Origin of the sequence: Streptomyces sp. NBC_01428, assembly GCF_036231965.1 — a bacterium.
Classification (GTDB): Bacteria; Actinomycetota; Actinomycetes; order Streptomycetales; family Streptomycetaceae; genus Streptomyces.
The window spans coordinates 2974746-3090088 of record NZ_CP109499.1; the positions used below are offsets into that span (position 1 = coordinate 2974746).

The 115343-nt window shown below is 71.2% G+C and carries 97 protein-coding genes, 5 tRNA genes and 1 pseudogene (2 of these 103 cut by a window edge); 31 read left to right on the forward strand and 72 right to left on the reverse strand.

Annotated elements, in window-relative coordinates; genetic code table 11:
- Positions 1-598, reverse strand: partial view of a DAK2 domain-containing protein gene (locus tag OG406_RS12725; RefSeq protein WP_329185784.1) — the 5' end (the start) only. The gene continues 1094 nt to the left of window position 1, outside the view; only the first 598 of its 1692 coding nucleotides appear in the window; the start codon lies at positions 596-598; its stop codon lies off the left edge, out of view.
- A 257-nt stretch (positions 599-855) separates the two neighbouring features.
- Between OG406_RS12725 and rpmB the strand changes: the two genes are divergently transcribed.
- Complete coding sequence (gene rpmB / locus OG406_RS12730; protein ID WP_081221832.1) at positions 856-1041, forward strand: 50S ribosomal protein L28; 186 nt, start codon at positions 856-858, stop codon at positions 1039-1041.
- A 191-nt stretch (positions 1042-1232) separates the two neighbouring features.
- On the opposite strand, the gene OG406_RS12735 is transcribed toward rpmB, so the two are convergent.
- Positions 1233-2198 carry a thiamine-phosphate kinase gene (locus OG406_RS12735; RefSeq protein ID WP_081219628.1) on the reverse strand — a complete coding sequence of 322 codons (966 nt, stop codon included), beginning with the start codon at positions 2196-2198 and terminating at the stop codon, positions 1233-1235.
- A gap of 206 nt (positions 2199-2404) precedes the next feature.
- Between OG406_RS12735 and OG406_RS12740 the strand changes: the two genes are divergently transcribed.
- Together OG406_RS12740 and OG406_RS12745 are read left to right on the forward strand one after the other, a co-directional pair.
- A complete protein-coding gene (locus tag OG406_RS12740; protein WP_164374121.1) occupies positions 2405-2638 on the forward strand; it encodes an Lrp/AsnC ligand binding domain-containing protein in 234 nt (77 codons plus the stop codon).
- Positions 2639-2658: 20 nt separating this feature from the next.
- A complete protein-coding gene (locus tag OG406_RS12745) occupies positions 2659-3174 on the forward strand; it encodes a DUF3515 domain-containing protein (RefSeq protein ID WP_329185785.1) in 516 nt (171 codons plus the stop codon).
- 21 nt (positions 3175-3195) lie between these two features.
- Here the strand turns inward: OG406_RS12745 and OG406_RS12750 are convergent, their stop codons facing one another.
- The 3 genes from OG406_RS12750 to OG406_RS12760 form a co-directional block, all read right to left on the reverse strand.
- The gene (locus OG406_RS12750) at positions 3196-4353 is read right to left on the reverse strand and encodes a D-alanine--D-alanine ligase family protein (protein WP_164374123.1); all 1158 of its coding nucleotides are present in this window, start codon (positions 4351-4353) and stop codon (positions 3196-3198) included.
- Between the two features lie 117 nt (positions 4354-4470).
- On the reverse strand, positions 4471-5481 hold the full coding sequence (locus tag OG406_RS12755) for an NAD(P)H-dependent glycerol-3-phosphate dehydrogenase (protein WP_329185786.1): 1011 nt from the start codon (positions 5479-5481) through the stop codon (positions 4471-4473).
- The gene (locus OG406_RS12760) at positions 5478-6248 is read right to left on the reverse strand and encodes a lysophospholipid acyltransferase family protein (RefSeq protein WP_081219623.1); all 771 of its coding nucleotides are present in this window, start codon (positions 6246-6248) and stop codon (positions 5478-5480) included. The genes OG406_RS12755 and OG406_RS12760 overlap by 4 nt, the downstream gene beginning before the upstream one ends.
- 144 nt (positions 6249-6392) lie before the next feature.
- Here OG406_RS12760 and cofC point away from each other — a divergent pair, with 144 nt between their 5' ends.
- Together cofC and OG406_RS12770 are read left to right on the forward strand one after the other, a co-directional pair.
- The gene (gene cofC / locus OG406_RS12765; RefSeq protein ID WP_267048632.1) at positions 6393-7031 is read left to right on the forward strand and encodes a 2-phospho-L-lactate guanylyltransferase; all 639 of its coding nucleotides are present in this window, start codon (positions 6393-6395) and stop codon (positions 7029-7031) included.
- Between the two features lie 215 nt (positions 7032-7246).
- Entirely contained in the window at positions 7247-7450 is a 204-nt protein-coding gene (locus OG406_RS12770) for a hypothetical protein (RefSeq protein WP_164374126.1), read from the forward strand.
- A gap of 67 nt (positions 7451-7517) precedes the next feature.
- Here OG406_RS12770 and OG406_RS12775 read toward each other — a convergent pair whose 3' ends face one another.
- The 4 genes from OG406_RS12775 to leuC all read right to left on the reverse strand — a co-directional run bounded on the left by OG406_RS12775 (position 7518) and on the right by leuC (position 10845).
- The gene (locus tag OG406_RS12775; RefSeq protein ID WP_164374127.1) at positions 7518-8174 is read right to left on the reverse strand and encodes an HU family DNA-binding protein; all 657 of its coding nucleotides are present in this window, start codon (positions 8172-8174) and stop codon (positions 7518-7520) included.
- A gap of 138 nt (positions 8175-8312) precedes the next feature.
- On the reverse strand, positions 8313-8543 hold the full coding sequence (locus OG406_RS12780) for a hypothetical protein (RefSeq protein WP_164374128.1): 231 nt from the start codon (positions 8541-8543) through the stop codon (positions 8313-8315).
- A 278-nt stretch (positions 8544-8821) separates the two neighbouring features.
- Positions 8822-9415: a 3-isopropylmalate dehydratase small subunit gene (gene leuD, locus OG406_RS12785; protein ID WP_164374129.1), complete on the reverse strand. Its 594-nt coding sequence runs from the start codon at positions 9413-9415 to the stop codon at positions 8822-8824.
- 5 nt (positions 9416-9420) lie between these two features.
- The gene (gene leuC, locus OG406_RS12790; protein WP_081219618.1) at positions 9421-10845 is read right to left on the reverse strand and encodes a 3-isopropylmalate dehydratase large subunit; all 1425 of its coding nucleotides are present in this window, start codon (positions 10843-10845) and stop codon (positions 9421-9423) included.
- 190 nt (positions 10846-11035) lie between these two features.
- Between leuC and ndgR the strand changes: the two genes are divergently transcribed.
- Positions 11036-11752 carry an IclR family transcriptional regulator NdgR gene (gene ndgR, locus OG406_RS12795; protein ID WP_081219617.1) on the forward strand — a complete coding sequence of 239 codons (717 nt, stop codon included), beginning with the start codon at positions 11036-11038 and terminating at the stop codon, positions 11750-11752.
- A 198-nt stretch (positions 11753-11950) separates the two neighbouring features.
- On the opposite strand, the gene OG406_RS12800 is transcribed toward ndgR, so the two are convergent.
- The 9 genes from OG406_RS12800 to OG406_RS12840 form a co-directional block, all read right to left on the reverse strand.
- Positions 11951-12023: transfer RNA gene (locus OG406_RS12800), tRNA-Glu, on the reverse strand.
- Positions 12024-12052: 29 nt separating this feature from the next.
- Positions 12053-12124, reverse strand: a tRNA-Gln gene (locus OG406_RS12805).
- Between the two features lie 16 nt (positions 12125-12140).
- A tRNA-Glu gene (locus tag OG406_RS12810) sits at positions 12141-12213 on the reverse strand.
- 62 nt (positions 12214-12275) lie between these two features.
- A tRNA-Glu gene (locus OG406_RS12815) sits at positions 12276-12348 on the reverse strand.
- Between the two features lie 42 nt (positions 12349-12390).
- Positions 12391-12462, reverse strand: a tRNA-Gln gene (locus OG406_RS12820).
- Between the two features lie 89 nt (positions 12463-12551).
- Complete coding sequence (locus OG406_RS12825) at positions 12552-13286, reverse strand: HAD family hydrolase (protein WP_164374130.1); 735 nt, start codon at positions 13284-13286, stop codon at positions 12552-12554.
- Between the two features lie 115 nt (positions 13287-13401).
- Positions 13402-14871 (reverse strand): glutamate--tRNA ligase, encoded by a 1470-nt coding sequence (gene gltX, locus OG406_RS12830; RefSeq protein WP_164374131.1) that lies wholly within the window; start codon positions 14869-14871, stop codon positions 13402-13404.
- Entirely contained in the window at positions 14864-15640 is a 777-nt protein-coding gene (locus tag OG406_RS12835; protein ID WP_164374132.1) for a fumarylacetoacetate hydrolase family protein, read from the reverse strand. Before OG406_RS12835 ends, gltX begins: the two co-directional genes overlap by 8 nt.
- A gap of 119 nt (positions 15641-15759) precedes the next feature.
- Positions 15760-15948 carry a hypothetical protein gene (locus OG406_RS12840; protein ID WP_164374133.1) on the reverse strand — a complete coding sequence of 63 codons (189 nt, stop codon included), beginning with the start codon at positions 15946-15948 and terminating at the stop codon, positions 15760-15762.
- A gap of 595 nt (positions 15949-16543) precedes the next feature.
- Between OG406_RS12840 and OG406_RS12845 the strand changes: the two genes are divergently transcribed.
- The 8 genes from OG406_RS12845 (at position 16544) to OG406_RS12880 (ending at position 27162) form a co-directional block, all read left to right on the forward strand.
- Positions 16544-20404: a sensor histidine kinase gene (locus OG406_RS12845; protein WP_326842262.1), complete on the forward strand. Its 3861-nt coding sequence runs from the start codon at positions 16544-16546 to the stop codon at positions 20402-20404.
- A 9-nt stretch (positions 20405-20413) separates the two neighbouring features.
- Complete coding sequence (locus OG406_RS12850) at positions 20414-20827, forward strand: roadblock/LC7 domain-containing protein (RefSeq protein ID WP_010984127.1); 414 nt, start codon at positions 20414-20416, stop codon at positions 20825-20827.
- Positions 20828-20938: 111 nt separating this feature from the next.
- Entirely contained in the window at positions 20939-21337 is a 399-nt protein-coding gene (locus tag OG406_RS12855; RefSeq protein WP_059131717.1) for a DUF742 domain-containing protein, read from the forward strand.
- Complete coding sequence (locus OG406_RS12860; protein ID WP_028802395.1) at positions 21318-21893, forward strand: GTP-binding protein; 576 nt, start codon at positions 21318-21320, stop codon at positions 21891-21893. The genes OG406_RS12855 and OG406_RS12860 overlap by 20 nt, the downstream gene beginning before the upstream one ends.
- 355 nt (positions 21894-22248) lie before the next feature.
- Complete coding sequence (locus OG406_RS12865) at positions 22249-25485, forward strand: sensor histidine kinase (protein WP_329185794.1); 3237 nt, start codon at positions 22249-22251, stop codon at positions 25483-25485.
- 10 nt (positions 25486-25495) lie between these two features.
- Positions 25496-25909, forward strand: a complete 414-nt coding sequence (locus OG406_RS12870; RefSeq protein WP_054219305.1) for a roadblock/LC7 domain-containing protein — start codon at positions 25496-25498, stop codon at positions 25907-25909.
- Positions 25910-26003: 94 nt separating this feature from the next.
- Positions 26004-26600 carry a DUF742 domain-containing protein gene (locus OG406_RS12875; RefSeq protein WP_081219610.1) on the forward strand — a complete coding sequence of 199 codons (597 nt, stop codon included), beginning with the start codon at positions 26004-26006 and terminating at the stop codon, positions 26598-26600.
- The gene (locus OG406_RS12880) at positions 26581-27162 is read left to right on the forward strand and encodes a GTP-binding protein (RefSeq protein WP_006375305.1); all 582 of its coding nucleotides are present in this window, start codon (positions 26581-26583) and stop codon (positions 27160-27162) included. Before OG406_RS12875 ends, OG406_RS12880 begins: the two co-directional genes overlap by 20 nt.
- Positions 27163-27384: 222 nt before the next feature.
- Here the strand turns inward: OG406_RS12880 and OG406_RS12885 are convergent, their stop codons facing one another.
- From OG406_RS12885 to OG406_RS12895, 3 genes are all read right to left on the reverse strand, one after another.
- Positions 27385-27579 carry an acyl-CoA carboxylase subunit epsilon gene (locus tag OG406_RS12885; RefSeq protein WP_081219609.1) on the reverse strand — a complete coding sequence of 65 codons (195 nt, stop codon included), beginning with the start codon at positions 27577-27579 and terminating at the stop codon, positions 27385-27387.
- A 57-nt stretch (positions 27580-27636) separates the two neighbouring features.
- Complete coding sequence (locus tag OG406_RS12890) at positions 27637-29244, reverse strand: acyl-CoA carboxylase subunit beta (protein WP_164374136.1); 1608 nt, start codon at positions 29242-29244, stop codon at positions 27637-27639.
- Between the two features lie 250 nt (positions 29245-29494).
- On the reverse strand, positions 29495-29992 hold the full coding sequence (locus OG406_RS12895; RefSeq protein ID WP_164374137.1) for a hypothetical protein: 498 nt from the start codon (positions 29990-29992) through the stop codon (positions 29495-29497).
- A 288-nt stretch (positions 29993-30280) separates the two neighbouring features.
- Between OG406_RS12895 and OG406_RS12900 the strand changes: the two genes are divergently transcribed.
- Positions 30281-30898 (forward strand): YceI family protein, encoded by a 618-nt coding sequence (locus OG406_RS12900; RefSeq protein ID WP_081219606.1) that lies wholly within the window; start codon positions 30281-30283, stop codon positions 30896-30898.
- A gap of 121 nt (positions 30899-31019) precedes the next feature.
- Here OG406_RS12900 and OG406_RS12905 read toward each other — a convergent pair whose 3' ends face one another.
- A complete protein-coding gene (locus tag OG406_RS12905; RefSeq protein WP_164374139.1) occupies positions 31020-31610 on the reverse strand; it encodes a YdeI/OmpD-associated family protein in 591 nt (196 codons plus the stop codon).
- 165 nt (positions 31611-31775) lie between these two features.
- Between OG406_RS12905 and OG406_RS12910 the strand changes: the two genes are divergently transcribed.
- A complete protein-coding gene (locus OG406_RS12910; RefSeq protein ID WP_329185800.1) occupies positions 31776-32267 on the forward strand; it encodes an N-acetyltransferase in 492 nt (163 codons plus the stop codon).
- A gap of 56 nt (positions 32268-32323) precedes the next feature.
- Here OG406_RS12910 and OG406_RS12915 read toward each other — a convergent pair whose 3' ends face one another.
- A complete protein-coding gene (locus tag OG406_RS12915; RefSeq protein ID WP_329185802.1) occupies positions 32324-33685 on the reverse strand; it encodes a hypothetical protein in 1362 nt (453 codons plus the stop codon).
- Between the two features lie 263 nt (positions 33686-33948).
- Here OG406_RS12915 and OG406_RS12920 point away from each other — a divergent pair, with 263 nt between their 5' ends.
- A complete protein-coding gene (locus OG406_RS12920) occupies positions 33949-34191 on the forward strand; it encodes a hypothetical protein (RefSeq protein ID WP_266846616.1) in 243 nt (80 codons plus the stop codon).
- 70 nt (positions 34192-34261) lie between these two features.
- Here the strand turns inward: OG406_RS12920 and OG406_RS12925 are convergent, their stop codons facing one another.
- Complete coding sequence (locus tag OG406_RS12925; RefSeq protein ID WP_329185805.1) at positions 34262-37300, reverse strand: glycoside hydrolase family 3 protein; 3039 nt, start codon at positions 37298-37300, stop codon at positions 34262-34264.
- Positions 37301-37538: 238 nt separating this feature from the next.
- On the opposite strand from OG406_RS12925, the gene OG406_RS12930 reads away from it, so the two are divergent.
- Positions 37539-39419, forward strand: coding sequence for a ricin-type beta-trefoil lectin domain protein (locus OG406_RS12930; RefSeq protein ID WP_329185807.1), 1881 nt, complete (start codon positions 37539-37541; stop codon positions 39417-39419).
- A gap of 58 nt (positions 39420-39477) precedes the next feature.
- Here OG406_RS12930 and cimA read toward each other — a convergent pair whose 3' ends face one another.
- The 5 genes from cimA to ureA form a co-directional block, all read right to left on the reverse strand.
- Entirely contained in the window at positions 39478-41082 is a 1605-nt protein-coding gene (cimA, locus tag OG406_RS12935; protein WP_164374145.1) for a citramalate synthase, read from the reverse strand.
- A 340-nt stretch (positions 41083-41422) separates the two neighbouring features.
- Positions 41423-42013, reverse strand: a complete 591-nt coding sequence (locus OG406_RS12940) for a TetR/AcrR family transcriptional regulator (RefSeq protein WP_164374146.1) — start codon at positions 42011-42013, stop codon at positions 41423-41425.
- A 15-nt stretch (positions 42014-42028) separates the two neighbouring features.
- Complete coding sequence (locus OG406_RS12945) at positions 42029-43066, reverse strand: agmatine deiminase family protein (RefSeq protein WP_329185809.1); 1038 nt, start codon at positions 43064-43066, stop codon at positions 42029-42031.
- A 26-nt stretch (positions 43067-43092) separates the two neighbouring features.
- Entirely contained in the window at positions 43093-44802 is a 1710-nt protein-coding gene (locus OG406_RS12950; RefSeq protein WP_164374148.1) for an urease subunit alpha, read from the reverse strand.
- The gene (ureA, locus tag OG406_RS12955; protein WP_326842271.1) at positions 44799-45503 is read right to left on the reverse strand and encodes an urease subunit gamma; all 705 of its coding nucleotides are present in this window, start codon (positions 45501-45503) and stop codon (positions 44799-44801) included. The genes OG406_RS12950 and ureA overlap by 4 nt, the downstream gene beginning before the upstream one ends.
- A 167-nt stretch (positions 45504-45670) precedes the next feature.
- Here ureA and OG406_RS12960 point away from each other — a divergent pair, with 167 nt between their 5' ends.
- Complete coding sequence (locus OG406_RS12960; RefSeq protein ID WP_327408873.1) at positions 45671-47104, forward strand: cytosine permease; 1434 nt, start codon at positions 45671-45673, stop codon at positions 47102-47104.
- Between the two features lie 128 nt (positions 47105-47232).
- Here OG406_RS12960 and OG406_RS12965 read toward each other — a convergent pair whose 3' ends face one another.
- The 3 genes from OG406_RS12965 to OG406_RS12975 all read right to left on the reverse strand — a co-directional run bounded on the left by OG406_RS12965 (position 47233) and on the right by OG406_RS12975 (position 51288).
- Positions 47233-48690 (reverse strand): FG-GAP and VCBS repeat-containing protein, encoded by a 1458-nt coding sequence (locus OG406_RS12965; protein WP_329185814.1) that lies wholly within the window; start codon positions 48688-48690, stop codon positions 47233-47235.
- Between the two features lie 200 nt (positions 48691-48890).
- Positions 48891-49979, reverse strand: coding sequence for a branched-chain amino acid aminotransferase (locus OG406_RS12970; RefSeq protein ID WP_164374151.1), 1089 nt, complete (start codon positions 49977-49979; stop codon positions 48891-48893).
- A 265-nt stretch (positions 49980-50244) separates the two neighbouring features.
- Positions 50245-51288, reverse strand: a complete 1044-nt coding sequence (locus tag OG406_RS12975; protein ID WP_329185816.1) for a 3-isopropylmalate dehydrogenase — start codon at positions 51286-51288, stop codon at positions 50245-50247.
- Between the two features lie 142 nt (positions 51289-51430).
- Here OG406_RS12975 and OG406_RS12980 point away from each other — a divergent pair, with 142 nt between their 5' ends.
- Complete coding sequence (locus OG406_RS12980) at positions 51431-53032, forward strand: purple acid phosphatase family protein (RefSeq protein WP_329185818.1); 1602 nt, start codon at positions 51431-51433, stop codon at positions 53030-53032.
- A 165-nt stretch (positions 53033-53197) separates the two neighbouring features.
- On the opposite strand, the gene OG406_RS12985 is transcribed toward OG406_RS12980, so the two are convergent.
- The 4 genes from OG406_RS12985 to OG406_RS13000 form a co-directional block, all read right to left on the reverse strand.
- Positions 53198-53329, reverse strand: coding sequence for a hypothetical protein (locus OG406_RS12985; protein ID WP_266616822.1), 132 nt, complete (start codon positions 53327-53329; stop codon positions 53198-53200).
- A gap of 317 nt (positions 53330-53646) precedes the next feature.
- A complete protein-coding gene (locus OG406_RS12990) occupies positions 53647-54189 on the reverse strand; it encodes a GNAT family N-acetyltransferase (RefSeq protein ID WP_327408876.1) in 543 nt (180 codons plus the stop codon).
- Positions 54190-54343: 154 nt separating this feature from the next.
- Positions 54344-55975: an L-glutamate gamma-semialdehyde dehydrogenase gene (gene pruA, locus OG406_RS12995; RefSeq protein ID WP_327408877.1), complete on the reverse strand. Its 1632-nt coding sequence runs from the start codon at positions 55973-55975 to the stop codon at positions 54344-54346.
- A gap of 66 nt (positions 55976-56041) precedes the next feature.
- Positions 56042-56968, reverse strand: coding sequence for a proline dehydrogenase family protein (locus OG406_RS13000; protein WP_164374156.1), 927 nt, complete (start codon positions 56966-56968; stop codon positions 56042-56044).
- A 164-nt stretch (positions 56969-57132) separates the two neighbouring features.
- Between OG406_RS13000 and OG406_RS13005 the strand changes: the two genes are divergently transcribed.
- Positions 57133-58368 (forward strand): PucR family transcriptional regulator, encoded by a 1236-nt coding sequence (locus tag OG406_RS13005; RefSeq protein ID WP_329185821.1) that lies wholly within the window; start codon positions 57133-57135, stop codon positions 58366-58368.
- 7 nt (positions 58369-58375) lie between these two features.
- Here OG406_RS13005 and OG406_RS13010 read toward each other — a convergent pair whose 3' ends face one another.
- A complete protein-coding gene (locus tag OG406_RS13010; RefSeq protein ID WP_329185823.1) occupies positions 58376-58966 on the reverse strand; it encodes a TetR/AcrR family transcriptional regulator in 591 nt (196 codons plus the stop codon).
- Between the two features lie 109 nt (positions 58967-59075).
- Between OG406_RS13010 and OG406_RS13015 the strand changes: the two genes are divergently transcribed.
- Both OG406_RS13015 and OG406_RS13020 read left to right on the forward strand, forming a co-directional pair.
- Positions 59076-60671: an MFS transporter gene (locus tag OG406_RS13015; RefSeq protein WP_329185825.1), complete on the forward strand. Its 1596-nt coding sequence runs from the start codon at positions 59076-59078 to the stop codon at positions 60669-60671.
- Between the two features lie 146 nt (positions 60672-60817).
- Positions 60818-63802 (forward strand): helix-turn-helix transcriptional regulator, encoded by a 2985-nt coding sequence (locus tag OG406_RS13020; protein WP_329185827.1) that lies wholly within the window; start codon positions 60818-60820, stop codon positions 63800-63802.
- A gap of 136 nt (positions 63803-63938) precedes the next feature.
- On the opposite strand, the gene serA is transcribed toward OG406_RS13020, so the two are convergent.
- From serA to OG406_RS13050, 6 genes are all read right to left on the reverse strand, one after another.
- Positions 63939-65528, reverse strand: coding sequence for a phosphoglycerate dehydrogenase (gene serA, locus OG406_RS13025; RefSeq protein WP_081219584.1), 1590 nt, complete (start codon positions 65526-65528; stop codon positions 63939-63941).
- 310 nt (positions 65529-65838) lie between these two features.
- Positions 65839-66840 carry a ketol-acid reductoisomerase gene (gene ilvC, locus OG406_RS13030; RefSeq protein WP_164369001.1) on the reverse strand — a complete coding sequence of 334 codons (1002 nt, stop codon included), beginning with the start codon at positions 66838-66840 and terminating at the stop codon, positions 65839-65841.
- A 139-nt stretch (positions 66841-66979) separates the two neighbouring features.
- Positions 66980-67507 carry an acetolactate synthase small subunit gene (gene ilvN / locus OG406_RS13035; protein ID WP_081219582.1) on the reverse strand — a complete coding sequence of 176 codons (528 nt, stop codon included), beginning with the start codon at positions 67505-67507 and terminating at the stop codon, positions 66980-66982.
- 20 nt (positions 67508-67527) lie between these two features.
- Positions 67528-69381: an acetolactate synthase large subunit gene (locus OG406_RS13040; RefSeq protein WP_266616805.1), complete on the reverse strand. Its 1854-nt coding sequence runs from the start codon at positions 69379-69381 to the stop codon at positions 67528-67530.
- 243 nt (positions 69382-69624) lie between these two features.
- Positions 69625-72717, reverse strand: a complete 3093-nt coding sequence (locus OG406_RS13045) for a putative bifunctional diguanylate cyclase/phosphodiesterase (RefSeq protein WP_329190775.1) — start codon at positions 72715-72717, stop codon at positions 69625-69627.
- A 411-nt stretch (positions 72718-73128) separates the two neighbouring features.
- Complete coding sequence (locus OG406_RS13050; protein WP_329185830.1) at positions 73129-74070, reverse strand: 2-hydroxyacid dehydrogenase; 942 nt, start codon at positions 74068-74070, stop codon at positions 73129-73131.
- Positions 74071-74146: 76 nt separating this feature from the next.
- On the opposite strand from OG406_RS13050, the gene OG406_RS13055 reads away from it, so the two are divergent.
- Both OG406_RS13055 and OG406_RS13060 read left to right on the forward strand, forming a co-directional pair.
- Positions 74147-75154 carry an aldo/keto reductase gene (locus tag OG406_RS13055; protein WP_164369005.1) on the forward strand — a complete coding sequence of 336 codons (1008 nt, stop codon included), beginning with the start codon at positions 74147-74149 and terminating at the stop codon, positions 75152-75154.
- Between the two features lie 104 nt (positions 75155-75258).
- Complete coding sequence (locus tag OG406_RS13060; protein WP_329185832.1) at positions 75259-76431, forward strand: PQQ-dependent sugar dehydrogenase; 1173 nt, start codon at positions 75259-75261, stop codon at positions 76429-76431.
- A 53-nt stretch (positions 76432-76484) separates the two neighbouring features.
- Here the strand turns inward: OG406_RS13060 and OG406_RS13065 are convergent, their stop codons facing one another.
- The 15 genes and pseudogenes from OG406_RS13065 to OG406_RS13135 form a co-directional block, all read right to left on the reverse strand.
- Positions 76485-76841 (reverse strand): DUF6191 domain-containing protein, encoded by a 357-nt coding sequence (locus OG406_RS13065; protein WP_443067143.1) that lies wholly within the window; start codon positions 76839-76841, stop codon positions 76485-76487.
- A gap of 35 nt (positions 76842-76876) precedes the next feature.
- Positions 76877-79936, reverse strand: coding sequence for a helix-turn-helix transcriptional regulator (locus OG406_RS13070; RefSeq protein ID WP_329185834.1), 3060 nt, complete (start codon positions 79934-79936; stop codon positions 76877-76879).
- Positions 79937-80100: 164 nt separating this feature from the next.
- Positions 80101-80298, reverse strand: coding sequence for a hypothetical protein (locus tag OG406_RS13075; protein ID WP_164369008.1), 198 nt, complete (start codon positions 80296-80298; stop codon positions 80101-80103).
- A 174-nt stretch (positions 80299-80472) separates the two neighbouring features.
- Positions 80473-81069, reverse strand: a complete 597-nt coding sequence (locus OG406_RS13080) for a hypothetical protein (RefSeq protein ID WP_329185835.1) — start codon at positions 81067-81069, stop codon at positions 80473-80475.
- 35 nt (positions 81070-81104) lie between these two features.
- Positions 81105-81680 (reverse strand): GNAT family N-acetyltransferase, encoded by a 576-nt coding sequence (locus OG406_RS13085; RefSeq protein ID WP_164369010.1) that lies wholly within the window; start codon positions 81678-81680, stop codon positions 81105-81107.
- A pseudogene (locus OG406_RS13090) lies at positions 81658-83930 on the reverse strand (MMPL family transporter). Before OG406_RS13090 ends, OG406_RS13085 begins: the two are co-directional and overlap by 23 nt.
- A gap of 265 nt (positions 83931-84195) precedes the next feature.
- Entirely contained in the window at positions 84196-85713 is a 1518-nt protein-coding gene (gene gatB, locus OG406_RS13095) for an Asp-tRNA(Asn)/Glu-tRNA(Gln) amidotransferase subunit GatB (RefSeq protein WP_081219571.1), read from the reverse strand.
- 16 nt (positions 85714-85729) lie between these two features.
- Positions 85730-85960: a hypothetical protein gene (locus tag OG406_RS13100; protein WP_164369057.1), complete on the reverse strand. Its 231-nt coding sequence runs from the start codon at positions 85958-85960 to the stop codon at positions 85730-85732.
- An 8-nt stretch (positions 85961-85968) separates the two neighbouring features.
- Positions 85969-87474 (reverse strand): Asp-tRNA(Asn)/Glu-tRNA(Gln) amidotransferase subunit GatA, encoded by a 1506-nt coding sequence (gatA, locus tag OG406_RS13105; RefSeq protein ID WP_267048615.1) that lies wholly within the window; start codon positions 87472-87474, stop codon positions 85969-85971.
- A gap of 5 nt (positions 87475-87479) precedes the next feature.
- Positions 87480-87776, reverse strand: a complete 297-nt coding sequence (gatC, locus tag OG406_RS13110; RefSeq protein ID WP_015036350.1) for an Asp-tRNA(Asn)/Glu-tRNA(Gln) amidotransferase subunit GatC — start codon at positions 87774-87776, stop codon at positions 87480-87482.
- Positions 87777-88548: 772 nt separating this feature from the next.
- On the reverse strand, positions 88549-90789 hold the full coding sequence (locus OG406_RS13115; RefSeq protein WP_329185838.1) for an EAL domain-containing protein: 2241 nt from the start codon (positions 90787-90789) through the stop codon (positions 88549-88551).
- 260 nt (positions 90790-91049) lie between these two features.
- Complete coding sequence (gene ligA / locus OG406_RS13120; protein ID WP_326842281.1) at positions 91050-93245, reverse strand: NAD-dependent DNA ligase LigA; 2196 nt, start codon at positions 93243-93245, stop codon at positions 91050-91052.
- Between the two features lie 15 nt (positions 93246-93260).
- Positions 93261-94268 (reverse strand): methionine synthase, encoded by a 1008-nt coding sequence (locus OG406_RS13125; protein ID WP_329185839.1) that lies wholly within the window; start codon positions 94266-94268, stop codon positions 93261-93263.
- A gap of 30 nt (positions 94269-94298) precedes the next feature.
- On the reverse strand, positions 94299-94997 hold the full coding sequence (locus OG406_RS13130; RefSeq protein WP_329185841.1) for an SDR family oxidoreductase: 699 nt from the start codon (positions 94995-94997) through the stop codon (positions 94299-94301).
- Between the two features lie 96 nt (positions 94998-95093).
- Positions 95094-95633, reverse strand: coding sequence for a TIGR00730 family Rossman fold protein (locus OG406_RS13135; protein WP_329185843.1), 540 nt, complete (start codon positions 95631-95633; stop codon positions 95094-95096).
- 50 nt (positions 95634-95683) lie between these two features.
- Here OG406_RS13135 and OG406_RS13140 point away from each other — a divergent pair, with 50 nt between their 5' ends.
- Positions 95684-96007, forward strand: a complete 324-nt coding sequence (locus tag OG406_RS13140) for a DUF427 domain-containing protein (RefSeq protein WP_327408885.1) — start codon at positions 95684-95686, stop codon at positions 96005-96007.
- A 65-nt stretch (positions 96008-96072) separates the two neighbouring features.
- Entirely contained in the window at positions 96073-96864 is a 792-nt protein-coding gene (locus OG406_RS13145) for an alpha/beta fold hydrolase (protein WP_329185844.1), read from the forward strand.
- Between the two features lie 67 nt (positions 96865-96931).
- Here OG406_RS13145 and mnmA read toward each other — a convergent pair whose 3' ends face one another.
- Entirely contained in the window at positions 96932-98053 is a 1122-nt protein-coding gene (gene mnmA / locus OG406_RS13150; RefSeq protein ID WP_164369020.1) for a tRNA 2-thiouridine(34) synthase MnmA, read from the reverse strand.
- Between the two features lie 60 nt (positions 98054-98113).
- Between mnmA and OG406_RS13155 the strand changes: the two genes are divergently transcribed.
- A complete protein-coding gene (locus OG406_RS13155) occupies positions 98114-98809 on the forward strand; it encodes an N-acetylmuramoyl-L-alanine amidase (protein WP_266846663.1) in 696 nt (231 codons plus the stop codon).
- 76 nt (positions 98810-98885) lie between these two features.
- On the opposite strand, the gene OG406_RS13160 is transcribed toward OG406_RS13155, so the two are convergent.
- The 3 genes from OG406_RS13160 to OG406_RS13170 form a co-directional block, all read right to left on the reverse strand.
- Complete coding sequence (locus OG406_RS13160) at positions 98886-100055, reverse strand: cysteine desulfurase family protein (protein ID WP_329185848.1); 1170 nt, start codon at positions 100053-100055, stop codon at positions 98886-98888.
- Positions 100056-100214: 159 nt separating this feature from the next.
- Positions 100215-100427 (reverse strand): DUF4190 domain-containing protein, encoded by a 213-nt coding sequence (locus OG406_RS13165; RefSeq protein WP_107482801.1) that lies wholly within the window; start codon positions 100425-100427, stop codon positions 100215-100217.
- A gap of 326 nt (positions 100428-100753) precedes the next feature.
- Positions 100754-100921 (reverse strand): hypothetical protein, encoded by a 168-nt coding sequence (locus OG406_RS13170; protein WP_179165310.1) that lies wholly within the window; start codon positions 100919-100921, stop codon positions 100754-100756.
- Positions 100922-101105: 184 nt separating this feature from the next.
- Here OG406_RS13170 and OG406_RS13175 point away from each other — a divergent pair, with 184 nt between their 5' ends.
- The gene (locus OG406_RS13175; RefSeq protein ID WP_164369023.1) at positions 101106-101732 is read left to right on the forward strand and encodes a TetR family transcriptional regulator; all 627 of its coding nucleotides are present in this window, start codon (positions 101106-101108) and stop codon (positions 101730-101732) included.
- 199 nt (positions 101733-101931) lie between these two features.
- Here OG406_RS13175 and OG406_RS13180 read toward each other — a convergent pair whose 3' ends face one another.
- Positions 101932-102894: a helix-turn-helix transcriptional regulator gene (locus OG406_RS13180; protein WP_329185851.1), complete on the reverse strand. Its 963-nt coding sequence runs from the start codon at positions 102892-102894 to the stop codon at positions 101932-101934.
- 103 nt (positions 102895-102997) lie between these two features.
- On the opposite strand from OG406_RS13180, the gene OG406_RS13185 reads away from it, so the two are divergent.
- Positions 102998-103588 carry a TIGR03086 family metal-binding protein gene (locus OG406_RS13185; protein WP_329185853.1) on the forward strand — a complete coding sequence of 197 codons (591 nt, stop codon included), beginning with the start codon at positions 102998-103000 and terminating at the stop codon, positions 103586-103588.
- A gap of 334 nt (positions 103589-103922) precedes the next feature.
- On the opposite strand, the gene OG406_RS13190 is transcribed toward OG406_RS13185, so the two are convergent.
- Positions 103923-104783 (reverse strand): thioesterase family protein, encoded by an 861-nt coding sequence (locus tag OG406_RS13190; protein ID WP_266616769.1) that lies wholly within the window; start codon positions 104781-104783, stop codon positions 103923-103925.
- 219 nt (positions 104784-105002) lie between these two features.
- Between OG406_RS13190 and OG406_RS13195 the strand changes: the two genes are divergently transcribed.
- Entirely contained in the window at positions 105003-106274 is a 1272-nt protein-coding gene (locus OG406_RS13195) for an alpha/beta hydrolase (RefSeq protein WP_329185854.1), read from the forward strand.
- Here the strand turns inward: OG406_RS13195 and OG406_RS13200 are convergent.
- The 8 genes from OG406_RS13200 to OG406_RS13235 form a co-directional block, all read right to left on the reverse strand.
- On the reverse strand, positions 106252-106917 hold the full coding sequence (locus tag OG406_RS13200; protein WP_081219553.1) for a trimeric intracellular cation channel family protein: 666 nt from the start codon (positions 106915-106917) through the stop codon (positions 106252-106254). The two genes, OG406_RS13195 and OG406_RS13200, sit on opposite strands and share 23 nt — an antisense overlap.
- Before the next feature lie 47 nt (positions 106918-106964).
- Complete coding sequence (locus OG406_RS13205; RefSeq protein WP_329185856.1) at positions 106965-108356, reverse strand: M1 family metallopeptidase; 1392 nt, start codon at positions 108354-108356, stop codon at positions 106965-106967.
- Between the two features lie 140 nt (positions 108357-108496).
- Complete coding sequence (locus OG406_RS13210; protein WP_266846677.1) at positions 108497-109813, reverse strand: ABC transporter ATP-binding protein; 1317 nt, start codon at positions 109811-109813, stop codon at positions 108497-108499.
- The gene (locus OG406_RS13215) at positions 109810-110907 is read right to left on the reverse strand and encodes an ABC transporter ATP-binding protein (RefSeq protein WP_081219550.1); all 1098 of its coding nucleotides are present in this window, start codon (positions 110905-110907) and stop codon (positions 109810-109812) included. Before OG406_RS13215 ends, OG406_RS13210 begins: the two co-directional genes overlap by 4 nt.
- Positions 110904-111911 (reverse strand): ABC transporter permease, encoded by a 1008-nt coding sequence (locus OG406_RS13220; protein WP_164369030.1) that lies wholly within the window; start codon positions 111909-111911, stop codon positions 110904-110906. The genes OG406_RS13215 and OG406_RS13220 overlap by 4 nt, the downstream gene beginning before the upstream one ends.
- A 69-nt stretch (positions 111912-111980) precedes the next feature.
- Positions 111981-113732: an ABC transporter substrate-binding protein gene (locus OG406_RS13225; RefSeq protein ID WP_239154518.1), complete on the reverse strand. Its 1752-nt coding sequence runs from the start codon at positions 113730-113732 to the stop codon at positions 111981-111983.
- 59 nt (positions 113733-113791) lie between these two features.
- Positions 113792-114790: an ABC transporter permease gene (locus OG406_RS13230; RefSeq protein ID WP_081219547.1), complete on the reverse strand. Its 999-nt coding sequence runs from the start codon at positions 114788-114790 to the stop codon at positions 113792-113794.
- Positions 114791-115266: 476 nt separating this feature from the next.
- Positions 115267-115343, reverse strand: partial view of an enhanced serine sensitivity protein SseB C-terminal domain-containing protein gene (locus OG406_RS13235; protein WP_164369032.1) — the final stretch only. It continues 724 nt past the right edge of the window; the window shows 77 of its 801 coding nt (coding positions 725-801); the start codon falls outside the window, past its right edge — the gene reads right to left on this strand; its stop codon occupies positions 115267-115269.

Consider the following 115343-nt stretch of genomic DNA (forward strand, 5'->3'; position numbering starts at 1 on the left):
CCGCGTCGACCACGCCGGCCCGCTCCAGCACGGCCAGCTGCCCGGTCGTCGCGGTGAGCGCGACGCGCGCTCCGTCGTAGGCCGCCCTCGCGACGCTCCCGCAGTCCCCCTCGGCGTCGGAGGCGGCGTCGGCCGCTGCCGTCGCGACGGTGAGGACGGTGCCCTCGACGGGGTGGGCGACGGCCTGGCGCGCCGACTCGGCCGCGTGCCGCAGAGCCCGACGCAGCCCCTGGCCGTCGGTGTGGGCACTGTCACTGTCGGCCGCGAGGACCTGCGCCATGCCCCGCAGCAGCTGCGCGAGGATCGTCCCGGAGTTGCCCCGGGCGCCGATCAGGGCTCCGTGCGCCATCGCCCGTACGGCGTCGGCGAGGGACGGGGGCGCCGAGGCGGCGGCCATCGCGTGGCCCGCGAACACCGCCTCGACGGCGGCGGCCGCCGACTCCACCGTCAGATACAGGTTGGTGCCGGTGTCCCCGTCGGCCACCGGGTAGACGTTGATCGCGTCGATCTCCTCGCGCGCCCGGCCGAGGGACTCCAGCGCGAGCCCGCACCAGGTACGCACCGCGAGAGCATCGAATGTCTGCGGTCCCTGCGGCACCTGCGCCTCCTTGAGCTGCTGGACGTGGGTCGCAGCGTAGACCCAGCAAGGGTTACCGCCGGTAGGGGGTCCGGTGAGGGGTGGGCGGGGGGTCGGCCGGGTCATGGTAGTTTCGTTCTCCGGACGCAGTCGTTGTATGCTGCTCCAGTTGCCCGATCCACTCGGGCCATCCCCCTGGCACCGCCACTCAGATCCTAGATCTTGATTCCGGCCTGCCGGGATCAACCGTAAGTGCATCTGAAGTCTTTGGAGTGACCGTGGCTGCCAATTGCGATGTCTGCGGCAAGGGGCCGAGCTTCGGCAACAACATCTCGCACTCGCACCGCCGTACGTCCCGTCGCTGGAACCCCAACATCCAGCGCGTCCGTACCGTTGTGGGCGGGACGCCGAAGCGCGTGAACGCTTGCACCTCGTGCATCAAGGCCGGCAAGGTCACGCGCTGACAACCGCCAGCGCGCGGCCACTGCTGGTTCGCTTGCACTGAACCCGTCCACCTCCGAGTGGGCGGGTTTTTTGCTGCCCGGACACCGGCGGCACCCGGCGGCCGGGAGGGTTCGCCCCTCGTACCTCCGGGGTACGCGGAAGCGCGGCGCACGCCGTCGGGCGCGCACCGCACCGGGTTCCGCGGCCGCGCTCAGGACTCGATGTCCCCGAAGTGGTCCCAGCCGCCCTTGCTCGTCCAGGGGGCTCCGTCCACGGTGACCTGCGGAAGCGCCGACGGGTTGAGGACCTCGCCGATCACCTTCCAGCGCGCGGGCAGCTTCACGTCCGGCGGGAACGTCGCGACGATCGCGTGGTCCTCCCCGCCGCTCAGCACCCACTGGATGGGGTCGACGCCGACGGCCTGCCCGATGTCGTTCATCTGGGACGGCACGTCGATGTCCCCGGAGCGGACGTCGATGCGCACCTTGCTCGCCTCGGCGATGTGCCCGAGGTCCGCGATCAGTCCGTCGCTCACGTCCGTCATCGAGGTCGCGCCGAGTCCGGCGGCCGCGGGACCCGCGTGGTACGGCGGTTCGGGGCGGCGGTGGGCCTCCACGAACGCCCGCGGCGAGCGGAACCCGCGGGAGAGCACCGCGAACCCGGCCGCGGACCAGCCCAGCCAGCCCGTCACGGCCACGACGTCGCCGGGCTGGGCTCCGCCCCGGGTGACCGGCTCGTGGTTGCGCAGATCGCCGAGCGCGGTGATCGCCACGGTGATGGTCTCGCCCCGTACGACATCGCCGCCGACCACGGCAGCCCCCGCGACCTGGCACTCGTCGCGCAGCCCGTCCATCAGCTCGGACGGCCAGGTGGCCGGGAGTTCGGCGGGCACGACCAGGCCGAGCAGCAGCGCGGTCGGCACGGCGCCCATCGCGGCGATGTCCGCGAGGTTCTGCGCGGCGGCCTTGCGGCCGACGTCGTACGCCGTGGACCAGTCGCGGCGGAAGTGCCGTCCCTCCAGGAGGATGTCGGTGCTCGCCACGACCCTGCGGTCCGGCGCTGCCACCACCGCGGCGTCGTCGCCGGGGCCGACCCGGACCGCCGGGGTGGTGGTGAGACGCGAGGTGAGCTCTCGGATGAGCCCGAACTCCCCCAACTCGCCCACGGTGCCCTTCATGATCGTCGTGCTCCCTCTGTCGCTGCTCGTGCCCGGTCGCGAGCGGTGTCCGTACTCGGTACGGTCGAATCGACCGTCAACTTGTGCCGTCCCTGCACCCCGGCGCGCAAGCCCCAGTCACCGCGGGTCTCCCCGCGGCGAGCGGCAACGCGATACCGTGGCGTTCCTTTTCCCCACATGATCCTCGTGGCCGCCCTGGAGGTTCCGTGGTACAGGCGTACATCCTGATCCAGACGGAGGTCGGCAAAGCGTCGACCGTCGCCGAGACGATCAGCAAGATTTCGGGGGTGATCCAGGCCGAGGACGTGACAGGACCGTACGACGTGATCGTGCGTGCCCAGGCAGAGACCGTGGACGAACTCGGCCGCATGGTGGTCGCCAAGGTCCAGCAAGTGGACGGCATCACCCGCACCCTGACCTGCCCGGTCGTTCACCTGTAGCCCCCGTCTACCCTTGGCCGGTGAACTTCTTCCGTCACCGGCACGCCGCTCTCCTCGGGCTGCCCGTCATCGCGGTTCTGACCGCGATCGCGGGCTGCTCCTCAGCAGACGACAACGCGTCCGTCGTGGTTCCGAGCCCGGGGCAGAAGGCCGCCGAGCTGTGCCGGAACCTGGACAAGGCGCTGCCGCGGACGTTGGACGGCCACAGCCGTGAGGACCCGGGGCCCCGGTCCGCGCTGACCGCGGGCTGGGGAAGCCCGGCGACGGCGATCATACTGCGCTGCGGTGTCGAACGGCCGCCGAAGATGACCGACCCGAAGGTGGCCTCGGGCAACGACCCGAAGGCGGTCGGCGGCGGTGTGAACGGCGTCGACTGGCTGATGGAGAAGCGGGACGACGGGTCCACCCGCCTCACCACCGCGCTGCGCAAGACCTACGTCGAGGTCACGGTGCCGAAGGGCGACGACGTCTCCGGCGTACTCGTCGGACTGGCGGCCTCCGTCAAGAAGGCGATCCCCAAGGGGATCGCCGACTGACACCGCGGGTACCGGCAGGGCTCAGCGCAGCCCCGTCGAGCGGCGCAGCGCCGCCTGCACGAGGCGGTCCACCAGCTCCGCGTAGCTCACGCCCGTCTCCTGCCACATGCGCGGGTACATGGAGATCGGCGTGAAGCCCGGCATCGTGTTGATCTCGTTGATGACGAACTCGCCGTCGTCGGTGAGGAAGAAGTCCGCGCGGACCAGGCCCTCGCAGGACGCGGCCTCGAAGGCCTCGACGGCGAGCCGGCGGATCTCGGCGGTCTGCTCCTCGGTCAGCGGCGCGGGCACAATCCCGGCGGCCGAGTCGATGTACTTGGCCTCGAAGTCGTAGAAGGCGTGCGACTGCACCGGCGGGATCTCGGCGGGGACCGAGGCGCGCGGCCCGTCCTCGAACTCCAGGACACCGCACTCGATCTCGCGGCCGCGCAGCAGCGCCTCCACGATGATCTTCGGGTCGTGCCGCTGCGCCTCCTCGATCGCCTCGTCGAGACCGGCGAGGTCGTCGACCTTGGTGATGCCGAAGGAGGAACCCGCGCGCGCGGGCTTCACGAACAGCGGCCAGCCGTGCTCACCCGCGAAGTCGACGATCTTCTTGCGGGCGGCGGACTCGTCCTGCTGCCACTCGCGGGGCCGGATCACCACGTAGGGGCCCACCTTGAGGCCGAACGAGGTGAACACCCGCTTCATGTAGTCCTTGTCCTGGCCGACGGCCGAGGCGAGCACGCCCGAGCCGACGTAGGGGACGCCGGACAGCTCCAGGAGGCCCTGCAGGGTGCCGTCCTCGCCGTACGGGCCGTGCAGCACCGGGAAGACGACGTCGACCTCGCCGAGCGCCTTGGGGACCGAGCCGGGTTCGCTGTAGACGACCTCGCGGTTGGAGGGGTCCACGGGGAGCACCACGCCGCCCTCGGTGGACTCGGCGAGCTGCTCGACGCTGGGCTGCTTGCGGTCGACGATCGCCATGCGTTCCGGGTCGTCCGCGGTGAGCGCCCACCGGCCGTCCTGGGTGATGCCGATCGGCAGGACGTCGTACTTGGCACGGTCGATGGCGCTGAGGACGGCGCCGGCCGTGACCACGGAGATCCCGTGTTCGGAGCTGCGGCCGCCGAAGACGACAGCCACACGCGGCTTGCGACGCGGCTGCTCAGGGCTCTGGGTGAGGTTCTCGGTGCTCATATCGCGTTGAGAGTACCCGGTGGTCGTGGGGTGAGTCAGCGCCCCACGACGGCCGTTGCTCAGCGTCGTTCCGGCCGTCGCGGAGCGTCGCCCACCCGGCCGTGCGCCGGGGCCCGTTCAGCGCCGTTCGGGCTTGGCGCTGCGCGACATCAGCTCCTTGAGGGCGACCACGGGGGGCTTGCCCTCGTGGACGATGCCGACCACGGTCTCCGTGATGGGCATGTCGACGCCGTGCCGGCGTGCCAGATCCAGCACGGACTCGCAGGACTTGACGCCCTCGGCGGTCTGCCGGGTGATGGCGATGGTCTCCTGCAGGGTCATGCCCCGGCCGAGGTTGAGGCCGAACGTGTGGTTGCGGGAGAGCGGCGAGGAGCAGGTCGCGGCGAGGTCCCCGAGGCCCGCGAGGCCGGAGAACGTCATCGGGTCGGCGCCCATGACGAGTCCGAGGCGGGTCGTCTCGGCGAGACCGCGGGTGATGAGCGAGCCCTTGGCGTTGTCGCCGAGTCCCATGCCGTCGGCGATACCGACCGCGAGGCCGATCACGTTCTTCACGGCGCCGCCGAGTTCGCAGCCCACGACGTCCGTGATCGTGTACGGGCGGAAGTACGGCGTGTGGCAGGCGGCCTGCAGCCGGCGCGCCACCGACTCGTCGGGGCAGGCGACGACCGCCGCGGCGGGCATCCGCTGGGCGATCTCCTTGGCGAGGTTGGGTCCGGAGACGACGGCGACGCGGTCGGCGGAGACCTTGGCCACCTCTTCGATGACCTCGCTCATCCGCTTCACCGTGCCGAGTTCGACGCCCTTCATCAGGGAGACGAGCACGGTGCCGGGGGCGAGCAGCGGGACCCACTCGGCGAGGTTGGCGCGCAGGGTCTGGGACGGCACGGCGAGCACGGTGAAGTCGGCGTCGCGGGCGGCCTCGGCGGGGTCGGCGGTGGCCCGCAGATTCTCCGGGAGTTCGATGCTCGGGAGGTAGTCCGGGTTCATCCGCGTGGAGTTGACCGCTTCGGCGAGTTCGGGGCGGCGTGCCCACAGGGTGACGTCGCACCCCGCGTCGGCGAGCACCATCCCGAAGGCCGTGCCCCACGATCCGGTCCCGAAGACGGCTGCCCTGACCGGGTTGCTCACGTGCCCTGCCCCTCTTCCTGCTGTGCTTTCGCCCGGGCCGCGGCCCTGCGGCGCTGCGCGATACGCACCTCGCGCGGGTCGTACACCTTCGCGGGCGCCTTCTCGCCGCGGATCAGCTCCAGCTGCGCGGTGACGGCGGCCATGATGACCTCGGTGGCCTCCTTCAGGAGGTCCGGGGTCATCTCCTTGTCGTAGAAGCGCGTGAGGTCCACCGGCGGGCCCGCGAGCACGTGGTGGGTCTTGCGCGGAAGGACGTCGGGCTTCTTGGCGTAGGGCGGGAGCAGTTCGTTGGCGCCCCACTGGGCGACCGGAATCACCGGGCACCTGGTCTGCAGCGCGACCCGGGCGGCGCCGGTCTTGCCGGTCATCGGCCAGCCGTCGGGGTCACGGGTGAGGGTGCCCTCGGGGTAGAAGGCGACGCACTCACCGCGCTCCACCGCGTCGATGGCGGCCCGGAAGGCGCTCAGCGCGTCGGTGCTCTCGCGGTAGACGGGGATCTGTCCGGTGCCGCGCATCGCGGCGCCGACGAATCCCTTCCGGAAAAGGCCGGCCTTCGCCAGGAAGCGCGGAACACGCCCCGTGTTGTACTGATAGTGCGCGTACGCGAAGGGGTCCACATGCGAATTGTGGTTCACCGCGGTGATAAATCCGCCCTCGGCCGGAATGTTCTCCATTCCGCGCCAGTCCCGCTTGATCAGAAGTACCAGCGGCGGTTTGCAGAGAACCGCTGCGAAGCGGTACCAGAAGCCGATTCTGCGGCGGGGCACGCGGACACCTTCCTCTAGGGCCTGGGGGGCCGCACAAGTGTCGCCCCAGGCCGTCTGTCTGTCGAGAACACCGTACGCCCCGGCGTCCGGACCGCCAGGGCCGGCGGGTCACAATAAGGCGTGACGAGAGAGGGCGGAGTGCTCGTGCGGTGGACTGTGGTCATTCCCCTCAAGCCCTTGGCGCGGGCCAAGAGCAGGCTTGCGGACACGGCCTCCGCGGGACTGCGCCCGGCCCTCGCCCTGGCGTTCGCGCAGGACACCGTGGCGGCCGTGCTGGCCTGCGAGGCGGTCGGGGATGTGGCGGTCGTCACGGGCGACCCGCTGGCCGGACGGGAGCTGGCCGCGCTGGGCGCGCGCGTCGTCGCGGACGAGCCGGGGGGCGGCCTGAACGCGGCACTGGCACACGGAGCGGGGGTCGTACGGTCCCGGGACCCCGGAAGTGCCGTCGCGGCCCTGAATGCCGATCTGCCCGCGCTGCGCCCGCCGGAATTGGCGCGGGTACTGCACGCGGCCGCTGAATTCCCCCGCGCATTCCTGCCCGATGCGGCCGCAATCGGGACGACACTCCTGGCCGCTTCGCCCGGTCACGAATTGCTCCCCGCTTTCGGCACCGATTCCCGGGCTCGCCACCGCGCGTCGGGCGCCGTGGAACTCCGTCTCGACGCCGTGGATTCCGTACGGCAGGACGTGGACACCGGGGACGATCTGCGGGCGGCGCTGACGCTCGGGGTGGGGCCGCGCACGCTCGCGGCGGCCGCCCGGCTGCTGATTCCGGAGCAGTAGGCGGGATCCGCCCGCACCGGGCGGGTGTTCCGGCGGCCCGGGGGTGCCGGCAGGGCGACGGGTTCGTTCCGCGGCGTTGGGCCGGCCGGGGTTCTCCGCACCGGCGGACCGCGCGGGCGACGGCGCGGACTTCGGCCGATCCAGCGGATCCAGAGGGGTTCACCGCGTCCCGCGCGGCCGGCGGGAGCGCCGACCGGGGTCAGTAGGCTGCCCCCATGCAGGCGACCTCGTACACGTACGACCCCGAGACCCGCAGCGGACAGGTGCTGCTCGACGACGGCACTCCGGTGCCCTTCGACGGGGCGGCGTTCGACGCCGGCGGCCTGCGGCTGCTGCGGCCCGGGCAGCGCGTGCGGATCGAGACGGAGGGCGAGGGCGAGCGGCGCCGGATCACGCTGATCACCCTGCAGACGTTCTGAGAACGCCGCGGGCCGGGCTCCCGAGGGGAGCCCGGCCCGGCGCGTGAGGTACCCCAGCGCCCTGCTTCTAGCGGGCGGTGGCCTTCTTGGCGGTGGTCTTGCGCGCCGTCGACTTCTTGGCGGGGGCCTTCTTGGCCGTCGCCTTCTTCGCCGGGGCCTTCTTGGCCGTCGCCTTCTTGGCGGTGGTGGTCTTCTTCACCGCGGCCTTCTTGGCGGTGGCCGTGGTCTTCTTGGCGGTGGCCTTCTTCGCCGTCGCCGTGGTCTTCTTCGCGGCCGCGGTGGTCTTCTTCGCGGTCGTCTTCTTGGCGGTGGCGGCCTTGCGGGCGGTCGCCGCCTTCTTGGCCGTGGTGGCCTTCTTGGCCGCGGCCTTCTTCACTGTCGCCGAAGCGCCGCCGGACAGGCTGCCCTTCGGGGCCTTCTTGACCGCGACGTCGTTCTTCGGGAGCTTCTTCGAGCCGCTCACCAGGTCCTTGAAGCCCTGACCCGCGCGGAAGCGCGGCACCGAGGTCTTCTTGACCCGGACGCGCTCACCCGTCTGCGGGTTGCGGGCGTAACGAGCCGGACGGTCGACCTTCTCGAAGGAACCGAAGCCGGTGACCGAGACCCGGTCCCCGCCGACGACCGCACGGACGACCGCGTCCAGTACCGCGTCGACCGCGTCGGCGGCCTGCTGGCGGCCACCGACCTTGTCGGCAATCGCTTCTACGAGCTGCGCCTTGTTCACGTCTTCCCCTTCGGAGACATTGCCCGAACGAATGCGTTCAAGCTTTTTCGCACGTTAGGCAGATATATACCGCAAATCAAACACGAAACGGGCTAATCACCCTTGTGCCGCAACGAACTCGGGCCGCAGCGGAGTTCCTCAGCGTTCCTCTTCGGGGAATCGGCCCTCGTCGAGGTCGTTGGTGAACCGCTCCAGACGCCTTGTCGCATCGGCGAGATCGTGCTTGGCCGCGGCCGTAATGACCAGCAGCTTCCGGGCCAGCGCCATCCGTACGCCCTCCGGGACTTGCAGTGCGCGCACTCTTGTGTGCGCTTCCTTGAGTTGGGCGGCGACTGCCGTGTAGAGCTCGAGTTGGCCGTCGCGTTCCATGCACAGATTGTGCCATCTGGGGCGAGTTGTCGCCTGCGCAGGGGGTAACTGCCGCCTCCCGAGGGCCTCCTGGCGACGTCGGCCGGAAGCTGTGCCACAGTGCGCGTACCCAGCCAAACTCCCTTGTAACTAGGGGAGTTGACAGGTGTAACGGGGGTGAACGAGGGGCCTTCGGAGGTGGATACAGCTGTACCCCCAACCGTCCACGATTGGGGGTACAGAGGGGTGTTGCGGGTGGCTGAAATCAGTCTTGCCCCGGCCGCGGAACGGCCCTCGGGTCAGACCTGGAGCGTCTTCGGCTTGTGCGAGGGCCGCTTGGCCTCGTACGTCGCGATGTCGCCCTCGTTCTGGAGGGTGATGGAGATGTCGTCCAGCCCGTTCAGCAGCCGCCAGCGGGCGTTCTCGTCGAGCTCGAAGGCGGCGGTGATGCCCTCGGCGCGCACCTCGCGGGCCTCCAGGTCGACGGTGATCTCGGCCTGCGGGTCCTTCTCCACCAGTTCCTGGAGCGCGTCCACGGTCTTCTGCTCCAGAACCACGGTGAGCAGGCCGTTCTTGAGCGAGTTGCCCCGGAAGATGTCCGCGAACCGGGACGAGACGACGGTCTTGAAACCGTAGTTCTGCAGGGCCCAGACGGCGTGCTCACGGGAGGAGCCGGTACCGAAGTCGGGGCCCGCGACCAGGACCGTGGCGCCCTTGCGCTCGGGCTGGTTGAGGACGAAGGACGGGTCCTTGCGCCAGGCCTCGAAGAGACCGTCCTCGAAGCCGTCCCTGGTCACCTTCTTGAGCCAGTGGGCGGGGATGATCTGGTCGGTGTCGACGTTGCTGCGGCGCAGCGGGACGGCCCGGCCGGTGTGCTTGGTGAATGCTTCCATGACTCTCAGACTCCAGCGGGCACGGGGGCGTCGGACAGGTCGGCCGGGGAGGCGAGGTGGCCGAGGACCGCGGTGGCGGCCGCCACCTGCGGCGACACGAGGTGCGTACGACCGCCCTTGCCCTGCCTGCCCTCGAAGTTGCGGTTCGAGGTGGACGCGGAGCGCTCACCGGGGGCCAGCTGGTCCGGGTTCATGCCGAGACACATCGAGCAGCCCGCGTGCCGCCATTCGGCGCCGGCCTCCTTGAAGACCACGTCCAGGCCCTCGGAGACGGCCTGGAGACCGACCCGCGCGGAGCCGGGGACGACCAGCATCCGTACGCCGTCGGCGACTTTGCGGCCCTCGACGATCGAGGCCGCGGCCCGCAGGTCCTCGATACGGCCGTTGGTGCAGGAACCTACGAAGACGGTGTCGACCTTGATGTCCCGCAGCGGCTGTCCGGCGGTCAACCCCATGTATTCCAGGGCCTTTTCGGCGGCGAGGCGCTCCGAAGCGTCTTCGTACGAAGCCGGGTCGGGGACGGCTGCCGAAAGCGGCGCGCCCTGGCCGGGGTTGGTGCCCCAGGTGACGAACGGCGCCAGGGAGGCGGCGTCGATGACGACCTCCGCGTCGAAGACGGCGTCGTCGTCGGACTTGAGGGTCTTCCAGTACGCGACGGCGGCGTCCCAGTCCTCGCCCTCGGGGGCGTGGGCGCGGCCCTGGAGGTAGGCGAAGGTGGTCGCGTCGGGGGCGATCATGCCCGCCCGGGCGCCGGCCTCGATCGACATGTTGCAGATGGTCATGCGGGCTTCCATCGACAGCTTCTCGATGGCGGAGCCGCGGTACTCCAGGATGTAGCCCTGGCCGCCGCCGGTGCCGATCCGGGCGATGATCGCCAGGATGAGGTCCTTGGCGGTGACGCCGTCGGGCAGTTCGCCGTCGATCGTGATGGCCATGGTCTTCGGGCGCGCCAGCGGCAGCGTCTGGGTGGCCAGCACGTGCTCGACCTGCGAGGTGCCGATGCCGAACGCCAGGGCGCCGAAGGCTCCGTGCGTGGAGGTGTGCGAGTCGCCGCAGACGACCGTGGTGCCGGGCTGGGTCAGGCCGAGCTGGGGGCCCACCACGTGGACCACACCCTGCTCGACGTCGCCCAGGGAGTGCAGGCGCACACCGAACTCGGCCGCGTTCTTGCGCAGTGTCTCCAGCTGGACCCGGGAGACCGGGTCCGCGATGGGCTTGTCGATGTCGAGGGTCGGGGTGTTGTGATCCTCGGTGGCGATGGTGAGGTCGAGCCGCCGCACCGGGCGCCCGGCCTGACGGAGACCGTCGAAGGCCTGCGGGCTGGTCACCTCGTGCAGCAGGTGCAGATCGATGAAGAGGAGGTCGGGCTCGCCCTCGGCGCGCCGGACGACATGGTCGTCCCAGACCTTCTCCGCGAGTGTCCTACCCATCGCTTTCCCTCCGGCCGGCCTGTGTGGCGCCGGCCCAACTAGAGATTTCCGAGGCGGCAGACGTTCGTACCCCTCGTCCGGACGTCGTCCGCCGGGCCCGTTGGTCCGCGGGCCGCTGTGTCTACAAGGGTGGCGCGTTCCACCGGAAATTGAACTTGCGTTTCACAGAGTGAGACGCGAGTATCGTTTCATGGACAACAGTAGCGGCGTCGGCGTTCTGGACAAGGCAGCCCTTGTCCTGAGCGCTCTGGAGTCCGGTCCGGCCACCCTCGCGGGCCTGGTCGCGGCGACCGGACTGGCACGACCCACGGCACATCGGCTCGCCGTGGCACTTGAGCACCACCGCATGGTGGCGCGTGACATGCAGGGCCGGTTCATCCTCGGCCCCCGCCTCGCCGAGCTGGCCGCGGCCGCCGGCGAGGACCGCCTCCTCGCGACGGCGGGCCCGGTGCTCACGCATCTGCGGGACATCACCGGCGAGAGCGCCCAGCTCTACCGCCGCCAGGGCGACATGCGCATCTGCGTCGCCGCGGCCGAGCGCCTGTCGGGTCTGCGGGACACCGTGCCGGTGGGCTCCACCCTCACTATGAAGGCCGGTTCGTCCGCGCAGATCCTGATGGCGTGGGAGGAGCCGGAGCGACTGCACCGCGGCCTCCAGGGCGCCCGCTTCACCGCGACCGCCCTGTCGGGAGTACGGCGCCGGGGCTGGGCCCAGTCGATCGGCGAGCGGGAGCCGGGTGTCGCGTCCGTCTCCGCGCCGGTCCGGGGTCCCTCGAACCGCGTGGTGGCGGCCGTCTCGGTCTCCGGCCCGATCGAGCGCCTGTCCCGTCACCCGGGCCGGATGCACGCGCAGGCGGTCATCGACGCCGCCGGCCGGCTCTCCGAGGCCCTGCGCCGCACCGGCTGATCCGACGTCCCACTCCCCCTTGTTCCGCACGTTCCGGGACGGGCCGGCCCCAACGCCGCGGCAGGCCCGCCCCGGAACGCCGAACTGGCGCCGTCCGAAGCCGACTTCGCGTCGCTGTAGGAGAACTGCCGGGGAACGCCGAGGAGTCCTGGAATGCCGAAAGGGCCCCCACCGAAGTGGAGACCCTTGCGGACCACGTACCCCCGACCGGATTCGAACCGGCGCTACCGCCTTGAGAGGGCGGCGTGCTAGGCCGCTACACAACGGGGGCCTTGGATCGTGCGTTTCCGCAGAACCGAGCTGGGCTACCAGGACTCGAACCTAGAATGACGGTACCAGAAACCGTAGTGTTGCCAATTACACCATAGCCCATGGTGGTTTAGACCAGTACCCCCGACCGGATTCGAACCGGCGCTACTGCCGTGAGAGGGCAGCGTGCTAGGCCGCTACACAACGGGGGCCCTAGCGATCCTGCATGAGAGGCAGCGGGTGCGACCCGGACTGTCCCCCTGGGAAGGATCTGTACCCCCGACCGGATTCGAACCGGCGCTACTGCCGTGAGAGGGCAGCGTGCTAGGCCGCTACACAACGGGGGCTTTGCGGAGCTGGTCTCCGCGTGTGCAGATGAGCTCTGCGAGCTGGCCTACCAGGACTCGAACCTAGACTAACGGAACCAGAAACCGTCGTGCTGCCAATTACACCATAGGCCACTGAGACGCCATCCCCTCCGGGATCTTGTCTTAGCTAACGCCTCCGAGCTCCGGCCTTTCGGCCCGTTCTCGGCGGCGCAGGAAGAACATTACCCGAAGGTGGACGACGCTCCAAAACGGGTATCGGCGCCGAGCAGCGAAGGGAGTTCGGCCAGCGAGGCGATGCGGTGCGGGCCCGTCGGCGGACCGTCTGCCGCGATGTGTGCGCCGTCACGGTCGATCCACACGGAGAGCAGTCCCGCCTCGGCTGCTCCGCGCCCGTCGATCTCCGGGTGGTCGCCGACGTAGGCCACGCGGTGCGGTGGCAGCCGCAGGGCGTCGCAGGCCGCGTGGAAGGCCGCCGCGGCCGGCTTGGAGACGCCGAGTTCCGCCGCGCACAGGATCGACTCGAACCGGTCGTGCACCCCGAGGACGCGCAGCTTGCGGTCCTGCACGAGGAGGCTGGAGTTGGACAGGACCGCGTGCCGGTGACTGCCGACGAGGCTGTCGAGGACGGGCAGGACGTCGGGGAAGAGGGCCCAGGCGGACTCGTAGTGCGTGACGTAGCGGTCGAACCACGCGTCGGCGTCGGCGTCGCTCAGCCGCTCCCCCAGGAACACCCGGACGCGGTCGCGACGCTGGCCCTGCCAGTCCGTCTCGCCCGCCGAGAACCGTGCCCACTGCGCGTCGGTGATCTCCCGCCAGCGCGCGAGGGCCTGCTCGACGGACGTGTATCCGTCGAGCAGGCCCTCCGCCGCCAGGTGACCGCGCATGCCGGCCCGGTCCGCGGCCGTGTAGTCGAAGATCGTGTCGTCGATGTCCCAGACCACCGCGTCGATGCTCATGGGACGACCGTATCGCCGCGGCCCGCCGGCTGTCGCTCGCCGGTCGCGGGGTGCCGGTGCACGGCGAAGGGGCGGTGCCCGAAACGGACACCGCCCCCTGCGCTCTGCTCTGCGGCTATGCGGAGAGCCGTGCCAGGGCGGCGTCGACGCGGGCCAGCGTCGTCTCCTTGCCCAGGATCTCCAGGGACTCGAAGAGCGGCAGGCCGACCGTGCGGCCGGTGACGGCGACGCGGACCGGGGCCTGCGCCTTGCCGAGCTTGAGGCCGTGCTCCTCACCGGCGGCCAGGACGGCCTCCTTGAGGGACTCCGGGGACGACCAGTCGGCGGCGTCGAGCTTCTCGCGGGCCGTGCGGAGCAGGGCGTCGCTGCCCTCCTTCATGGCCTTCGTCCAGGAGGCCTCGTCGAAGACCGGCTCCGGCAGGAACAGGAAGTCGACGTTGTCCGTGATCTCGGAGAGGACCTTCATCCGCGACTGGGCGTGCGGGGCGATCGCCTGCCACTTGGCGTCGTCGAAGTCCTCCGGCGCCCAGGGGGCGAAGGGGGCACGCAGCCAGGGGGCGCAGCGCTCGGTGAAGTCCTTCACGTCGAGCAGCCGGATGTGGTCGGCGTTGATCGCCTCGCACTTCTTCAGGTCGAAGCGCGCCGGGTTCGGGTTCACGTCCGTGACGTCGAACGCGGCGACCATCTCCTCGATGGAGAAGATGTCGCGGTCGGCGGCGAGCGACCAGCCCAGCAGGGAGAGGTAGTTCAGCAGGCCCTCGGGGAGGAACCCGCGCTCCCGGTAGAGGTTGAGCGAGGACTCCGGGTCGCGCTTGGAGAGCTTCTTGTTGCCCTCCCCCATGACGTAGGGGAGGTGGCCGAAGGCCGGGGTGCTCTTGGCGATGCCCAGCTCGGTCAGCGCCTTGTAGAGGGCGATCTGCCGGGGGGTGGAGGAGAGCAGGTCCTCGCCGCGCAGGACGTGGGTGATCTCCATCAGGGCGTCGTCGACCGGGTTGACCAGCGTGTACAGCGGCGCGCCGTTGGCCCGGACGATGCCGAAGTCCGGGACGTTCTCCGGGAGGTACGTGATCTCGCCGCGCACCAGGTCGTCGAAGGTGATCGCCTCGTCGGGCATCCGGAAGCGGACGACGGGCTTGCGGCCCTCGGCCTCGTAGGCGGCCTTCTGCTCGGCGGAGAGGTCGCGGCAGTGGCCGTCGTAGCCGGAGGGCTTGCCGGCGGCGCGGGCGGCGTCGCGGCGGGCGTCCAGCTCCTCGGTCGAGCAGTAGCAGGGGTAGGCGTGCCCCGCCTCCAGCAGCTTGGCGGCGACGTCCTGGTAGATGTCCATGCGCTGCGACTGGCGGTACGGCGCGTGCGGGCCGCCGATCTCCGGGCCCTCGTCCCAGTCGAAGCCGAGCCAGCGCATCGAGTCGAGGAGCTGGTCGTACGACTCCTCGGAGTCGCGGGCCGCGTCGGTGTCCTCGATGCGGAAGACCAGGGTGCCCTCGTTGTGCCGGGCGAACGCCCAGTTGAACAGGGCGGTGCGGACCAGCCCGACGTGGGGGTTGCCGGTCGGGGAGGGACAGAAACGTACACGGACGTTAGCCACGCTTGATCACCTTGTTGGTGAGAGTGCCGATGCCTTCGATGGTGACGGCGACCTCGTCGCCGACGTTCAGGGGGCCGACCCCGGCCGGGGTGCCGGTGAGGATGACGTCTCCCGGGAGCAGCGTCATGGCCTCGGTGATGTTGACGATCAGGTCCTCGACGGAGTGGATCATCTCGCTGGTGCGGCCGAGCTGCCGCTGCTGGCCGTTGACCGTGCACTGGATGGTGAGGTCGGCGGGGTCCAGGTCCGTCTCCACCCAGGGGCCGAGCGGGCAGGAGCTGTCGAAGCCCTTGGCCCGCGCCCACTGCTTCTCGCGCTTCTGGACGTCGCGCGCGGTGATGTCGTTGGCGCAGGTGTAGCCGAGGATGACGTCCTTGACGCGCTCGCGCGGGACCTCACGGCACATGCGGCCGATCACCACGGCGAGCTCCGCCTCGTGGTGGAGGTCGCTGGTGAAGGAGGGGTACTGGATCGGGTCGCCGGAGCCGATCACCGAGGTCGACGGCTTGAAGAAGGCGAACGGGGCGTCCGGCACCTCGTTGCCGAGTTCCCTGGCGTGCTCCGCGTAGTTGCGGCCGAAGGCCACGACCTTGTTGGGGAGCACCGGCGGCAGCAGGCGCACCTTGTTCAGCGGGACCTTCGTACCGGAGAGCTCGAAGTCCGCGAACGGGATGCCCTTGATGATGTCGAGGACGAGCTCGTCCGGCTTGTCGCCCTCGACCGCGCCGAAAGCGACGTTGCCGTCGATGGAGAATCTGGCGATGCGCACGGGATCCTTGCGCCCCTCACTGAGCTGGCTGGAGTCTGACGCTCCAGGCTAACGCGGCAAGGGGTGCGGACTTCGCGTATGCCCGCCGGGGCGGTGGCCGTGGCCGCCGGCCGGCCGGTTCACTCGGCGGCGGTCGCGGAGACCGGGACCTCCATGAGGATGGTGCGGCGGGGGTTGGCGGTCTGGCCCGGAAGGTCGAGCGAGTGCTCCGGCAGCTCCGCGGTCCCGAGGGCGCCGGCGTCGTCGAGGTGCGCCAGCGTGGTGCGTCGCGGGTTGGCAATGTTGCGGAACATCATCGTCGTCTTCACCGTTGTACTCGACCTCGTCGTCCTGGGCGCCGGGGGCGAAGAGCCCCGTATAGGCGCGGGTTGTCGGATTCGCCATCCCTGTAAAGCGTCAGGCTAAACATGCAATTCCCGGGCGAAGCCGTGAAGACGCCATGATCGTAGTGTGAGTTTGCTCACTCACCCGGGGGCAAAGCGGTCAATTGAGACCCCCAACTCCGGGCGACCAAACGGACATTGCTCCACTGAAGCAGTCATTCCGCTCCTGATCATGGCGACTGGGACAGGAGGTGGGGGTCCATGGCTCGTAGGCATACGCCCGGTATGTACGAGATCGCATTGCACATCTCGTGACGCGGCCCTCACAAGCTGTCACGGAGGTCACAGCCTGGTACTCGGCCCTTGTTGGAGATCCTGCACTGTGCTGGAATTCCACGGACCGCCGCGGGATACGAACCGGCGCGCAGGGGCGCAACGCAGCGCCGAGTGGCGGCGGGAAAGGGGAGCCTGCGCCGGTCACTCACGACCACACCATGAGGCGCATCTGCGCCTTTGTACGACGCCGACACCGTCCCGCCGTTCGCGCGGAGGGGCGCCTGGTCCAGAGGTTGCGACGCTAGTGCAGGGACGTTTCAAGAGGGATGGCAGCGCTTCGGCGGAGCCGGAGCCGCGCGGCGGGACCGACCGCGGTTCCTCGCCCCAGCACGCCCAGAACCCGGGACCGGCAGAGGTCGGCGGCAGCGGTGATCAGTCCGCTCGCTCCGGCGCGAAGCCGAAGGCTCCCACCACCACGACGGCCGCCACGCCGCCGGGCAACCCGGGCCCCGGCCCGCGCGTCGCCCTGCGCAACTGGCGCATCTCGACGCGACTGGTCTCACTGCTCGCACTCCCCGTGGTCGCCGCGACCTCGCTGGGCGCGCTGCGCATCAACCAGTCGATGGACGACATCCAGCAGCTCGACAACATGAAGCTGCTGACCGAGATGACCAAGCAGGCGACCGAGCTCTCCGTCGCGCTCCAGAAGGAACGCGACCTCTCGGCCGGCCCGCTGGCACACGGCGCCACGTCCAGCGACTACACGGTCAAGGGTGTGCGTGACGCGACGGACGTCGCGAAGAAGCACTTCCTCGAGGGCACGCAGGACATCGAGGACGCGACGGCCAAGGGCCAGCTCTCCGGTGTCCGCGACAGCCTCGTCGGCGTCGCGGGCGAGCTGAACAAGCTCGCCGACATCCGCAACGGGGCGTACAACGACACGGACAACGCCACACAGACCGTCGAGGCGTACCACCGCCTGGTCACCCAGCTCCTCGCGCTCTCGCAGGACATGGCCGAGGCGACCAGCAACCCGGAGATGATCCAGCGCACCCGCGCGCTGTCGGCCTTCTCCTCCGCCAAGGAGTACGCCTCCGTCCAGCGGGCCGTCATCGCCGCCGCGCTGCCCGAGCAGCCGAAGACCTTCGGAGTCCTCTCCAAGAACGACCAGCAGTACGCGCTCTCCGCTCAGCAGAGCCAGGCTTCGGAGATGACGAGTTTCAAGAGCATCTACGGCAACGGTTACGCGGAGCTCCTGAAGCCCATCGAGGGCAGCAACCCCACCATCGAACAGGCCGACACCTACGCCCGGCGTGTCCTCGCGGGCCCGGACGGTCTGAAGACGCAGGCCAAGCGGTCCTACAAGGACTGGGTCGACGACGACACCGCCAAGATCGACAAGATGTCGACGATCGAGACCACGCTGCTCGGCGAGATGGAGCAGAAGGCCCGTCAGCTGCGCAACGAGTCCGAGAGCGAAGCGATCATCTCGGGTGCGCTGATCCTGCTGGTGCTCGGTGTCTCGCTCGTCGGCGCCTTCGTGGTGGCCCGGTCCATGATCCGCTCGCTGCGCCGCCTGCAGGACACCGCGACCCGGGTCGCCCAGGACCGTCTGCCCGAGCTGGTCAAGCAGCTCTCGGAGTCGGACCCGCAGGACGTCGACACCTCCGTCGAGTCCGTCGGTGTGCACTCCCGGGACGAGATCGGCCAGGTCGCCGCGGCCTTCGACGACGTGCACCGCGAGGCCGTCCGCCTCGCCGCCGAGCAGGCCCTCCTGCGAGGCAACGTCAACGCGATGTTCACCAACCTCTCGCGCCGCTCCCAGGGTCTTATCCAGCGCCAGCTCTCGCTCATATCCGAGCTGGAGTCGCGTGAGGCCGACCCCGACCAGCTCTCCTCGCTGTTCAAGCTCGACCACCTCGCGACCCGCATGCGCCGTAACGGCGAGAACCTCCTCGTCCTCGCCGGTGAAGAGCCCGGCCGCCGCTGGACCCGCCCGGTCCCGCTGGTCGACGTGCTCCGCGCCGCCGCCTCCGAGGTGGAGCAGTACGAGCGCATCGAGCTGGCCTCCGTGCCGACCACCGAAGTGGCCGGCCGCGTGGTCAACGACCTCGTGCACCTGCTCGCCGAGCTTCTGGAGAACGCCACCTCGTTCTCCTCCCCGCAGACCAAGGTCAAGGTCACCGGTCACGCCCTGCCCGACGGCCGGGTGCTGATCGAGATCCACGACACCGGTATCGGCCTGTCCCCCGAGGACCTGGCCGCGATCAACGAGCGGCTCGCCGCACCGCCCACCGTGGACGTCTCCGTCTCGCGCCGCATGGGCCTCTTCGTGGTCGGCCGCCTGTCGCAGCGCCACGGCATCCGCATCCAGCTTCGTCCGTCCGACTCCGGTGGTACGACCGCGCTGGTCATGCTGCCCGTCGACGTCGCCCAGGGCGGCAAAAAGCCCGTTCCGGGCAAGCCCGGCCAGGGCATGCAGGGTGGCGGACCCGCCGCCGCGCAGGCCTCGGCCGGACTGGCCGCGGCCCGTCGCGGCAACGGCTCGCAGGGCGGTCCCTCGCTCGGCGCCTCGGCCCCCACGGCCGCCGGCGGCTCCCTCGGTGCCCCGCCGCAGCGCGGTCAGGTCGGCGCCGGCCAGGGTCCGCGGGCCGCGCTGCCCGGCAGCAACCAGGGCGGTTTCCCCGGTGCTCCCGGTGGTGCGCGCGGTCCCCAGGGACCGGGTGCCGGACAGCAGAACAGGCCGGCTCCGGCCGGTGCCGGCGCGGGCGTCTTCGGACAGAACGCGCAGGGTGCCCCACAGGGTCTCCAGGCAGGCAACGGCAACCAGCAGGGCTTCGGCGACGGTCCGGGCTCCGCGAACGCCTTCGGTGACACCTCCGGTGGCCGGCAGAACGCGTTCGGCGCCTCCAACGGCTCCGGTGCCCGGCAGCAGAACGGCTTCGGCGACAGCGCCCCCGCCGCCACGCCGCCGCAGGCCCCGCAGCCTCCGCAGGCCGGCAAGGGCAGCCGTCGCCGGCCGCAGCTTCCGGGCCGCGGTGGCGCTCGCGCCGAACTGCCCGGCGGCAACAACGCTTCCCGTACGCCGAGTTGGAGCGACGACAACGCGCAGCCGCCCGTGCCGCGCGCTTCCCTCGACGCCCCGCGCGGCCACGAGGACCCCGAGGCCACCTCCCGCATGCCGCGGATCGAGGACCACCAGGGCCCCGCGTCCACCTCGGAGTTCGCCCGCCCCGACTTCGACGCCCCGCGCCCCGGCGCCGGCGCGCCGCAGTACACCGGCCTGAACAACGGCGGCCTGAACAACGGCGGCCCGGGCAACGGCGGGCAGAACGCCAACGGCCAGGGCGGCAACGGCCAGGTCAACGGCGGCCAGAACACCGGGCAGTACCACCGCCCGGACGTGTACGGCACCGGTGGCGCCTCGCCCGCCGGCCAGAACCCAGCCTCCACGGGCCAGTTCGCCCCGCAGGGCTACGGCGCCTCCCAGGACCCGTCGTCCACCGGACAGTTCGCCCGCCCCGGCTACGGAGCCTCCCAGGACCCCGCGTCCACCGGGCAGTTCACGGCAACCGGCTACGGCAACCGGCAGGACTCGTCGTCCACCGGACAGTTCGAGCGGCCGGCGGCCCCGCAGCCGCCCGTCCGTCCGCAGGAGCCCGAGGCGCTTCCGCCCGCGGGCCCCGGTGACGGCCGCACGCCGCTGTTCGACACCCTGGAGACCAACTGGTTCCACGGTCAGGCGAACGGTGCCGGTGCGGACGGCGCTCACCAGACCAACGGTTCCCAGGGATCCGCGCAGGTTGCCCCCCAGCAGCCGCAGGGTTCCTCGGCGCCGCAGCAGCGGCCCGCCGCCGCGCCGGCCTCTGCTTCGTGGCGCAGCTCTCCGAACGACGATCTCGTCCGGCAGGCAGAGCGCGTCCGTCAACCGTCGGCGGGCGGGGTCACCACCTCCGGCCTGCCGCGCCGCGTCCCGCGCGCCAACCTCGTCGCGGGCACGGCACAGCAGCAACAGCACCAAAGCGGTCCGCAGGTCTCCCGTGCGCCTGATGACGTACGCGGCCGGCTGACCAACCTCCGTAGGGGCATTCAGCAAGGTCGACAGGCCGCTCCCAACGGCCAGACCGGCAGCTTCCCCAGCCCCACTCACCAGCAGGAGCGTTAGTTGAGCCCGATGAGCCAGGCGGCACAGAACCTCAACTGGTTGATCACCAACTTTGTGGACAACACCCCTGGGGTGTCCCACACCGTCGTCGTGTCCGCCGACGGACTCCTTCTGGCCATGTCCGAAGGCTTCCCCCGCGACCGCGCGGACCAACTGGCGGCCGTCGCCTCCGGACTGACCTCGCTGACCGCCGGGGCATCCCGGATCTTCGAGGGCGGGACGGTGGCACAGACGGTCGTGGAGATGGAGCGCGGCTTCCTCTTCCTGATGTCCGTCTCGGACGGATCGTCCCTCGCGGTCCTCTCCCACCCGGAGTGCGACATCGGTCTCGTCGGCTACGAGATGGCACTGCTCGTCGACCGTGCGGGCGCTGTCCTCACGCCGGACCTGCGTGCCGAACTACAAGGCAGTCTGCTTCACTGACCGCCCCCGGATCCAGACACCGCACGAAATCACCGTCCGGCCGCCACAATCCCCCCACCGGCCTCAACAGACGGCACGACTGACCGACCTGCTGTCCCGCCCGGAGGATTCATGACCCCGCCCACCGCCTCTCATGATCCGTACGCTGAGCCGTACGGGGACGAGGGCGACCAGCCGCTGGTACGTCCGTACGCGATGACCGGCGGCCGGACCCGGCCGCGGTACCAACTCGCCATAGAGGCGCTGATCAGCACCACGGCCGACCCGGCGCAGCTGATGGGGCTGCTCCCCGAACACCAGCGCATCTGCCACCTGTGCCGGGAAGTGAAGTCGGTGGCCGAGGTCTCGGCGCTCCTGTCCATGCCTCTCGGTGTGGCCAGGATCCTCGTCGCGGACCTCGCGGAGGCCGGACTGGTCGCCATTCACCAGCCTGGCGGCGATGAGAACAACGGCGGCGCGCCGGACGTGACTTTGCTCGAAAGGGTGCTCAGTGGACTTCGCAAGCTCTGACGGAGGCCGGGCGACCACCTCCGCGAAGATCGTCGTGGCGGGCGGCTTCGGTGTCGGCAAGACCACGTTCGTGGGTGCCGTCTCCGAGATCAACCCGCTGCGCACCGAGGCCGTCATGACGTCCGCTTCGGCGGGCATCGACGACCTCACCCACACCGGGGACAAGACCACCACCACGGTGGCCATGGACTTCGGCCGTATCACCCTGGACCAGGACCTGATCCTGTACCTGTTCGGTACCCCGGGTCAGGACCGGTTCTGGTTCATGTGGGACGACCTGGTCCGCGGCGCCATCGGCGCGGTGGTCCTGGTCGACACCCGGCGTCTCGCCGACTGCTTCCCCGCGGTCGACTACTTCGAGAACAGCGGCCTGCCGTTCGTCATCGCCCTCAACGGCTTCGACGGACACCAGCCGTACAACCCCGAGGAAGTGCGCGAGGCCCTGCAGATCGGTCCGGACGCTCCGATCATCACGACGGACGCCCGACACCGTGCGGATGCGAAGAGCGCTCTCATCACGCTGGTCGAGCACGCTCTGATGGCTCGGCTGCGGTAGCAGCCAAGTCGACAGGTCCATAAGGAAGTTGTCGTAGACGAACTGGAGCCGGCTGTGTCGTTTGACACGGTCGGCCACAGTGTTCATAACGTTTCGACAGAGAATTTCACCGGCGCCGACACGGTTCGCGGTCACCCGGTACCGCTGCGCTCACGAAAGCCCCGCCTTTTGGCGGGGCTCGCTCTTTATGACCGTTTTATCTGGGGCCGATGCCACCCGGAATCACAGGTTCCGAGTGTTTGGAAGGGCGCTCCCTGACGTGCTGGAATGCGCTGAACTGCCCAGTAGCTAAGTCACGGGCGCTGGAGATACCGCGGCACAACGTAGGTGCCGACGCCGAGAGGTTGTTGGTCGAGTGAGGCGAAGCACGAACGGTCCCGAGCCGTCGGCACGGGGCAACTTCACCCCGCCGCCGCGCGGAGCGGCGCCCGCACACATGCCCGGCCCGGAGCCCGTCCCGGCCCCCGCGCCGAGCGGCGGCCGTTTCTCCCCGCGCAACTGGCGAGTGCCGGCCAGGCTGAACGCGATCCTGCTCATACCCGTGGTGGTCGGCCTCGTCATGGGCGGCTTCCAGGTACGGAGTTCGATCGACACCTGGCAGCAGGCCCAGGACGCCGAGAAGACGGCGCGTCTGGTGCAGGCGGCGCTGAACTACGGCGACAAGCTGTTCGTCGAGCGCGACGTCAGCGCGGCCCCGCTGCTCCAGGGCAGCCAGGCCAGCGCCAAGGACAAGGCAGCCGTCACGGCCGTCCGCAAGGACACCGACACCGCGGCCGACGCCTTCGACGCGGCGGCCCAGAACATGCCGAAGACGGCCGGTCTGGAGCGGCGCCTCGCCATCTTCCGCAAGGTCGAGCCCGGTCTGGACTCCCTGCGGAAGGTCGCGTACACCTCCAAGCTCCCCGGGGTGAAGACCGAGGAGGGCTACCTCCAGATCCAGCACCCGCTGATGGAGTTCGCCAACGAGCTCGGTCTGGGAACCGGAAACATCACCAGCTACGGCCGTACGGTCTACGCGATCTCCCTCTCCAAGGCGGCCCTGTCGCTGGAGCGGTCCATCGGTATGCACATGCTGGTCCAGCCGGGCCCGGGCGTGAGCAGCCTCGCCAGCCAGCGTGTCGCCCTCTCCTCGTACGCCTACCTCGAGGGCATCGCCGTCGAGGAGTACCTCGGCGGTGGCACCCAGGCCGACGCGGACAAGCTCTCCGCCGCCCAGGCGAAGATCAAGGCGGAACTGACCGAGCAGGGGAAGCAGGCCGCGGCCGCCGACCCGAACTACGTGAAACCGCCGTCCGACCCGACCGCGATGGTCACGACGCTCGCGCAGCTCGAGTCCACGCTGCCGGCCGACCGCGCCGCCCTGGCGGGCAAGGGCATCACCGCGCAGAACTGGTGGGCGGTCAACACCGCCAAGTACAACGCCTACCGCCAGATCGAGTCGGACCTCTCCGACAAGGCCGTGGCCGAGGCGGCGGACATCTCCGCCGGCGCCAAGACCGACGCCATCATCACCGGTGCCGCCGTCGTGATCGCCCTGCTCGCCGCGTTCATCCTGGCCGGCATGGTGGCCCGCCAGATGAGCCGCTCGATGCGCCAGCTGCGCAACGCGGCCTTCAACGTCGCCGAGCAGCGTCTGCCGATGCTGGTCGACCAGCTCTCGCGCACCGACCCGGGCCGCGTCGACACCCGCGTCCAGCCGATCCCGATCACCACCACGGACGAGATCGGCGAGGTCGCCCGCGCCTTCGACCAGGTCCACCGCGAGGCGGTCCGACTGGCCGCCGAGCAGGCCCTCCTGCGCGGCAACATCAACGCGATCTTCACCAACCTGTCGCGTCGCAACCAGTCGCTGATCGAGGGCCAGCTGACCCTGATCACCGAGCTGGAGAACAACGAGGCCGACCCGGACCAACTGGAGAGCCTCTTCCGCCTGGACCACCTCGCGACCCGTATGCGCCGCAACGGCGAGAACCTCCTGGTCCTCGCCGGCGAGGAGCCCGGCCGCCGCTGGGACCAGCCGGTCCCGCTGGTGGACGTGCTGCGCGCCGCCTCCTCCGAGGTGGAGCAGTACGAGCGCATCGAGCTCTCGGGTGTCCCGGAGGCCGAGATCCACGGCCGCGCCGTGACCGACCTCGTGCACCTGCTCGCCGAGCTCCTGGAGAACGCCACCACGTTCTCCTCCCCGCAGACCAAGGTCCGCGTCACCGCGACCCGTCTCCCGGACGGCCGCATCATGGTCGAGATCCACGACAAGGGCATCGGCCTCACCGCCGAGGACTTCGCGGACATCAACCACAAGCTGGCCAACCCGCCGACCGTGGACGCCGCGATCTCCCAGCGCATGGGCCTGTTCGTGGTCGGCCGGCTGTCCGACCGGCACGGCATCCGCGTCCAGCTCCGTCCCTCGGGCGAGCAGGCCGGCACCACCTCGCTGGTCATGCTCCCCGACGCCATCACCCACGGTGGTGGCGGCGAGCAGCCGATGCGCGACGAGTTCACCGTCTCCCAGATCATCCCGGAGCAGCAGCAGCCGCCGTCGTTCCCGGGCGAGAACTTCGGAGGTCAGCAGCAGCAGCCGTTGCTCACCGCCGCGGACCTCGGCTTCGACGACAGCCGCTACGAGGTCCCGGACGACATCCGCGACCTCGACCCGGTGGGCCGCTCCCTGATGCGCGAGGAGCGCCGGGCGGCCCTGGAGGCACAGGCGCAGGGCATGGAAGCCATCGAGGGCCCGCAGGGGTACACCGAGGGCTTCGACACCCGGCAGCCCTACGACAACGGACAGCCGCCCTACAACGGCGCTCCGGCGTACGACGGCGCCCAGGGTGTGCACGAGGAGCAGCAGACGACGTACGACCAGCAGACGTCGTACGAGGAGCCGCAGCGCGCCGCGTACGACGAGGCGTACTTCCCGTCCACCGGTGGCTACCCGGAGGCCTCCTATCCGGAGGCCGTCCAGGAGGAGCACGCCGGAGCGCGCGGTTCCGCGCCGGAGACGCATTCGGGCTTCGAAGAGCCGTCCTACCAGGACGACTGGCCGCAGCAGGAGGCGTACCAGGGCGGCTACCGCTCCGAGTACGCTCCGCAAGCGGAATCACCGCAGGCCGCTGACGCCACCGAGCAGGACCGCGTAGGCTTCAGTCGTCCGGGACCGGCTCCCTCGGCCGCCCACGCGATGACCGACGCCGGACTGCCCCGCCGCGGATCCACCGCAGGCGGCAACGTCAACGGCAACGGCCAGAGCCCCGCGAACCGCCAGAAGGAGCAGGCCCCGGCCGTTCCCGACGGCAAGGGCGACGACGACTGGCGCTCGTCCAACGACGACCGGTGGCAGCGCGCCGAGCAGCTGAAGAAGCCGAAGGCCGGCGGGGTCACCTCGTCCGGTCTGCCCCGGCGGGTACCCAAGGCCAACCTGGTCGAGGGCACCGCGGAATCGACCCCCCAGGGCGGCCCTCAGGTCTCCCGTGCTCCCGAGGACGTCCGGGGCAGGCTGAGCAACCTGCGCCGGGGTGTCGAGCGGGGACGCAATGCAGGTAGTGAGACGAACGGTCAGGGCTTCGGCTCTGACAGCACCTACAACCAGGAGCGTTAGTGTGAGCCCGATGAGCCAGGCGGCACAGAACCTGAACTGGTTGATCACCAATTTCGTGGACAACACCCCCGGGGTGTCGCACACGGTGGTGGTCTCCGCCGACGGACTCCTTCTGGCCATGTCCGAAGGCTTTCCCCGTGACCGTGCCGACCAGCTGGCCGCCGTCGCGTCCGGTCTGACCTCGCTGACCGCGGGCGCGTCCCGCATCTTCGAGGGCGGTCATGTGAACCAGACGGTTGTGGAGATGGAGCGAGGATTCCTCTTCATCATGTCCGTTTCCGATGGTTCGTCGCTCGCGGTCCTTGCACACCCTGAGGCGGACATCGGTCTCATTGGGTACGAGATGGCGCTTCTGGTGGACCGTGCAGGCACGGTCCTGACCCCGGATCTCCGTGCGGAGCTCCAGGGCAGCCTTCTCAACTAACAGACAGACGGTGCGTATTGGCGTCTTGTGGCCGTAAGGTTTCGGGACGCGGACCCACAGTGACGGGTTCCCGGCACAGTCGGAGGAGGAGAAAGTGGTGACACCCCCAGGCGGTTCGTCTTCGGGCAACTGGTCGTACGGCCCCGGCCAGGGGCAGGGCGGCCAGGGCGACGGTTCGCAGAACCCGAACCGGTACAACTTTCCCTCCGCGCCCAGCCAGCGGCGTCAGCAGCCGTACCCGCAGGGTCCCCAGGGCCCCGGGCCGTCTCCGTACGACCAGCCGGCGGCACCGCGCATCCAGCCCGTACAACCGCAGCGGCGCTCGCCCGAGCCGTCGCCCACCGGGGCGTCCAACCCTCTGGTGCGTCCGTACGCCATGACGGGCGGCCGCACCAGGCCCCGCTACCAGCTCGCCATCGAGGCGCTGGTGCACACCACCGCACAGCCGCACCAGATGCAGGGCCAGTTGCCCGAGCATCAGCGCATCTGCAACCTCTGCCGGGAGATCAAGTCGGTGGCCGAGATCTCGGCCCTGCTGACCATCCCTCTCGGTGTCGCCAGGATCCTCGTCGCCGACTTGGCGGAAGCGGGCCTGGTCGCCATTCATCAGCCGGGCGGCGACGAGAGCGCCGGCGGCCAGCCAGCCGTGACATTGCTCGAAAGGGTGCTCAGTGGACTTCGCAAGCTCTAGCGGAGGGCCTTCCCGCTCCACCACGTCCGCGAAGATCGTGGTGGCGGGCGGCTTCGGCGTGGGCAAGACCACGTTCGTCGGCGCCGTCTCGGAGATCAACCCGCTGCGCACCGAGGCCGTCATGACGTCCGCTTCCGCGGGCATCGACGACCTCACGCACACCGGAGACAAGACGACGACGACCGTCGCCATGGACTTCGGCCGCATCACCCTGGACCAGGACCTGATCCTGTACCTGTTCGGCACCCCCGGCCAGGACCGGTTCTGGTTCATGTGGGACGACCTGGTGCGCGGCGCCATCGGCGCGATCGTCCTGGTCGACACCCGGCGTCTCGCCGACTGCTTCCCCGCGGTCGACTACTTCGAGAACAGCGGCCTGCCGTTCGTCATCGCCCTCAACGGCTTCGACGGCAGCCAGCCGTACAACCCGGACGAGGTCCGCGAGGCCCTGCAGATCGGTCCGGACACCCCGATCATCACGACGGACGCCCGCCACCGCGCGGACGCCAAGTCGGCGCTGATCACGCTGGTGGAGCACGCCCTCATGGCGCGGCTCCGCTAGCCTCTCCCCCACCTCCGAGGCACCGGCCCTCGCTTCTCCCCACCGAGAAGCGGGGGCCGTTGTCCGTGCGGACACCCGAACGCGGGTCCCGTGAGGGCACGTTGGGCGGCCTCGTACGCCCTGGCGGCACCCCGGGGCCGTGTCGGCGGGCGCCTGGTCCGGAGAACGCCGCAGCCCCGCCCCTCCGGCTCGGAGGGGCGGGGCTGTCGGTCGTCAGGACGCTCAGTGCCAGCTGTGCGGGGCGCGGAAGCCGCCCTCGCGCTCCAGGCGGCGCCAGCCGGCCCGCGGGCGGGCACGGTGGGCCGGAGCGGCATCGGTGGGAGCGGCGGCGGCACGGGCCAGCAGGATCGCCGTGATGGCGGCGACCTCCTCGGGCTCGGCGTGGCCCTTCTCGACGCGGATGTCAGGGGTGCTCATAGGTCTCAGTCTCCATGAGAGAGGTTTCCGCGGCGGTACCGCGGAGGATCCGCAGGGTTACTGCGGGGGGTTGCCGTGCTTGCGGGAGGGCAGGTCCGCGTGCTTGGTGTGGAGCATCGCGAGCGACTTGATCAGGACCTCGCGCGTCTCGGCGGGGTCGATCACGTCGTCGACCAGACCGCGCTCGGCGGCGTAGTAGGGGTGCATCAGCTCGGCCTTGTACTCCTTGACCATGCGGACGCGCATGGCCTCGGGGTCGGCGGCCTCGGCGATCTGGCGGCGGAAGATGACGTTGGCGGCGCCCTCGGCGCCCATCACGGCGATCTCGTTCGTGGGCCAGGCATAGGTGAGGTCGGCCCCGATGGACTGGCTGTCCATGACGATGTAGGCGCCTCCGTACGCCTTGCGCAGGATCAGGGAGATCCGCGGCACCGTCGCGTTGCAGTACGCGTACAGCAGCTTCGCGCCGTGCCGGATGATCCCGCCGTGCTCCTGGTCGACGCCCGGAAGGAATCCCGGGACATCCAGCAACGTGATGATCGGGATATTGAAAGCGTCACACATCTGAACAAAGCGTGCAGCTTTTTCGGAGGCCTCGATGTCGAGGACACCCGCGAGGCTCTGCGGCTGGTTGGCCACGATGCCGACGACCTGGCCGTCGAGACGGGCCAGCGCGCAGATGATGTTGCGGGCCCAGCGCTCGTGGACCTCCAGGTAGTCGCCGTCGTCGACGAGCTCCTCGATGACCTTGGTCATGTCGTACGGACGGTTGCCGTCGGCCGGGACCAGGTCCAGCAGCACCTCGCTGCGGCGGTCGGACGGGTCGTCCGAGTCGGCGCGCGGCGGGTTCTCGCGGTTGTTCTGCGGGAGCATCGACAGGAGGTAGCGCACCTCGGCGATGCAGGTCTCCTCGTCGTCGTACGCGAAGTGGCAGACGCCGCTGGTCTCCGCGTGGACGTCGGCGCCGCCCAGGCCGTTCTGGGTGATCTCCTCGCCCGTCACCGCCTTGACCACGTCCGGGCCGGTGATGAACATCTGCGAGGTCTCGCGGACCATGAAGACGAAGTCCGTCAGGGCGGGGCTGTAGGCCGCGCCGCCCGCGCACGGGCCGAGCATCACCGAGATCTGCGGGATGACACCGGAGGCCTTGGTGTTGCGCTGGAAGATGCCGCCGTAGCCGGCGAGCGCGGAGACGCCCTCCTGGATACGGGCGCCGGCGCCGTCGTTCAGGGAGACCAGCGGCGCACCGGCCGCGATGGCCATGTCCATGATCTTGTGGATCTTCGTGGCGTGCGCCTCGCCGAGCGCGCCGCCGAAGATGCGGAAGTCGTGGGCGTAGACGAAGACCGTGCGGCCCTCGACCGTGCCCCAGCCGGTGATGACACCGTCGGTGTACGGCTTCTTCGCCTCCAGGCCGAATCCGGTCGCCCGGTGCCGGCGCAGCTGCTCGACCTCCTGGAACGAGCCCGCGTCCAGCAGCAGCTCGATGCGCTCCCGGGCGGTCAGCTTGCCCTTGGCGTGCTGTGCCTCGGTCGCCTTCTCGCTGGGTCCGCGCAGAGCCTCGGCACGGATCGCGTGCAGCTCCGCCACACGCCCGCGCGCGTCCGTCGGTTCACCTGTGGAGCTCGTGGAGCCTGCGGAGCCGGCCTCGTCCAAAACGGTCATGTAGTGACCATACGAAGTCCACCAAGGAAAGGGGCCCGTCGACTCTGCACAGTCTCCGGCCCGTTTTCCTGGTAACCCTGAACAGAACCACCACCTCATGCAGGCAATCGGACTGCTCAGGGGGGCATCTGCTTGTAGGGGTCGAACAAAGGCTTCCGCTGAGAGCCACCTCACATTCATGAGGAGCACATGCCACCTCCGGAGTGACGCGGACCCCCGGACGGCGGTCCGCGTCACCTCGCGCGAGGGCTCAGCAGCCGCCACAGTTGTAGTAGAGGACGTCCCAGTGGTTGCCCTCGTCGGCGTAGATGTTGCCGGAGCCGGACTGGTACTGCGGGGCGCCGTCACCGCGCAGCCCTATGTAGGTGAACGTGTTCTTGATGTAGCCGGTGACGCAGGTGTTCTTGCCGTAGTCGAGCTTGTAGCCGTTCCAGTGCGAGTAGGTGCCGCTCGCGTGGCCGGTCTCGGTGCCGCCGGTGATGTTGAGCGCGCAGCCGCTCGCCCCCTTGAGGGTCTGAGCACCCTGCGCACTGGCCAGGTTCAGCTGGTCGAAGGACGTACAGGTGGAGTTGTTGCGGTCGGAGCAGCCGCCGGAGGAGGACCAGGTGATACCGACCTGGCGGAACATCGAGGTCGCGGTGGCGTGGCTGATCTTGGTGGCGGCGAAGGCGTCGGTCGAGGTGCCGAGGACGGCGACACCGGGGGCGACGACGAGCGCGAGAGCGGTCAGCGCGGACCTGAGTTTCATAGGGGGGACCTTTCCTGCGGGGGACCGTCGGCGGCCGTACGGCGTACGGCCGTGCTTCCTGTGGGGCGGCTGTGCAGGGGGTGCACGCAGATGGTGCCCGAGTTCTACGCGCGTTCGCCAGAGGGTGGTGGGAGATGACATAACGTGACGCCGCAGACACATTACGGATGATGTTGAAACTTGAACGGAATAGGTCTACGGTTCCCCCTGTTGACCTCGTTGAAGATTCAACAGACCAACGCTACGGCTCCGACCCGAACCGTGGCCCGTCCCCTCAAGGAGCACGTCATGGGTATCTTCGGCCGCAAGTCCACCGACGCCGCCGAGTCGCCGGCCTCCGCCACGACTCCCGTCAGCCCGGAGCTCTCCGCGCTGACCGGCGACTACACGATCGACCCGGCGCACTCGACGATCGGCTTCGTCGCGCGCCACGCGATGGTCACCAACGTCAAGGGCTCGTTCAAGGACTTCGAGGGCAGCCTGCACCTGGACGGCGGCGACCCGGCCAAGTCCACGGCCACCCTCGACATCAAGATGGCGAGCATCGACACCGGTTCCGCGGACCGCGACGGTCACCTGAAGAGCGCCGACTTCTTCAAGATCGACGAGTTCCCGACGATGACCTTCCGTTCCACCAGGGCCGAGGCCCTCGGCGGCGACGACTACCGCATCACCGGTGACCTGGAGATCCTCGGCACCACCAAGGAGATCAGCATCGACCTGGAGTTCAACGGCGCCGCGAAGGACCCCTTCGGCAACGAGCGCGTGGGCTTCGAGGGCAAGGCCGAGATCCTGCGCTCCGAGTGGGGCATCACCTGGAACGCGGCCCTGGAGACCGGTGGCGTCCTCGTCTCCGACAAGATCAAGCTGAACTTCGACATCTCGGCGATCCGCAACGCCGACTGAACGACCGGCTCCCGCCGGTGACCAGCCGGCCGGGCAGTCCGTTCACGCGGTACCCGAGCGCGCCCGTCCCCCCGTCCCTCCGTGGACGAGGGACGGGCGCTCCGGCGTTCGGGGGCCGCTCTCACTTCGGCCGCCGGCCCGCCTCCAGTTCGGCGATCACGGCCCGCAGACGGGCCTCCCGGGTCTCCGGGCTCCGTGCCCGCAGCAAGCCCACCACGGCCCGGTACCGGTCGGTCCGGCCCAGCCCGTCGAAGAAGCTCAGGGCGCGCGGGTGCTCCGCCAGCGCCGCGGCCAGGTCGTCGGGGACCGTGGCCTCCTTCTGCGAGGCATAGGCGGCCGCCCACCGGCCGTCCGCCCGGGCGGCCGCGACCTCCGCGTGGCCCGCGGGCCGCATCCGTCCCGCCGCGGTGAGTTCCTCGACGCGCCGCACGTTCACCGCCGACCACATGCTGCCGGGCCGGCGCGGGGTGATCCGCTGGAGGAACCACGCGTCGTCGTACCCCTTGCGGTGGCCCGTGATCCAGCCGTGGCACAGCGCCACGTCGTTGACGTCCGCGGCGCCGACGGAGACGAGCCCGGTCCCCTTCTTCGCGACCTTCACCCAGACACCGGCGCCGAGCCCGGCGTGGGCGGTGAGCCACGCGTCCATCGCCGCCACGTCCGCGAAGGTCTCGACGCCTGCCGTGTCCTCGGTCCCGCCGGAATGGGCCATGGGGGAACGCTAGCCCGCGGCACGCCGCCCGGTGACGCGTACGGCACCGTCGACCGGCCCACCGGGACGCCGGGTCGCCCGCGCGCCGCGGCTCGGTGTCCTTACGTCCGCGGGTCCAGGGATTAACCCGATGCGCCCTGCCCCCGCGGTCGTTAGCCTCCGGGTATGAGCTGGCTTCCCCCTGATTTCGTCCACCCGTCGCGCGTCGAGGTGCCCGGCGGGTGCCATCTGCGGCCCATCACCGGGGGCGACGCCGCCGTCGACTACCCGACCGTCATGGGGTCGCGCGAGCGGCTCTGGTCGATCTTCGGGGAGGCGTGGGGCTGGCCCGCCGCGACCATGACGTACGACGCGAACCTGAAGGACCTGGAGCGGCACGAGCGGGAGATCGCCGCCCACGAGTCCTTCAACTACGTGCTGTTCGACGCCGCCGGGACGACCGAGTTCGGCTGCGTCTACATCGACCCGCCGGAGAAGGCGGGCGCCGACGCGGACATCTCCTGGTGGGTGGTGGACGACAGCGTCGGTACGGACCTGGAGCGGGAGCTGGACCTGCTCGTCCCGCGGTGGATCGCCGAGGCGTGGCCCTTCACCCGGCCCCGGTTCATCGGCCGGGACCTGTCCTGGAGCAAGTGGCTGGCGCTGCCGGACGCGTAGGGACCAACAGTCCCACCCGGCAGTCCCACCCGGCAGTCCCACCCGGCGGCGGGGCGTCAGAAGCCCCCGCCGAAGTCTCCTCCGCCACCGAAGTCGCCGCCGCCCCCGCCGTCCCCGAATCCGCCCCCGCCGTCCCCGAATCCGCCTCCGAAGTCGCCCGAGTCGTAGTCGGCGCCGGAGACGTCGCCCCCGCCGAAGTCGCCGTAGCCGGAGCCGTAGTCGGCGGCGTAGGCGGGGCTCGCCATCCAGCTGCCGAGCACGGTGCCGACGAGCAGGCCGGGCAGCAGGCCGCCGCCGAAGTAGCCGCCCGCCCACGGGCCGTACGCCGGGCCGGCGTCCCAGTACGGACGGCGGCCGTGCTCCGTGTCCACCTCACGGACCGCCGGGTCGGTGCCGTCGGCCAGGCGTGCCCGGTCCGCGGCGCACACCGGGACCTCGCGCGCGGCGCCGCCGGCCGGAGTCCACCGGGCGTCGGCGACCGAGGGGCCGTGCCGGGGGTCGAAGAAGCAGGGGGCGCGGCGCTCGGGGACCGGCCGGCCCTCGCGGCGCGCGGCGAGCACCGCGAGCGAGAACCGGCCGTCCTCCAGCGCCTCGGTCACGGGTCGCACGTCCTCGGGGCGCCGGGCGGCCGCCATGGACGACTTCGCCTGTTCGTAGGCGTCGAGGGCGCGCTCGTAGTCCGCACGCATGGTGTCGTCGGCGCCCGCCTCGGCGGGGTGGAAGTCGAGGCGGTCCAGCTCCTCGCCGAAGGCGGTGATGTCCTCGTCCACCACGACACGGAGCCGTTCGAGCGCCGCCCGCTGCTCCGCCTCCCGGCGCTGCCGCTTGCGCCGCACGACCGTGTAGGCGCCCGCACCACCGATCACGAGCACCGCGCCGACCGCGATCAGCGCGCCGGAGGAGACGCCTCCCCCGTCGTCACCGCCGCTCCAGCTCGTGGGCGCCGATCCCCGGATGTTGGCGAGCGCGCTGTCCGTGAAGTCGTTCAGCTGGGTGTTCGCGTCCCGCTCGCCCTGGACGCTCGTGACGAGGTTCCGCACGGCGTTGCCGGGCAGCACCGCGGCGTCGGCGCGGGCGTCGAAGCGGTCGCCGAGCCGGATCGCGTACAGGCCCGTGACGCCCGTGGAGGTGCGCAGGTTCCGGAACAGGTCCTGGGTCGGGAAGCCGGCGGGGAGCACGGCGACGAGGACGGGCTTGTCCGCCTTCTCGATCTTCTCGGCGAGCGCGGACGCCTGCGCGGCGGACAGCTGGTCGGCGGCGGCCGGGTCCACGTAGACGGGACTCTCGCGCAGGGCGGCGGCGACGGTGGAGACGCTGGTGGCCGCGTGGGCTCCGGGCGCGAACGACAGCATGGCCAGGGCCGCGAGTGTCAGTGCGACCAACAGGCCCGGAATCCCTCGGGTGGGTGCGGCCCTCATGTCTTCGAAGCTACCCGAAGCGGAGCAGAACCGGGCATCGGGGCCGTGGTCGCGGAGCCCTGCCGCCCTGACGTCCGGACCGTGATGAAGCCCGTGCGACGGGCGCCGCGTGCCGGGCGCCGCCGGCCGTCGTCGGTCGCGCCCGCCGTTCGCGCCGCCCGCCGGCCGTCGAGTCGTCCGTCCCGCAACGATCCGGTTCCGCCCGGCGGAATTGTGGGCTCCGTCACAGCAGTGACTGGCATGCACCTGATGAGGTGACGCGCATGGTCGGACTCATCCTTCGCGTGCTCCCGTTCTGGGTGCGCGAGCCGCTGCTCATCGTCGTCGGCGTCCCCTTCACCCTCGGGCTCTTCTACGCCGCGGCCCGGGACCGGGCGCCGATCGGCGCTCTCCTCGGCCTCGTGGTCCTCGTGTTCACCGCGATCCGCATCCACACCGTGGTCAAGGCGCTGCGGGCCCGTAAGGCGGCCAGGCAGCTCGGGAGCGCGCCGGCGACCGCGCCGTGAGGAGCCGGGACGGCGAAAGGCGCCGGCCGGGGCTGGTGTCCAGCCCCGGCCGGCGCCTTCACGCGTGGTGTCACCCGGCGCGGTACGCCTGCGTCAGCTTGGCTACCGCGTCCGCGTAGTGCCCGGTCAGGAGCAGGTGGTCGGCGTCCGCGAAGGGTTTCGCGGAGGCCGCCGTGACCGCCGTGCCGATCTTCTGCTGGACCAGCAGACGGGCCTTGGTGACGGCCGTGCGGGCCACCGTGCCGGCACCCGCGCGCTCCGCCGCCGCGGCGACCAGGGCGAGGGCCCTGAGGCTCGCGGTGCCGCCGCCCGGCACGTTCGTGAGCGTCGTCAGACCCCACCCGTACGGGAACTGCGGGTCGTACGACGTGTCACCGACGTTGATCGGCAGCTGCGACTCGCTCTTCGGCCAGGTGACCGGGAGCTGTCCGGTGAAGGCGCGCCGGCCGTAGAGGACGTCGGCGACACCGTCGCCCTCCGTGCCCGGCAGCCAGGAGGCCACGAGCGCGTCGACGTCCCCGAGGCGGTCGCCGATGAGCTGCGGGCGGCCCGACACGATGAGCACGGCGCACTTCATGGCCGCGCACACCGTGTCGACGGCGGCCTTGTCGGCGGCGGTCAGCTCCAGGTCGTTGCCGTTGCCGACGTCACCCACGCCCTCGGCGTACGGGGTCTCGCCGACCACGACCACTCCGACGTCGTATCCGGCGGTGGAGGCCGAGGCGTCCTTGGAGTACGTGACGTCGCCGCCCGCCTTGCGCATGCCCTGGAGGATCGTCGTGCCCGGGGTGATGTTCCCGGACGAGCCCTGCCAGGTGATGGTCCAGCCACCGGTCTGGTTGCCGATGTCGTCGGCGTTGGACCCGGCGACGTAGACCTTCTGGGACTTCTTCAGCGGCAGGACGGACCCGGCGTTCTTGAGCAGGACCTGGGACTCCGCCGCCGCCTGCCGGGCCACCGCGCGGTGCGCCGTCGAGCCGATCGCGGAGGCTCCGCCGGTGTCCGCGTACGGCTTCTCGAAGAGGCCGAGGCGGAACTTCTGCGCGAGGATCCGGGCGACGGCGTCGTCGATCCGCCGGTCGGTGACCCGTCCGGCCTTCGCCTCGTCGATCAGGGTCGCGCTGAACTCCTTGTAGCCGTACGGGACCATCATCATGTCGACGCCCGCGTTGACCGAGGTGCGGACGTGCGCGGCGTAGTCACCGGGGAGCTGGTCGATGGCGTTCCAGTCGCTGATGACGAAGCCGTCGAAGCCCATCCGGTCCTTGAGCACGCCGTTGATCATGTCGGCGCGGGCGTGCATCTTCACCGGGCCCTGGCCGTCGCCGAGGTCGAGCGACGAGTAGGAGGGCATGACCGTGCCGACGCCGCGGTCCACCGCTTCCTGGAACGGGGCCAGGTGCACGGCCTCCAGCTCCTGTCGGCCGACCTTGGTGACGCCCTGGTCGACGGTGTAACTGCCGGTGGTGGAGGAGCCGTAGGCGGTGCCGCCGTCGCCGACGAAGTGCTTGGCGGTGGCGAGGACCCTGTCGGCGTCCTTCAGGTCCCTGCCGCTGCGGTCGCCCTGGAGGCCCTGGACGACCGTCTCCATGGACTCGACGAGCGCCGGGTCCTCACCGAAGGACTCGTAGGAGCGGCCCCAGCGTTCGTCGCGGGTCACGCACAGGCAGGGCGCGAAGTCCCACGGAACGCCGGTGGCGCGGACCTCGGCCGCGGTCACGGCTCCCGTCCGCTCGGCGAGCGCGGGGTCGCGGGTGGCGCCGATGCCGATGTTGTGGGGCATCACGGTCGCGCCGGCGAGGTTGTTGTGGCCGTGCACCGCGTCCACGCCGTAGATCAGCGGGATCTGGAAACGGGTGGCCTGCGCCCGGAGCTGGTAGCCGTCGATCATCTTCGCCCAGGCCGCGGGGGTGTTGGGGGTCGGCGTGGAGCCGCCGCCGGAGAGCAGTGATCCGAGATCGTACGCGGCGATGTCACCGCCCGCGCCGATCGCGCCGCGCTCCGCCTGGGTCATCTGCCCGGCCTTCTCCGCGAGGGACATCCGGGAGAGGAGGTCGGCGACCCGCTTCTTCACGGGGAGCTTCGCGTCCAGGTACGGGAGTCCGTGGGCGTCGATGACGACCTGCGGGGTCTCGGCGGGGGCCTTGGCGCCGGTCACCGTGAGCTTGAGCGGGACGGTCTCGGCCGCTTCACCGGTGCGGTCGCGCAGGGTCGGGACCCGGACCGTGCGGCTCGCGCCGGACTCCGTGCCCGCCGGGAAGGTGATCTCCCCCTTGACCGGGGTGTAGTCCTTGCCGGACTCGGCGGTGCCGCCGGCGCTCTCGTAGGCGACGGTCACCGGCTCGTCGATCGGGGCGGAGCCGGTGGTGGCGACGGAGACCTTGACGCTCGCGGTGCCGCCCTCCTTCACCGGGTAGACCGCCGCGTCGGTGGTGACGGAGGCGCGCAGCGACTGGTCGGCCTTGCCGTACAGCTCGACGTCGTCCATGGCGAACCGGCCCGGGGCGCCGACGGGGAGGGTGACGGCGTAGCCCCACATCTGCGTCAGGCCGAGCACCTGGTCGATGCCGCCGACGGGCTGGTAGTCCGTGCGGTAGGTGAAGTCGCCGAAGGGGATCTCGATCTGTTTCCAGCCGGAGAAGTCGTCCGTGAAGGAGGTCGTCCACAGCTCGGAGGCCTCGCCGTTCGCGCCGCCGTCCTTGATCTCGAAGGCGGTCTTCTTGCCGTTGTCCTGGCCGTCCCACCAGAAGCGGATGCCCTTGTGCGCGGACCAGTCGTGGCCCGGCTGGTCCGCGGCGTAGTCGTGGGTGAAGCCGCCGTAGCCGCTGATGTCGTAGTCGCCGGCGAGGACCTTGGCGCCCTCGGGCGCGTCGGACCGCTCGGCCAGGGTCAGTTCGGGCGGGTCGTCGGCGTCGCCGCCCCAGGTGAAGAGGCCTTCGGCCGGCTGGCTCGCGAAGGGCACCTCGCCCTCGAAGCGGTCGACCGGGACGGGGTCGGGATCGGCGGCCGCCGCCGTCCCCGCCGACGCCAACGGGAGCAGGCCGACGATCAGTGCGGCGCCGGCCAGCACGGCGGTTCTTCGTACGGAGTTCCGATCGAGCCCTGTCATGGGTTCCCTTTCGACTCTCACGTTCTTCTCACGACTTAGATCAGGGCGTGAGTTAACTGGCGTCACGGGAACCCGTCAAGGCTTCACGTCAGAACCGGTACACACCCAAGTCACAGCCGGATCAGGGCAGTTGTTCCTTCAGAATGTGAACGCGCGACCCCTTGACGCGGCTCCCGAGCCGTCATTTACTCACGCCTCGCACGCCTCCCCACCCCCACCTCCAGAAGGGCGGCGCTCCATGCGGAGATCCATCAGGAGATCCACTCGGGCGGTACGGCTGATCGTCGCCGGGCTGCTCACCACCGCGGGATTCACGGCGGCCGCGCCCGTCACGGCGCACGCCGCGGGCGAACAGGTCACCGCCTGGCTCACGACGACGGACGACTCGGGCGGCCGCCATGTCGTGCGCGGTCTGCAGGCCCAGGCGCCGTTCGCCTTCCAGTCGGGCAGTGGCGGCGGTGGCGAGAACATCACCGTCGACGAGAACACCCGGTACCAGACGTTCACCGGCGGAGGGGCCTCCTTCACCGACACGGCGGCGTGGCTGATGAACAGCAGCGGGGCGCTGTCGCAGAGCACGCGCGACGCGACGATGCGCAAGCTCTTCTCCCCCGCCGACGGCATCGGGCTGTCCTTCCTGCGCAACCCCATGGGCGCCTCCGACCTGGCCCGATTCGGCTACAGCTACGACGACGTGCCGGCCGGGCAGACCGATCCGAACCTGACGAAGTTCTCCATCGCGCACGACCTGGCCGACGTCGTGCCGCTGACCAGGCAGGCGCTCCAGCTCAACCCGTCCCTCACGGTGATGGCCTCGCCGTGGACGGCGCCGGCCTGGATGAAGGACAGCGGTTCGCTGAACGGCGGATGGCTGAAATCCGAGGACTACGGCGCCTACGCCTCGTACTTCGTGAAGTACCTCCAGGCGTACCGGGACCAGGGTGTCCCCGTCTCGTACGTCACCGCGCAGAACGAACCGACCTGCTGCTCGGGCTATCCCTCGATGAGCTGGAACGCCTCGGGGCTCGCCTACTTCACCAAGAGCGAGCTGCTGCCCAAGCTCCAGGCGGCCGGGCTGTCCACCAAGGTGCTCGCGCACGACTGGAACTGGGACGTGTACGACTCCTACGCCGCGCAGACCGTGGACGACGCGGCGGTCCGCTCGCACCCGAACTTCGGCGGGATCGCCTGGCACGGGTACGGCGGCGACGTCACCAAACAGACCGGGGTGCACAACCAGTACCCGAACCTCGACGCGTTCGGCACCGAACACTCCGGCGGCACCTGGATCGCCAACCAGCAGCGCGAGGACATGCTCAACATCGTCGACTACACCCGCAACTGGGCGAAGTCGGTGACCAAGTGGTCGCTGGCCGTGGACCAGAACATGGGCCCGCACAACGGGGGGTGCGGCACCTGCACCGGCCTGATCACCGTGCACAACGGCGACGGGGCGAGCGGGACCGTCGACTACACGGTCGAGTACTACACGATGGGCCATCTGACGAAGTTCGTCCGTCCCGGCGCGCAGCGGATCGCCTCCACGGCGTCGTCGGCGGTCCCGAACGTCGCCTGGCGCAACCCGGACGGCTCGAAGGCCCTGATCGCCTACAACGACGGCTCGGCCGCCAAGACCGTCACCATCAACTGGGGCTCCCAGCACGCCACTTACTCACTGCCGGGCAAGACGTCGGCGACATTCACCTGGTCCGGGACACCGTCGGGCGGCGGCGCGCAGTCGGGCGCGTTCGTCGGACTGGCCGGCAAGTGCCTGGACGTGGCGGGCGGTTCGAGTGCCAACGGCACGGCGGTCCAGCTCTACGACTGCAACGGCTCGACCGCGCAGTCCTGGAGCGTGCAGGCCGACGGTTCGGTGCGCTCGCTCGGCAAGTGCCTCGACGTCACCTCGGCCTCGACGGCGAACGGCGCGAAGGTGCAGCTCTACGACTGCAACGGCTCGGCCGCCCAGCGCTGGTCGTACAGCGCCTCGACCGGGGACGTGGTCAACACGGCGGCGAACAAGTGCCTCGACGTCACGGACAACTCGTCGGCGAACGGGGCCCGGGCGCAGATCTGGTCGTGCACGGGTGCCGCCAACCAGAAATGGCACCTCCAGTAGGCCACCCCCCACGGGGATGAGCGCCGGAGGGGCCTTTGCCCCTCCGGCGTTCGGCGTGCTACGCCGCCGGCTCGACCCCGGCACGCAGCAGGCCGTAGGTGTACGCGTCCTCCAGCGCCTGCCAGGACGCGGCGATGACGTTCTCGGCCACGCCGACCGTGGACCACTCCCCCGTGCCGTCGGAGGTGGCGATCAGGACGCGGGTGGTGGAGGACGTGCCGTGCTTGCCCTCCAGGATGCGGACCTTGTAGTCGACCAGTTCCAGCTTGGCCAGCTGGGGGTAGATCGTCTCCAGGGCCACGCGCAGGGCGCGGTCGAGGGCGTTGACCGGGCCGTTGCCCTCGGCGGTGGCGACGATGCGCTCGCCCTTGGCGAAGAGCTTCACCGTGGCCTCGTTGGCGTGCGTGCCGTCGGGGCGGTCCTCGACGATGGCCCGCCAGGACTCGACCTCGAAGTAGGACCGGGCCCGGCCCTCGGCCTCGGCGCGCAGCAGGAGCTCGAAGCTCGCGTCGGCCGCCTCGTACGTGTAGCCCTCCAGCTCGCGCTCCTTGACGCGGGCGACGACGCGGGCGACCAGTTCGCGGTCCCCGCTGATGTCGACGCCGAGTTCCTTGCCCTTGAGCTCGATCGAGGCCCGGCCCGCCATGTCGGAGACCAGCATCCGCATGGTGTTGCCGACCTGCTCGGGGTCGATGTGCTGGTAGAGGTCGGGGTCGACCTTGATCGCGGAGGCGTGCAGGCCCGCCTTGTGGGCGAAGGCCGACACCCCCACGTAGGGCTGGTGGGTGGAGGGGGTCAGGTTGACCACCTCGGCGATGGCGTGCGAGATCCGGGTCATCTCCCGCAGGGCGCCGTCGGGCAGCACCTTCTTGCCGTACTTCAGCTCCAGGGCGGCGACGACGGGGAACAGGTTGGAGTTGCCGACCCGCTCGCCGTAGCCGTTCGCCGTGCACTGGACGTGGGTGGCGCCCGCGTCGACGGCGGCCAGGGTGTTGGCGACCGCGCAGCCGGTGTCGTCCTGCGCGTGGATGCCGAGCCGGGCGCCGGTGTCCGCGAGGACGGTGGCGACGACGGCCTGGACCTGCGCCGGGAGCATCCCGCCGTTGGTGTCGCACAGGACCACGACGTCGGCGCCGGCCTCCGCGGCCGCGCGGACGACCGCCTTGGCGTAGCCCGGGTTCGCGCGGTAGCCGTCGAAGAAGTGCTCGCAGTCGACGAAGACGCGGCGGCCCTGGGAACGCAGGTGCGAGACGGTGTCGCGGACCATCTCCAGGTTCTCTTCCAGGGTGGTGCGCAGGGCGAGCTCGACATGCCGGTCGTGGGACTTGGCGACCAGCGTGATCACCGGGGCGCCGGAGTCCAGGAGTGCCTTGACCTGCGGGTCCTCGGAGGCCTTGCCGCCTGCCCGGCGGGTCGCTCCGAAGGCCACGAGCTGCGCGTGCTTGAAGTCGATCTCCTGCTGGGCGCGGGCGAAGAACTCGGTGTCGCGGGGGTTGGCGCCGGGCCAGCCGCCCTCGATGAAGCCGACTCCGAAGTCGTCCAGGTGCCGCGTGATGGCCAGCTTGTCCGCCACGGTGAGGTTGATGCCCTCGCGCTGCGCGCCGTCGCGCAGCGTCGTGTCGAAGACGTGGAACGCGTCGTCCAGTTCGCTGGTTTCCGTCATGGTGTCAAGGCTCCTGTGTTGAATCTCGGTCTACCGGAATGACCGGCTCCACCGTCCCCCAATGATCCCTCGCGCTGCGCTCCCGGCTGAAGGTGGGCCAGAAAAGCGAAAAACCCCTCGCGGGTGCGAGAGGTCTGCGCGCGGGTCGAGAACGACGGTGTCCGCCCGTACCTGGTCGTACGTGGCGGTCACTGCGGACCGGCGCGCCTGCTGCCAATAATCGTGGCGAACGAGAGCACGGGGGCAGTCTGGCACAGAGCACGCGCCCTCTCACAGGGCGTCTCAGGATGCGAGCACCGTTCCGGACAGCGCGGGCGTGTCCTGCTGCCGCGCGGCGGGGTCAGCCCAGCGACTCGTCGAGGAACTCCCGCACGTGGGACAGCACCCGTTCGCGGTCGGTGCCGCGCAGGCCGATCGCCACGTGGATGGAGAAGCCGTCGAGCAGGGCGCGCAGCCGGGCGGCGAGGCGGTCCGGGTCGACGGCGCGGAACTCACCGCGTGAGACGCCCTCGGCGAGCAGCGCGACGAGGTCCCGGTGCCAGGCGCCCTCGATGGCGACCTGCCGTTCGCGGGCGTCGTCGGCGGCGTTCTGCGAGCGGTTCCAGACCTCCAGCCAGAGCGTCCAGTGCGGGTCGCGGTGGCCGTCGGGGACGTACAGGCCGACGTAGGCGTCGAGGCGTTCCCGGGCGGTTCCGCGCGCGGCCAGCAGCCGGCCGCGCTCCGCGCCGAGCCGGCCCTCGCTCCACTCCAGGGTGCGCAGCAGCAGCTCGTCCTTGGTGCGGAAGTAGTAGAGGAGATGGCCGCTGCTCATGCCGACCTCGCGGCCGAGCGCCGCCATGGTGAGCTTCTCCAGACCGCGCTCGGCGATCATCTCCATGGCGGCGGCGAGGACCTCCTCGCGCGGCGGCGCGTTCTTCCGCGCACCGGCCATCCGTGACTCCCGTGTTCAGACCTTCGGCTGCTGCTGGGTGATGCAGTGGATGCCACCGCCGCCCGCGAAGATCGTACGTGCGTCCACCAGTGTCACCGTCCGCTCCGGGAAGAGGCGGCGGAAGATGCCCGCCGCGATCTCGTCGCGCGGGTCGTCGAAGCCGCAGAGGACGACGCCGCCGTTGCACAGGTAGTGGTTGATGTACGAGTAGTCGGCCCAGTGGCCGTCGGCCTCCAGGACCGTCGGGGCGGGCACCTCGACGACCTCGATGCTGCGGCCCCGGGCGTCGGTCTGGGCCCTGAGCAGCCCGATGACCTCCTGGCTGACCGCGTGGTCGGGGTGCGCCGGGTCCTGCTGGGAGTGGGCGACGATCACGCCGGGCCGGGCGAAGGCGGCGACGATGTCGACGTGGCCGAGGGTGCCGAAGCCGTACGGGGGGTAGTCGCCGGTGAGGCCGCGCGGCAGCCAGATCGCCTTGCGGGTGCCGAGCTGCGCGTGGATCTCCGACTCGACCTCCTCGCGGCTCCAGCCGGGGTTGCGCTCGGGGCCGAGCTGCACGGTCTCGGTGAGCAGCACGGTGCCCTCGCCGTCGACGTGGATCGCGCCGCCCTCGTTGACGAGCCGGGAGGCGTACGCCTTGGCGCCGGCCAGTTCGGCGACCTGCGCGCCGATCTTGGAGTCGTGCTCCCAGCGGGCCCAGTCCTGAGCGCCCCAGCCGTTGAACGTCCAGTCCACGGCGGCGAGTTCGCCCTGCCCGTTGGTGAGGAAGGTGGGGCCGATGTCGCGCATCCAGGCGTCGTCGAGTTCCCGCTCGACGGTGTCGACGCCGGGGCCGAGGAGTTCGGCCGCCTGCGCGGACTGGCCGGGACCGCAGACCACGGTGACCGGCTCGAAGCGGCGGACGGCACGGGCCACGGCCGCCCAGGCCGCGCGCGACTCGGCGAGGTCGCCGGGGTTGTCGAAGGTGGGGTTGGGGCCCGGCCACGCCATCCAGGTGCGCTCGTGCGGGGTCCACTCGGCGGGCATCCGGAAGCCGTCGGCGGCAGCAGACATGGGGGGTTCCTTAGAGGCGTGGTCGTTCACAGGAAGTACAGGCGGTTGAGGGAGACCGAGTCGGCGGGTTCGGAGCGCAGCGGGTCGCCGTCGAGGGTGACGAGGCCGGTGCGCTGGTCGACGTCGACCGCTCCGGTACGGGAGTTGAGGCGCAGGTCGGCCGGGCCGATGCCGCGGGTGCCGCGGACGGCGACGCGGCGGCGCCGGGTCGGCATGGTGTCGTTGCCCTGGTCGAGCGCGGCCTGTGCGACGAACGCCACGGAGATCTCGGCGGGCGTCGCGCCGTGCGCCCCGAACTGCGGCCCGAGGACGAGGGGTTCGCAGGTGTCGGTGGCGGCGTTCGGGTCGCCGACGACTCCGTAGGCGGGGAAGCCGGACTTCAGGACGAGCTGCGGTTTGGCGCCGAAGTATTCGGGGCGCCAGAGCACGATGTCGGCGAGCTTGCCGGTCTCGATGGAGCCCACCTCGTGGGCGAGGCCGTGCGCGATGGCCGGGTTGATCGTCAGCTTGGCCATGTAGCGCAGGACGCGTTCGTTGTCGTCGCTCTCGGGCGCTCCGAACTGGGCCTTCATCTTCCCGGCCATGGCGAAGGTGCGGCGGACGGTCTCCCCGGCGCGGCCCATGCCCTGGGCGTCGGAGGAGGTGATGCCGATCGCGCCCAGGTCGTGCAGCACGTCCTCGGCGCCCATCGTCCCGGCGCGGATGCGGTCGCGGGCCATCGCGGCGTCGCCGGGCAGGTCGGTCTTCAGGTCGTGGACGGAGACGATCATGCCGTAGTGCTCGGCGACCGCGTCCCGGCCGAAGGGCAGGGTCGGGTTGGTGGACGACCCGATGACGTTCGGGACGCCCGCCATCTTCAGGACGTTCGGGACGTGTCCGCCGCCGCAGCCCTCGATGTGGAAGGCGTGGATGGTCCGCCCGTCCAGCACCTTCAGGGTGTCCTCGACCGACAGGCACTCGTTCAGGCCGTCGCTGTGCAGGGCGACCTGGACGTCGTGCTCCTCGGCGACGCGCAGCGCGGTGTCGAGGGCGCGGGTGTGGGCGCCCATGTCCTCGTGGACCTTGAAGCCGCTGGCGCCGCCCTCGGCGAGAGCCTCGACGAGCGGGGCGCCGTCGGAGGACGAACCCCGGCCCAGGAAGCCGATGTTGACCGGCCAGGCGTCGAAGGCGCTGAACGCGTGGCGCAGCGCCCAGGGGGAGTTGACGCCGACGCCCCAGACCGGGCCGAACTCCTGGCCGATGATCGTCGTGACGCCGGAGGCGAGCGAGGCCTCCATGATGCGCGGCGAGAGCAGGTGCACGTGGGTGTCGACGGCTCCGGCGGTGGCGATGAGGCCCTCGCCGGAGACGATGGACGTGCCGGTGCCGACCACGACGTCGACGCCGTCGAGGGTGTCGGGGTTGCCGGCCCGCCCGATCGAGCAGATCCGGCCCTCGCGGATGCCGATGGAGACCTTGCGGATCCCCTGGACGGCGTCGATCACCACCACGTTGCTGATGACGACGTCGCAGGTGTCCCGGACGGCGGCGGCCTTCAGGTGCAGCCCGTCACGGGCGGTCTTGCCGAATCCGGCGAGGAACTCGTCGCCGGGGAGCTGGGAGTCGGACTCGACGCGGACGGTGAGTCCGGAGTCGCCGAGCCGGACCCGGTCGCCGGCCCGGGGGCCGTGGGTGGCGGCGTACTCGTACGGGGAGAGGCGGCGGGGTTCCGCGGGGTGGCCTCCGGGACGGCTCATCGGCCGGCCTCCTTGTCACGGGTGTCCGGTACGCCGAGGTAGCCGCAGGCGGCGGCCCGGCGCAGGGCTTCCTGCTTCGCTCCGGGCGCGTCCAGGGGCCCGTCGACGAGACCGGCGAAGCCGATGGCGATCCGCTCGCCGCCGATCGGCACGAAACCGACCTCGGCGCTCTCGCCGGGGCCGAAGCGGACGGAGGATCCGGCGGGCACCGCGAGCCGCATGCCGTAGGTGGCCGCCCGGTCGAAGTCGAGCCGCGGGTTGGCCTCGAAGAAGTGGAAGTGGGAGGTGACGGAGACGGGCACGGTGGCGGTGTTGGTGACCGTCAGCCGCAGGACCGCGGGGGGCTCGGTGTGCGCGGGCGCCGGCAGCAGCGCGCCGGGGGCCTGGTCGCCGAGGCCGCCGCCGATGGGGTCGGAGACGACCGCGAGCCGGGAGCCGTCGTCGAAGACGGCCTCGACGTGCACCTCGGTGACCACGTCCGCGACGCCGGGCAGCACGTCGTCGGGGCCGAGGACGGACCGGGCCGCCTCGATCGCCTCGGCCAGCCGGCCGCCGTCGCGGGCGGTCTCGCAGACGGTGTCCGCGATCAGGGCGGTGGCCTCCGGCACGTTGAGCCGCAGTCCGCGGGCCCTGCGGGCGCGGGCCAGCTCGGCGGCCGAGAAGAGCAGCAGCCGGTCACGTTCCGTGGGGGTCAGTCTCACGCCACGACACCTCCTTGCGTTCCTCCGGTTAGAGCATCACTCTAAACGCGGATTTCATGGAAGGGAAACATTGACGGGCAAGCGTTGAAGACGACACATTGAACGTCGCTCTAATTTTTGGATGCGACCAGCACCACCCCCCGGGCGGCCGTCGAAGGAGACCAGCCATGCCGATTGAACAGCGCGGAGTCGACACGATCCCCGACGAGGAACGCACCAGCGGTCCGCGCGACCTCATGTCGATCCTGCTCGGCTCCAACCTCTGTCTCGGCGTGATCATCTTCGGTTGGCTGCCGCCCTCCTTCGGGCTCGGCTGGTGGTCCTCGGTCAGCGCGATCGTGGCAGGCACCGTGGTCGGCACGGCGCTCACCGCGCCGCTCGCCCTGGTCTCGCTGCGGACCGGAACGAACCTGTCCACCTCCTCCGGCGCCCAGTTCGGCGTGCGCGGACGGCTCGTCGGCTCGGTCGTCGGTCTCCTGCTGGCCCTCGGCTACACCGCGCTGACCGTGTGGATCGGCGGCGACGTGATGGTGAGCGTCCTCGGCCGGCTCTTCGGCCTGGAGCCCAGCGGCACCGCGTACGCCGTCGTGTACGTCGTGCTCGCCGCGGCCACCGTCGCGGGCGCGGTCTACGGCTACCGCGTCCTGCTCACCATGTCCCGCGCCCTCGCGATCGGCATGACCGCCCTGCTGGCGGTCGGCGTGATCGCGTACGCCCCGCACTTCTCCACCGCGGCCATCCCGGAGACCGGCGGCTACCTGCTCGGCTCGTTCTGGCCCACCTGGCTGCTGGCGGCGGTGGCGGCCGGCCTGTCGGGCCCGATCGCGTTCATCACCCTGCTCGGCGACTACACCCGCTACATCTCCCCCGCGCGCCACACCTCGCGCACCGTCCTGCACTCCACCTGGCTCGGTCTGATCGCGGGCCTGCTGGTCCCCCAGCTCTTCGGCACCTTCACGGCGTACGCGGCCCACGCGGCCCTCGACTACGCGGGTCCGCTGGTGTCCGCGGCCCCCGGCTGGTACCTGGTCCCGCTGCTGCTGGCGGCCTCCGCCGGCTCGGTCGGCAACGCCGGGCTGATGCTCTACTCGATGGGCCTCGACCTGGACGCGATCCTGCCGCGCGCCTCCCGGGCGCGGGCCACCTGCTCGGTCGCCGTCGTCGCCATGCTCTGCGTCTTCGTCGGCCACTACGCCTGGAACGCGCAGTCCGCGATGACGTCGTTCGTCCTGCTGCTGACCGCGATCGGCACCCCGTGGGCGGTCATCACGCTGATCGGCTTCGTGCGCTGCCGGGGTGTCTACGACCCGGACGCCCTCCAGGTCTTCAACCGGCGCTCGAAGGGCGGCGTCTACTGGTACCGGGCCGGCTGGAACGTCCAGGCCACCGTGGCCTGGGCGATCGGTGCGTGCGCCGGGCTGCTCGCGGTCTCACTGCCCTCGTACGAGGGTCCGCTGCTGAAGCTGACCGGCGGGGTGGACTGCAGCTTCCTGCTGTCGGGGCTGGTGGGCGGGCTGCTCTACTACGCGCTCACCGCACGGCAGGTGGTGTCCCCGGCCCCGGTGGTGGAGGAACTCGCGCCCGCGGAGAGCGGGCTCTAGGACGGCCCGGCCTGCCCTCGGAGTCGTGTGTGGGCGCACAGGGAAGGGGCGGCACCGGAATCATCCGGTGCCGCCCCTTCCCCCCGTTTCCGGTCCGCGCCCCGCTCAGGAGCCCGGAGTGGCAGCTCTCAGGAGCCCGACATGACGTCCCCGAACATGGGGTCGTCGCCCGACGTCCCGATGCCGACGGAGGACGCGCCGAAACTCACCGAGCCGGTGGCTGTGACGCCGCCGGTGGAGCCGCGCAGGACCCAGACCGCGCCGTCGTCACTGTTCTCGCCGGCCGCACCCACCGCGAGGTCGGCCCGGCCGTCCTTGTCGTGGTCGGCGAGGTGGACGGCGTCGCCGAACATGTCCGACTGCTCGTTGGCGCCCGGGACGCCCGCGGTGCCCTGGTTGAAGGACTGGGCGCCGGTCCCCGTCAGGCCGGAGGGGCCGCCGCGCAGCACCCAGACGTTGCCGACACCGTCCACCTCACCGACGGACTCGTTGTCCGCGCCGACGGCGAGGTCCGGGTACGTGTCGCCGTTGACGTCGCCCGCCGCGAGCGAGCCTCCGAACCAGTCGTCGGACTCGTCCGTTCCCGGCACGCCCGCGGTGTCCTGGCTGAACACGGCGCTGCGCGCGGTGTCGACGCCGGTCGTGCCGCCGTAGAAGACGGTGGCGTAACCGCCCTTCGCGGGAGAGTTCAGGATGTCGACGAAGTCGGTGCCGACGACCAGGTCGTCGTGCCCGTCACGGTCGAAGTCGGCGACGGCGTACGCGCCCGCGAACTGCTCGCCGGCCTTGGTCTGGAACGTGGGTCCCGCCGATCCGCCCCGGTAGACGAAGTTGCCCGCGAAGGAGCCCACCACCACGTCGTCCGTGCCGTCGTCGTCGAAGTCCCCGGCGGCGAGCTGGACGGCGCCCAACGGGTACGCGCCGGCCTCGATCTGCGCGTCGAAGCGCAGCTTCCCGGCCGCGCCGCCGGACTTGGTGAAGCCGCCCTTGAAGATCCAGACGTCCTTGCCGGTGGAGCCGACCGCCAGATCGGTCTTCCCATCGCCGGTGAAGTCGCCGACCGCGAGGGACTGGCCGAACCGGTCGTGGCCCGCCGGGTTCGGGTCGCTGATCGTCGTACCGCCCGACAGGCCGGACGCGCCGCCCCACAGGATGGTGACGGAGCCGCCGTCGACGTCACCGCTGACGTCCTCCTGCGGGGTGCCGACGACGAGATCGCCGTAGCCGTCGCGGTTGAGGTCGCCGTGCGCGAGTTCGGTGCCGAAGCGGTCGGAGGTCTCCGAGGCGCCCGGCACGCCGGAGGAGCTCTGCGACGTGGTCTTGTGGCGCGCGGCGCTGATCCCGCTCGACGAGCCGTAGCTGACGACCACGGCGCCCGTCTTGGCCTTCCCGCCCGCGACGGCGCCCGGGGCGCCGGTCGCCAGATCGCGGTAGCCGTCGCCGTTGAAGTCGTCCCCCAGACCCGACGGGGCGGCACTCGCGGCGCCGGGCAGGGCGATCAGCAGACCACCGGCCAGGACGGTCGCGACGGCGGTGGCGGCCAGGGCGACGGAACGCCGGGAGCGATGACGACGGTACTGGGACATGGGTTCCCCTCCAGGACATACATACGGCTCAGAGATGACCTTCGATGAGCCTGAAGGGTTGTACGGAACGGGAGTTGTGATCGTGAGGCCTGTGCCCCGGAAGACGCCGGTCCCCGCCCGGTCACCCGCTCGCGCGGGGACATGGCGGGGACTCGGGGCCGACGCGAGGCGGTCCGGACGGCGGCGGACCGGCCGGGCGGTCAGCCCAGGCGGTGCATCCAGCCGTGGGTGTCCTCGGTGATGCCGCGCTGGATGTCGAGCAGGGCCTCACGGAGCTTGAGGGTGACGGTGCCGGGCTCGCCGCCCGACTGCTTCCACTCGGCGCCGGTGCGCTTGACCGTGCCGACCGGGGTGATGACGGCGGCGGTGCCGCAGGCGAAGACCTCGGTGAGGCTGCCGTTCTCGGCGTCGGTCTGCCACTGGTCGATCGAGACGCGGCCCTCCTCGGCGGTGTAGCCGAGGTCCCGGGCCACGGTCAGCAGGGAGTCGCGGGTGACGCCCTCCAGGATCGAGCCGGTGAGGGTAGGGGTGACGATCCGGTCCCCGTACACGAAGTACAGGTTCATGCCGCCGAGCTCCTCGATCCACCGGTGCTCGACCGCGTCGAGGTAGCAGACCTGGTCGCAGCCCTTGGCGGCGGCCTCGGCCTGGGCGAGCAGCGAGGCGGCGTAGTTGCCGCCCGTCTTCGCGTCGCCCATACCGCCGGGAACGGCGCGCACCCGGTCCTCGGAGAGCCAGATCGAGACGGGCTTCACGCCACCCGCGAAGTAGGCGCCGGCGGGCGAGGCGATGACGAGGAAGAGGTACTCGTTGGCCGGCTTCACCCCGAGGCCCACCTCGGTCGCGATCATGAACGGGCGCAGGTAGAGGGACTCCTCGCCGCCGTGCGCGGGCACCCAGTCGCGGTCCTGCTGGACCAGCGCGTCGCAGGCCTCGACGAAGGTCTCCACGGGCAGCTCCGGCATGCCGAGCCGGCGGGCGGAGGCCTGGAACCGGCGGGCGTTCTTGTCGGGGCGGAACGTGGCGACGGAGCCGTCGGGTTGGCGGTAGGCCTTGAGTCCCTCGAAGATCTCCTGCGCGTAGTGCAGGGTCATGTTCGCCGGGTCGAGGGAGAGCGGTCCGTACGGAACGAGCTGCCCGTCGTGCCAGCCGCGACCCTCCGTCCACTTGATCGTCACCATGTGGTCGGTGAAGTGGCGGCCGAACCCCGGGTTGACCAGGATCGCCTCGCGCTCGGCGGCGGAGAGCGGGCTGGCGGACGGCTTGAGCTCGATCGTGGGCTGCGTCATGAGTGGTTTGTCCTTCACCGGTTGGATGTGACGGGCCGCGCTCACGCCCGCACTGCCAGTGGCCAGTGGTAGGACGTCCGAGCATTCCCTCATTCCGCGGCTCCGCGTTCGATTATCGCCCAGCGGAGGACCGTGGGAGAAAACGGCGTGCGTGCGGCCCGGGGGGAGGCCCAGGGATTGATGGTGGCACCCGGCGAGGGCACAGCAAAGCCGCCGGGTGCGGATGCGACCCGGCGGCTGCTACGAGACGTAGACGTGCGGCGGGTCAGCCGGCTACTCGTACGGCCAGCGCGTCGCCGATTTCCTCGGTGCTGCGGGCGGGCTTGCCGACGCGCTCGGCGAGGTCGGCGGAGACGGCGTCCTCGATGCGGGCGGCCTCGGCCTCGTAACCGAGGTGGCGCAGCAGGAGGGCGACGGACAGGACGGTGGCGCTGGGGTCGGCCTTGCCCTGGCCCGCGATGTCGGGCGCCGAGCCGTGCACGGGCTCGAACATCGAGGGGAACTCGCCGCTCGGGTTGATGTTGCCGGAGGCGGCGACGCCGATGCCGCCGGAGACGGCCGCGGCGAGGTCGGTGATGATGTCGCCGAAAAGGTTGTCGGTGACGATGACGTCGAAGCGCTCGGGCTGGGTGACGAGGTAGATCGTCGCCGCGTCGACGTGGATGTAGTCGGTGGTGACCTCGGGGAACTCGGTGGCCACCTGGTTGAAGATGTTCGTCCAGAGGTGGCCCGCGAAGGTCAGCACGTTGTTCTTGTGGACCAGCGTCAGCTTCTTGCGGGGGCGGGCCTGGGCGCGGGCGAAGGCGTCACGGACGACGCGCTCGACACCGAACGCCGTGTTCACGGAGACCTCGGTGGCGACCTCGTGCGGGGTGCCCTTGCGGATGGTGCCGCCGTTGCCCGTGTACGGGCCCTCGGTGCCCTCGCGGACCACGACGAAGTCGATCGCGGGCTGACCGGCGAGCGGGGTCTCGACACCCGGAAGGAGCTTCGACGGACGCAGGTTGACGTGGTGGTCGAAGGCGAAGCGGAGCTTGAGCAGGAAACCGCGCTCCAGGACGCCGGACGGGACCGAGGGGTCGCCGATCGCGCCGAGGAGGATGGCGTCGTGCTGCTTCAGCGCGTCGAGGTCGGCGTCGGTGAGGGTCTCACCGGTGGCGTGGTAACGCCGGGCGCCGAAGTCGAAATCCCTGGTCTCCAGCTTCACGTCCGACGGAAGGACGGCGGAGAGGACTTTGAGCCCCTGGGCCACGACTTCCTGGCCGATGCCGTCACCGGGGATCACTGCGAGATCGATGCTGCGAGACATAGCGGCACCGTACTCCTTGTCCCATGGGATGACACACGATGTCCGCCATGCGGACACACGAGTCCCGGAGCACGCCCACCCTTCGACCGGTGTTCACCCGTATGTACGACGGCCGTTGGCGCACGCTGGGAACTTTCCAGACATGACCGCTTCTTCCAGGGTGACTCCTGCCGGGCTTCCCGTCCCCGACGTCGGCATTCCGCGCGAGCTCGTGGACAACATGAGCATGGCGGAGCAGTTCGAGTACCTGCGGACGAAGCTCACGCGGCGCCGCGCGCTGGTGTCGGCGAGCGCGTTCGCGGGCGGCGGGCTGCTCGCCGGCTGCGCGGGGCCGGGCGGCGGGAGCGGTACGCGGGCGGCCGGCGCGGCGCCGAACCCGGCCACCAGCCGGGTGCCGGGCTCCGCCGTCACGCCGTTCGGACGCCATCTCGCCTTCGGCGCCGACCCGAAGACCCAGATGCGGATCTCCTGGCAGGTGCCGTCTGCGGTCCGCAAGCCGTTCGTCCGGGTGGGGGTGACGCCCTGGGCGCTGAGCCGGCGGATCGAGGCCGAGGTCCGCGCCCTGCACACGCCGGGTCTCGCCGGGCAGCGGGGGGCGCTCGACCAGTACTACCTGCACGCGGCCCTCGACCGGCTGCGTCCCGGGACGACGTACTACTACGGCGTCGGCCACGAGGGCTTCGACCCGGCGGGCACGGAGCGGCACGCGACGATCGGCCACTTCCGTACCGCGCCGGCGCGTCCGGAGAAGTTCGTGTTCACCGCCTTCGGCGACCAGGGCGTGACCCCCGACGCCCTCGCCAACGACAAGGTGCTGCTCGGCCGGGGCCCGGCGTTCCACCTGCACGCCGGGGACATCTGCTACGCGGACGGCATCGGCCACGGCGAGGCGTCGGACATCTACGACCCGGGCGCCTGGGACCTGTTCCTGAAGCAGACGGAGACGGTGGCCAGGTCCGTGCCGTGGATGGTGACGACCGGCAACCACGACATGGAGGCCTGGTACTCGCCGAACGGCTACGGCGGCCAGTCCGCGCGCTGGTCGCTCCCGGAGAACGGCTTCGACGCGAAGCGGGCACCGGGCGTCTACTCCTTCGTCTACGGCAACGTCGGCATCGTCGCGCTGGACGCCAACGACGTGTCGTACGAGATTCCCGCCAACAAGGGCTACTCGGACGGCCGGCAGACCGCCTGGCTCGACCGGCGGCTCGGGGAACTGCGCGGACAGGTCGACTTCGTCGTGGTGTTCTTCCACCACTGCGCGTACTCGACCTCCACGCACGCCTCCGACGGCGGGGTGCGGGACGCGTGGGTGCCGCTGTTCGCCAAGCACCAGGTGGACCTGGTGATCAACGGACACAACCACGTCTACGAGCGGACCGACGCGATCAAGGGCGGCACGGTGGGCAGGCGGGTGCCGGTGGGCGCGTCGACCGACCCGACGCGTGACGGCATCGTCTACGTCACGGCGGGCGGGGCGGGCAAGAGCCTGTACCGGTTCCCCATCGGGGTGAAGGACAGCTACGAGGGCAGGGTGAGGGACCGCGAGTCCGTGGAGACCTTCCACTGGACGAAGTCGAAGAAGCAGAAGCCGGACACCGTCACGTGGTCGCGGGTGCGGTACACCGGTTACTCCTTCCTCTCGGTGGAGGCGGAGACCGGCCCGTCACCGCGGCTCACGGTGTCGGCGCTGGCGCAGAACGGCGAACGGATCGACCACTTCGTGGTGCGGCGCGGGAAGTGAGGGCGGGGCGGGAACGTGGCACGGCCAGGGAGCGCCACGGCCGCTCCGGGAGGCCGGTGACGACTCGCATCACCGCGGGCGCGCACGGCGCCCCGAAGTGCGGCGCGGGGCGTCTGCCTCGCGCCGCACCTCTGCGGGCGGCTCCCGGCTGAGGGGCTGCGGGCCTCAGTGGCCCGTCTCACCGCCGTTGTCCCTGCGGTCCAGGGCGCGCTGGAGCGCTGCGGCGGCGTTCTTGCGGTCGGACTCGCTGCTCGAACGAGAGTGGTGACGGACTCGGCGGACGGTCGTCTCGGCCATGATGAATCGACTCCTTACCTTCCGGCGGTGCCCGCACGGGGACGCCCGGAAGTGCGGTGAGGTCTTTACGAGACGCCGGAAGGGGCGGGGAGCGGGGCCGCAGGGGTTGCCTGCCAGGGGCTCCGGCTCACGACCGCCATTCGCTTGGTCGAGCGAGACGTTCGGCTCCTACAAAACTAGGTGAGGACCGGGCATCTGTCTCTACGATTACTCGGACTTCCTACTATCTGAGACGGCGGACCGGGTCGCACCGCTCCGACCAGGGACGATCGTTCGCGTCCCCCGGAGCCGGGTACGGGTGTCCGCGTCCGTGCCGGTCAGAGCACGTCGCCGTCGCGCCAGTCGAAGACCAGGTCGTGTGCCGGGTCGAGGGGGCCGAGGGCGGCGCCGGGACGGACGAAGGTGGTGCCCTCCTCGTCGGGGAGGCGGACGACACCGTCCGGGGCGAGGGCGCAGACCCGTCCGGGCCAGAGCTGCCAGCCGCGTGCCGTGTACAGGGCGGCGCCGTCCTCGCTGGCGGAGAGCGCGCCGAGCGGGTGGGCGCCCTCGATGATCCGTTCCAGTTCGGCCATCACGCGACCGCCGAGCCCCGTGCGGCGCACGTCCGCGCGGACGCCCACCGCCTCCACGTAGCCGACGCGCAGCGACCGTCCGGCGTGCAGGACGCGCCGCTGGATCACCGAGCCGTGCGCGGCGAGGCCCCGTTCGTCGTGCACGAGGACGTGCAGGCCGCCGAGTCCGTGGTCCCAGTCCTCGTCGCGGAAGTCGCCGTCGAAGGCGTCCTCCAGGAGGGTGCGCGCGGCGCGGAGTTCGGCGGAGGCGAGGTCCGCGGTGTGAGCGGTCCTCAGTCGGATGGCCATGCGGCCAGTATTCACACGGCGGACGGCGATCGGACCCCCCTCGCCCCGGACTTCACGACGTCACCGTGCCACCGCGCCGCCGCGTGCGGACATGGAACCGCCCCCGTCCACGGACGGGGGAGACCGTGGGCGGGGGCGGAGTCGGTGACGGGCGTCAGCCCATGTGCGGGTAGCCGTAGTCGGTCGGGGCGACCAGCGTCTCCTTGATGGCGCGGGTCAGCGTCCAGCGCATCAGGTTCTGCGGGGCGCCGGCCTTGTCGTTGGTGCCGGAGGAGCGGCCGCCGCCGAAGGGCTGCTGGCCGACGACGGCGCCGGTCGACTTGTCGTTGATGTAGAAGTTGCCCGCCGCGTAGCGGAGCTTCTCCATCGTGTACGCGGCCGCGGCGCGGTCACCCGCGACGACCGAGCCGGTGAGCGCGTAGTCGGACGCGGACTCCATCTGGGTCAGCATCGCGTCGTAGGCGTCGTCCTCGTAGACGTGCACCGCGAGGAAGGGGCCGAAGTACTCGGTCTTGAAGACCTCGTTCTCCGGGTCCGAGCACTCGACGACGGTCGGGCGCACGAAGTAGCCGACGGAGTCGTCGTACGAGCCGCCCGCGACGATCGTGCAGGTCGGGTCGGACTTGGCGCGGTCGATGGCCGCCTTGTTCTTGGCGAACGCGCGCTCGTCGATGACCGCGCCCATGAAGTTCGACAGGTCGGTGACGTCGCCCATGGTCAGGTAGTCGACCTCGGCCGCGAACTCCTCCTTGAAACCGGAGTTCCAGATGGAGGCCGGGATGTAGGCGCGGGACGTCGCCGAGCACTTCTGGCCCTGGTACTCGAAGGAACCGCGGGTCAGGGCGGTCTTGAGCACGGCGCGGTCGGCCGACGGGTGGGCGACGAGGAAGTCCTTGCCGCCGGTCTCGCCGACGAGACGCGGGTACGCGCGGTACTTCTCGATGTTGTTGCCGACCGTCTTCCACAGGTACTGGAAGGTCTTGGTCGAGCCGGTGAAGTGGATGCCCGCGAGGTCGCGGTGCTCCAGGGCGACCTTGGAGACCTCGATGCCGTCACCGGTGACGAGGTTGATGACGCCCTTGGGCAGGCCGGCCTCCTCCAGGAGCTGCATGAGCAGCACGGCGGCGTGGGTCTGCGTCGGGGACGGCTTCCAGACGACGACGTTGCCCATGAGCGCCGGAGCGGTGGGCAGGTTGCCCGCGATCGCCGTGAAGTTGAAGGGCGTGATCGCGTAGACGAAGCCCTCCAGCGGACGGTGGTCGAGGCGGTTCCAGACGCCGGGCGAGTTGGCCGGGGGCTGCTCGGCCAGCAGGTCGCGGGCGTACTTCACGTTGAAGCGCCAGAAGTCGACGAGCTCGCAGGGGGTGTCGATCTCGGCCTGCTGGGCGGTCTTCGACTGGCCGAGCATGGTGGAGGCGGCCAGCGTCTCGCGCCAGGGGCCGGACAGCAGCTCGGCGGCGCGCAGGATGATCGCGGCGCGGTCGTCGAAGGCCATCGCGCGCCAGGCCGGCGCGGCGGCGAGGGCGGCGTCGACGGCGTCCTGGGCGTCCTGGGCGGTGGCGTGCGCGCCCGTGCCGATGACGGCCTTGTGGTTGTGCGGCTGCACGACCTCGAAGCGCTCACCGCCGCCGAGCCGCTTCTCGCCGCCGATGGTCATCGACAGCTCGATCGGGTTCTCGGCCAGCTCCTTGAGCTTGGCCTCCAGCCGGGCACGCTCGGGCGAGCCGGGGGCGTAGCCGTGCACCGGCTCGTTGACGGGGGCGGGGACCTGGGTCACAGCGTCCATGGGTTCCGTAACTCCTTGAGTCGAGCGGGTGTTTCGGGTGTCAAGCCGTGGGGCTCGGGCCGGTGCTCAGCCCTTGGTGAGGATCGAGCGTGCGAAGAAGAGCAGGTTCGCCGGCTTCTCCGCGAGCCGCCGCATGAAGTAGCCGTACCAGTCGGTGCCGTACGCCGTGTAGACGCGCATGCGGTGGCCCTCGGCGGCGAGCCGCAGGTGCTCGTCGCTGCGGATGCCGTACAGCATCTGGAACTCGTACTCGTCCAGCTTGCGCCCGGCCTTGCGGGCGAGCTCCTGCGCGATGGAGATGATCCGGGGGTCGTGGGACCCGATCATCGGGTAGCCCTCGCCCTCCATGAGGATCTTCAGGATCCGGACGTACGCCTTGTCGGTCTCGGCCTTCTGCTGGTACGCGACCTCGGCGGGCTCCTTGTAGGCGCCCTTCACCACGCGGACCCGGCTGCCGCTCTCGGCGAGGCGGCGGGCGTCGGCCTCGGTGCGGAACAGGTAGGCCTGGATCACGCAGCCGGTCTGCGGGAAGTCCTTCCGCAGCTCCTCGTGGATGGCGAACATCGAGTCGAGGGTGGTGTGGTCCTCGGCGTCCAGCGTCACGGTGGTGCCGATGGCGGCGGCGGCCTCGACGACGGGGCGGACGTTGGCGAGGGCCAGCTCGTGGCCGCCCTCCAGCGCCTGGCCGAACATGGAGAGCTTGACGGACATCTCGGCGCGGGTGCCGAGGTCCAGCTCCTTCAGGTGGTCGACGAGCGCCAGGTAGGCGTCGCGCGCGGCGGCGGCCTGCTCGGGCGTCGTGATGTCCTCACCGACGACGTCCATGGTGAGTTCCAGGCCCTTGGCCGTCAGGTCCTTGATGATCGGGACGACCTGGTCGACGGTCTCGCCGGGGATGAAGCGGTCGACGACCGGCTTGGTCACCGGGGCGGCCGAGATCAGACGGCGCATCTTGTCGCTGCGCGAAGCGGCGAGAATCACGGGACCCAGCACGGGGCACCTCCACAACAAGGCCAGCAGGAGGCCGAATCCCGACGATTCGGGTACGGCACGGAGAACCACCGTGAAACCTAGGGATCTCTTCGATCCTGGGCCATCGACACCTGTCACGCATCCGTTCCCCGGATCTCAGACAAATGTATGAAGGGCTCGCTGAAATGCGGGAGAATGCCCGGGTGAGCGGTGAATACAGAGGCGACTACCAGGAGCTGGTCGACGAGATCTCGGCGCTCCTCGGCGTCCCCGCGACGCTGGAGAACCGCGACTTCGAGCTGATCGCCTTCGGCGCGTACGACAGCGAGGGCGACCTCGACCCGTCGGCGCTCGACCCGGTGCGCACCCGCTCGATCCTCACGCGCCGCTCCACCACCGCGGTGCGCACCTGGTTCGAGGGCTTCGGCATCACCCGCGCCACCGGCCCCGTCCGTATCCCCCCGACCCCGGAGGCGGGCGTCTACCGGGGCCGGATCTGCCTGCCGGTCCGCCATCGGAGTGTCGTGCTCGGGTACGTCTGGCTGCTCGACGACGACCCGGGACCCACGGACGCCCAGCTGGCCGCGGCCATGCAGGTGACCTCGCGCATCGGCGCCCTCCTGGCGGACGAGGCGCAGGCGGGCGCCGACCTCACCCGTGAGCTGCGCGCCGTCCTGACCGCCGAGCGCGGCTGGCAGCGCGACATGGCGGTGGCCGAGCTGCGGACGGCGCTCGGGCCGCGCGGTGAGGGCCTGCACGCCGTGCTGTGCGTGGCGCCGTGGCCCTCGGCCGACCCGGACGACGCCCCCTCGGCCCGCACGGTGCCCGGCGCGACCGCCCTGTGCACCGTCCCGTGGGGCGCCACCGGCCAGAGTCTCGCGCTGCTGGTGCGGCTGCGCTCCGCCGACATCCTGACGCCGGCGCTGACCGCGGCCACTCGCTTCGTACGGGAGGCGGAGGGCGGGCGGGGCGAGGGCGCGGCCGGTGCCGGACCGGGCGGCGGGGGCGGGCGGGCCGCCGCCGGGGTCTCCGGGGCGCGGGTGGGGCTCGGCGAGCTGGGGGCCGCCTGGCAGGAGGCGGCCTCCGCGGCGCGGGCCGCGCTGGCCGAGCCGCGGCTCGGACCGGTCGCCGAGTGGGGCGCCATCGGACCCTACCGACTGCTCACCGCCCTGCCTCCGGAATCGGCCCACGACCCCGTCGTAAAGGCCCTGTTGGCTCCGGCCCATCGTGAACTCGCCCGCACCGCCGAGGTGTTCCTCGACCTCGCGGGCCAGGCGGGGCGCACGGCGGCCGAGTTGGGCATCCACCGCCAGACCCTCTACTACCGCCTGTCCCGCGTCGAGCAGCTCACCGGCCTCGACCTGGACGACGGCGAGGACCGCCTGCTGCTGCACATGGCGCTGAAAGGAGCGCGGCTGTAGGACGCGCTCAGCTCCCGGACCGGGTCACCCCGTCGATCACCCGGCGCAGCCCGTCGGTCAGTTCGGCGGCGTCGGTCGCCGAGTCCGGGTCGAAGAGCCACTGCACGCTGAGTCCGTTGAGCAGGACCTGGTAGAAGCCGCCGAGCGAACGCAGTGTGACGTCGTCCACGTCGGCCTCGGATCCGCCGGCCAGCAGCGGGACGAGCCCGCGGCGGCCCTCGTCCGAGGCCTTCGCCAGGTGTTCGCGGACGGTGGGCAGCCGGTCGGAGTTGGTGATCACCTCGAAGGTGAGCATCCAGATGGGCCGCTCCTTGACGAACGACCGGGTGATGCTCTCCCAGGCCTCCTGGAAGCGCTCCAGGGAACCGGGCGCGCTGGCGGTGTCGGCCGTCGCGAACGCGCCGAACGTGTCACCGATGTTGGCGATGAGATCCACGTACGCCGTGGCGAGCAGCGCGTCCTTCGACCCGTAGTGATAGCCGATGGACGCCAGGTTCGTCCCCGACTCCTTGACGATGTCGCGCGCGGTGGTGCGCACGAACCCCTTGGCCAGCAGGCAGCGCTTGGCGCCTTCGAGCAGATCCTCACGGTGTCCCATGCCGGCCAGCGTACAGCGATTCAGACAACCGTCCTATACCTGCGTACAAAACGAACGTCTTATACGAGCGTACTAGACAAGCGTTTATGACGTCCGTACAGTCCCTGCCATGACGAACCCGACGAGCACGACTCCGGTCCCCGGCGCCCCGGGCGCCCTGGCCGGCCGCCGCGAGTGGACCGCCCTCGGCGTCCTGATGCTTCCGCTGCTCCTGGTCTCCATGGACGTCTCCGTCCTGTACTTCGCGATCCCCGCGATCAGCGCGGACCTGGAGCCGAGCGGCACCCAGCAGCTCTGGATCTTCGACATCTACGCGTTCGTGCTCGCCGGCCTGCTGATGACCATGGGCTCGCTGGGCGACCGCATAGGGCGCCGCAAGCTGCTGCTGATCGGCGCCGCCGCCTTCGGCGCCGCCTCCGCCCTGGCCGCCTACGCGGACAGCGCCGAGACCCTCATCGCGGCCCGCGCGCTCCTCGGGGTCGGCGGCGCCACCCTGATGCCGTCCACCATGGCGATCGTCCGCACGATGTTCACCGACCCCGGGCAGCGCGCGAAGGCGATCGGGCTGTGGTCGGGCGTCATGACCGGCGGTATCGCGCTCGGTTCGGTCATGAGCGGCGTCCTCGTCCAGTACTTCTGGTGGGGCTCGGTCTTCCTGGTCAACCTGCCCGCGATGGTGCTGCTGCTGGTCCTCGGCCCGTTCCTGCTGCCGGAGTCCAGGAACCCGGAGCCCGGCCGTTTCGACCTGCTCAGCGTGCCGCTGTCGATGGCTGCCGTCCTGCCGGTGATCTACGGCGTCAAGGAGATCCCCTCCGAGGGCTGGAACGTGCGGTACGTCGTCTCGATCGCCGTGGGACTGCTCTTCACCGCCCTGTTCGTCCACCGTCAGCGCACCGCGAAGTCCCCTCTCATCTCCCCCGCTCTCTTCCGCGGCCGGGGATTCGCGCCCGCCGTCGTCCTCAACCTCGTCTCCTCGTTCGGCATGATGGGCTCGGCCTTCTTCACCACGCAGTACCTCCAGTCCGTGCTCGGCAAGAGCTCCATGTCGGCCGCCCTCTGGTCGCTGCTCCCCACCGTCCTGGTCGGCGTGGCCGCGCCCGTCGCCGCACAACTGGTCGAGAAGGGCGTGCACCGCGCCCATGTCGTCGCCGGTGGCTTCGCCGTCGCCGCCTGCGGGTACGCCCTCCTCGCCCTCGCCGGCACCGACTCGCTCTGGCTGGTCCTGGCGGGCGCCGGCGTCCTCGCCTCGGGCATCGTCACCGTGATGTCCCAGATGATGGACCTGGCCCTCGGCACCGTCCCGCTCGGCAACTCGGGCTCCGCCGCCTCCCTGCTGGAGACGGGCGCCGAGTTCGGCGGCGCCCTCGGCATGGCCGTCCTCGGCTCCGTCGGCACCGCTGTCTACCGCCACCACATCCCGGCCGACGCCCCCGCCGCGGCCCACGAGACACTGGGCGGCGCGCTGGCCGTCGCCGGACAGCTGCCGGGCGACGCCGGCCGGGCCCTCACCGCCGCCGCACGGGAGGCCTTCACCCACGGCATGCAGGCGGCGGCGGTGGCCGGCGCGGTCCTGCTGGTGGCGGCCGCGCTCCTCGCCGAGGCCACCCTCCGCAAGGTCGCGGCCGGTGCGGCCACCACCGCGTCCGAGGGGGCGGCAGCCGCGCTCCCGGCCCCCGATAAGGCGGCCGGGGAGGTGACCGTCTGACCTCCTCGCGCCGGCCCCGCGCCGGACACCACGCACCCGCCGGGCGGGGCCGGAGCAGTCCGGCCCCGCCCGGCGTCGCCGCGCCCCCGCCCGGAGGCTCGGGAAACCCGCCGGGTGTTGTCGGCCGGGCGTGCCAGGATGGGCACGTGGCACAGACATTCGGTACGCCGTTCATCGGCCGGGAGGACGAACTCGCCCGGCTCACCGGCGTGCTGGAGCGGGCCGCGGCCGGCGACCCGCGCGCCGTCCTGCTGGCCGGGGACGCCGGCGTCGGCAAGACCCGCACCCTCACGGAGGCCGCCGCGCACGCGGCCTCCACCGGCATGACCGTCCTGACCGGCCACTGCGTGGACCTCGGTGACGTGGGCCTGCCCTATCTCCCGTTCACGGAGATCCTCGGCGCGGCCGCCGCCGACGAGCGGCTCGCCCCGGCCTTCACCGCCCATCCCGCCGTGGACCGCCTCATCGGCACGGCGTCCGGGACCGGCGGCACACCCGACCCCGGCGGCCGCCTCCAGCTCTTCGAGGGCATCGCGGGTCTCCTCGCCGATCTGGCCGACCTGACCCCTCTGCTGCTCGTCCTCGAAGACCTGCACTGGGCGGACCAGTCCTCCCGTGACCTGCTCCGCTTCCTGCTCAGCCGGGGTGTCCTCCAGCGCCCCTCCCCCGGCGGCCCGCCCCGGCGCCTCGCCGTCTTCGCCTCCTACCGCGCGGACGACCTCCACCGCCGCCACCCCCTGCGGCCCCTGCTCGCCGAGCTGATCCGGCTGCCCGCCGTCGACCGGCTGGAGCTGCGCCCGATGGCCGACGCGGACGTGGCGCGGCTCGTGCGGGCCCTGCGCACCGGCCCCGTCTCCGACGGCACGGTCCGCCGCATCGTCGACCGCGCCGAGGGAAACGCCTTCTACGCCGAGGAGTTGCTCGCCGCACTGCCCGGCGACGACACCCCCGACTCCTCGGGCGTGCCCGGCGGCCTGGGCAGCCTCGCGGACGTGCTGCTCATCCGGATCGAGCAACTCTCCGAGACCGCCCAGCAGGTGCTGCGCACGGCGGCCGTCGCGGGGCGCCGCGTCGGACACGACCTGCTGCGTGACGCCGTACAACTGCCGGAGGAGGAGCTGGAGTCGGCGCTGCGCGAGGCGGTCGGACGCCAGCTGCTGCTGCCCGGCGACGACGCGACGTACTCGTTCCGGCACGCCCTCACCCGCGAGGCCGTGTACGCGGACCTGCTGCCCGGCGAGCGGGTCCGGCTGCACGGGCTGTTCGCCCGGCTCCTCGCGGAGGAGGGCCGTTCGGCGAAGAGCGCGGCGGAGCGAGCCCATCACTCGCGTGAGAGCCACGACCTGGCCGACGCGCTGGCCGCCTCTCTCGAAGCCGCCGACCACGCCCAGCTCGTCGGGGCGCCCGCCGAGGAACTGCGCCATCTGGAGACCGCGCTCGAACTGTGGGCGGTGGTGGACGCCGCCGCCCGTCCCGAGAGCCACGACACGGTCACGCTCACGCTGCGCGCCTCGGCCGCCGCCGCCCGTGCGGGTGAACCCCATCGCGCGGTCCAGCTCACCCGCTCCGCACTGGCCCGGGCCGGCGCGGACACCGACTCCGAACTGGCCGCGCGGGTGCGCTACACCCTCGCGGGCAACCTGATCCGGATCGACAGCCTGAACGACGCGTTCACGTACAGCAGCGAGGCCCTCGCGCTGATCCCCGCCGAGCCGCCCTCGTACACCTGGGTGTGGGCGGCGGCGACCCACGTCATGGCCGCCCGGCAGGTGGGGCGCGAGGAGGACGCGGAGCGGGTCGCCCGGCAGGCCCTGGAGATCGCCGAGCGGCTCCGACTGGGCGACGCCCAGGCCGACTTGATCATCTCGCTGGTCGGCATGGAGGCGCACAACCGGCGGACCGCGCAGGGCCGGGACCGGCTGCGCCGGGCCCGCGAGCTGGCCCGCACCGCCGGGAACCTCCCGGTGGAGATGCGCGCGCTGTTCAACCTGGCCATCGGGTGCTACGAGTCCGGCGCCCTGGACGAGTGCCTGGCCTGGGTCGGCGACGGCCTCGACCGCGCCCGCCGCGCCGGGCTCCTCTCCTCGCCGTACGCCCTGGAGCTGCGCTATCTGGAGTCCCTGGTGCTGTACACGCTGGGCCGCTGGGACGAGTGCGCGCGAGCGGCCGCCGAGGACGCCGAACTCCTGCCGTCCGCGGGCGGGTTCGCTACCGGACCCGCGTTGTACGTCGCCCTGGCGCGCGGCGAGCTGGACGCCGCCACGACCGGGGCCCGCGCGCTGCTGGACCGCCCCTTCGACTGGATGGCGACGCTCGTCGCGAGCGTGGTGCTGACCGACGCCGCGGCACTGCGCGGTGACCCCGAGGAAGCCGTCCGCCGGATGAGCGCGTCGGTCGAGGCGCTCACGGACGCCTCGGTCTCCGAGCGGCCCGACGTGGTGGTGCGACTCGCCGCGCTCACGCTGGCGGCGGTCGCTGACGCGGCGGAGGAGTCCCGCCTGTCCGGTGACGCGACGGCCGCGAAGCGCTGCGCGGAGACCGCCGCGGACCTGCTGGAGCTGGCCCGGAGCACCGCCGCACGCGGCGAGGACGGCACCGAGCAGGGGCCCGAGGGACTGGCCTGGCTGGCCCGCGCCGAGGCCGAGGGCGTGCGCGCGGCCACCGGTCCGGACGTCGATGTCTGGGACCGGGCCGTGACGGCGTTCGGCTACGGCGATCCGTACGAGCTGGCCCGGTGCCGCAGGAGGCTCGCGGAGGCGCTCCTCACCGCCGACCGCCGCGAGGAGGCGGCCGAACAGGCCCACGCGGCCCGGGACACCGCCGTGCGGCTCGGCGCGGTGCCGCTGCGCGAGGCCGTGGACGCCCTGGTCCGGCGCGGGCGCCTCGCCGACACGCCGGCCCCCGGGGACCGCATCGCGGCCCTCACCGCCCGGGAGAGCGATGTGCTGCGGCTGCTCGGCCGGGGGCGCACCAACCGGCAGATCGGTGAGGAGCTGTTCATCAGCGGCAAGACGGCGAGTGTCCACGTGTCGAACATCCTCGCCAAGCTGGGCGCCGCGAGCCGCACCGAGGCCGTGGCGATCGCCTACCGCGAGGGCCTGATCGAGCCGGAGACGACCGCCTCCACCTGAACGACGCCAGCGGTGCGCCGGCGCCGTCCGGGCTGCCGGGACAACGCGCGAGGGCCGGGCCACCCTCGGGTGACCCGGCCCTCGGCCGCTGGGCGAACGCCCCTGCGGACAGGCCTTGTTCAGGCCTCCTGCGACCTCAGACGAGGTTGACGGACCGCGCCGACGTGGCGCCGATCTCCTCGGCGACCTCGGTCAGCACGTTCTGCGGGACCGTGTCGTCGACGGTGAGGACCGCGAGGGCCTCCCCGCCGACGGCCGCGCGGGCGACCTGCATGCCGCCGATGTTGATGCCGGACTCGCCGAGGATGCGGCCGACGGTGCCGACGACACCGGGACGGTCCTCGTAGCTCAGCACGACCATGTGGTCGGCCAGCGCGAGGTCCACGTCGTACTCGCCGACGGCGACGATCTTCTGGAGGTGCTTGGGGCCGGCGAGCGTGCCGGAGACCGAGACTTCCTGGCCGTCACCGAGGGTGCCGCGGACGGTGACCACGTTGCGGTGGTCGGGCGACTCGGAGCTGGTGGTCAGACGGACCTCGACGCCGCGCTCCTGCGCGAACAGCGGGGCGTTGACGTAGCTGACGGTCTCGTCGACGACGTCCTCGAACACGCCCTTGAGCGCGGAGAGTTCGAGCACCTTGACGTCGTGCTGGGTGATCTCGCCGTACACCTCGACGTCGAGACGGACCGCGACCTCGCCCGCGAGCGCGGTGAAGATGCGGCCGAGCTTCTCGGCGAGCGGCAGACCCGGCTTGACGTCCTCGGCGATCACGCCGCCCTGGACGTTGACCGCGTCGGGGACCAGCTCGCCGGCGAGGGCGAGGCGCACCGAGCGGGCGACGGAGATACCGGCCTTCTCCTGGGCCTCGTCCGTGGACGCGCCGAGGTGCGGGGTGCAGACGACCTCGTCGAGCTCGAAGAGCGGGGAGTCCGTGCAGGGCTCCTTCGCGTACACGTCGAGGCCGGCGCCGGCGACGCGGCCCTCCTTGAGCGCCGCGTACAGCGCTTCCTCGTCGACGATCCCGCCGCGCGCGGCGTTGACGATGCGCACCGTCGGCTTGACCTTGTGGAGCGCCTCGTCGCCGATGAGACCGAGGGTCTCGGGGGTCTTCGGGAGGTGCACGGTGATGAAGTCCGAGACCTCGAGCAGCTCGTCGAGGGTGAGGACCTTCACGCCCATCTGCGCGGCCCGCGCGGGCTGCACGTACGGGTCGTAGGCGACGACCTTCATGCCGAACGCCGACATGCGCTGCGCGACGAGCGCGCCGATGCGGCCGAGGCCGACGACACCGAGGGTCTTCTCGGCGAGCTCGACGCCGGTGTACTTGCTGCGCTTCCACTCGCCGTTCTTCAGCGCGGTGTTGGCCTGCGGGATGTGGCGCGCGGTGGCGAGGAGGAGACCGCAGGCCAGCTCGGCCGCGGTCACGATGTTCGAGGTGGGGGCGTTGACGACCATCACGCCGGCCTTGGTGGCGGCGGAGACGTCGACGTTGTCCAGGCCGACGCCGGCTCGTGCGACGACCTTCAGCTTCTTGGCGGCGGCGACGGCCTCGGCGTCGACCTTGGTGGCCGAACGGATCAGGATGGCGTCGACGTCGGCGATGGCGGGCAGCAGCTCGGCGCGGTCCGCGCCGTTCGCGTGCCGGATCTCGAAGTCCGGGCCCAGGGCGTCTACGGTCGCGGGCGACAGCTCTTCAGCGATGAGTACGACAGGTTTCGAGCTCACGTGAGTCCTCACAAGTCCAATGCGGACGGCCGTCCCGACGGCCGCAGGCGGTGGAGGGTTTTGTTGCGGCCCCGGGGCGTGCCTGCACTTCTGGGGGGTCGCTCGAGCCGCGTGGAAGACGCACGACGCTGTGGGCCTGACGCGTTGGTGATGTGCAGCAGTGTAGTGGCGCCGAAGCGGTCGTCCTGCGCCTGTGCGGAAGGATCACCCGTCCGTGGCTGGACGGGATGGACAACATCGCGGCCCCGGGGGTTACCCGGGGTTCGACGAAGGGGCCGGAGCGTGCCGCCCCGGCCCCTCGTCACGCGGCTTACGCCTCGTCGTCGTTCACCCACGACATGAGCTTGCGCAGCTCCTTGCCGGTGGTCTCCAGCAGGCTCTTCTCGTCCTGGCTCTTGTACTCGTTGTACTTCTTCAGGCCCGAGTGGTACTCGTCCATCCAGTTCTTGGCGAAGGTGCCGTCCTGGATCTCGGCGAGGATCTGCTTCATCTCGGCCTTGGTGGCGTCCGTGATGATGCGCGGGCCGGTGACGTAGTCGCCCCACTCGGCGGTCTCGGAGACCGACCAGCGCATCTTCTCCAGGCCGCCCTCGTACATGAGGTCGACGATGAGCTTCAGCTCGTGGAGGCACTCGAAGTACGCGATCTCCGGCTGGTAGCCGGCCTCGGTCAGCGTCTCGAAACCGGCCTTGACCAGGGCGGCGGTGCCACCGCAGAGGACGGCCTGCTCACCGAACAGGTCGGTCTCGGTCTCCTCGGTGAAGGTCGTCTTGATGACGCCGGCGCGGGTGCCGCCGATGCCCTTGGCGTACGAGAGGGCGAGCTCGAAGCCGTTGCCGGTCGCGTCCTGCTCGACGGCCGCGATGCAGGGGACGCCGCGACCCTCCTCGTACTGACGGCGCACGAGGTGGCCCGGGCCCTTGGGCGCGACCATGCAGACGTCGATGCCGGCCGGGGGCTTGATGAAGCCGTAGCGGATGTTCAGACCGTGGCCGAAGAACAGCGCGTCGCCGTCCTTGAGGTTGCCCTTGATGGACTCCTCGTAGACCTGGGCCTGGATCGGGTCCGGCACCAGGATCATGATGACGTCGGCCTCGGCCGCGGCCTCCGACGGCGTCACCACGCGCAGGCCCTGCTCCTCGGCCTTCGCCTTGGACTTGGAGCCCTCGTGCAGACCGACGCGGACGTCGACACCCGAGTCGCGCAGCGACAGCGCGTGGGCGTGGCCCTGGCTGCCGTAGCCGATGACCGCGACCTTGCGGCCCTGGATGATGGACAGGTCGGCGTCGTCGTCGTAGAACAGCTCGGCCACTGGGGTTCTCCTTGTTATCCGGTATTGCCGGTGTTGCGTCCCACCGTACGGCGGGCGGGGGAAGGGAAGTTCTCGGGTCTCGGTATACGGGCGGGCCGCGGGTGGCGCCCGCCCGTGTGCCGGTGTCGTCCGTCGGTGCTCAGGCCGAACGGTCGAGCGCGCGCAGCGACCGGTCGGTGATCGAACGCGCCCCGCGTCCGATCGCGATGGTGCCGGACTGGACGAGCTCCTTGATGCCGAAGGGCTCCAGCATCTTGAGCATGGCCTCCAGCTTGTCGGCGCCGCCGGTGGCCTCGATGGTGACGGCCTCCGGGGAGACGTCGACGGTCTTGGCGCGGAACAGCTGGACGATCTCGACGATCTGGGAGCGCGTCTCGTTGTCGGCGCGCACCTTCACCAGAACGAGTTCGCGCTGGACGGCCGCGCCGGGCTCCAGCTCGACGATCTTCAGGACGTTGACGAGCTTGTTGAGCTGCTTGGTGACCTGTTCGAGCGGGAGCGCCTCGATCACGTTCACCACGATGGTGATGCGGGAGATCTCCGGGTGCTCGGTGACACCGACGGCGAGGGAGTCGATGTTGAAGCCGCGCCGGGAGAACAGGGCGGTGATCCGGGCGAGGACACCGGGCTTGTTCTCGACGAGGACGGAGAGGGTGTGCTTGCTCATGGTTCTGACTCGGCTCTCTCTCAGTCGTCTTCGTTGTCGCCGAAGTCGGGGCGGACGTCCCGGGCGAACATGACCTCGTCGTTGGAGGTGCCGGCGGCGACCATCGGCCACACCATCGCGTCCTCGTGGACGATGAAGTCGACGACGACCGGGCGGTCGTTGATCGAGTTCGCCTCCTCGATCACCTTGTCGAGGTCGTCCGGGGACTCGCAGCGGATCGCGTGACAGCCCATGGCCTCCGACAGCTTGACGAAGTCGGGGACGCGGGTGCCGGCGCTCGGCTGCTTGCCGTCCGCGTCCGGGCCGCTGTGCAGCACGGTGTTGGAGTAGCGCTGGTTGTAGAAGAGGGTCTGCCACTGGCGGACCATCCCGAGGGCGCCGTTGTTGATGATGGCGACCTTGATCGGGATGTTGTTCAGGGCGCAGGTGGTGAGTTCCTGGTTGGTCATCTGGAAGCAGCCGTCGCCGTCGACCGCCCAGACCGTGCGGTCGGGCTGTCCCGCCTTGGCGCCCATCGCGGCCGGGACCGCGTAGCCCATCGTTCCGGCACCGCCCGAGTTCAGCCAGGTCGCGGGCTGCTCGTACTGGATGTAGTGCGCGGCCCACATCTGGTGCTGGCCGACGCCCGCCGCGAAGATCGTTCCCTCGGGGGCGAGTTGGCCGATGCGCTCGATCACCTGCTGCGGCGACAGCGAGCCGTTGTCGGGCTGCTCGTAGCCCAGCGGGTACGTCTCGCGCCAGCGGTTGAGGTCCTTCCACCAGGCGCTGTAGTCGCCGGTGTTGCCGTCGCTGTGCTCCTTCTGGACGGCCTGGACCAGGTCGGCGATGACCTCGCGGGCGTCACCGACGATCGGCACGTCGGCGGCGCGGTTCTTGCCGATCTCGGCCGGGTCGATGTCGGCGTGGACGATCTTCGCGAAGGGAGCGAAGCTGTCCAGCTTGCCGGTGACACGGTCGTCGAAGCGGGCTCCGAGGGCGACGATCAGGTCGGCCTTCTGCAGCGCGGTGACGGCGGTGACCGCACCGTGCATGCCCGGCATTCCCACGTGCAGCGGGTGGCTGTCGGGGAATGCGCCGAGCGCCATCAGGGTGGTGGTGACGGGCGCTCCGGTGAGCTCGGCGAGAACCTTGAGCTCGGCGGTGGCGTGCGCCTTGAGGACGCCGCCACCCACGTACAGGACGGGCCGCTTCGCGCTCGTGATCAGCCGCGCGGCCTCACGGATCTGCTTGGCGTGCGGCTTGGTCACCGGGCGGTACCCCGGCAGGTCGCTCTGCGGCGGCCACGAGAACGTCGTCTGGGCCTGCAGCACGTCCTTCGGGATGTCCACGAGGACAGGGCCCGGGCGGCCGGTCGAGGCGATGTGGAACGCCTCGGCGATCGCCTTCGGGATGTCCTCGGCCTTGGTGACCAGGAAGCTGTGCTTGGTGATCGGCATCGTGATGCCGACGATGTCCGCCTCCTGGAAGGCGTCCGTGCCGATCGCCTTGGTGACGACCTGGCCGGTGATCGCGACCAGCGGGACGGAGTCCATCATGGCGTCCGCGATCGGCGTCACCAGGTTCGTCGCACCCGGGCCGGACGTGGCCATGCAGACGCCGACCTTGCCGGTGGCCTGCGCGTAGCCGGTGGCCGCGTGACCCGCACCCTGCTCATGACGGACGAGCACGTGGCGCAGCCTGCTCGAGTCCATCATCGGGTCGTACGCCGGAAGGATCGTCCCACCGGGGATGCCGAATACGGTGTCGGCCCCGACCTCCTCGAGCGAGCGAATGAGGGACTTCGCACCCGTGACGTGCTCGACGGGGGCGGACTGCTGTCCTCCGGAACGGGGCCGCGGCTGCGGATGGTGGGCCCCGGTGGCCTGCTCGGTCATCGGCATTCTCTTCTCGATGCTGAGGGTTTTTGCGACTTTTGTGCGGTGTGCGTTTGCTGATCGAAAGGCGCCTGTGCAACAAAAAACCCCTCGTGCCGTGAGGCAAGCGAGGGGAGCGCGCCGGGTGCGGTCGCTGGGTGTTCCGGATCCTCCGGTGACCACCTAGCTTCAGCCGACGCGCTTTCCAAGTACGAGAATTCGGGTGCGCATGGCATTGACCCTCCCCCCGGCACGCACTGACTGTCAAGTAGGTGGGACGGGAGTCTCATTATGTGAGCGGAGGGCCGTTCCGCCCCCGAGAACGGCGGGCACACCCCCGGTGTACACCCCCGCTCCCCCGCCGGCGAAAACCGGCTCGACCGGCCCGTTCGGTACGGGGAAGTGGCCGGAGGAGAGCGCGCGGCGCAGCCGGTACTCGTCGAGCGGTCCGGAGAACGCCATGCCCTGCCCGTGGGTGCAGCCCATCGCGCGCAGCGCGATCACCTGCTCCGGGAGATCCACCCCGTCCGCCACGGACTGGAGCCCCAGATCCGTGGCGATCCGCAGCAGCCCGCTGGTGATCTTGTGCAGCCGGGCGGACTCGACGACCCCCTCGATCAGACTGCGGTCGAGCCGCAGGATGTCGACGGGAAGCCGGCGGAGCGCTGTGATCGCCGCGTAGCCGCTGCCGAAGCCGTCCAGGGCGATCCGGACCCCGAGGCGCCTGAGGGCGTTCAGACGGCGCTCCAGCTCGTCCAGAGGGACCCGTGGGTCGGTGTCCGACAGCTCGACGACGAGCCCGCCGGACGCGAGCCCGTGCCGGGTGAGGAGGGACTCGACGGAGCCGAGCGGCATGGAGCGGTCCAGCAGCCGCCGCGCGGTCATCCGGACGGCGACCGGCACCGCGATGCCCGCGGCGGTGCGCTCGGCCGCCTGCCCGACGGCCTCGTCCAGCATCCAGCGGCTCAGCTCTGCGGTGCGGTCGCTGTCCTCGGCCACGCGCAGGAACTCGGCCGGCGTGAAGAGCACCCCCTGGGAGGAACGCCAGCGCGCCTGTGCGGTGACCGACGAGATCCGGCCGCTCTCCAGCGACACCACGGGCTGGTGCAGCAGCGCGAACTCGCCGTCCTGGAGCGCCGAGCGCAGCCGGGTCGCCAGCTCCGCCTTGCGGACCACGTCCTGCTGCATCTGCGGCGCGTACAGCTCGACGCGGCCCTTGCCCGCCGCCTTGGCGCGGTACATGGCGAGGTCGGCGTTGCGCAGCAACTCACCTGCCCCCAGGCCCGGTTCGGCGAAGCCGACACCGATGGACGCGGCGACGCGGACATCGTTGCCGTCGATGCAGTAGGGCTGGGAGAGCCTGATCCGCAGTCGGTCGGCCAGTTCCATTATCTGCTGCTCGCGGGCCGTGCGGTCGCGGCCGCCGTCGCCGACGATGAGTGCCGCGAACTCGTCCCCGCCGAGGCGGGCGGCGGTGTCGCCGTGCCGTACGGAGTCCTGGAGCCGGCGGGCGGCCTGGACGAGCAGTTCGTCGCCCGCCTGGTGCCCGATCGTGTCGTTCACGGCCTTGAAGCCGTCGAGGTCGATGAAGAGCACGGCGGTGCCCCGGTCGGAGGAGCGGCGCCCGGACAGGGCCTGCTGGACGCGCCGGGTGAACAGGGCGCGGTTCGGCAGGTCGGTGAGCGGGTCGTGCTCGGCGTTGTGCTGCAACTGCGCCTGGAGGCGGACGCGTTCGGTCACGTCGCGGCTGTTGAAGATGAGTCCGCCGTGGTGCCGGTTGACGGTGGACTCGACGTTCAGCCAGCCGCCGTCGCCGGACCGGAAGCGGCACTCGATCCGGGTGGTCGGCTCCTCGACGTGACTGGCCGCGAGGAACCGCCGCACCTCGTGGACCACGCAGCCGAGGTCCTCGGGGTGGATCAGCGAGGCGAGCTCGGAGCCGACGAGTTCCTCCGCGTCCCGCCCGTAGACCCCGGCGGCGGCCGGGCTCACGTACCGCAGGATGCCGTTCGGAGCGGCGATCATGATGACGTCGCTGGAGCCCTGCACCAGGGAGCGGAAGTGGTTCTCCTTCTGCGCCAGCTCCTGGGTGAGGGTGATGTTGTCCAGCAGCATGATGCCCTGGCGCACCACGAGGGCGAGGACGACGAGACCGGCGGTGAGGAGCACCACACGGTCCACCCTGCGCCCGTTCAGGATGTTGTAGAGGATCCCCAACGTGCAGACGGCGGCGGCGAGATAGGGCGTGAGCGCGGCGAGCGAACCGGCGATCGGACGCGTCACCGGGTACCGGCCGTGACCCGGGCCCTGCGGGGCGGGCCGCGGGTGTCCGTCCTGCTCCCGCTCGTACGCGTGCTCCTGCGCGCCGGGCCCGCCCCGGCGCTCGTGCTCTCCGGAGCCGCGGGAGGTTCCCGGCCCGGGGGGCTCGTGCCCACCCCGCGGTCCGCGCCGCCGGTCGGAGCCCGGTGGACCGAAGCGGCCCTCCCGGCGCTGGCCGGGGATGTGCTCGCGCACCCGAAGCGCGGGCCCGTCCGGGGTGTGCTCCTGCGGGCCGTGGTCCTCCGCCTCCGTCTCCGGGTGCCCGTGCCGGGTGGCGGCCCAGGGCGCGTACGCGAGGAGCAGGGAGCCGGCGAACCAGCCCGCGTCGAGGAGCTGGCCCGAGTGGTAGTTGTTGTGCAGGAGGGGCGAGGTGAACAGGGCGTCGCACATCACGGTCAGGGCGAGCGCCCCGATCGCGGTGTTCACCGCCGAACGGTTCACCGAGGAGCGCCGGAAGTGCAGCGCGAGGACCATGCTGACCAGTGCGATGTCCAGCAGCGGGTACGCCAGCGACAACGCGGTGTGGGCGACGCTCGGTCCGTCGAACTTGGCCGCCTGGGCGAGCGCCAGCGACCAGGACAGCGTGAGCAGCGAACCGCCGATCAGCCAGGAGTCGAGGGCGAGGCACACCCAACCCGCCCTGGTGACGGGCCTCTTGGCGAGCACCAGCAGGCCGACGATCGCGGGCGGCGCGAAGCAGAGGAAGAACAGGTCGGCGTAGCTCGGGCTGGGCACCGGGCGTTCGAGGACGACCTCGTACCAGCCCCAGACCAGATTGCCGAGGGAGGCCATGGCCGAGGAGAGGGAGAACAGCAGCCAGGCGGGTCGAAAACGGCTGCTCCGGCTACGGGCGTAGAGGAAGCACGAGACGGCCGCGGTGCCCGCCGCGATGCTCAGTCCGAAGTCGCCCATGACCAGCGCGAGACTCGGGGAGCCCCAGCCGAGTGCGGAACCGACGGCGTACCCCGCGCACACCAGGGCCAGGACGAGCTGCGAGAACAGGCCCGTCCCGCCGTCGAAGACCGGACGGCGGGCCATCAGCGCTCCGGGGGAGCTCACCGGGACCACCGGGTCCGTGCTCCCGGGTCCAACTGGTCCCGGTGCGCCGGATGGGCATGCCTGCGGCGGCTCGGATGCCTGCGGTGGTGATGGCAGCCGTGGCCGCGTCCTCGTGCGGTCGCGCGCCAGGGTCGTCGGCGGCGGCCCCGCCGCGTCGGATCGTCGGTCCATAGGCCGTGCATCGCCCGTCGCCCCCCTCGCAGTCTCAATGTCCGTCCCCGGCGCCGAACGGTGCGCGGCGCAGCCCCTGTCGGGACGATACACCAGTCTCGTCACTCAGGGACATAGTTCCTCTACGCTCCGTGACGACCAGGGACTATGCCGGAACTGCCCGCGTTCGGGGAACTGCGGAGGGTGTTCGAGGCGGTCGGAGGACGAACGGAGCGGTGCTCAGGTGCCGGTGGTGAGAACCACGTTCCGCAGCGGCTCCCGGTTCACGAAAAGCGTCAGCTGTTGCGCGAGCAGCCGCTTCGCGCGCGGCCAGAACGCCGAGGTGGGGCCGCCGACATGGGGACTGATGAGCACGCCGGGCGCGTGCCACAGCGGATGGCCCGGCGGCAGCGGTTCGGGGTCGGTCACGTCGAGGGCCGCGGTGATGCGGCCGCTCTCCAGTTCGGCGAGCAGCGCCTTGGTGTCGACGACGGGACCACGCGCCACGTTGACCAGCAGGGCGCCGTCCTTCATCCGGGACAGGAACTCGGCGTCCACCAGCCCTCGGGTGCTCTCCGTGAGCGGGGTGGACAGCACGACGACGTCGGATTCGGGGAGCAGCGAGGGAAGTTCAGTGAGTGGGCGCACGGGACCGCGCTCCGTGGTGCGGGCGGAGCGCGCGACGCGCGCCACCCGCGCGAGCTCGAACGGCGCGAGCCGGTCCTCGATGGCGGACCCGATCGAGCCGTACCCCACGATGAGGACGGACTTGTCGGCCAGCGAGGGCCGGAAGCCCGAACGCCAATCCTCGTCGTCCTGCCCGCGGACGAAGTCGGGGATCCCGCGCAGCGAGGCGAGGACGAGGGTGAGGGTCAACTCCGCGGTGCTCGCCTCGTGGACACCGCGCGCGTTGCACAACATCACGCCGGGGCGCAGGGACTTGACGCTCGGCAGGACGTGGTCGACGCCGGCGGAGAGCGTCTGCACGGCCCGGACCGACGTCATCGCCGGCAGCGGACGCTGCGACACGGCGGGCGGCTTCATGTAGGGGACGACGTAGAACGCGCAGTCCGCCGGGTCGGCGGGAAAGTCCTGGTCGCCGTCCCAGAAGCGGTAGGCGGGGCCTTCTGGGAGCCCCTCGATCTCGTCGGCGTGAAACGGGAGCCACACATCGGAAGTCATGGTCAGGAGGCTATGCCAGGCGCCCGTGCGCGCAGAGGTTAGGTTGGGGTGCCGGCACAGGGAGGATCACGACCAGGTGGAGCGCAGAACGATCGGGGCCGCGGCGCTCGATGTCGGGGCGGTCGGACTCGGGTGCATGCCGATGAGCTGGGCCTACACCGGTTCGCGACAACGCGGCGAGGAGTCGCTGCGCGCGGTGCACGCGGCGCTCGACCGAGGCTCGACGCTGCTCGACACGGCCGACATGTACGGCCCCTTCACCAACGAGCTGCTCCTCGGACGGGCGCTGCGGCAGCGCCGTTCGGAGGCCTTCCTGTCGACCAAGGTCGGTCTGCTGGTGGGCGAGCAGCACATCGTGGCCAACGGCCGCCCCGGGTACGTGAAGCGGGCGTGCGACGCCTCGCTGCGCCGGCTCCAGACGGATGTGATCGATCTCTACCAGTTGCACCGGGCGGATCCGGAGGTGCCGGTCGAGGAGACCTGGGGCGCGATGGCGGAGCTGGTGTCGGCGGGGAAGGTGCGCTCGCTCGGGCTGTGCGCGCTGGGGGCCCGGTCCGGCCGGCGCTCGGGTGCGCGGCTGCACGACGGAACGATCCGGCAGCTGGAGCGGGTGCAGCAGGTGTTCCCGGTGAGCGCCGTTCAGGCCGAGCTGTCGGTGTGGTCGGCGGAGGCGCTGGACGCGCTGCTGCCGTGGTGTGCGGCGCGCGGGGTCGGTCTTCTCGCCGCGATGCCGCTGGGCAACGGCTTCCTGACCGGGACGCTGACCCCCGGCGAGGGCTTCGAGCCGGACGACGTACGCGCCCGGCATCCCCGCTTCACCGCCGAGATGATGGCCGCGAACCAGCCCATCGTGGTCGGTCTGCGGCGCATCGCCCGGCGGCACTCGGAGCCGGGCCGTCCGGTGACACCCGCGCAGGTGGCGCTGGCCTGGGTGCTGGCGCAGGGGCCGCACGTGGTTCCGGTGCCGGGGGCCAAGCGGGAACGCTGGGTGACCGAGAACGCGGGGGCCGCGGGGCTGCGGCTGACGGCGGAGGATCTGGCGGAGGTGGCGGGTCTGCCGGGGGCCCTGGGATCCTGGGAGTGAGGCACGTCCGCGGGCCGGAGTCCGGATTCGCCGGCCCGTGATCGGGAACCTGCGGAGCGCGAGCGGTGTATCAACAGTGGAACCGCCGCGTCGAAGGGACACAGATGGTGCAACGTCGAGCAGTGACAGCCGTGTTGGTCACGGCCGCCTTTCTCGTGACGGCAGGCTGTTCCTCCGGCGGCGGAGGCGGCTCGGACGACGGAGGCGCGTTCCCCGGCCTCGGGAGCAGCCCCTCCCCCGCGTCGTCGTCCTCCGGCGCCGCCGCCGAGCCGACACCGCCGGCCAAGGGCTCGGTGAAGGTCGTCCGCACCGTCACCGAGGATCTCGACAGTCCCTGGGGTCTCGCGCCCCTGTCGGAGGGCGGCCTGCTGGTGTCCTCGCGGGACAAGGGGACGATCACCCGGATCGACGAGAAGACCGGCAGGAAGACCGTGCTGGGCGATGTCCCCGGGGTGGCGCCGGCCGGCGAGGGCGGCCTGCTGGGCATAGCGCTCTCCCCGGACTACGCCGCGGACCACATGATCTACGCGTACGTGACCACGGCCTCCGACAACCGCATCGTCCGCATGCTGTACGACGCGAAGAAGCCCGCCGGCGAGCAGCTCGGCGCACCGGACACGATCTTCAAGGGCATCCCCAAGGGGATCATCCACAACGGCGGGCGGATCGCGTTCGGTCCGGACAAGATGCTGTACGCGGGTGCGGGCGAGACGGGCGACCGGGGCCAGGCGCAGGACAAGAAGGCGCTCGGCGGCAAGATCCTGCGGATGACCCCGGACGGCGAGCCCGCACCCGGCAACCCGTTCCCCGGCTCGGTCGTCTACTCGTACGGCCACCGCAATGTCCAGGGTCTCGCCTGGGACGACAAACAGCGCTTGTGGGCCTCCGAGTTCGGCCAGGACACCTGGGACGAGCTGAACCAGATCAAGCCCGGTGACAACTACGGCTGGCCGGTGGTCGAGGGCATCGGCAAGGACGCGAAGTACCACAACCCGGTCGCCCAGTGGCACACGGACGACGCCTCCCCGAGCGGGATCGCGTATGCCGAGGGATCCATATGGATGGCCGGCCTCAAGGGCGAGCGGCTGTGGCGCATCCCGTTGAACGGCACGAAGACATCCGCCGACCCTGAGGCCTTCCTCCAGGGGAAGTACGGCCGGCTGCGCACGGTCGTCTCCGCGGGCGGCGACAAGTTGTGGCTGATGACGAGCGAGACCGACGGCCGCGGCAGCCCGGGGAAGGGCGACGACCGGCTCCTCGAGATCGAGGTGAAGTAGCGGGGGAGCCTGCGGCGGGAGCGGGGGCGGCGGGGCCGAGACGGTCGTGCGGGCTACGACGCCTGCGGGGGGCCGGGGTTCTCCGGGGCGGCATCCCGGTCCGGATCCGGGTCCGGGTCCGTGTTCTGGTCCTGGGCCGCGTCCTTCGCGAGCGCGGCTTCCTGGTCCGGGGTCGCATCCTTCGCGCCGGGGACTTTCTGGTCCTGGGCCGCTGCCGGGTCCTTCGCGTCGGCCGCGTCCGTCTCGGCGTCCTCGTCGTGCCGCGGTGCCCGTACGACCACCTTGCCCGAGGTGAGGTCTATCGGGCCTCGGCCCGGGTCGCCGTCGTTCAGGTCCACGCGGCTCAGTTCCAGCCGCTTGCGTTCGTCGTTGGTGTGCTTGCGGCCCGGTGCGAAGAGTTCCTCGAACATGTTGAACACGGCGCCTCCCTCGGCCCGAATCCCTTTCAGCGTAGACCCCGGTCCGCCGCCGGGACCGCGGAGGGCTCCGGCGGGAAGAGCCGCAGCCGGTGGGCCAGCGCCGCCGCCTCGCCGCGTCCCGAGACGTCCAGCTTGGCCAGGATGTTCGAGACGTGGACGCTGGCCGTCTTCGGGGAGATGAAGAGTTCCTCGGCGATCTGGCGGTTGGTGCGGCCTGCGGCGACGAGCCGGAGTACGTCACGCTCGCGGCCGGTGAGCCCGAGGGCCGCCGCCGGGTCCGCGGGCACCGCCGGCCGCTCGGGGGCGTGCTCCAGGGGGAGGCGGGCGCGCTGGGCGAGGAGGGCGACGGCGTCGGTGAGCGGGCGGGCGCCGAGGTGGTCGGCCGCGGCGCGGGCCAGCCGGAGGAGTTCCGTGGCCCGGGCGCGGTCGTCGTCCGTGCCGGAGACGAGCAGGGCCTCGGCGAGGCGGAGGCGGACCCGCGCCAGGTCGTAGGGGCGCTCCAGGGGTTCGAGGGCGGTGACCACGTCGGACCACTGGTCAGTGGTGCTCATGCCCTCGGCGCGGTCGAGTTCGGCGCGGACCCATTCGGCGTGGACGAGCCAGACGGGCGCCCCCACCGCCAGGGACTTGGCGGCCACGCGGATGCGCTCGACGGTCGGGGCGCGGCCCGGCGCGGCGACGGGCAGGCCACGGGCGTCGGCCTCCGCGGTGGCGGCGGCGAGCAGCAGCGGCCAGCCGTAGCGCTGGGTGCCGGGCGGGAAGCCCGTGTCCAGGGCCTGTTCCAGGGCGGTGCGGGCGTCGAGGAGGCGGCCCTCGCCGGCGGCGATGCCGATGGTGGTGCCGAGCAGTGGAAGGGAGTGCTGGGGCATCGGATCGTGGGTTCCGAAGTGGCTTCGGGCTGCGGTCAGTTGGCGGGTCGCCTCGGCGAGGTCGCCGCGGGCGAGGGCGACGGGCGCGAGACGGGCGGCGCCCACCCCGGAGGCCTTGCCGCTGAGCCCCACGCCGAGCGCGTTCCGGGCGGCCTCGACGGCCTCGTCCCACTGGCCGAGGGCGTACAGCGACTCGGACAGGTTGCCCCAGACCCAGGCGAGGGTGTCCAACAGGCCGTTGCCGCGGGCGAGTTCGACGCCCTCGCGCAGGATCGCCACGGACTCGCGGGAGCGTCCGACGGACTCCAGGTGGGAGGGCAGGTTGATGTGCAGCCGGCCGACGACGTAGGCGGCGCCGTGCTGGTGTGCCGCCTCCTTGACCTGGTACATCGCGGCGAGTCCGGCCTCGACGTCGCCCGAGTCGACCATGAGGCCGCCGAGGGTGAGCCGGGCGTTGAGTTCGACGTCCCGGGCGCCCACCATGCGTGCGTACTCCACGGCGCGTTCGGCCGCGGAGAGAGCGCCGTGGCCCGGTTCGTGGAGCATGCACCAGGCGGCGACCATGGACAGCACCTCGGCGTGCACCTCGGAGGGCGGCAGGCCGCGCACCAGCTCCTGGGCGGTGGCGAGTTCCTCCCAGCCGTCACCGCGGACCTGGGCCTGGACGAGCCGGGAGCGCTGGAGCCAGAACCAGGCGGCGCGCAGCGGATCGCCCGTGTTCTCCAGGAGGTGCAGCGCGCGCCGGGTCGTCTTCAGGGCGCGCTCGCGCTCTCCGCACAGCCGCCCGGCGACGGCCGCCTCGGCCATCAGGTCGAGGTAGCTCAGCGGGGCCGTCGCGGGGTCGCAGCCGCAGGCCGGGTAGGCCTCCACGTAGTCGACGGGCCGCAGGGCGGCGCGCACGGTGTCGGGGGCGACCTCCCACAGCTCCATCGCCCGCTCCAGGAGCCGGAGTTGCTCGGAGTGTGCGTGTCGGCGCCGGGCCTCGACGGAGGCGTCGAGGACGGCGGGCAGCGCCTTGGCGGCGTCGTGGGCGTGGTACCAGTAGCTGGCCAGCCGGGTGACGCGTTCGTCGGCCGGGACGAGCGCCGGGTCGGCCTCCAGGGCCTCGGCGTAGCGGCGGTTGAAGCGGGAGCGCTCGCCGGGCAGCAGGTCGTCGCTGACGGCCTCGCGGACCAGGGAGTGGCGGAAGCGGTAGCCGTCGCCGGTGGGCGAGGCGAGCAGGATGTTGGCGCCGACGCAGGCCCGCAGGGCCTCGATGAGGTCGTCCTCGGCGAGCCCGGCGACGGCGGCGAGCAGCGCGTACTCGACGGTGGAGCCGCCCTCGGCGACGATCCGGGCGATCCGCTGGGCGCTCTCCGGGAGCCGTTCGACGCGGACCAGGAGCAGGTCGCGCAGGGAGTCCGTGAGTCCGGTGCGGCAGCCCTCGTGGGCGGCGACGGCGAGTTCCTCGACGAAGAAGGCGTTGCCGTCGGAGCGGGCGAAGATCTCGTCGACCTGGGCGGGGTCGGGCTCGCGGGCGAGGATTCCGGCTATCTGACGGCCGACCTCGGCCCGGCTGAAGCGGCCCAGTTCGAGACGTCGGACCGTGCGGAGGCGGTCGAGTTCGGCGAGCAGGGGGCGCAGCGGGTGGCGGCGGTGGATGTCGTCGGCGCGGTAGGTGGCGATCACGACGAGCCGGCCGCTGCGCAGGGTGCGGAACAGGTAGGCGAGCAGGTGGCGGGTGGAGGCGTCGGCCCAGTGCAGGTCCTCCAGTACGACGACGACCGTGCGGTCCGCCGCGACGCGTTCCAGGAGGCGGGCGGTGAGCTCGAAGAGGCGGGCCATGCCCTCTTCGTCGTAGCGCCGCCCGGGGGTCGCTTCCGCGAGTTCGGGCAGGAGGCGGGCGAGTTCCTCCTCCTGTCCGGCGGCCGCGGCGGCGAGTTCGTCGGGCAGGATGCGGCGCAGGGCGCGCAACGCCGTGGAGAACGGGGCGAAGGGGAGGCCGTCGGCGCCGATCTCGACGCAGCCGCCGCAGGCGACGACGGCGGCCTCGCGGGCGGCGGCGACGGAGAACTCCTCCAGGAGGCGGGTCTTGCCGACGCCGGCCTCCCCGCCGAGCAGCAACGCCTGTGGCTCTCCCGTGGCGGCACGGGAGAGTGCATCGTTCAACACCCCCAGTTCGGCGGTGCGTCCGACGAACACGGGGCTCACGGACCTGGTCTCCACGGGCCCGAGCATCGCACAGGGCACCGCCGGCGCGGCACCGGTTATCCGGTGGGCCGTCGGTGCCCCGGTGGGTCGTGTCGTGTCCGGCAGGGGGCGGCCGCCCCCTGTACGGCCGCCCTCCCGCCCACCCGGCAGCCGGTCGTACGCGGTACGGCCGGCGCCGGGTGCCGTGGCGTTCACGCGGCGCGGGTGAACGGATACCGGCGGGGGCGGCGGCTATGGGCCCGCCCCTCCGTGTCCTGCTGTACGGACTCGCGGCGGGCCGCGCGGCGGGCGGCCCGGCGGCCGCGGAGGGCCTCCTGGGCGAGCCGGTGGTTCTGTGCCTCGCGGATCAGTTCCGCGGTCCGGATGTGGTGAAGCTCGTACTCGAACATCTCGTACCCCTGGTGAAGAGTCGGTCTCGGCCTCGCTGTCTGCGATGTCTCAACCTTCGTCTCCGAGGGGGGTGCGCCACATCGGGAGAGTTCCGCATCTTGCGCACGCGAAGGGCCTTAGGGCGGCGCTCGTTGTACGGCGCCGGCCCTAAGGCCCCTCAGAGTGGTCGGTTCTCAGCTGGTGGAGGGCAGTCCGAGAAGGAGGTCGGAGTACTTGGCGACGGCGAGGATCAGCCCGACGACGCCGAGCGAGACACCGGCCCAGGCGACGGACTTGATCCAGGGGGCCTGGGGCCTGCCGGGGGCGCCGAACGCCGGGCGGACGAGGACGACGACGCCGACGATCAGCGCGGCCAGCGCGAAGAGGCCGCCGATCAGCGCGGTGGTCGCCCAGGCGTCGCCGTAGACCTCCTTGACCTGCTGGGCGACGCTCGCGCTCTGCGAGGTCCGGAGCTGGCCGACGAGCGTCTCGCGGGCGGCGGCGACGGTGGAGACCCAGCTGCCGGTCAGCGACACGATGCCCAGTCCGGCGGACACCACGGCGGCGGCACCCTGGCCGACTCCGGTCGCCTGCCCGTCCGCGGTGGTGTCGTGGCCGTCCACGAGGTCCGCGGCGGCCTCGTCCTGCTCCTCGGCCCGGGCGCCCTCCGCCTCGGTGCCGGTCACGTCGTCCGTGGTCGCGCCGTTCTTGGTGACGTCCACGGTCTGCTCGTCGCGCTGCGCCTCGGCGCCGGTCTCGGCCCCGGCTTCGTCAACTGTCTTGGTTCCCATGCACCGCACCGTACGGACGCTGTCTGAGAAGTTCCTTAATGATCCTTGTGCGCCTCGTGCGCACGTGCGGCGCGCCAGTCGGGCGCGAGCACGGACCACACCTCCAGGTCGTGCCGGACTCCGCGGTAGGGGTGCTTCTCGCGCAGGACGCCGTCCTGCGTCATGCCGAGGCGGCGGGCCACGTTCAGGCTCGGCACGTTGCCCGCGGCGGCGACCCACTCGATCCGGTGGATCCCGCGGCCCTCGACGGCCCAGTCGATGAGCACGCGCATCGCGCGGGTGACGAGACCGCGCCCGGAGGCGGCGGGTTCCAGCCAGCAGCCGACCTCGCAGTTGCCCTGCTCGGCGTCGAAGTTCAGGAAGAGCACGCCGCCGACGAGCTTGCCGTCGAGCCACAGACCGTGCAGGGAGCCGGTGTCCGCCGCGCGCATGTCCGCGTACCGCTGGAGGTGGGCCCGTGTGGACGGCACGTCCGTCGACTGGGATCCGAAGGGGATGAACTGTCCGATGAACTCGCGGCCGCGGTCCAGGTGCGCGAGGAACTCCTCCGCGTGCCACGGCTCCAGGGGCCGCAGTTGCGCCCCGTCGTCACCCAGGGATATCGCGTACATCCGCTACCGCTCCTTCACCATCATGTCCGCCGCGTCGGCGGCGTCCAGGACGTCCGCCACACCGGCGTCCGTCGCCTCGGCCAGCCTCTCATGCGCGGCACGGCACTCCGGTGCCTCGATGCTGACGCGCGGGAGCCGGCGGTCGAGCCAGCCGGGCAGCCACCAGTTCGCGCCGCCCAGCAGGTGCATGAGGGCGGGGACCAGGAGCGTCCGCAGGACGAACGCGTCGAGGGCGACGGCGGCGGCCAGGGCGATGCCGAACATCGCGATGACGCGGTCGCCGCTGAGGACGAAGGCGAGGAACACCGAGATCATGATGACGGCCGCCGAGTTGATCACCCGGCTCGTCTCGGCCAGCCCGACCCGGACCGCCCGCCGGTTGTCACCGGTCTCCAGCCACTCCTCGTACATGCGGCTGACCAGGAACACCTGGTAGTCCATCGAGAGCCCGAAGAGCACCGACACCATGATCACGGGGAGGAAGGGCTCGATCGGCCCCGCGCGGCCGAGGCCGAGCAGGTCGCTCCCCCAGCCCCACTGGAAGATCGCGACGACGACCCCGAAGGCGGCGGCGACCGCGGCGATGTTCATCACGGCCGCCTTGAGCGGGATGCCGATCGAGCGGAACGCGAGGAGCAGCAGGACGCAGCCGAGGCTGATCACGACGCCGACGAAGAGCGGCAGCTTGCCGACGATGACGTCGGCGAAGTCGTCGTAGCTCGCCGTCACCCCGCCCACGTGCAGGTCGAGGGAGGTGCCGGCCTCCGCGCGGGGCAGGACCTCGGTGCGCAGCCGGTCGACGAGATCGCTGGTGTCCTTCGACTGCGGGGCGGAGGACGGCACGACGGTGAGGTAGGCGGTGTCGCCCGCGGTGTTGTAGGTGACCGGGGTCGCCGAGGCGACGCCGTGGGTGAGCCGCAGCGACAGGTCCAGGTTGTCGAGCGCGAGGCGGTCCTCGGCGCCGCCGACCTTGGTGACGAGGGTCAGGGGCCCGTTCACGCCGGGTCCGAAGCCCTCGCCGATGAGGTCGTAGGCCTGCCGGGTGGTCGTCGTCCGCGGGTCGTTGCCCTGGTCGGACGTTCCGAGGTGGAGGGAGAACGTCGGCAGGGCGAGCAGGGCCATCACGACGACGGCGACGCCGCCGAGCACCTTGGGGTGCCGTTCGACGAAGGCGGACCAGCGGGCGGCGAACCCGGTGGGCATCTCCGGTTCCGGTCCGTGTTCGTCCAGGCGGCGCCGTTCGCGGCGGCTCAGGGCGCGGGGTCCGATGAAGGAGAGCAGCGCGGGCAGCAGTGTGACGGAGGCCGCGACGGTGAGGACGACGGTGAGGGAGGCGGCGATGGCGACGCCGTTGAGGAAGCCGAGCCGCAGGATGAGCATGCCGAGCAGGGCGATGCAGACGGTGGCGCCGGCGAAGACGACGGCGCGGCCCGTGGTGGCGACGGCGTTCCGCGCGGCCTCGGCCACGGGCAGCCCGCGTTTCAGGCCGCGCCGGTGTCGCGTCACGATGAACAGCGCGTAGTCGATGCCGACACCGAGGCCGATCAGCATGCCGAGCATGGGGGCGAAGTCGGCGACGGTCATGGCGTGTCCGAGGAGGACGATCCCGAAGTACGCCGTGCCCACGCCGATCAGGGCGGTGGCGATGGGCAGCATGGAGGCGGCGAGGGAGCCGAAGGCGAGGAAGAGGACGACGGCGGCGACGACCACGCCGACGATCTCGGCGAGGTGCCCGCCGGACGACTGGGTGAGGGCGACGGCGCTGCCGCCCAGTTCCACGTCGAGTCCGTCGGTCCCGGCCTCCTTCGCGGTGTCGACGACGGCGCGGACCTCGCCCTTGTCGATGGTCTCGACGCGGTCGGCGAAGGTGATGTTCGCGTACGCGGTGCGGTTGTCGTCGCTGATCCGGTCGGCGCCGCCGCGGCCGTACGGGCTGTCGACGGACGCGACTCCGGGGAGTTCGGCGATCTTGTCCAGGGTGCGGGTCATGGACTGCTCGACGGCGGGGGAACGCACGCTGCCGCCGTGGCCGGTGTGCCAGACGACCGTGTCGCTGTCGCCGCCGAGGCCGGGGAAGCCCGCGCCGAGGAGCTGGGTGGCGCGGCCGGATTCGGTTCCCGGGGCCTCGTAGTCGTTCGAGTACGAGGAGCCCGTCACGGCGGCGGCAGCGGTCACGCCGCCGAAGGCGACCAGCCAGAGCAGTACGGCAACGAGGCGGTGCTGGACACACCAACGTGCGAGGGCTGCCACGAACGAGCTCCCTGGGGGATTTGAGGATCTTTATCGGGAACTGCCCGCAAAGAACGCATGACTCATGCGCCATCACTCTTACAGCCGGAAATGATCCTTTGTCGCATTCGTGGGCTTACTCACAGATCTGCACCCCTGTCACAGGGCATTCGCGTGAACGCCCCCGTCCCCCGCGTGTCACGACGGTTCCGGAACGGGCCCGGACAGACCGCTGGGGGCGCATCGACAGCGATGCGCCCCCAGGGACGTGGAAAAAACCGTGACCTCAGCTCTCGCCGACGCCCAGCTTCTCCAGGATGAGCTCCTTGACGCGGGCCGCGTCGGCCTGGCCGCGGGTCGCCTTCATGACCGCGCCGACGAGCGCGCCCACGGCCTGGACCTTGCCGCCGCGGATCTTGTCGGCGATGCCCGGGTTCCCGGCGATGGCCTCGTCGACGGCGGCGGTCAGCGCGCCCTCGTCCGAGACGACCTTCAGGCCGCGCTTCTCGACGACCTCGTCCGGAGTGCCCTCGCCGGCGAGGACTCCCTCGATGACCTGGCGGGCCAGCTTGTCGTTCAGATCGCCGGCCGTGACCAGCTCGGTCACCCGGGCGACCTGCGCCGGGGTGATCGGCAGATCCTCCAGCGCCTTGCCCGACTCGTTGGCGCTGCGCGCCAGCTCGCCCATCCACCACTTGCGGGCGGACGCGGCGTCGGCACCGGCCTCGATCGTCGCGACGATCGGGTCGATGGCACCGGCGTTGAGCATCGACTGCATGTCGTGGGCGTTGACGCCCCACTCCTCGCGCAGCCGGTTGCGGCGGGCCAGCGGCTGCTCGGGCAGCCCGGCACGCAGCTCCTCCACCCAGTCACGGGAGGGGGCGACGGGGACGAGGTCGGGCTCCGGGAAGTACCGGTAGTCCTCGGCCTCCTCCTTCACGCGGCCCGAGGTCGTGGACCCGGTGTCCTCGTGGAAGTGGCGGGTCTCCTGGATGATCGTGCCGCCGGAGTTCAGCACCGCGGCGTGGCGCTGGATCTCGAAGCGGGCGGCACGCTCCACGGAACGCAGGGAGTTGACGTTCTTCGTCTCGGAGCGCGTGCCGAACTTCTCGCGGCCGTGCGGGCGCAGCGAGAGGTTCACGTCGCAGCGCATCTGGCCCTGCTCCATCCGGGCCTCGGACACACCGAGCGCCTTGATGAGCTCGCGCAGCTCGGCGACGTAGGCCTTGGCGACCTCGGGTGCACGCTCGCCCGCGCCCTCGATCGGCTTGGTGACGATCTCGATGAGCGGGATGCCCGCGCGGTTGTAGTCGAGCAGCGAGTGCGAGGCGCCGTGGATACGGCCGGTGGCACCGCCGACGTGCAGCGACTTGCCGGTGTCCTCCTCCATGTGGGCGCGCTCGATCTGCACGCGGAAGACCTCGCCGTCCTCCAGCTGGACGTCCAGATAGCCGTTGAAGGCGATCGGCTCGTCGTACTGGGAGGTCTGGAAGTTCTTCGGCATGTCCGGATAGAAGTAGTTCTTCCGGGCGAAGCGGCACCACTCGGCGATCTCGCAGTGCAGCGCGAGGCCGATCTTGATGGCGGACTCGACGCCGATCGCGTTGACGACCGGCAGCGCGCCGGGCATGCCGAGGCAGGTCGGGCACGTCTGCGCGTTGGGCTCGGCGCCCAGCTCGGTCGAACAGCCGCAGAACATCTTCGTCTTGGTGCCGAGTTCGACATGGACTTCGAGGCCCATGACGGGGTCGTAGGTCGCCAGGGCGTCCTCGTACGACACCAACTCGTCGGTCGTGGTGGTCACGGTGAAAACTTCCCTCTCAGCCCAGCAGGACGTCGTCGTCGCCCAGGCGCTTGAGCTCCCGGTAGAGGATGGCGAGGCCGGTGACGATGGCGGCGGCGGACACGGCCGCGTCGAGCAGGCGCAGCGTGTCGTTCTCCAAGCGGGCCTTCTTGACCTGCTTCGCGACACCGAGCGCCCCGAAGGCCGTGCCGGCGATGGACAGGTACGTGCCGGACTTGGACTTCTTGAAACCCTTGGCCTTGGACATTGCCTTGCTCACAGCGACGGAGCCTCCTCAAGCAGCGGGTGCCCCCACTTTTCCACGAAGGCGGCCTCGACGGCGGCGCCGACCTTGTACAGCCGGTCGTCCTGGAGAGCGGGGGCGATGATCTGCAGACCGACCGGGAGATTGTCCTCCGGGGCGAGACCGCAGGGCAGCGACATGGCGGAGTTGCCGGCCAGGTTGGTCGGAATGGTGCACAGGTCCGCGAGGTACATCGCCATCGGATCGTCCGCGCGTTCGCCGATCGGGAAGGCGGTGGTGGGCGTGGTCGGCGAGACGATCACGTCGACCTGCTCGAACGCCTTCTCGAAGTCGCGGGTGATGAGCGTCCGGACCTTCTGGGCGCTGCCGTAGTACGCGTCGTAGTAGCCGGAGCTGAGCGCGTACGTGCCGAGCATGATGCGGCGCTTCACCTCGGGGCCGAAGCCGGCCTCACGGGTGAGGGCGGTGACCTCCTCGGCGGAGTGCGTGCCGTCGTCGCCGACGCGCGCGCCGTAGCGCAGGCCGTCGAAGCGGGCGAGGTTGCTCGAGCACTCGGAGGGGGCGATCAGGTAGTACGCGGAGAGCGCCAGGTCGAAGGACGGGCAGTCCAGCTCGACGATCTCGGCGCCCAGCTCCTTGAGCAGGGTGACGGCCTCGTCGAAGCGCTGCACCACGCCGGCCTGGTAGCCCTCGCCGCGGAACTGCTTGACGACGCCGACGCGCATGCCGGCGACACTGCCGTTGCGGGCGGCCTCGACGACCGGCGGGACCGGGGCGTCGATGGACGTCGAGTCCATCGGGTCGTGGCCGGCGATGACCTCGTGGAGCAGGGCCGCGTCCAGGACCGTACGGGCACAGGGGCCGCCCTGGTCGAGGGAGCTGGAGAAGGCGACCATGCCGTACCGCGACACGGCGCCGTACGTCGGCTTGACGCCGACCGTGCCGGTGACGGCGGCGGGCTGGCGGATGGAACCGCCGGTGTCGGTGCCGATCGCGAGCGGCGCCTGGTAGGAGGCGAGGGCCGCGGACGAGCCGCCGCCGGAGCCGCCGGGGATGCGGGTGAGGTCCCACGGGTTGCCGGTCGGGCCGTACGCGCTGTTCTCGGTGGAGGACCCCATGGCGAACTCGTCCATGTTGGTCTTGCCGAGGATGATGACGTCGGCGGCCTTCAGCCGCTTGGTGAGCGTCGCGTCGTACGGCGGGATCCAGCCTTCGAGGATCTTGGAACCGACCGTGGTCGGGATGCCCTCGGTGGTGAAGATGTCCTTCAGCGCGAGCGGCACACCGGCGAGCGGGCCGAGCTTCTCGCCGGCGGCGCGCTTGGCGTCCACGGCGCGGGCCTGCGCGAGGGCGCCCTCGCGGTCGACGTGCAGGAAGGCGTGCACCTTCTCGTCGACGGCGCCGATCCGGGCGAGGTGGGCCTCGGTGACCTCGACGGCCGTCAGCTCGCCCGCCGCGATCTTCTCGGCGATCTCGGCGGCGGTGAGCTTGATGATGTTGACGTTGGTGTCCGTCATGGTGATTAGTCCTCCCCCAGGATCTGCGGCACCTTGAAACGCTGCTGCTCCTGGGCCGGGGCGCCGGAGAGCGCCTGCTCGGGGGTGAGCGACGGACGGACCTCGTCCGCGCGCATGACGTTCGTCAGCGGCAGCGGATGAGAGGTCGGCGGTACGTCTTGGTCGGCGACCTCGCTGACGCGGGCGACCGCGCCGATGATGTCGTCGAGCTGGCCGGCGAAGTGGTCGAGCTCTTCGCCCTTCAGCTCCAGACGCGCCAGCCGTGCGAGGTGGGCGACCTCCTCGCGCGTGATGCCAGGCATGCAGCGATCCTCTGGGGTGAGTGTGTGTGGTTTGGCCCAATCCTATGGGTCCCGCGCCAGTGCCCGCGCCCGGGTTTGCCACGGACGCCCCCGGGACCTCCGCCCAACCCCCGCAATCCCCCACGCCCCTCTCACCCCGGCGGTCGGCCCACCGAGCCTGCCCGGCCGTCGCCCCATCGCGCCTGCCCGGCGATCGGCCCCACCGAGCCTGCCGGTCTCCGGTGCGTCGACGCCGACCGGCGTGCACCCCACCGGACCGCCGGCCTCCGGCCGGACGATCCCCCGCCCCCGCACCACCCGTAACCCTCAGCCATCAGGCACAGCCCTCCCGCACGGGCCTCCCGCCGTCGGCGTCCACCGCACCAGAGGCCGGCCTCCGGCCGGACACTCCCCCACCCCCGCACCACCCATGACCCCCAACCACCAGGCACAGCCCTCCCGCGCGGCCTCCCCGCCGTCGGCGCCCGCCCCTCCGCGCTACCACCCGCCGACGGCGAGCAAGCACCGCGGGCGAGCCCAGCTTCTCGGGAGATCCGCAACGGGCGGTGCGCGGGTGGGAAACCACCACCCCGCGGCGAGCAGACGCCCACGGCGACGAGGCACCACAGGCGAGCCCAGCCTCTCGGGAGACCCCCAACGGGCGGTGCGCGGGTGGGAACCGCCGGCCCGGCGGGCGGACGCCGACGGCGAGCAAGCACCACCGGCGAGCCCGGCTTCTCGGGAGGCAGTCACGGGCGGGCGGGGTGGGTGGGATCCCACCCGGAAAGGGGGGCTACTCCGCCGCGGGTAGCGCGGCGCGGGGCCGCTGCCACCCCCGAGACCCCCGCGCCAGCAACCACGCCGTGGCCTCCTCCGGAGGCATCGCCGCCGCCACCAGCCACCCCTGCACCGCGTCACACCCCAGATCCCGCAACCGCTCCCACGTCTCGTCGTCCTCGACGCCCTCCGCGACGACGAGCAGCCCGAGCGAGTGCGCGAGATCGACGGTGCAGCGCACGATCTCGGCGTCCTCGGTGTCGACGGCGAGCCGCGCGACGAACGACCGGTCGATCTTCAGCTCGCTGACGGGGAGCCTGCGCAGATGCACGAGGGAGGAGTACCCGGTGCCGAAGTCGTCCAGCGACATCTTCACGCCGTGCCCGGTGAGCGCCGCCAGGGTGTCGGCGGCCCGCTGCGGATCCTCCAGGAGCACGTGCTCGGTGATCTCCAGTTGGAGCGCTCCCGCGGGGACGCCGTGCCGGGCGAGACGGGCGGCGACGGAGCCGGCGAAGCCGGGGGTGTGGACGTCGCGGGGCGAGACGTTGACCGCGACGGGTACGAACAGACCCTGGGCGCGCCAGCGGGCGACCTGCGCGAGGGCGGTCTCCAGGACGTACTCGGTGAGGTGGGGCATCAGCCCGGACGACTCGGCGATCGCGATGAACTCGTCCGGCGGCACCTTGCCCCGCTCGGGGTGCACCCAGCGGACGAGCGCCTCCAGGCCGGCCACCTGCCCGTCGAAGCGGACCTTGGGCTGGTAGTGCAGTTCGACGTCACCGGCGTCCAGCGCGCGGCGCAGGTCGCCCAGCAGGCCGAGTCGGTCGGGGGTGTTGGAGTCCCGCTTGGACTCGTAGACCTCGACGCCCGTGCGGTCGCGCTTGGCCTGGTACATCGCGACGTCCGCCCGGCGCAGCAGCCCCTCGGCGTCGAGGGCGTGGTCGGGGAAGACGGCGAGCCCGGCGCTGGCCTCCAGGACGAGGGTGAGTCCGTCGAGGTCGAGCGGCGAGCCGAGGGCGGCGACGAGGTTGCGGGCGACGCGGGTGGCCGACGTGGTGGAGTCCGCGACCGGCAGTAACACGGCGAACTCGTCCCCGCCGAGTCGTGCGGCCTCCGCCCCGCGCGGCAGGGCGAGCCGTAGCCGGTCGGCGATCTGGAGGAGGAGCCGGTCACCGGCGAGGTGCCCCAACGTGTCGTTCACCGACCGGAACCGGTCGAGGTCGATCAGCATGAGCGCGGACCGTGCGCCGATGCGCTCGGCGTCGTCCAGGGCCGTCCAGGTGCGCTCCAGCAGCCACTGCCGGTTGGGCAGTCCTGTGAGCGGGTCACGGAGCTGTTCCTCGGCCCGCGCGCGGGCTATCCACAGGGTGGAGTCGAGGGCGATCAGCGGGATCGAGAAGAGGGGCAGCAGCATCGGCTGGGACATCGCGACGACGCACACGAGCGGCGCGATACCGAGCACGGCGACGGCGACGAGTCCCTGTCTGACCAGGGCCGTACGGGCGACGGTGCGCAGTCCGCCGCCGCGCCGGGCGTGCAGACACCAGAGCAGGCCCCGGGTGACGGCCAGGTAGGTGCACGCGACCAGGACCACCTGGGGAGCCGCGTACAGCGTCCAGGTCGTGGCGTCCCAGGGGGTCTCGACGCTCGGGAACCGCCCGAACGAGGCGAGGACGAGCGCTCCGGCTCCGATGCCGAGGATGTCGACCGCGCCGTGCAGCACGCCCTGGCGCCAGCGGTTGCGGCGGGCCGTGCCGACCAGGACGACGACGGTCAGGCTGACCATTCCGGCCGGGACCCAGCCGTAGAGCAGCAGGACCGCGAGGATGAGCGCCCCGCCGGAGCCGGTGCCGCCCCACCAGCGGGCGCGGCCGAGGGCGACGAGGTGGCCGACGATGATGCCGGTCAGCAGGGCGAGGGCCCAGCCGACGGTGCCGCACGGGAAGAGCGCGTGGTGGCCGCTGAACGCCCGGTAGAAACCGGCGCCCAGGACGATGCCGGCCGCGCCGACGACCGCCGCGGGCAGTGCGGGCCAGGCCGTGCGGCGTTCGGGGTCCTGGCCGGGCAGACCGGTGCCGCGCCCGGCGGCGAGCGGGCCGGCGCCGGACGGGGCGGGAGCGCCGAGCGGTGCGGCACCGAGGCCGCTGGGCGCGGGACGCTGCGCGGACCGTCCGGTCCGCATTCCCGCCAGCCACGCGCCGGTCATCCGGCTCAGTCGCAGCCGGGAGTCCGGGGCGGCGCTCTCGGTCGGTTCCATTCCCGTCCCTCTCACAGCCGGCGGTGCCCACGCCACGCGGTCCGTCGCCGGCGACAACTGCCAACGGAGCCACGTCGGAAAACCCTTCCCCCGGCTCCCGAGGAACAGGGGGTGCGCCGGCCGCAACTGGGCACGGTGGGCGCACACGTCAACAGTAGGCCGCGGAGGGCTTCCACGGGCAGCGGTCGTCTACGGTTGCCCGAATGCGACCCGGCCACCCGTATGCATCTGATATGCGCCGAACGGGTGGCCTTCAACCGCTACTCCTCGATCGGAAGTGCGACGTCCGCCGCCGCTTCGGGTCCTTGTTCGAGCAGGACCGCGAAGCCGTCCTCGTTCAGAACCGGAACCTTCAACTGCATCGCCTTGTCGTACTTGGAACCAGGATTGTCACCGACCACCACGAATGACGTCTTCTTCGAAACAGAACCGGTCACTTTCGCTCCACGGCTCTGGAGTTGCTCCTTGGCGCCGTCCCGCGTGTGGTGCTCCAGCGTGCCGGTGACGACGACGGTGAGGCCTTCGAGCGGGCGCGGCCCCTGGTCCTCGCCCGCGCCTTCGTCCTCCATCCGGACCCCGGCGGCCCGCCACTTGCGGATGATCTCGCGATGCCAGTCCTCGGCAAACCACTCCTTGAGGGAGGCGGCGATGATCGGTCCCACCCCGTCGGTGGTGGCCAGCTCCTCCTCGGTCGCCTGCTCGATCCGGTCGACGGAGCGGAACTCGCGGGCCAGCGCCTCGGCCGCGACGGGGCCGACGTGACGGATCGACAGGCCCGTGAGGACGCGGGCGAGCGGGCGGTCCTTGGCGGCGGCGATGGTGTCGAGCATGGCAAGCGCGTTCTTCCGGGGCTCGCCCTGCTGATTGGCGAAGATCGTGGCGATCTTCTCCTCGCCGCTCTTCGGATCGCGCTTGGGCAACCCGCTGTCCTGGTCCAGGACGTACGCCTTGATGGGCAGCAGCCGGTCGATGGTGAGGTCGAAGAGGTCGCCCTCGTCGGTCAGCGGCGGCTCGGCCGGTTCCAGCGGCTTGGTGAGGGCGGCCGCGGCGACGTACCCGAAGTGGTCGATGTCCAGGGCCTTGCGGCCCGCGAGGTAGAACAGCCGCTCGCGCAACTGGGCCGGGCAGCTGCGCGCGTTCGGGCAGCGCAGGTCGATGTCGCCTTCCTTCATGGCGCGCAGCGGCGTACCGCACTCGGGGCACTCGGCCGGCATCACGAACTCCCGCTCGCTGCCGTCCCGCAGGTCGGCGACCGGGCCGAGGATCTCCGGGATGACGTCACCGGCCTTGCGCAGCACCACCGTGTCCCCGATCAGGACGCCCTTGGCCTTCACCACGTCCTGATTGTGCAGGGTGGCGAACTCGACCTCGGAGCCCGCGACCGTGACCGGCTCGACCTGCGCGTACGGAGTGACGCGGCCTGTGCGGCCCACGCCCACGCGGATGTTGAGGAGCTTGGTGTTGACCTCCTCGGGCGCGTACTTCCAGGCGATCGCCCAGCGCGGCGCCCGCGAGGTGGAGCCGAGCCGCCCCTGGAGGGGGATCTCGTCGAGCTTGACGACCACGCCGTCGATCTCGTGCTCCACGGAGTGGCGGTTCTCCCCGTAGTACGCGATGAACTCCCGTACGCCGTCGAGGTCGTCCACCACCTTGGCGTACCGCGTGGTGGGCAGGCCCCACGAGTGCAGCAACTGGTAGGCCTCGGACAGGCGGCCGAGGCCGTCGAAGCCCTCCAGGGCGCCGATGCCGTGGACGACCATGTGCAGCGGGCGGGTCGCGGTGACGCGCGGGTCCTTCTGGCGCAGTGAACCGGCCGCCGCGTTGCGCGGGTTGGCGAAGGGCTTGTCGCCGGCCTTCACCAGGCGGGCGTTGAGCTCCTCGAACTTCTCCATCGGGAAGTAGACCTCGCCGCGGATCTCCACGAGGTCCGGGACGCGGTCGCCGGTCAGGCGGTCGGGGATCTCCGCGATCGTGCGGACGTTGGGCGTGATGTCCTCGCCGGTCCGGCCGTCGCCGCGGGTCGCCGCGCGCGTGAGACGGCCCCGCTCATACGTCAGGTTGACCGCGAGGCCGTCCACCTTCAGTTCGCACAGGAAGTGGTGGTCGGTGGTGCCCACGTCCTTGGCGACGCGCTCGGCCCAGGCGGCCAGCTCCAGGTCGGAGAAGGCGTTGTCCAGGGAGAGCATCCGCTGGCGGTGCTGGACCGAGGTGAACTCCGTGGCGTACGCGCCCGCGACCTTCTGGGTCGGCGAGTCGGGGGTGCGCAGCTCGGGGTGCTCCTCCTCCAGGGCTTCCAGGGAGCGCAGCAGCTTGTCGAACTCGGCGTCGCTGACGACCGGCGCGTCGTTCACGTAGTACCGGAAGCGGTGCTCCTCGATCTGCTCAGCGAGCTGCGCGTGCTTCTCCCGTGCCTCGGCGGGTACCGATGTGGGCTCTGCGTGCTTTTCGCCGGCCACCGTTGTGTCCTCCCGTTACTCAGGGTTGTCCGCGAGGGATCTCGCCGCCCGGACGCAGTGGGCGAGCGCCTTGCGCGCGTAGTCGGGGGAAGCCCCCGCGAGTCCGCACGACGGAGTGAGCGTGACGGCCTCCGCGAGCAGCCCCGGCCGCAGCCCCAGCCTGCGCCACAGCGTCCTGACACCCATGACGCTACCGGCAGGGTCCGACAACGGACCGTCCACGCCGGGGACGACACCGGCGAACAGACGTGTCCCGCTCTCGGCGGCTTCTCCGATCGCGTCGTCGTCACGCTCGGTGAGCAGCGAGAAGTCGAAGGAGATCGCCGTCGCGCCCGCCCGGCGGAGCAGGGCGAAGGGGACGTCCGGGGCGCAGGAGTGGACCACGACGGGTCCGCCCGCGTGGGCGCCGAGGACGTCGCGGAGGGTGCCCTCGACGAGTTGGCGGTCCACGGCGCGGTGGGTGCGGTAGCCGCTGGCGGTGCGTACTTGTCCGCGCAGCACGGAGACGAGGGAGGGTTCGTCGAGCTGGAGGACGATCTGGGCGCCGGGGATCCGGGCGCGTACGTCGGCGAGGTGGACGCGCAGTCCCTCCGCGAGCGAGCCGGCCAGGTCGCGGCAGGCGCCCGGGTCGGACAGGGCCGACTCGCCGTTCCGCAGTTCCAGGGCGGCGGCCAGCGTCCAGGGGCCGACCGCCTGCACCTTCAGCGGGCCCGTGTAGCCCTGGGTGAACTCCTCCAGGGCGTCGAGGTCCTCCCCCAGCCAGGACCGGGCCCGTTTGGTGTCCCGGCCCGGCCGGTCGCCGATCCGCCAGCCGCTGGGCTCCACGCGCGCGTACAGCTCGACGAGCATCCCGGCGGTCCGGCCGATCATGTCGGCGCCCGGCCCGCGCGCGGGGAGTTCGGCGAGGTGGGGGAAGTCCTCAACGGAACCGGTGACGGTCTTCGCGGCCTCCCGGGCGTCGCCGCCCGGCATGGACCCGACCCCGGTGGCCGCACCGAAGCTGAACACGCTGTTTTCGCTCACCCCGGAAGCGTACGGAATGCCGGGGGGAGGTCAGCGCCCCGGGCGCACCGTCAGGTCGTTGACCTCGGCGTCGCGCGGCAGGTCGAGCGCCATGACGATGGTGGTCGCGACCGATTCGGGGTCGATCCAGCGTGCGGCGTCGTAGTCCTTGCCCTCCTGCTGGTGGACCTTCGCCTGCATGGGGCTGGCGGTGCGGCCGGGGTAGACGGAGGTCACCCGGACACCGGCGGCGTGCTCCTCGTGGCGCAGGGAGTCCGCGAGGGCCTTCAGGCCGTGCTTGGAGGCGGCGTAGGCGGACCAGTCGGCGTGCGCGCTGAGGCCCGCGCCCGAGTTCACGAACAGCACGTGCCCCTGGGCGACGCGGAGCTGGGGCAGGAAGTGGCGGGTCAGCTCGGCGGGGGCGATGAGGTTGACGTTGAGCTGGTGGCGCCAGGACTTCGGGGTCAGGTCGCCGACCGGGCCGAGGTCGACGACGCCGGCGATGTGCAGCAGGGAGTCGACGCTGTCGGGGAGCGTCTGGTGGGAGAACGCCCAGGAGAGCTTGTCGGGGTCCGCCAGGTCGCCGACCAGGGTATTCGCCCCGGGGTACGCGGCGGCGAGTTCCTTCGCGCGGCCCGCGTCGCGCGCGTGGAGCACGAGGTCGTCCCCGCGCGCGTGCAGGCGGCGGGCGACGGCCGCGCCGATGCCGGAACCGGCCCCGGTGATCACATGTGTAGCCATGGACGCCATGCTCGCATCACCGGCCGCCGGTCCCGCACCAGGTCCGGGTACGTCAGGAGGGCCCGCACGTCGCCGCGTGCCGGCGCCTCGGCCGGCGAGCGCACCTCACTGGGTGCCGAGGCTCTCCTCCAGGTAGGCGACGGCCCCCACGGGCTCCTCCGCGAAGAAGACCAGGTCGGTCAGCGGGCGGGGCAGGAAGCCTTCGGCGTCCATGCGGCGGAACTGCTCCTTGAGGCCGTCGTAGAACCCGGCCGTGTTGAGCAGGACCACCGGCTTCTCGGTCTTGCCGTGCTTCTTCAGCTCCAGGATCTCCGTCGCCTCGTCGAGGGTTCCGGTGCCGCCGACCATGACGACGACTGCGTCCGCCTTCGCCAGGAGGAGCGCCTTGCGCTCGGCCAGGTCACGGGCGACGACCATCTCGTCGGCGCCGGGGCGGGCCTTGGCGGCCAGGAAGTCCACGGAGACGCCGACGAGGCGTCCGCCCGTCTCCTGGACGCCGTCGGCGACGACCTTCATCAGCCCGACGTCGGAGCCGCCCCACACCAGCGTGTGGCCGCCCTTGCCGAGGAGTTCGGCGAACTCCCGCGCGGGGCGTGTGTAGCGGTCGTCGAGGTCGGCGGCGGAGAGGAAGACGCAGATGTTCATGTCTTCACCGTACGCGGGAACGAATCGCGGCCCGTGAGCGCTTTCCCGGTATGGCTGAAGGACACACGATCACCATCGAGCAGGGCACCCAGCACGTCCGCGTCGTGCACGGCGACCAGGTCCTGGCGGAGAGCGACCGCCCCCTGGTGCTGCGCGAGACCGGCTGTCCGGTGCGCTATTACCTCCCGCCCGAGGACGTCCGTCTCGATCTGCTGACGCCCTCCGACACCCACACGTACTGCCCCTTCAAGGGCACCGCGTCGTACTGGTCGCGCCCGGACGGGGCGGACCTCGTGTGGGCCTACCCCGACCCCAAGCCCGACGTCGCCGGGATCAAGGACCACTTCTGCTTCTACGAGCAGGACGTGTCCTGACGTCGCGCCCCCACGCGGGCGTGGCAACGCGATGAGTTCCGGACCACCCGGCAGTCTTCCCAGGCATGGACAAGAAGACCATCTCGCGCGACGGGACCCCCATCGCGTACCAGCGTTTCGGTGACGGCCCGGCGGTCGTCCTGGTCGGTGGGGCCATGTGCACGGGCGCCACACTGGCGCCCCTCGCCGAGGCCCTGTCCGACCGTTTCGGGGCCGTCACCTACGACCGCCGGGGCCGCGGCGGAAGTGGGGACACCGGGCCCTTCGCGGTCGATCGCGAGGTCGAGGACATCGCGGCGCTGGTCGAGGCATCCGGGGGCAGCGCGGCGCTCTACGGCATCTCGTCGGGCGGCGCGCTCGCCCTCAGGGCGGTGGCGAGCGGGCTGCCCGTGCGCGAAGTCGCGGTCTACGAGACGCCCTTCGCTCTCGACGACCGCGGCGGCAAGGAGCGGGCCGAGTACACCGAGCGGCTGACGGAACTGCTCGCGCGGGACCGCCGGGGGGACGCCGTCGAGCTGTTCCTGTCCCGGGTCGGCACACCGCCGGAGACGATCACCGGTATCCGTCTGTCCCACGCGTGGGCCGGCATGGAGGCCATCGCTCCGACCCTGGCGTACGACAACGCCGCGCTCGGCGACGGGACGGTGCCCCGCGAACGCCTCGCCGCCGTGCCCGTGCCGCTGCTGTCGATCGCGGGCGACGCCAGCCCGGGCTGGATGCGCGAGGCGGCCCGTGTCGTCGCGGACACGGCGCCCAGCGGCTCGTACCGCACCCTGGAGGGCCAGACCCACATGGTCGACTCCGTCGTGCTCGCCCCGGTGCTGGCGGAGTTCTTCGACGCGGGCGACCGGGGCTAGCCGCCCCGGACGGCTGTCGCGCCCGGCCAGGCGTCGCCGTACACGGTCGCGCCAGGCGGCCGTCGGGTCAGACGCCGGCCGTCGCGCGCGTGGTGGTCGCGATCGTCGCCGAGCCCACCACGCGTGTGCCGTCGTACAGGACGATCGCCTGGCCGGGGGCGACCCCGCGGACCGGCTCGGTGAAGGTGACCCGGAGGGAGCCGTCGACCAGCTCGGCCGCCACCTCCGTCTCGCCGCCGTGGGCGCGCAGCTGGGCCGTGTAGGTGCCGGGGCCGGTGGGGGCGGCGCCGCACCAGCGGGGCTTGAGGGCGGTCAGCGCGGACACGTCCAGGGACGCGGCCGGGCCCACCGTCACCGTGTTGTCCACCGGCGAGATGTCGAGGACGTAGCGCGGCTTGCCGTCCGGTGCCGGGGTGCCGATGCGCAGTCCCTTGCGCTGGCCGATCGTGAAGCCGAACGCGCCCTCGTGGGATCCGACGACCGCTCCGGCCTCGTCCACGATGTCGCCCTCCGCCTTGCCCAGGCGGTTCGCCAGGAAGCCCTGGGTGTCTCCGTCGGCGATGAAGCAGATGTCGTGCGAGTCCGGCTTCTTGGCGACGGCGAGTCCCCGGCGCTCGGCCTCGGCCCGGATCTCGTCCTTGGTGGTGACGGTGTCGCCGAGCGGGAACAGGGCGTGGGCGAGCTGGCGGTCGTCGAGGACACCGAGGACGTAGGACTGGTCCTTGGCCATGTCGGAGGCGCGGTGCAGCTCGCGGGTGCCGTCCTCGCGGACGATCACCTGCGCGTAGTGACCGGTGCAGACCGCGTCGAAGCCGAGCGCGAGCGCCTTGTCGAGCAGGGCGGCGAACTTGATCTTCTCATTGCAGCGCAGGCAGGGGTTCGGGGTGCGGCCGGCCTCGTACTCGGCGACGAAGTCCTCGACCACGTCCTCGCGGAACCGCTCGGCGAGGTCCCAGACGTAGAAGGGGATGCCGATGACGTCGGCCGCGCGGCGGGCGTCGCGCGAGTCCTCGATGGTGCAGCAGCCCCGCGCGCCGGTCCGGAACGATTGGGGATTCGCCGAGAGGGCGAGGTGCACGCCCGTCACGTCGTGCCCGGCTTCGGCGGCGCGGGCGGCGGCTACGGCGGAGTCCACGCCGCCCGACATGGCGGCGAGGACGCGGAGGGGGCGCTGCGAGGTGTCAGTCATAACCCCTCCAGAGTACGGGGCGACGGGAACCGGATCCCGCGAGTATCCGTTGAAGATCGCATGGGGGAGAAAAAGGGGAAGCCGAAGGGCCGTGGCGGCAAGGCGGCGGCCAAGGACGCGGACGCGGCGGTCGGGCGCCGGGTGCTGCTCGTCGGGGGTGTGGCGGCCGCGGTGGGCACGGCCGCGATCGCCCGGGACGTGCTGACGCATCTGTGGTGGCGGCTGCCCGGCGTCGAGAAGGAGCGGGTCGTGGGAGCGGTGGACTCCCGGGGCGCGCAGTGGGTGGCGGCGTCGACGGCGAACTGGCGGCGGGCGGACCGTCCCGACGACTACTCGATAGACCGGGTGGTCATCCATGTCACCCAGGGCAGCTTCGCGAGCGCGGTGCGGGTCTTCCAGGACCCGGGGCACGGTGCGGCGGCGCACTACATCGTCCGTAAGGACGGTCACGTCACGCAGATGATCCGTGAGCTGGACGTGGCGTTCCACGCGGGCAACCGCGCGTACAACGAGCGCAGTGTCGGCATCGAGCACGAGGGCTTCGTGGACCGCGCCTCGTCGTTCACGGACGCGATGTACGAGGCGTCGGCGCGTCTGACGGCCGGGATATGCGGGCGGTACGACATCCCGGTGGACCGCGAGCACATCATCGGCCATGTGGAGGTGCCGGGCACCGACCACACCGACCCCGGGCGGTACTGGGACTGGGACCGGTATCTGCGCCTCGTCCGGCGGGCACGGACGGCGGCGGCGTGAGCGCGGTCTGAAGGCCGGTCGCCCCCGGGGACCGGTCTCGGGCCGGGACGCGGGCCGAGGGCGCGCGCCGGGCCGGTCAGGTGAGGCCGGCGGTGCGCGCCCGTTCCACGGCGGGGGCGATCGCCCGGGCCACCGCGGCGACGTCGGCGTCCGTGGAGGTGTGGCCGAGCGAGAAGCGGAGGGTGCCGCGCGCGAGGTCCGGGTCGGTGCCGGTGGCGAGGAGGACGTGGCTGGGCTGGGCCACGCCCGCCGTGCAGGCGGAGCCGGTGGAGCACTCGATGCCCTGCGCGTCGAGCAGCAGGAGCAGCGAGTCGCCCTCGCAGCCCGGGAAGGTGAAGTGGGCGTTGGCGGGCAGCCGGCCGCCGGGGGCGGGGTCGCCGCCGAGGATCGCGTCGGGCACCGCCTTGCGGACGGCGTCGACGAGGTCGTCGCGCAGGGTGCCGATCTCGCGGGCGAACCACTCGCGCTGCTCGGCGGCCAGCCGTCCGGCGACCGCGAAGGAGGCGATGGCGGGCACGTCGAGGGTGCCGGAGCGCACGTGCCGTTCCTGACCGCCGCCGTGCAGCACGGGCACGGGGGTGTACTCGCGGCCCAGCAGCAGCGCGCCGATCCCGTACGGGCCGCCGATCTTGTGGCCGGAGACCGTCATCGCGGCGAGGCCGGACGTGCCGAAGTCGACGGGGACCTGGCCGAAGGCCTGGACGGCGTCGGCGTGCAGCGGGATGCCGAACTCGGCTGTCACGTCGGCCAGTTCGCGGACCGGCATGAGCGTGCCGATCTCGTTGTTGGCCCACATGACCGTGGCGAGGGCCACGTCGTCGGGGTTGCGGGCGATGGCCTCGCGCAGGGCGTCGGGGTGGACCCGGCCGTACGCGTCGACGGGCAGGTACTCGACCGTGGCGCCCTCGTGCTCGCCGAGCCAGTGGACCGCGTCGAGGACGGCATGGTGCTCGACCGGGCTCGACAGGACGCGGGTGCGGGCGGGGTCGGCGTCGCGGCGGGACCAGTAGAGGCCCTTCACCGCGAGGTTGTCGGCCTCGGTTCCGCCGGAGGTGAAGACCACCTCGCTGGGACGGGCGCCGAGGGCGTCCGCCAGGCTCTCGCGGGACTCCTCGACCGTCCTCCGGGCGCGGCGGCCGGCGGCGTGGAGGGAGGAGGCGTTGCCCGTGACGCTCAGCTGGGCGGTCAGTGCCTCTACCGCCTCGGGGAGCATGGGGGTGGTCGCGGCGTGGTCGAGGTAAGCCATGGTGGGCCCGATTCTACGGGCCCTTCGTTCCCCCGACGCTGCCCCCACCGGCTCGGCCGTCGCCGCGGACCGCGCGCGCACCGGCCGAGGCGTCCTCCCCGGACCGGAACGGGCGCTTCAGCGGACTCCGTTCACCGTGCGCCGATCAGGAGGCCGCCGTCAGAAGCTCCAGGACACCGTGCTGTCGACGTGCATGAAGGCGATCAGGACGACGAGGTCGGCGATGCCCAGACCGAGACCGAGGAACGCGCGGCCGCGGCGGGTGGTCCCGCGCCACAGGGCGACGGAGGCGAGGACGACGGCGATGGGGCCGAGGAAGACATTGAGGACCAGGAGGCCCACCAGCCCGAGGATGAAGGCGGCCACGGCCATGCCGTCGGCGTCCCGGACGCGGCGCCCGAGGGCGGTGCGCGCGGTCGCCTCCGCGCGGACGGGTTCCGTGGGGCGGGCGTCGTTCTCGGTGCGCACGGTCCGCGCGCCGGGGGCGGCGTCCGTGCCGCGGGTCGGGTCGGTGCCACGAGCGGTGTCGAAGTCGGTGCCGGCGCTGCGGGTGGTGTCGGCGCTGCGGGTGGTGCCGGCGGATCGGGTGGTGCCGGCGGTGTGAGTGGTGATGGCCATGACGTACGTCAGCTCCCAACGGTCAGTTGGTGAAGGAAGGGGATCACGGGCCGGTCGGCGAGGGTGGGGTGGCGGGGAGGTCAGCCGGCGGTGGTGTGCCGGCGGCGGGCGCCGCGCTCACGCAGCGCGAACACGACCAGCCAGATGCCGATGACGGCCGCGGCGACCAGGGTGACGGGCAGCGGCGCGTGCGCCACGGTGCCCATGACGACGCCGAGCAGCAGGAGTGCGGCGACGAGGAACAGCATGGGATGCCTCTCGAAGAAGTCTCGTGGTCCGGTCCCGGACCACCCGTGCCTCGACGGTGAGGCCCGATTGTTTCCGGGACTTGACGGCTCAGTGAACGGTTGTAGTAACACTTGTTCACTGACTCTTGAGTCTAGCGCGTCCGAGGGCTTTGAAATTCCAGAGAACAGTTGTTAACTGCATGGCATGAGTCACACTCTCGGCATCCGGCAGGCGCAGAAGCAGAAGACCCGGCAGGCGCTCCTGGACGCCGCGTTGCTGCTGCTGGAGGACCAGAGCCTGAGCAGCCTGGGTCTGCGCGAGGTCACCCGTGCCGTGGGAGTGGCTCCGACCGCCTTCTACCGGCACTTCCGCTCGACGGCGGATCTCGGCGTGGCCCTGGTCGAGGAGGCGCTGGGCAGCCTGCACCCGATGATCGAGGACACGGTCTCCGCGGCCGGGGACAGCGACGAACGCATCGCCCGCGCCGTGGAACTGATCGCTCATCATGTCGAGGCGCACCCCGCGCACGTCCGCTTCATCGCCCGCGAGCGGCACGGCGGGGTGCAGTCGGTGCGGGACGCGATCCGCGAGCAACTGGCCCGGTTCGCCGAGGAGGTGCGGGACGCGCTCGCCGAACACCCCGAGTCGCGGGGGTGGAGCGACGACGACCTGCTCATGCTGGCGGGTCTCTACGTCGACCACATGCTGATGGCGGCCTCGGCGTTCCTGGAGGCGCTGGACGCCCCGGAGACGGAGCGCGAGCGGGTGGCCCGGGTGGCGAGCCGCCAGATGCGTCTGATCAGCATCGGCCGCCGCCACTGGCTCGGCTGACCCCCGCCCCTGCCGCCCCCGGGAGCGCCGCTCGGCATGCCGGAAGGGTCGCCGGGCGCCTTGCCGGTGGGCGCCGGGCACGCGTTGCCGGTGGCCCCGGACGAGGGGTGGCCAGAGGATGCGGGCCGTGGAGGGCCGCGTTGCGCCGGAGCCGTGCCTGCCGTGCGGAGCCCGGCCCCGCGGGGATCCGGTCGGGCGCTCAACCCCCCGCGTACAGCGCGCCGATGGCTGAGGCCGTCGCGGCCAGCTCCGCGCGGGCCGCGGCCGGGGCGAGGACCTCCACCGCGTCCCCGAAGGCCAGCAGGGTCCGGGCCTCGCGCACGGAACCGTGGGAGAGCCGCGCGATCACCCACTCGTCGGTGCCGTTGTCCTCGGGAGGTTCGGTGAGGACAACGGCGTTGAGGCGCACGAACATGTCCAGGTGCGAGCGGCGCACCCTGACCGTGACCTCGACGTCTCCCGGCCGCTCCTCGACCTGGCGGCGCAACACCTCCCAGACGTGGGCGAGTTCCACTCCGGGGCGGCGGCGCACCGGGTCCGGCAGGAGGGTGGCCGCGCCGATCCGGTCCGCGCGGAACAGCCGTGGGGTGCCGCGCCGGTCGGCGACGAGGTACCAGACACCGGCCTTGGAGACGAGCCCGTACGGGTCGACGGTGTACGTCCGGGGTTCGGTCTCCCCGCCGTGCCGGTAGCGCAGCCGCAGCCTTCGGTCGGTGAACACGGCGTCCTGCAACACGTCCAGGTCGACGGCCCGTTGGGCCCCGCCCTTCCACCGCGTGGCGTCGACGAGGATGCGTCTGCCGGTGACCTCGGCGGCCGGCCGGAACGGCGCGGGCAGCGCGGCCATCACCTTGCGCAGCGCGGAGTCGAGCGCCGCGTCCAGACCGAGCGCGGCGTGCGCGCCCTGCGCGGCCAGGACGAACAGCGCGCGGGACTCGTCGGCGGTCAGTCCCGTGACGTCCGTACGGAATCCGGTGAGCAGTTCGATGCCGCCGTGCCGGCCGCGTTCGGCGTAGACCGGGACACCGGAGGTGGAGAGTGCCTCGACGTCCCGGTAGATGGTGCGCACCGACACCTCCAGGCGGTCGGCGAGTTCATGGGCCGGAACCCGGCCCCGGGTCTGGAGCAGCAGCAGGATCGAGAGCAGGCGGTCGGACTTCACGGGCCCAGGATCGCGCTCACCGGAGCACCCGGCAAATGCTGACGGTGGGTGTCAGGTTATGCGTCGACAGTGGGGGCACACCGAGACACGGAAGAGGTCGCTCATGAACGTCATGGACCCCCGCCCCCTGTACACGCGCGCCGCCGGCCGGATCGCCGAACTCATCGGCACCGTCCGGCCGGATCAGCTCTCCGGCGCCACTCCGTGCGCCGGTTTCGACGTCCGTGTGCTGCTGTCGCACCTGGCCGGAGGCGCCCGGCGGATCGCGGTGATCGGGGCGGGGGGCGACGGGCTCGCGGTGCGGCCGTTCGTCGACGGCGTCCCGGACGACGGCTGGGTCGCCGCGTACGACGAGGCCCGCGCGGAGGTGCGGGCGGCGTGGGCCGACGACGCGCGCCTGGAGGCGCTCGTGCGGGTGCCGTGGGGCGAGGCTCCCGGGCGCCAGGCTCTCGCCGGGTACGTCATGGAGGCCGTCGTCCACACCTGGGACCTGTCCGAGGCGCTCGGCCGGCCGCTCGAACTCGACCCCGAACTGGCCGAGTTCGCGCTCAGGATCGCCGGCCGGGTGCTGCCCGAGGAGGGGCGTGAGGACCCCGAGCTGCCGTTCGGCCCGGCCCTCCCGGCGCCCGAGGGGGCCGACGCCTACGGCCGACTGGCGGCCTGGACGGGCCGCCGGCCGTTCGTCACCGCGTGACCGGACGCCGGACCGGGCGGAGCCGTACCGCCCGGCCGGACGTCGCACGCGACCGAACGGACCACCGGAAGACCGCGCGTCTCGGGACCTGTCCCGAGGGGAACGCACGCCCACCGAACCGGACCCCCGAACGGGCCCCGGGGGCCGCGCGCACCGGAAGCGGTCGCCCACGGCGACAGCAGGCCGCGGTCGGAGCCTCCGGCCGAGCCGGGCTCCCGCACGGCTACTGCGGTCGCTCCGTCCCGCTCTCCCCGCCGGCGGTCGAGAACGGTCGAGCCGGGCCCCCCGACCGGGGCCCGGCTCGGCCGGGTCGTCCCCCCGACGGAAGTCCCGGTCAGCCGAGCCGTGCGCGCGCGAGCTGGCGGGACTGGGCGACCAGCCGGTCCGCGCTGTCCCACACCTCCGCGTCCTCCTCCAGGAAGCCGCCGGCGAGGTTGCGGGTGGTGATCGACACCCGCAGCGGGCCGGGGGCCGGACGGCAGCGCACGTGCACGGTGAGTTCGACGGTCGGCACCCAGCCGGACAGCCCGATCTCGAACGCGGTCGGCGGCAGCGCGTCGACGGCGAGGAGCAGCGAGAGCGGGTCGGCGTCGCGGCCGTCGGCGAGCCCGAACCACGCCCGCATCTCGCCCTTCCCGGAGGGGGCGCCGAGTGCCCAGCCGAGGGTCGCGGGGTCGAGCTTGAGGAACAGCCGGTCGGTGATCGCCGAGCTGCCGGGGATCGGCGCGGGCGCGTCCTGCGGGCCGAAACACTGGTCCATGGGCGGGATCGCGGGGGGCCGCGCGGTCGTCCGGACGTCGTCGGGCAGCGCGTCGAGGTCGCCGTACGAGGCGAGGACGCGGATCCGCTCGACCTCGCGGCCCTCGTCGTCGTACTGGAAGAGCGACGCCTGGCCCGTCGACAGGGTCCGGCCGGTGCGGACGACGTCCGTACGGACGACGGCGGGGCCCGGCTGGGACGCGGTGAGGTAGTGCGCGGAGACCGTGAAGGGGTCGGAGTGCGGCAGGGCGTCGGCGAGCGCGCGGCCGAGGACGGCCAGCAGATAGCCGCCGTTGACGGCGGTGATGATCGTCCACCCGGCGGAGAGGTCCACGTCGTAGACGCCGGGGGCGCGCCGGGTGACCGCGGTGTCGCGGTCGAACTCGCTGTCGCCGATCGTGGCCCGTGCGGCCTGTACCGAAGCTGCTTCTGGCATGCCTGAACGGTACAACAGGAAATTACTAAGCGGTAGCTTTTACTGTTGCGCGGGGATGAACACCCGGCTGCCCGGACCGGTCCCCTCCCCCGGCCACGGGCCGCCCCGGACCGGCGGCCGCCCGTGCGGCCCGACCAGGTGGGTGATCCTTCGCCATTTTCTCGGCAAGTGTCCGGAATCACCCGTGACCAATCGGTCCGGGTGCTCCTCTGACAGGACATGAGTCTCACCGGGACGCCGTTCCTCCTGACGACGATCGCGCTGTGTGCCGTCGCCCTCGTGCTGCCGCTGGCCCTGTGGTCCCGGGTTCCCGGACCGGGACCGGTGCGCGGCACGGCGCGGCTGCTGATGCTGCTGTTCGCGCAGGCCACCGCGATCAGCGTGGTCTTCGTCCTGGTGAACGACGCCAACAGCCTGTACGACGACTGGGCCGACCTCCTCGGCACCGGCGACCACGTCGCACGGGCCGCCGACCTCGGCGCGGACGGCACCGGCGGGATCGCGCCGGAGAGCCTTCCCCGGGTGCGGCAGACCTTCGAGCGGGCCGTCGGGCCGGGCATGCGCGAGGCGGGCGGGGTCCGCGTCACCGAGCTGCGGGGACGGGTCTCCGGTGTGAACGCCGAGGTCTACGTCTGGCTGCCGCCGCAGTACGACGAACCCGCCTTCCGCCGCCGCTCGTTCCCCGTCGTGGAGCTGCTGCCGGGCTATCCGGGCTCCGCGCGGGCCTGGTTCGGTTCGCTGAAGGTGCACCGGCAGCTGGAGCCGCTGATGCGCGACGGACGGGTGGCGCCCTTCATCCTCGTCGCACCGCGCACCAGTCTGCTGGCCAGGGCGGACACGGGCTGCGCGAACGTCCCCGGCACGGTCAACGCGGAGAGCTGGCTCAGTGTCGACGTGCCGAGGATGGTCAGGGACAACTTCCGCGCCGCGGCCGCGCCGGACGGCTGGGCGACCGCCGGGTACTCCGCCGGGGCGCACTGCGCGACCAAACTGGCCGTCGCCCACCCCGACCGCTACCGGGCCGCGGTGAGCATGTCCGGGTACAACGACCCGCGCGAGGAACGCAGTTCGCTCGCCGGCCGCACCCCGGAGCTGCGGCTGCGGAACGACCCCTCCGTCCGGCTCCGTGCCACCCGTGTCCCGCCGCCGGTCGCGCTCTACTTCTCCGGCGAGTCCGGCGACGGCTACGAGGCGGGCGCGGCGATCCAGCGGATCGCGAAGGCGCCGACGCGGGTGGACGTGGTGCTGCTGCCGCGCAGCGCGGGCGGCCACGACATGGGCCTGTGGCGGCCGCAGCTGCCGGAGGTGTTCCGCTGGCTGACGGACCGCTTCCGGGCGCGGGCCGCCGTCGCGCCGGGCGCTCCCGGGGCGGCGGGCAGGGACGGCGTACGCGGCCCCGGCGGCACCGGCACCCTGGTGGAGACCGGCGACACGGGGAGCTCCCTGGACGTCGTCGGAGCCGGCCGGGTCAGGGGGTCTCGTCCTCGCTGACCGTCGACCGGCGGTTCCAGGCCCGCGGAGCACGCCAGTGGAACCGCATCGCGAGCAGCCGCAGCACGAAGGCCGTGACCACCGCGAGGCCGCTGGTGAAGGGGGTGAGCGCGTCGTAGCGGATGCAGAGCGCCACCATCGTGGCGCCGACGATCGCGGGAACGGCGTACAGGTCGCGGTCCCAGCGCAGCAGCGAGGGCACTTCGTTGGCGAGGACGTCGCGCAGCACACCGCCGCCGACCGCGGTCCCGAGGCCGAGGGCGGCCGAGGCGGTGAGGCCGAGCCCGTAGTCGTACGCCTTCACGGTGCCGGTGACGCAGAACAGTCCGAGTCCGGCCGCGTCGAAGACGTTCACGCCGACCTGGATGCGCTCCACCTGGGGGTGCAGGAAGAACACGAGCAGGGCGGCGACCAGTGGCGTGGTGAAGTACCCCAGGTCGGTGAAGGCGGCCGGGGGCACGGCGCCGATGACGATGTCGCGCAGCAGCCCTCCGCCCAGCGCGGTGATCTCCGCGAGAACGGCTATGCCGAAGACGTCGAAGTTCTTCCGGACGGCCAGCAGCGCGCCGGAGATCGCGAAGACGAAAATGCCGATCAGGTCGAGCGTGTGCTGGACGGAGGGGCTGAAGAGTTGCAGGAGCACCCCCACATTCTCACCTGTCGCGGGGTGTGCGCCTTACGAAGCAAGGTCTAGACGGCGGGCTTGCCTGGGGTGAAGAGCCAGGTCTGGAAGAGGTCGTCGAGCTGCCGGCCGGAGATCCGCTCCGCGAGGGAGATGAAGTCGGCGGTGCTCGCGTTGCCGTAGCGGTGCAGCTTCGTCCAGGCGGGCAGCAGCTTGAAGAACGCGGTGTCGCCGATGCGTTCACGCAGCATCTGGAGGGTCATCGCGCCCCGCTGGTAGACGGCGGAGGCGAACATCGTGTCCCGCTGCGGGTCACCGACGGTGGTCTGCCAGAAGGAGGAGTCCGCGGGCCGGGAGCCGTAGCCGGCGACGAACGAGTCGTGCGCGGAGCGGACGCCCTGGTGCTCCGACCACAGCCACTGCGCGTAGGTGGCGAAGCCCTCGTTCAGCCAGATGTCCTTCCAGTGGGCGACCGAGACGGAGTCGCCGAACCACTGGTGGGCCAGCTCGTGCACGATCGTCAACTCGGAGCGCACCGCCGAGTACGCGGGCTTCGACTGGACCTCCAGGGAGAACCCGGCCTGCGGCATGTCGTCGACGATCGCGCCGGTCTCCTCGAACGGGTACGGGCCGAAGACCTGGGACCAGTAGTCGGTGGCCGCGGCGGTGACGGCGTACACGTCGACGCTGTTGCTGTTCGCGAGCACCGGGTCGATGGCGACGTAGATGGGCGTGCCGGCGGGCGTCCTGCCCGTCCGCACGTCGAACTTCCCGATGGTCGCGGTCGCCAGGTAGGTGGCCATGGGCCGGCTCTCGCGCCAGTGCGTGACCGTGCGGCCGCCCCGGTCGTGCGTCGAGACCAGACGTCCGTTGGAGACGCCGGTCAGGCCCTTGGGCGCGGTGATGCGGATGTCGTAGGTCGCCTTGTCGGACGGGTGGTCGCTGGAGGGGAACCATGTGGAGGCGGCGTTGGGTTCGCAGGCGACGAAGACGCCGTCGGCGGTCTTCATCCACCCGTAGTCGGACCCGAACACGATCGGGCCGCTGAGCGCCTCGGGGACTCCGCCGTAGGTGACGGTGACCGTGAAGGTCCGGCCCTTGGCCAGCGGGCCGCGCGGGGTGACGCGGATCTCGTCGCCCGACCGCGTGAAGTGGGCGCGTCTGCCGTTCACCTCGACCTTGGTGACGTCCAGCTTCTGGAGGTCGAGGTCGAAGGAGGAGAGGTTCTGGGTGGCGCGGGCGGTGAGGGTGGTCCGGCCGTCGAGGCGGTCGGTGGCCGGGTCGTACGCCACGTCGAGGGCGTAGTGGCGGGCGTCGAAACCGCCGTTGCCGAGCTGGGGGAAGTAGGTGTCGCCGATGCCGTCGGCGCCCGGGGTGGGGGCGGAGGAGGCGGCGACGAGGAAGAAGGAGACCGCCGCGGTGGCGAGGGCCCCTAAACGTGCCGAACGGGAGAGTGCCATTTAGCGTCCCTTTCGTACGTGTGCCGATCAGAATCGATCAGACGGACACGCAGGACTCTGCACTCTCCCGTTCGGGCATGTTCATGACTTTGCCAAGTCGTCACGGGCTGGGGGCCCGTGACTCCTGACAGCCGAGGACGCTACTTCTTGTCGTCCTCCGCCGCGTCGGCCGGCTCGGACACCGCAGCCGCCTCGGGCGCCTCGGTGACCGTGTCGTCCTGCGCGGGCTTCACGGACCTCGCGGCGGGGACCGCCACGGGCTCGGGCTCCGCCACGGCGACGGGCGCCGCGGCCTGCTCCCCGAGCACCGCCTCGCCCACGAGCTCGACAGCCTCCCGCGCCGCCGACAGCAGCACGGTGTCCTGGGGAGCCTGGTCCTCGAAGTTCTCCGGGTGGTGGCAGGCGACCTGCTGACCGGGCCTCAGCTCGATGAGCGGCGGCTCGGTCGTCTTGCAGATCTCCGTGGCCTTCCAGCACCGCGTGTGGAAGCGGCAGCCGCTCGGCGGCGAGATCGGCGAGGGAACGTCGCCCTTGAGCAGGATCCGCTCGCTCTTGGCGCCCCGGCGCTTGGGGTCCGGCACCGGCACGGCCGACATCAGGGCCTTGGTGTACGGGTGCATCGGCGCCTCGTACAGCGAGGTGCGGTCGGCGAGTTCGACGATCTTGCCGAGGTACATCACCGCGATGCGGTCCGAGACATGCCGGACGACGGAGAGGTCGTGCGCGATGATCACGTACGTGAGACCGAGCTCGGACTGGAGGTCGTCCATCAGGTTCACGACCTGCGCCTGGATCGACACGTCGAGGGCCGAGACCGGCTCGTCCGCCACGACCAGCTTCGGCTTCAGCGCGAGCGCGCGGGCGATGCCGATGCGCTGACGCTGGCCGCCGGAGAACTCGTGCGGGTAGCGGTTGTAGTGCTCGGGGCTCAGACCCACCAGCTCCAGGAGCCGCTGGACCTCCCGCTTCACACCGCCCTCGGGCGTGACGCTCTGCAGCCGGAAGGGCGCCGAGACGATCGAGCCGATGGTGTGACGGGGGTTCAGCGACCCGTACGGGTCCTGGAAGATCATCTGGATGTCGCGGCGCAGCGGACGCATCCCCGAGGCCTTGAGCCGGGTGATGTCCTGGCCCTCGAACTCGATGCTGCCGCCGGTCGGGTCCTGGAGGCGGGTGATGACCCGGCCCATGGTCGACTTGCCGCAGCCGGACTCGCCGACGACGCCGAGCGTCTCGCCCTTGCGGACCTCGAAGTCGATGCCGTCGACCGCCTTGACCGCGGCGACCTGGCGCTGAAGAACACCCTTACGGATGGGGAAGTGCTTCTTCAGGCCCTGGACCCGCAGCAGGACCTCGCGGTCGTCCAGCGACTTCGCGGAGGCCGCGCGGTCGTCGGACGCCGCTGCCTGCTGCGGGATCACCGCGTCGGCGGCGTCCGTCTTCTTCGTCTCACTCACAGCTTCGGCGCAATCTCTTCGGTCCAGATCCGCGTGCGGTCCTCCTGCGAGAGGTGGCAGGCGGTGTAGTGGCCGCTGCCGATCAGCTGCAGTTCGGGGCGCACGGTACGGGTGACATCGCCCTTGGGCAGGTCCGCGTACGGGCAGCGCGGGTGGAAGGCGCAGCCCGACGGGACGTTGATGAGGCTCGGCGGCTGGCCCTTGACCGGGATGAGCCGGTCGGAGGTCTCGCGGTCGATCCGCGGCATCGAGCCGAGCAGACCCCAGGTGTAGGGGTGCTGCGGCTGCTCGAAGATCCGCTCGACGGTGCCGCGCTCCACGCAGCGGCCGCCGTACATCACCAGCACCTCGTCGGCGATCTCGGCGACCACGCCGAGGTCGTGGGTGATGAGGACGACCGCGGAGCCGAACTCCTTCTGCAGATCGCGGATGAGGTCGAGGATCTGCGCCTGGACGGTGACGTCGAGGGCGGTCGTCGGCTCGTCCGCTATGAGCAGCTCGGGGTTGTTGACGAGCGCCATGGCGATCATCGCGCGCTGCCGCATACCGCCGGAGAACTCGTGCGGGTAGCTGTCGGCGCGCTTGGCCGGCTCGGGGATGCCCACACGGTCGAGCATCTCGATCGCCCGCCGGCGGGCGGTCTTCTTGTCGACCTTGTGGTGGACGCGGTACGCCTCCACGATCTGGTTGCCGATCGTGTAGTACGGGTGCATCGCGGACAGCGGGTCCTGGAAGATCATCGCCATCTCGCGGCCGCGGAGCTTGCGCACCTCGTCCGGGTCGGCGTTGACCAGTTCCTTGCCGTCCAGCCAGATCTCGCCGGACATCTGGACGTTCTTGCCGCGTGCGCCGAGCCGGTGCAGGCCCATGATCGCCAGCGAGGTGACGGACTTGCCGGAGCCGGACTCGCCCACGATGGAGAGGGTCTTGCCCTTCTCCACCGAGAAGGTCAGGCCGTCGACGGACTTGACCAGACCGTCGTCGGTCGGGAAGTGCACCTTGAGGTCGCGCACTTCGAGGAAGGAGCGCGGGGCGTTCGAGGGGGAGGAGACGGGCTCGCCGACCGCGGCGCCGGTCTTGGACAGTTCGGTCACGAGAGCCTCACCCGCGGGTCGGCGGCTGCGTACAGCAGGTCCACCAGGAGATTTGCGATGACGACGAAGAAGGCGGCGAGGAGCGTAACGCCGAGGATCTTCGGCAGGTCGTTGTCGGTGATGCCCTGCACCGCGTACTGCCCGACACCGTGCAGGGAGAACACGGTCTCGGTGATCACGGCACCGCCGAGCAGCAGACCGAGGTCCATGCCGAAGACGGTGATGATCGGGGTGAGGGCGGCGCGCAGTCCGTGCCGGACCACGACCCTGCCCTCGCGCAGGCCCTTGGCACGGGCCGTGCGGATGAAGTCCTCGTTCATCGTCTCCAGCATGCCCGAGCGGGTGAGCCGGGCGTAGATGGCGGAGTACAGCAGAGCGAGTGAACACCACGCCGGGAAGAGGGTGTTGGCCCACTGCGCCGGGTTCTCGGTGAGCGGCACGTACGTGGTGCCGAAGATCGGCCACTGGTAGGCGAAGAGCAGCAGCGCCAGGTTGCCCGTGAAGAACATGGGCAGCGAGACACCGGCGAGCGCGACGCCCATGAAGGTGCGGTCGAAGATCGAGCGGGGCTTCAGCGCGGAGACCACGCCGATGGCCACACCGGACACCAGCCACAGCACCGCGGCGCCGCCGGCGAGGGAAAGCGTGATCGGAAGGCGGGAGGTCAGCTCCGGCCAGACCGCCTGGTGGGTCTTGAAGGAGTACCCGAAGCACGGCGCGCTGCAGTGTGCCGTGGTGGGGCCGAGGTCATAGGTAGCGCCGCTGACGATCCCCTTGATGAAGTGCCAGTACTGGACGTAGACGGGCTGGTCCAGACCGAGGTTGTGCTTGACCGCGAGAATGTCGGCCTTCGACGGGCTCTTCCCGATGTACTGCTGAGCCAGCTGGTCGGGGGTCTGACCGGCCAGTCTGGGGAGCAGGAAGAAGATGGCGAAGGTGACCGCGGAGACGACCAGGAGCAGGATCGCTGCCGCTGCCGTCCGACGGAGGATGTACGAGATCACGGGGATCGGCGCTGGTGCCCGCGGGCTGAGCCCGCGGGCACCAATGCCTTCACCTGCCTTCCGGGGCTACTACTTCTTCGTGGTGCCGATGTTGAGGTAGTCGTACTGGCCGCTGAAGGCAGCCGTGGAGACCAGGTTCGTGGCGTACTTCGGGCGGGCCAGGAGCACCTTGAAGTACGTCAGCGGGACGAGGACGGCGTCGTCCATGGTCTTCTTGTCGATCTCGGTGTAGATGCCGTTGCGCGCGGCGTCGTCCTGCGTGCCGATGGCCTTCTCGAGCAGCGCGTTGACGTCCTTGTTGTCGTACTGCGACAGGTTGGTGTTACCCGAGGCGCCGATCGCGCTGCCGTTCAGGATCTGCTGCTGGAAGCCGTAGCCGGAGGGCCAGTCGGCACCCCACTGCATCATGATCAGACCGATGTTGTTCTTCTCGGTGAACTTCGGGACACCCGCGTAGTCGGTGAAGTACTTGCCCGACGGGTACTGCTTCAGGCTGGCGTTGATGCCGACCTTCTTCAGCGAGTTGATGATCGCGGTGGCCGCGTCGATCTCCTGCGGGCGGTCGCTGCGCGCGGAGATGTTCGTGTTGATCGACGTCTTGCCACAGGCCTTGAGCTGGTCCTTGGCCTTGGCCGCGTCACCCTTGCTGCCCGCGGACGCGTAGACGTCCGACTTGCTGTAGCCCGGGATGTCCGGCGGAAGGACCGTGGAGGCGATGTCGCCACGGACCGGGCCGCCCTCGGCGGTCTGCACCGAGACCTTGTCGATCGCGAACTGCACGGCCTTGCGGCACTCGACCTTGTCGAACGGCTTCACCTTGGTGTTGATCGCCATGTAGACGAGTCGGCCACCGTAGGTGTTGTCCGTGCCGGCCTTCTTGTCGGCCGAGCTGAGCAGCTGCGCCTGGGTCGCGGCCTGGACGCCACCGCCACCGAGGTCGATCGCGTCGCCCGCGAGGACGTCCTTGTCGATCGTCTCGGCGTTGACCTTCAGGTTGACGACGATCTTCTCGGGGTACTGCTTGCGCAGCGGGTCGGTCTTCGCGTCCCAGTTGTCGTTGCGCACGAGGACGGCCTGCTTGCCGTCCGAGTAGCTCTGGAACTTGTACGAGCCCGAGGACACGATGTTCTTGACGTAGTCGACGCCGTTGTCCTTCGCCTGCGGGACCGGAGCGGTCTGCGGCGAGGCCACCAGGTAGTCGAACTCCTGGAACGCGGTCTTCAGGTGGAAGACGACGGTGGTGTCGTCCGGGGTCTCGATGGAGGAGAGGCCCTTGCCGCTCTTGTCCTTGTAGGGACCCTTGTACTTGTCGCCGCCCACGAGGAACTGCTGGAAGTAGTTCGGGCCGAGGGAGAGGACGTCACGCGCGAAGTTCGAGCGCTCGACGGCGTACTTCACGTCCTTGGACGTGATGGCGGTGCCGTCCTGGTACTTCAGGCCCGAACGCAGCTTGTACGTCCAGGTCTTGCCGCCGTCGCTCGGGACACCCTTGCTCGCGGCGAGGTCGGGGACAAGGGTGTTGCCCTTCTCGCCGGCGCCGGGCTGGAACGTCATCAGCGGGCGGGCGTACAGACGCGAGAGGTTGTACATGTACGCGTAGTACGTGTTGCCCGGGTCGAAGGAGTCCGGCACGTCGGAGTACTCGTACGTGACCGTGCCCCCCTTCTGGGTGGAGGCGTTGACGACGTCCGTGGTCGCTGCGTTGGCCCCAGCTGACTTCGTGTTGTCGGTGTTCTTGTTGTCATCGGCCTTGCTGCAGCCTGCAACGAGCAGACTCGCGGAGCCGATGGCCGCAATTGCGGCCAGCGCTGACCTTCGCATGATGGGCGGGTTCCCCTCCATTGTCGGAAACTTGTGGATCTCTCGGTGCGCGTCAGGCATCAGCGACTGCGCGGGTCGAGAGCGTCGCGGAGACCGTCGCCCAGCAGGTTGAAGGCGAGGACGGTCACGAAGATGGCGAGGCCGGGCACGATCATGAACTGCGGGTCGACCTCGTAATAGGTGACCGCTTCACGGAGCATGCCGCCCCAGGACGCCTGCGGGGGCTGGATGCCGACCCCGAGGAAGCTCAGGGACGCCTCGAAGAGGATGTTGGTCGGGATGAGCAGCGTCGAGTAGACGATGATCGGGCCGACCAGGTTGGGCAGCAGTTCCCGGAACAGGATGTACGGGCCCCTGGCCCCCATGCCCCGGGAGGCGTCCACGAACTCCCGCTCACGCAGGGCGAGCGTCTGGCCTCGGACGATACGGCCCAGGTAGGGCCAGTTGAAGAAGCCGATCACGAAGATCAGCACGCTCAGGTGGAGCGGGAGCCCTTCGAGGCCGAACGCGCCGCCCTGCAGGGTGGCGGAGATGGCGATCGCGAAGAGCAGGAGGGGGAAGGCGAGGAACGTGTCCATCAGGCGGCTGATGACCGCGTCGACGCGCCCGCCGTAGTAGCCCGCGACGACGCCGAGGATCGCGCCGATCACGTTCGACAGGATGGTGGCGCCGAAGGCGACCACCAGGGAGACCCAGGAGCCCTCGAGGACACGGGTGGCGATGTCGCGCCCGAACTTCGGGTCGACGCCGAGCGGGTGATCCCAGCTCATTCCGCCGAACCCGCCCTTGGGCAGCGAGGTGTTGGGGTCGATCAGGTCCTGGTGGAAGGCGTTCGGGTCCAGCCCGAACATCGCCTGGACGGGCCGGGCGAGCACGGCCAGCAGGATGAGCAGCACGACGATGACACCGCCGGCGACCGCCACTCTGTCGCGCTTGAAGCGCGTCCAGGCGATCTGTCCCAGGGAACGACCCTCGATCTGCCCCTTGTCGACTCCGGCGAGCACAGCCTCTGGCTGAACTTCCGTCGCCGCCCCGGTGGTCTCGATCGGTGCGGTCACAGTGACCCGACCCTTCTCGCCGGTGGTGACCGGCCTACGCCTGCCGCTGTCTGCGGCTTGGTTCACTTGCTCGCCGGGAAGCCGGCCGCAGATGATGCGGCCCGATGACCCGGCTGATCGTTCGACTTGCACTCGCTCACGGAATCGATGACCCCGTGTCTGATGGGCGAGTCTTCAGTGCCGCCACGATCACGTGCCAGGTCTCATGGAGAAAGTATGCGCAACCGTGATGCTTGTAGGGGGATTCCGTTATCCGAACAGTGGGTAACGCGAGCCGGACGAGGGGCAGTTGGGCGTGAAGGGTCCACGCTGATCCTTTTGGCCTCAAACGGTCCCGAACCGGGACAACCACCCCATGCGCCTGCTCCCCCGCAGGTCAGCACCATCGTGCGTACGGCAATGGAAGGCCGTGCGCGAGGTCATGATGCCAGCAGCACTCGCACGATCGTACGACCGGTCCGCGATGCGGGACGGCCTCAGTAGCCGCCGCGGGCCGGCGGATAGCCGTAGCCGCCCGCCACCGGGGCCTGCGCGGGCGCCGCGTGGGCCTCGC

Coding starts and splice junctions, on each gene's coding strand:
- OG406_RS12735 (WP_081219628.1), bottom strand. CDS start 2,198: ATGAAGGGCACCGTGGGCGAGTTGGGGGAGTTCGGGCTCATCCGAGAG.
- OG406_RS12750 (WP_164374123.1), bottom strand. CDS start 4,353: ATGAGCACCGAGAACCTCACCCAGAGCCCTGAGCAGCCGCGTCGCAAG.
- OG406_RS12770 (WP_164374126.1), top strand. CDS start 7,247: ATGCAGGCGACCTCGTACACGTACGACCCCGAGACCCGCAGCGGACAG.
- OG406_RS12780 (WP_164374128.1), bottom strand. CDS start 8,543: ATGGAACGCGACGGCCAACTCGAGCTCTACACGGCAGTCGCCGCCCAA.
- leuD (WP_164374129.1), bottom strand. CDS start 9,415: ATGGAAGCATTCACCAAGCACACCGGCCGGGCCGTCCCGCTGCGCCGC.
- leuC (WP_081219618.1), bottom strand. CDS start 10,845: ATGGGTAGGACACTCGCGGAGAAGGTCTGGGACGACCATGTCGTCCGG.
- ndgR (WP_081219617.1), top strand. CDS start 11,036: ATGGACAACAGTAGCGGCGTCGGCGTTCTGGACAAGGCAGCCCTTGTC.
- OG406_RS12825 (WP_164374130.1), bottom strand. CDS start 13,286: ATGAGCATCGACGCGGTGGTCTGGGACATCGACGACACGATCTTCGAC.
- OG406_RS12850 (WP_010984127.1), top strand. CDS start 20,414: ATGAGCCAGGCGGCACAGAACCTCAACTGGTTGATCACCAACTTTGTG.
- OG406_RS12855 (WP_059131717.1), top strand. CDS start 20,939: ATGACCCCGCCCACCGCCTCTCATGATCCGTACGCTGAGCCGTACGGG.
- OG406_RS12870 (WP_054219305.1), top strand. CDS start 25,496: ATGAGCCAGGCGGCACAGAACCTGAACTGGTTGATCACCAATTTCGTG.
- OG406_RS12885 (WP_081219609.1), bottom strand. CDS start 27,579: ATGAGCACCCCTGACATCCGCGTCGAGAAGGGCCACGCCGAGCCCGAG.
- OG406_RS12890 (WP_164374136.1), bottom strand. CDS start 29,244: ATGACCGTTTTGGACGAGGCCGGCTCCGCAGGCTCCACGAGCTCCACA.
- OG406_RS12895 (WP_164374137.1), bottom strand. CDS start 29,992: ATGAAACTCAGGTCCGCGCTGACCGCTCTCGCGCTCGTCGTCGCCCCC.
- OG406_RS12900 (WP_081219606.1), top strand. CDS start 30,281: ATGGGTATCTTCGGCCGCAAGTCCACCGACGCCGCCGAGTCGCCGGCC.
- OG406_RS12905 (WP_164374139.1), bottom strand. CDS start 31,610: ATGGCCCATTCCGGCGGGACCGAGGACACGGCAGGCGTCGAGACCTTC.
- OG406_RS12910 (WP_329185800.1), top strand. CDS start 31,776: ATGAGCTGGCTTCCCCCTGATTTCGTCCACCCGTCGCGCGTCGAGGTG.
- OG406_RS12915 (WP_329185802.1), bottom strand. CDS start 33,685: ATGAGGGCCGCACCCACCCGAGGGATTCCGGGCCTGTTGGTCGCACTG.
- OG406_RS12920 (WP_266846616.1), top strand. CDS start 33,949: ATGGTCGGACTCATCCTTCGCGTGCTCCCGTTCTGGGTGCGCGAGCCG.
- OG406_RS12925 (WP_329185805.1), bottom strand. CDS start 37,300: ATGACAGGGCTCGATCGGAACTCCGTACGAAGAACCGCCGTGCTGGCC.
- OG406_RS12930 (WP_329185807.1), top strand. CDS start 37,539: ATGCGGAGATCCATCAGGAGATCCACTCGGGCGGTACGGCTGATCGTC.
- cimA (WP_164374145.1), bottom strand. CDS start 41,082: ATGACGGAAACCAGCGAACTGGACGACGCGTTCCACGTCTTCGACACG.
- OG406_RS12940 (WP_164374146.1), bottom strand. CDS start 42,013: ATGGCCGGTGCGCGGAAGAACGCGCCGCCGCGCGAGGAGGTCCTCGCC.
- OG406_RS12945 (WP_329185809.1), bottom strand. CDS start 43,066: ATGTCTGCTGCCGCCGACGGCTTCCGGATGCCCGCCGAGTGGACCCCG.
- OG406_RS12950 (WP_164374148.1), bottom strand. CDS start 44,802: ATGAGCCGTCCCGGAGGCCACCCCGCGGAACCCCGCCGCCTCTCCCCG.
- OG406_RS12960 (WP_327408873.1), top strand. CDS start 45,671: ATGCCGATTGAACAGCGCGGAGTCGACACGATCCCCGACGAGGAACGC.
- OG406_RS12965 (WP_329185814.1), bottom strand. CDS start 48,690: ATGTCCCAGTACCGTCGTCATCGCTCCCGGCGTTCCGTCGCCCTGGCC.
- OG406_RS12970 (WP_164374151.1), bottom strand. CDS start 49,979: ATGACGCAGCCCACGATCGAGCTCAAGCCGTCCGCCAGCCCGCTCTCC.
- OG406_RS12975 (WP_329185816.1), bottom strand. CDS start 51,288: ATGTCTCGCAGCATCGATCTCGCAGTGATCCCCGGTGACGGCATCGGC.
- OG406_RS12980 (WP_329185818.1), top strand. CDS start 51,431: ATGACCGCTTCTTCCAGGGTGACTCCTGCCGGGCTTCCCGTCCCCGAC.
- OG406_RS12985 (WP_266616822.1), bottom strand. CDS start 53,329: ATGGCCGAGACGACCGTCCGCCGAGTCCGTCACCACTCTCGTTCGAGC.
- OG406_RS12990 (WP_327408876.1), bottom strand. CDS start 54,189: ATGGCCATCCGACTGAGGACCGCTCACACCGCGGACCTCGCCTCCGCC.
- pruA (WP_327408877.1), bottom strand. CDS start 55,975: ATGGACGCTGTGACCCAGGTCCCCGCCCCCGTCAACGAGCCGGTGCAC.
- OG406_RS13005 (WP_329185821.1), top strand. CDS start 57,133: ATGCGGGAGAATGCCCGGGTGAGCGGTGAATACAGAGGCGACTACCAG.
- OG406_RS13010 (WP_329185823.1), bottom strand. CDS start 58,966: ATGGGACACCGTGAGGATCTGCTCGAAGGCGCCAAGCGCTGCCTGCTG.
- OG406_RS13015 (WP_329185825.1), top strand. CDS start 59,076: ATGACGAACCCGACGAGCACGACTCCGGTCCCCGGCGCCCCGGGCGCC.
- ilvN (WP_081219582.1), bottom strand. CDS start 67,507: ATGAGCAAGCACACCCTCTCCGTCCTCGTCGAGAACAAGCCCGGTGTC.
- OG406_RS13040 (WP_266616805.1), bottom strand. CDS start 69,381: ATGACCGAGCAGGCCACCGGGGCCCACCATCCGCAGCCGCGGCCCCGT.
- OG406_RS13045 (WP_329190775.1), bottom strand. CDS start 72,717: ATGGCCCGCCGTCCGGTCTTCGACGGCGGGACGGGCCTGTTCTCGCAG.
- OG406_RS13050 (WP_329185830.1), bottom strand. CDS start 74,070: ATGACTTCCGATGTGTGGCTCCCGTTTCACGCCGACGAGATCGAGGGG.
- OG406_RS13060 (WP_329185832.1), top strand. CDS start 75,259: ATGGTGCAACGTCGAGCAGTGACAGCCGTGTTGGTCACGGCCGCCTTT.
- OG406_RS13065 (WP_443067143.1), bottom strand. CDS start 76,841: ATGTTCGAGGAACTCTTCGCACCGGGCCGCAAGCACACCAACGACGAA.
- OG406_RS13070 (WP_329185834.1), bottom strand. CDS start 79,936: ATGCTCGGGCCCGTGGAGACCAGGTCCGTGAGCCCCGTGTTCGTCGGA.
- OG406_RS13075 (WP_164369008.1), bottom strand. CDS start 80,298: ATGTTCGAGTACGAGCTTCACCACATCCGGACCGCGGAACTGATCCGC.
- OG406_RS13080 (WP_329185835.1), bottom strand. CDS start 81,069: ATGGGAACCAAGACAGTTGACGAAGCCGGGGCCGAGACCGGCGCCGAG.
- OG406_RS13085 (WP_164369010.1), bottom strand. CDS start 81,680: ATGTACGCGATATCCCTGGGTGACGACGGGGCGCAACTGCGGCCCCTG.
- OG406_RS13100 (WP_164369057.1), bottom strand. CDS start 85,960: ATGTCCAAGGCCAAGGGTTTCAAGAAGTCCAAGTCCGGCACGTACCTG.
- gatA (WP_267048615.1), bottom strand. CDS start 87,474: ATGACGGACACCAACGTCAACATCATCAAGCTCACCGCCGCCGAGATC.
- gatC (WP_015036350.1), bottom strand. CDS start 87,776: ATGCCTGGCATCACGCGCGAGGAGGTCGCCCACCTCGCACGGCTGGCG.
- OG406_RS13115 (WP_329185838.1), bottom strand. CDS start 90,789: ATGGAACCGACCGAGAGCGCCGCCCCGGACTCCCGGCTGCGACTGAGC.
- OG406_RS13130 (WP_329185841.1), bottom strand. CDS start 94,997: ATGGCGTCCATGGCTACACATGTGATCACCGGGGCCGGTTCCGGCATC.
- OG406_RS13135 (WP_329185843.1), bottom strand. CDS start 95,633: ATGAACATCTGCGTCTTCCTCTCCGCCGCCGACCTCGACGACCGCTAC.
- OG406_RS13140 (WP_327408885.1), top strand. CDS start 95,684: ATGGCTGAAGGACACACGATCACCATCGAGCAGGGCACCCAGCACGTC.
- OG406_RS13145 (WP_329185844.1), top strand. CDS start 96,073: ATGGACAAGAAGACCATCTCGCGCGACGGGACCCCCATCGCGTACCAG.
- mnmA (WP_164369020.1), bottom strand. CDS start 98,053: ATGACTGACACCTCGCAGCGCCCCCTCCGCGTCCTCGCCGCCATGTCG.
- OG406_RS13155 (WP_266846663.1), top strand. CDS start 98,114: ATGGGGGAGAAAAAGGGGAAGCCGAAGGGCCGTGGCGGCAAGGCGGCG.
- OG406_RS13160 (WP_329185848.1), bottom strand. CDS start 100,055: ATGGCTTACCTCGACCACGCCGCGACCACCCCCATGCTCCCCGAGGCG.
- OG406_RS13165 (WP_107482801.1), bottom strand. CDS start 100,427: ATGGCCGTGGCCGCCTTCATCCTCGGGCTGGTGGGCCTCCTGGTCCTC.
- OG406_RS13170 (WP_179165310.1), bottom strand. CDS start 100,921: ATGCTGTTCCTCGTCGCCGCACTCCTGCTGCTCGGCGTCGTCATGGGC.
- OG406_RS13175 (WP_164369023.1), top strand. CDS start 101,106: ATGAGTCACACTCTCGGCATCCGGCAGGCGCAGAAGCAGAAGACCCGG.
- OG406_RS13185 (WP_329185853.1), top strand. CDS start 102,998: ATGAACGTCATGGACCCCCGCCCCCTGTACACGCGCGCCGCCGGCCGG.
- OG406_RS13190 (WP_266616769.1), bottom strand. CDS start 104,783: ATGCCAGAAGCAGCTTCGGTACAGGCCGCACGGGCCACGATCGGCGAC.
- OG406_RS13195 (WP_329185854.1), top strand. CDS start 105,003: ATGAGTCTCACCGGGACGCCGTTCCTCCTGACGACGATCGCGCTGTGT.
- OG406_RS13205 (WP_329185856.1), bottom strand. CDS start 108,356: ATGGCACTCTCCCGTTCGGCACGTTTAGGGGCCCTCGCCACCGCGGCG.
- OG406_RS13225 (WP_239154518.1), bottom strand. CDS start 113,732: ATGCGAAGGTCAGCGCTGGCCGCAATTGCGGCCATCGGCTCCGCGAGT.